Origin of the sequence: Cellulomonas humilata (assembly GCF_013359775.1) — a bacterium.
Taxonomy (GTDB): domain Bacteria; phylum Actinomycetota; class Actinomycetes; order Actinomycetales; family Cellulomonadaceae; genus Cellulomonas; species Cellulomonas humilata.
In genome coordinates this window covers 1-103,840 of sequence record NZ_JABMCI010000041.1, presented here as the reverse complement: position 1 = coordinate 103,840, position 103,840 = coordinate 1, and the positions used below count along the sequence as shown (strand labels likewise).

Annotated in this window: 96 protein-coding genes; 63 read left to right on the top strand and 33 right to left on the bottom strand. The window is 73.1% G+C overall.

Going from position 1 to position 103,840, the window contains the following annotated elements:
* The 4 genes from HP550_RS02415 to HP550_RS02400 all read right to left on the bottom strand — a co-directional run.
* The coding region (locus HP550_RS02415) for a hypothetical protein (protein ID WP_175345996.1) at positions 1-336 on the bottom strand (336 nt) is incomplete at its 3' end.
* Between the two features lie 173 nt (positions 337-509).
* A complete protein-coding gene (locus HP550_RS02410) occupies positions 510-1,937 on the bottom strand; it encodes a cellulase family glycosylhydrolase (protein ID WP_175345995.1) in 1,428 nt (475 codons plus the stop codon).
* 189 nt (positions 1,938-2,126) lie between these two features.
* Positions 2,127-3,560: a cellulase family glycosylhydrolase gene (locus HP550_RS02405; RefSeq protein WP_175345994.1), complete on the bottom strand. Its 1,434-nt coding sequence runs from the start codon at positions 3,558-3,560 to the stop codon at positions 2,127-2,129.
* A 152-nt stretch (positions 3,561-3,712) separates the two neighbouring features.
* Positions 3,713-4,828 carry an alpha/beta hydrolase gene (locus HP550_RS02400; RefSeq protein WP_175345993.1) on the bottom strand — a complete coding sequence of 372 codons (1,116 nt, stop codon included), beginning with the start codon at positions 4,826-4,828 and terminating at the stop codon, positions 3,713-3,715.
* A gap of 81 nt (positions 4,829-4,909) precedes the next feature.
* Here HP550_RS02400 and HP550_RS02395 point away from each other — a divergent pair, with 81 nt between their 5' ends.
* Entirely contained in the window at positions 4,910-6,598 is a 1,689-nt protein-coding gene (locus HP550_RS02395; RefSeq protein ID WP_175345992.1) for a bifunctional lysylphosphatidylglycerol flippase/synthetase MprF, read from the top strand.
* Positions 6,595-7,419, top strand: a complete 825-nt coding sequence (locus HP550_RS02390) for a hypothetical protein (protein ID WP_175345991.1) — start codon at positions 6,595-6,597, stop codon at positions 7,417-7,419. The genes HP550_RS02395 and HP550_RS02390 overlap by 4 nt, the downstream gene beginning before the upstream one ends.
* A gap of 8 nt (positions 7,420-7,427) precedes the next feature.
* On the opposite strand, the gene acs is transcribed toward HP550_RS02390, so the two are convergent.
* From acs to HP550_RS02375, 3 genes are all read right to left on the bottom strand, one after another.
* Entirely contained in the window at positions 7,428-9,428 is a 2,001-nt protein-coding gene (gene acs / locus HP550_RS02385) for an acetate--CoA ligase (protein ID WP_175345990.1), read from the bottom strand.
* Between the two features lie 92 nt (positions 9,429-9,520).
* Entirely contained in the window at positions 9,521-10,624 is a 1,104-nt protein-coding gene (locus HP550_RS02380; RefSeq protein ID WP_175345989.1) for a hypothetical protein, read from the bottom strand.
* Positions 10,625-10,679: 55 nt separating this feature from the next.
* Positions 10,680-11,525, bottom strand: coding sequence for a formate/nitrite transporter family protein (locus tag HP550_RS02375; protein ID WP_175345988.1), 846 nt, complete (start codon positions 11,523-11,525; stop codon positions 10,680-10,682).
* Positions 11,526-11,614: 89 nt separating this feature from the next.
* Here HP550_RS02375 and HP550_RS02370 point away from each other — a divergent pair, with 89 nt between their 5' ends.
* The gene (locus HP550_RS02370) at positions 11,615-12,685 is read left to right on the top strand and encodes an oxidoreductase (protein WP_175345987.1); all 1,071 of its coding nucleotides are present in this window, start codon (positions 11,615-11,617) and stop codon (positions 12,683-12,685) included.
* On the opposite strand, the gene hutI is transcribed toward HP550_RS02370, so the two are convergent.
* The 5 genes from hutI to hutH are packed head-to-tail and all read right to left on the bottom strand — an operon-like array spanning position 12,682 to position 19,496.
* Positions 12,682-13,824, bottom strand: a complete 1,143-nt coding sequence (gene hutI, locus HP550_RS02365; protein WP_175345986.1) for an imidazolonepropionase — start codon at positions 13,822-13,824, stop codon at positions 12,682-12,684. The two genes, HP550_RS02370 and hutI, sit on opposite strands and share 4 nt — an antisense overlap.
* Positions 13,821-15,134, bottom strand: a complete 1,314-nt coding sequence (locus tag HP550_RS02360) for a formimidoylglutamate deiminase (RefSeq protein WP_175345985.1) — start codon at positions 15,132-15,134, stop codon at positions 13,821-13,823. Before HP550_RS02360 ends, hutI begins: the two co-directional genes overlap by 4 nt.
* Positions 15,131-16,294, bottom strand: coding sequence for an allantoate amidohydrolase (locus tag HP550_RS02355; RefSeq protein ID WP_175345984.1), 1,164 nt, complete (start codon positions 16,292-16,294; stop codon positions 15,131-15,133). The genes HP550_RS02360 and HP550_RS02355 overlap by 4 nt, the downstream gene beginning before the upstream one ends.
* Entirely contained in the window at positions 16,291-17,952 is a 1,662-nt protein-coding gene (gene hutU / locus HP550_RS02350) for a urocanate hydratase (RefSeq protein ID WP_175345983.1), read from the bottom strand. The genes HP550_RS02355 and hutU overlap by 4 nt, the downstream gene beginning before the upstream one ends.
* Complete coding sequence (gene hutH / locus HP550_RS02345) at positions 17,949-19,496, bottom strand: histidine ammonia-lyase (RefSeq protein WP_175345982.1); 1,548 nt, start codon at positions 19,494-19,496, stop codon at positions 17,949-17,951. The genes hutU and hutH overlap by 4 nt, the downstream gene beginning before the upstream one ends.
* Positions 19,497-19,578: 82 nt before the next feature.
* Between hutH and HP550_RS02340 the strand changes: the two genes are divergently transcribed.
* A complete protein-coding gene (locus HP550_RS02340) occupies positions 19,579-20,313 on the top strand; it encodes an IclR family transcriptional regulator (protein WP_175345981.1) in 735 nt (244 codons plus the stop codon).
* Here the strand turns inward: HP550_RS02340 and HP550_RS02335 are convergent.
* A complete protein-coding gene (locus HP550_RS02335) occupies positions 20,310-21,704 on the bottom strand; it encodes an NAD-dependent malic enzyme (protein ID WP_175345980.1) in 1,395 nt (464 codons plus the stop codon). The genes HP550_RS02340 and HP550_RS02335 overlap by 4 nt on opposite strands.
* 40 nt (positions 21,705-21,744) lie before the next feature.
* Between HP550_RS02335 and HP550_RS02330 the strand changes: the two genes are divergently transcribed.
* A complete protein-coding gene (locus HP550_RS02330; RefSeq protein ID WP_175345979.1) occupies positions 21,745-22,566 on the top strand; it encodes a Fic family protein in 822 nt (273 codons plus the stop codon).
* A gap of 260 nt (positions 22,567-22,826) precedes the next feature.
* Here the strand turns inward: HP550_RS02330 and HP550_RS02325 are convergent, their stop codons facing one another.
* Positions 22,827-23,633, bottom strand: a complete 807-nt coding sequence (locus HP550_RS02325; RefSeq protein WP_175345978.1) for an HAD family hydrolase — start codon at positions 23,631-23,633, stop codon at positions 22,827-22,829.
* Positions 23,634-23,838: 205 nt separating this feature from the next.
* On the opposite strand from HP550_RS02325, the gene ssd reads away from it, so the two are divergent.
* The 7 genes from ssd to HP550_RS02290 all read left to right on the top strand — a co-directional run bounded on the left by ssd (position 23,839) and on the right by HP550_RS02290 (position 28,195).
* On the top strand, positions 23,839-24,600 hold the full coding sequence (gene ssd / locus HP550_RS02320; protein ID WP_175345977.1) for a septum site-determining protein Ssd: 762 nt from the start codon (positions 23,839-23,841) through the stop codon (positions 24,598-24,600).
* Positions 24,597-25,781 (top strand): TadA family conjugal transfer-associated ATPase, encoded by a 1,185-nt coding sequence (locus HP550_RS02315; protein WP_175345976.1) that lies wholly within the window; start codon positions 24,597-24,599, stop codon positions 25,779-25,781. Before ssd ends, HP550_RS02315 begins: the two co-directional genes overlap by 4 nt.
* Positions 25,778-26,479: a type II secretion protein F gene (locus tag HP550_RS02310; RefSeq protein ID WP_175345975.1), complete on the top strand. Its 702-nt coding sequence runs from the start codon at positions 25,778-25,780 to the stop codon at positions 26,477-26,479. Before HP550_RS02315 ends, HP550_RS02310 begins: the two co-directional genes overlap by 4 nt.
* The gene (locus HP550_RS02305; RefSeq protein ID WP_175345974.1) at positions 26,476-27,036 is read left to right on the top strand and encodes a type II secretion system F family protein; all 561 of its coding nucleotides are present in this window, start codon (positions 26,476-26,478) and stop codon (positions 27,034-27,036) included. Before HP550_RS02310 ends, HP550_RS02305 begins: the two co-directional genes overlap by 4 nt.
* A gap of 129 nt (positions 27,037-27,165) precedes the next feature.
* Positions 27,166-27,492 carry a DUF4244 domain-containing protein gene (locus tag HP550_RS22075; protein WP_246280428.1) on the top strand — a complete coding sequence of 109 codons (327 nt, stop codon included), beginning with the start codon at positions 27,166-27,168 and terminating at the stop codon, positions 27,490-27,492.
* Entirely contained in the window at positions 27,489-27,833 is a 345-nt protein-coding gene (locus HP550_RS02295; RefSeq protein ID WP_175345973.1) for a TadE family type IV pilus minor pilin, read from the top strand. The genes HP550_RS22075 and HP550_RS02295 overlap by 4 nt, the downstream gene beginning before the upstream one ends.
* The gene (locus HP550_RS02290; RefSeq protein ID WP_175345972.1) at positions 27,830-28,195 is read left to right on the top strand and encodes an Rv3654c family TadE-like protein; all 366 of its coding nucleotides are present in this window, start codon (positions 27,830-27,832) and stop codon (positions 28,193-28,195) included. The genes HP550_RS02295 and HP550_RS02290 overlap by 4 nt, the downstream gene beginning before the upstream one ends.
* A gap of 23 nt (positions 28,196-28,218) precedes the next feature.
* Here HP550_RS02290 and HP550_RS02285 read toward each other — a convergent pair whose 3' ends face one another.
* Positions 28,219-30,882, bottom strand: coding sequence for a DEAD/DEAH box helicase (locus tag HP550_RS02285; protein WP_425484412.1), 2,664 nt, complete (start codon positions 30,880-30,882; stop codon positions 28,219-28,221).
* 44 nt (positions 30,883-30,926) lie between these two features.
* Here HP550_RS02285 and HP550_RS02280 point away from each other — a divergent pair, with 44 nt between their 5' ends.
* From HP550_RS02280 to HP550_RS02255, 6 genes are all read left to right on the top strand, one after another.
* Positions 30,927-31,697, top strand: coding sequence for a LamB/YcsF family protein (locus HP550_RS02280; RefSeq protein ID WP_175345971.1), 771 nt, complete (start codon positions 30,927-30,929; stop codon positions 31,695-31,697).
* Positions 31,694-32,335, top strand: coding sequence for a 5-oxoprolinase subunit B family protein (locus HP550_RS02275; protein WP_175345970.1), 642 nt, complete (start codon positions 31,694-31,696; stop codon positions 32,333-32,335). Before HP550_RS02280 ends, HP550_RS02275 begins: the two co-directional genes overlap by 4 nt.
* Positions 32,332-33,192, top strand: a complete 861-nt coding sequence (locus tag HP550_RS02270) for a 5-oxoprolinase subunit C family protein (RefSeq protein ID WP_175345969.1) — start codon at positions 32,332-32,334, stop codon at positions 33,190-33,192. Before HP550_RS02275 ends, HP550_RS02270 begins: the two co-directional genes overlap by 4 nt.
* Positions 33,193-33,402: 210 nt before the next feature.
* Positions 33,403-35,193: a ribonucleoside triphosphate reductase gene (locus HP550_RS02265; protein ID WP_175345968.1), complete on the top strand. Its 1,791-nt coding sequence runs from the start codon at positions 33,403-33,405 to the stop codon at positions 35,191-35,193.
* Positions 35,190-35,834, top strand: a complete 645-nt coding sequence (locus tag HP550_RS02260) for an anaerobic ribonucleoside-triphosphate reductase activating protein (protein ID WP_175345967.1) — start codon at positions 35,190-35,192, stop codon at positions 35,832-35,834. The genes HP550_RS02265 and HP550_RS02260 overlap by 4 nt, the downstream gene beginning before the upstream one ends.
* Before the next feature lie 49 nt (positions 35,835-35,883).
* A complete protein-coding gene (locus HP550_RS02255) occupies positions 35,884-36,219 on the top strand; it encodes an STAS domain-containing protein (protein ID WP_175345966.1) in 336 nt (111 codons plus the stop codon).
* 43 nt (positions 36,220-36,262) lie between these two features.
* Here the strand turns inward: HP550_RS02255 and HP550_RS02250 are convergent, their stop codons facing one another.
* The 4 genes from HP550_RS02250 to HP550_RS02235 form a co-directional block, all read right to left on the bottom strand.
* On the bottom strand, positions 36,263-37,471 hold the full coding sequence (locus HP550_RS02250) for a hypothetical protein (RefSeq protein WP_175345965.1): 1,209 nt from the start codon (positions 37,469-37,471) through the stop codon (positions 36,263-36,265).
* Positions 37,468-38,007 carry an RNA polymerase sigma factor gene (locus tag HP550_RS02245; protein ID WP_175345964.1) on the bottom strand — a complete coding sequence of 180 codons (540 nt, stop codon included), beginning with the start codon at positions 38,005-38,007 and terminating at the stop codon, positions 37,468-37,470. Before HP550_RS02245 ends, HP550_RS02250 begins: the two co-directional genes overlap by 4 nt.
* 67 nt (positions 38,008-38,074) lie before the next feature.
* Positions 38,075-39,496, bottom strand: coding sequence for a hypothetical protein (locus HP550_RS02240; RefSeq protein WP_175345963.1), 1,422 nt, complete (start codon positions 39,494-39,496; stop codon positions 38,075-38,077).
* Entirely contained in the window at positions 39,493-40,026 is a 534-nt protein-coding gene (locus HP550_RS02235; RefSeq protein ID WP_175345962.1) for an RNA polymerase sigma factor, read from the bottom strand. The genes HP550_RS02240 and HP550_RS02235 overlap by 4 nt, the downstream gene beginning before the upstream one ends.
* Positions 40,027-40,256: 230 nt before the next feature.
* Between HP550_RS02235 and HP550_RS02230 the strand changes: the two genes are divergently transcribed.
* From HP550_RS02230 to HP550_RS02215, 4 genes are all read left to right on the top strand, one after another.
* The gene (locus HP550_RS02230; protein ID WP_175345961.1) at positions 40,257-42,551 is read left to right on the top strand and encodes a sodium-translocating pyrophosphatase; all 2,295 of its coding nucleotides are present in this window, start codon (positions 40,257-40,259) and stop codon (positions 42,549-42,551) included.
* A gap of 79 nt (positions 42,552-42,630) precedes the next feature.
* Entirely contained in the window at positions 42,631-43,293 is a 663-nt protein-coding gene (locus HP550_RS02225; protein WP_175345960.1) for a ThuA domain-containing protein, read from the top strand.
* Positions 43,294-43,311: 18 nt separating this feature from the next.
* Positions 43,312-44,025 (top strand): endonuclease/exonuclease/phosphatase family protein, encoded by a 714-nt coding sequence (locus HP550_RS02220; protein ID WP_175345959.1) that lies wholly within the window; start codon positions 43,312-43,314, stop codon positions 44,023-44,025.
* 7 nt (positions 44,026-44,032) lie between these two features.
* A complete protein-coding gene (locus tag HP550_RS02215) occupies positions 44,033-45,544 on the top strand; it encodes a DUF7059 domain-containing protein (RefSeq protein WP_343047943.1) in 1,512 nt (503 codons plus the stop codon).
* A 125-nt stretch (positions 45,545-45,669) separates the two neighbouring features.
* On the opposite strand, the gene HP550_RS02210 is transcribed toward HP550_RS02215, so the two are convergent.
* Positions 45,670-48,609 carry a glycosyl hydrolase gene (locus tag HP550_RS02210; protein WP_175345958.1) on the bottom strand — a complete coding sequence of 980 codons (2,940 nt, stop codon included), beginning with the start codon at positions 48,607-48,609 and terminating at the stop codon, positions 45,670-45,672.
* 270 nt (positions 48,610-48,879) lie between these two features.
* On the opposite strand from HP550_RS02210, the gene HP550_RS02205 reads away from it, so the two are divergent.
* The 14 genes from HP550_RS02205 to HP550_RS02140 all read left to right on the top strand — a co-directional run bounded on the left by HP550_RS02205 (position 48,880) and on the right by HP550_RS02140 (position 62,903).
* Entirely contained in the window at positions 48,880-50,049 is a 1,170-nt protein-coding gene (locus HP550_RS02205) for an efflux RND transporter periplasmic adaptor subunit (protein WP_343047942.1), read from the top strand.
* Entirely contained in the window at positions 50,042-50,761 is a 720-nt protein-coding gene (locus HP550_RS02200) for an ABC transporter ATP-binding protein (RefSeq protein ID WP_175345957.1), read from the top strand. Before HP550_RS02205 ends, HP550_RS02200 begins: the two co-directional genes overlap by 8 nt.
* Positions 50,758-51,990, top strand: a complete 1,233-nt coding sequence (locus HP550_RS02195) for an ABC transporter permease (RefSeq protein ID WP_175345956.1) — start codon at positions 50,758-50,760, stop codon at positions 51,988-51,990. The genes HP550_RS02200 and HP550_RS02195 overlap by 4 nt, the downstream gene beginning before the upstream one ends.
* A gap of 25 nt (positions 51,991-52,015) precedes the next feature.
* Entirely contained in the window at positions 52,016-52,918 is a 903-nt protein-coding gene (locus tag HP550_RS02190; RefSeq protein ID WP_175345955.1) for a DUF5666 domain-containing protein, read from the top strand.
* A complete protein-coding gene (locus HP550_RS02185) occupies positions 52,911-54,815 on the top strand; it encodes a permuted SH3 domain-containing protein (protein ID WP_175345954.1) in 1,905 nt (634 codons plus the stop codon). The genes HP550_RS02190 and HP550_RS02185 overlap by 8 nt, the downstream gene beginning before the upstream one ends.
* Before the next feature lie 90 nt (positions 54,816-54,905).
* Positions 54,906-55,736: a pyrroline-5-carboxylate reductase gene (gene proC, locus HP550_RS02180; RefSeq protein ID WP_175345953.1), complete on the top strand. Its 831-nt coding sequence runs from the start codon at positions 54,906-54,908 to the stop codon at positions 55,734-55,736.
* A complete protein-coding gene (locus HP550_RS02175; protein WP_246280426.1) occupies positions 55,736-56,743 on the top strand; it encodes a LacI family DNA-binding transcriptional regulator in 1,008 nt (335 codons plus the stop codon). The genes proC and HP550_RS02175 overlap by 1 nt, the downstream gene beginning before the upstream one ends.
* 15 nt (positions 56,744-56,758) lie before the next feature.
* Complete coding sequence (locus HP550_RS02170) at positions 56,759-57,097, top strand: cupin domain-containing protein (RefSeq protein ID WP_175345952.1); 339 nt, start codon at positions 56,759-56,761, stop codon at positions 57,095-57,097.
* A gap of 99 nt (positions 57,098-57,196) precedes the next feature.
* The gene (locus HP550_RS02165) at positions 57,197-58,777 is read left to right on the top strand and encodes a xylulokinase (RefSeq protein ID WP_175345951.1); all 1,581 of its coding nucleotides are present in this window, start codon (positions 57,197-57,199) and stop codon (positions 58,775-58,777) included.
* Positions 58,774-59,484, top strand: coding sequence for an L-ribulose-5-phosphate 4-epimerase (locus tag HP550_RS02160; RefSeq protein ID WP_175345950.1), 711 nt, complete (start codon positions 58,774-58,776; stop codon positions 59,482-59,484). Before HP550_RS02165 ends, HP550_RS02160 begins: the two co-directional genes overlap by 4 nt.
* Complete coding sequence (gene araA, locus HP550_RS02155) at positions 59,481-60,983, top strand: L-arabinose isomerase (protein ID WP_175345949.1); 1,503 nt, start codon at positions 59,481-59,483, stop codon at positions 60,981-60,983. Before HP550_RS02160 ends, araA begins: the two co-directional genes overlap by 4 nt.
* 66 nt (positions 60,984-61,049) lie before the next feature.
* Complete coding sequence (locus HP550_RS02150) at positions 61,050-61,973, top strand: hypothetical protein (protein WP_175345948.1); 924 nt, start codon at positions 61,050-61,052, stop codon at positions 61,971-61,973.
* A 62-nt stretch (positions 61,974-62,035) separates the two neighbouring features.
* Positions 62,036-62,257, top strand: coding sequence for a hypothetical protein (locus HP550_RS02145; RefSeq protein WP_175345947.1), 222 nt, complete (start codon positions 62,036-62,038; stop codon positions 62,255-62,257).
* 22 nt (positions 62,258-62,279) lie between these two features.
* Positions 62,280-62,903: a TetR/AcrR family transcriptional regulator gene (locus HP550_RS02140; RefSeq protein WP_175345946.1), complete on the top strand. Its 624-nt coding sequence runs from the start codon at positions 62,280-62,282 to the stop codon at positions 62,901-62,903.
* Here the strand turns inward: HP550_RS02140 and HP550_RS02135 are convergent.
* A complete protein-coding gene (locus HP550_RS02135; RefSeq protein WP_175345945.1) occupies positions 62,896-63,285 on the bottom strand; it encodes a DoxX family protein in 390 nt (129 codons plus the stop codon). The two genes, HP550_RS02140 and HP550_RS02135, sit on opposite strands and share 8 nt — an antisense overlap.
* Positions 63,286-63,339: 54 nt before the next feature.
* Here HP550_RS02135 and HP550_RS02130 point away from each other — a divergent pair, with 54 nt between their 5' ends.
* From HP550_RS02130 to yjfF, 11 genes are all read left to right on the top strand, one after another.
* Complete coding sequence (locus HP550_RS02130; protein WP_175345944.1) at positions 63,340-64,158, top strand: maleylpyruvate isomerase family mycothiol-dependent enzyme; 819 nt, start codon at positions 63,340-63,342, stop codon at positions 64,156-64,158.
* 41 nt (positions 64,159-64,199) lie between these two features.
* Positions 64,200-64,943: an ABC transporter ATP-binding protein gene (locus HP550_RS02125; RefSeq protein ID WP_175345943.1), complete on the top strand. Its 744-nt coding sequence runs from the start codon at positions 64,200-64,202 to the stop codon at positions 64,941-64,943.
* A 56-nt stretch (positions 64,944-64,999) separates the two neighbouring features.
* A complete protein-coding gene (locus tag HP550_RS02120; protein WP_175346005.1) occupies positions 65,000-65,731 on the top strand; it encodes an ABC transporter permease in 732 nt (243 codons plus the stop codon).
* Between the two features lie 112 nt (positions 65,732-65,843).
* The gene (locus HP550_RS02115) at positions 65,844-66,881 is read left to right on the top strand and encodes a LacI family DNA-binding transcriptional regulator (protein WP_343047941.1); all 1,038 of its coding nucleotides are present in this window, start codon (positions 65,844-65,846) and stop codon (positions 66,879-66,881) included.
* A gap of 22 nt (positions 66,882-66,903) precedes the next feature.
* Positions 66,904-69,033: a beta-galactosidase gene (locus tag HP550_RS02110; RefSeq protein WP_175345942.1), complete on the top strand. Its 2,130-nt coding sequence runs from the start codon at positions 66,904-66,906 to the stop codon at positions 69,031-69,033.
* The gene (locus tag HP550_RS02105) at positions 69,030-71,051 is read left to right on the top strand and encodes a beta-galactosidase (RefSeq protein ID WP_175345941.1); all 2,022 of its coding nucleotides are present in this window, start codon (positions 69,030-69,032) and stop codon (positions 71,049-71,051) included. The genes HP550_RS02110 and HP550_RS02105 overlap by 4 nt, the downstream gene beginning before the upstream one ends.
* Positions 71,052-71,098: 47 nt before the next feature.
* On the top strand, positions 71,099-71,917 hold the full coding sequence (locus HP550_RS02100; RefSeq protein ID WP_343047940.1) for a DeoR/GlpR family DNA-binding transcription regulator: 819 nt from the start codon (positions 71,099-71,101) through the stop codon (positions 71,915-71,917).
* A gap of 191 nt (positions 71,918-72,108) precedes the next feature.
* On the top strand, positions 72,109-73,101 hold the full coding sequence (locus tag HP550_RS02095; RefSeq protein WP_246280424.1) for an ABC transporter substrate-binding protein: 993 nt from the start codon (positions 72,109-72,111) through the stop codon (positions 73,099-73,101).
* Between the two features lie 95 nt (positions 73,102-73,196).
* On the top strand, positions 73,197-74,747 hold the full coding sequence (locus HP550_RS02090; RefSeq protein WP_175345939.1) for a sugar ABC transporter ATP-binding protein: 1,551 nt from the start codon (positions 73,197-73,199) through the stop codon (positions 74,745-74,747).
* Positions 74,744-75,781, top strand: a complete 1,038-nt coding sequence (locus HP550_RS02085; protein WP_175345938.1) for an ABC transporter permease — start codon at positions 74,744-74,746, stop codon at positions 75,779-75,781. Before HP550_RS02090 ends, HP550_RS02085 begins: the two co-directional genes overlap by 4 nt.
* Positions 75,781-76,800, top strand: a complete 1,020-nt coding sequence (gene yjfF, locus HP550_RS02080; protein WP_175345937.1) for a galactofuranose ABC transporter, permease protein YjfF — start codon at positions 75,781-75,783, stop codon at positions 76,798-76,800. Before HP550_RS02085 ends, yjfF begins: the two co-directional genes overlap by 1 nt.
* A 170-nt stretch (positions 76,801-76,970) precedes the next feature.
* Here the strand turns inward: yjfF and HP550_RS02075 are convergent, their stop codons facing one another.
* A complete protein-coding gene (locus HP550_RS02075; protein WP_056088635.1) occupies positions 76,971-77,678 on the bottom strand; it encodes a potassium channel family protein in 708 nt (235 codons plus the stop codon).
* Positions 77,671-79,047, bottom strand: coding sequence for a TrkH family potassium uptake protein (locus HP550_RS02070; protein ID WP_175345936.1), 1,377 nt, complete (start codon positions 79,045-79,047; stop codon positions 77,671-77,673). Before HP550_RS02070 ends, HP550_RS02075 begins: the two co-directional genes overlap by 8 nt.
* Before the next feature lie 161 nt (positions 79,048-79,208).
* Between HP550_RS02070 and HP550_RS02065 the strand changes: the two genes are divergently transcribed.
* The 5 genes from HP550_RS02065 (at position 79,209) to HP550_RS02045 (ending at position 84,228) form a co-directional block, all read left to right on the top strand.
* Complete coding sequence (locus HP550_RS02065; protein WP_175345935.1) at positions 79,209-80,396, top strand: acetoin utilization protein AcuC; 1,188 nt, start codon at positions 79,209-79,211, stop codon at positions 80,394-80,396.
* 131 nt (positions 80,397-80,527) lie between these two features.
* On the top strand, positions 80,528-80,746 hold the full coding sequence (locus HP550_RS02060; RefSeq protein WP_175345934.1) for a helix-turn-helix domain-containing protein: 219 nt from the start codon (positions 80,528-80,530) through the stop codon (positions 80,744-80,746).
* Positions 80,747-80,931: 185 nt separating this feature from the next.
* Positions 80,932-81,030 (top strand): 30S ribosomal protein bS22, encoded by a 99-nt coding sequence (locus HP550_RS02055; RefSeq protein WP_003792170.1) that lies wholly within the window; start codon positions 80,932-80,934, stop codon positions 81,028-81,030.
* Between the two features lie 131 nt (positions 81,031-81,161).
* Positions 81,162-83,105 carry a glycoside hydrolase family 127 protein gene (locus HP550_RS02050; RefSeq protein ID WP_246280422.1) on the top strand — a complete coding sequence of 648 codons (1,944 nt, stop codon included), beginning with the start codon at positions 81,162-81,164 and terminating at the stop codon, positions 83,103-83,105.
* A gap of 58 nt (positions 83,106-83,163) precedes the next feature.
* Positions 83,164-84,228, top strand: coding sequence for a LacI family DNA-binding transcriptional regulator (locus tag HP550_RS02045; RefSeq protein WP_246280420.1), 1,065 nt, complete (start codon positions 83,164-83,166; stop codon positions 84,226-84,228).
* Positions 84,229-84,234: 6 nt separating this feature from the next.
* Here the strand turns inward: HP550_RS02045 and HP550_RS02040 are convergent, their stop codons facing one another.
* From HP550_RS02040 to HP550_RS02020, 5 genes are all read right to left on the bottom strand, one after another.
* Positions 84,235-84,891 (bottom strand): DUF624 domain-containing protein, encoded by a 657-nt coding sequence (locus HP550_RS02040; RefSeq protein WP_175345933.1) that lies wholly within the window; start codon positions 84,889-84,891, stop codon positions 84,235-84,237.
* Positions 84,888-86,141 (bottom strand): arabinan endo-1,5-alpha-L-arabinosidase, encoded by a 1,254-nt coding sequence (locus HP550_RS02035; RefSeq protein WP_175345932.1) that lies wholly within the window; start codon positions 86,139-86,141, stop codon positions 84,888-84,890. Before HP550_RS02035 ends, HP550_RS02040 begins: the two co-directional genes overlap by 4 nt.
* 16 nt (positions 86,142-86,157) lie before the next feature.
* On the bottom strand, positions 86,158-87,069 hold the full coding sequence (locus HP550_RS02030; RefSeq protein ID WP_246280419.1) for a carbohydrate ABC transporter permease: 912 nt from the start codon (positions 87,067-87,069) through the stop codon (positions 86,158-86,160).
* A 29-nt stretch (positions 87,070-87,098) separates the two neighbouring features.
* Positions 87,099-88,043 (bottom strand): carbohydrate ABC transporter permease, encoded by a 945-nt coding sequence (locus tag HP550_RS02025; RefSeq protein WP_082573628.1) that lies wholly within the window; start codon positions 88,041-88,043, stop codon positions 87,099-87,101.
* An 85-nt stretch (positions 88,044-88,128) separates the two neighbouring features.
* Positions 88,129-89,484 carry an ABC transporter substrate-binding protein gene (locus tag HP550_RS02020; protein ID WP_175345931.1) on the bottom strand — a complete coding sequence of 452 codons (1,356 nt, stop codon included), beginning with the start codon at positions 89,482-89,484 and terminating at the stop codon, positions 88,129-88,131.
* Positions 89,485-89,750: 266 nt separating this feature from the next.
* Between HP550_RS02020 and HP550_RS02015 the strand changes: the two genes are divergently transcribed.
* Genes HP550_RS02015 through HP550_RS02005 form a run of 3 tightly spaced genes read left to right on the top strand, consistent with a single transcriptional unit; the run spans position 89,751 to position 93,609 of the window.
* Positions 89,751-91,076, top strand: coding sequence for a glycoside hydrolase family 27 protein (locus HP550_RS02015; RefSeq protein WP_210767550.1), 1,326 nt, complete (start codon positions 89,751-89,753; stop codon positions 91,074-91,076).
* Positions 91,073-92,581, top strand: a complete 1,509-nt coding sequence (gene arfA / locus HP550_RS02010; RefSeq protein WP_175345930.1) for an arabinosylfuranosidase ArfA — start codon at positions 91,073-91,075, stop codon at positions 92,579-92,581. The genes HP550_RS02015 and arfA overlap by 4 nt, the downstream gene beginning before the upstream one ends.
* Before the next feature lie 5 nt (positions 92,582-92,586).
* The gene (locus tag HP550_RS02005; protein WP_175345929.1) at positions 92,587-93,609 is read left to right on the top strand and encodes a family 43 glycosylhydrolase; all 1,023 of its coding nucleotides are present in this window, start codon (positions 92,587-92,589) and stop codon (positions 93,607-93,609) included.
* Here HP550_RS02005 and HP550_RS02000 read toward each other — a convergent pair.
* Positions 93,606-94,151 carry a GNAT family N-acetyltransferase gene (locus HP550_RS02000; RefSeq protein ID WP_175345928.1) on the bottom strand — a complete coding sequence of 182 codons (546 nt, stop codon included), beginning with the start codon at positions 94,149-94,151 and terminating at the stop codon, positions 93,606-93,608. The two genes, HP550_RS02005 and HP550_RS02000, sit on opposite strands and share 4 nt — an antisense overlap.
* Complete coding sequence (locus tag HP550_RS01995; protein WP_343047944.1) at positions 94,148-94,972, bottom strand: HAD family hydrolase; 825 nt, start codon at positions 94,970-94,972, stop codon at positions 94,148-94,150. The genes HP550_RS02000 and HP550_RS01995 overlap by 4 nt, the downstream gene beginning before the upstream one ends.
* A 113-nt stretch (positions 94,973-95,085) precedes the next feature.
* Between HP550_RS01995 and HP550_RS01990 the strand changes: the two genes are divergently transcribed.
* The gene (locus HP550_RS01990; protein WP_175345926.1) at positions 95,086-95,367 is read left to right on the top strand and encodes a glutaredoxin family protein; all 282 of its coding nucleotides are present in this window, start codon (positions 95,086-95,088) and stop codon (positions 95,365-95,367) included.
* A gap of 48 nt (positions 95,368-95,415) precedes the next feature.
* The gene (locus tag HP550_RS01985; RefSeq protein WP_175345925.1) at positions 95,416-96,111 is read left to right on the top strand and encodes a redox-sensing transcriptional repressor Rex; all 696 of its coding nucleotides are present in this window, start codon (positions 95,416-95,418) and stop codon (positions 96,109-96,111) included.
* Between the two features lie 56 nt (positions 96,112-96,167).
* Here HP550_RS01985 and HP550_RS01980 read toward each other — a convergent pair whose 3' ends face one another.
* Complete coding sequence (locus HP550_RS01980; protein WP_175345924.1) at positions 96,168-96,725, bottom strand: YceI family protein; 558 nt, start codon at positions 96,723-96,725, stop codon at positions 96,168-96,170.
* Between the two features lie 105 nt (positions 96,726-96,830).
* On the opposite strand from HP550_RS01980, the gene HP550_RS01975 reads away from it, so the two are divergent.
* Genes HP550_RS01975 through ccsB form a run of 6 tightly spaced genes read left to right on the top strand, consistent with a single transcriptional unit; the run spans position 96,831 to position 102,179 of the window.
* Positions 96,831-97,328, top strand: a complete 498-nt coding sequence (locus tag HP550_RS01975) for a MarR family transcriptional regulator (RefSeq protein ID WP_175345923.1) — start codon at positions 96,831-96,833, stop codon at positions 97,326-97,328.
* Between the two features lie 48 nt (positions 97,329-97,376).
* Complete coding sequence (locus HP550_RS01970) at positions 97,377-98,030, top strand: histidine phosphatase family protein (RefSeq protein WP_175345922.1); 654 nt, start codon at positions 97,377-97,379, stop codon at positions 98,028-98,030.
* Position 98,031: 1 nt separating this feature from the next.
* The gene (locus tag HP550_RS01965; protein WP_343047938.1) at positions 98,032-98,619 is read left to right on the top strand and encodes a TlpA family protein disulfide reductase; all 588 of its coding nucleotides are present in this window, start codon (positions 98,032-98,034) and stop codon (positions 98,617-98,619) included.
* Positions 98,619-99,419 (top strand): cytochrome c biogenesis CcdA family protein, encoded by an 801-nt coding sequence (locus tag HP550_RS01960; protein WP_175345921.1) that lies wholly within the window; start codon positions 98,619-98,621, stop codon positions 99,417-99,419. Before HP550_RS01965 ends, HP550_RS01960 begins: the two co-directional genes overlap by 1 nt.
* Before the next feature lies 1 nt (position 99,420).
* On the top strand, positions 99,421-101,112 hold the full coding sequence (gene resB, locus HP550_RS01955; RefSeq protein ID WP_425484411.1) for a cytochrome c biogenesis protein ResB: 1,692 nt from the start codon (positions 99,421-99,423) through the stop codon (positions 101,110-101,112).
* Positions 101,109-102,179: a c-type cytochrome biogenesis protein CcsB gene (gene ccsB / locus HP550_RS01950; RefSeq protein ID WP_175345920.1), complete on the top strand. Its 1,071-nt coding sequence runs from the start codon at positions 101,109-101,111 to the stop codon at positions 102,177-102,179. Before resB ends, ccsB begins: the two co-directional genes overlap by 4 nt.
* Positions 102,180-102,264: 85 nt before the next feature.
* Here the strand turns inward: ccsB and HP550_RS01945 are convergent, their stop codons facing one another.
* Together HP550_RS01945 and HP550_RS01940 are read right to left on the bottom strand one after the other, a co-directional pair.
* Positions 102,265-102,696 carry an NUDIX domain-containing protein gene (locus HP550_RS01945; RefSeq protein WP_175345919.1) on the bottom strand — a complete coding sequence of 144 codons (432 nt, stop codon included), beginning with the start codon at positions 102,694-102,696 and terminating at the stop codon, positions 102,265-102,267.
* A 126-nt stretch (positions 102,697-102,822) separates the two neighbouring features.
* On the bottom strand, positions 102,823-103,840 hold a 1,018-nt coding region (locus tag HP550_RS01940; RefSeq protein ID WP_175345918.1), incomplete at its 5' end, for an HNH endonuclease signature motif containing protein.

Here is a 103,840-nt window from a genome sequence, read left to right as displayed (position 1 = left end):
CCGCACCCCGGCCGCGACCGTGCCCATCGAGACCAGGGCGTCGGCCTGCCGCACCACCCGGGACGCCTCACCCAGACCGGACCGGGTCACCCGGGCGTGGGCCGCCTCGAACGACCGGTCCCCCGGCCGCAAACTGTCCCCGGCATCGCGGTCCGCGACCAGCAGGTGCGCCCGCGCCTCGGCCAACGCCGCCTCCGAGGCCCGCACCACCGCCAGCACCGACGCCCGGTCCGCACCCGTCCACGCCCGCGAGTCCCGGGCCACGACAGCCAGGGAGGACGTGGCGTCGCGCACCCGCGCCGCCACCTCCACCACCGCAACCGTCGTCTCGAACATGTGTACGATTCTACGCGAACCGGACACACCCGGCAAGGCTCTGACCTGCACGAACATATCCACAGGACCGACCTTCGAGCCGCCCACAGCCCCGCAGAGCGGGCCCATCCGAGTAGGCATGACGAAGGGCCGGGCCGTCGTCGCGACCCGGCCCTCCGCCGTCACCCGCGAGCTCAGGTGGCTGTGCAGCTCACAGTGGTCGAGGCGCTCGGTGCGGTGCCGCTCCCGACGAAGCCGTACGTGGTGCTGCCCCCGGAGCCGAGCAGCCCGTTCCAGGCCGCGTTCGACACCGTGACGGTGGTGCCGGACTGGGAGTAGGTGCCGGACCAGCCGCTCTGCACCGAGCCGCCGGAGGGCAGCGCGAACGCGGTCTTCCAGCTGCTGATCATCGCGGTGCCGGCCTTGACCGTGACGGCCGCCTGGTAGCCGCCGGGCCACGTGTTGCTCACCACGAGGGCCGCGGTGCAGGTCTTGCCGGTCGGTGCCGGGGTCGTCGGCGCGGGGGTGGTCGGCGCCGGCGTGGTGGGCGCGGGGGTGGTGGGCGCCGGCGTGGTGGGTGCCGGGGTGGTCGGTGCGGGCGTCGTCGGCTGGACACCGCCGTAGATCTTGGCCGTCACGGCGGTGGACTTGATGCCGTTGACCCCGTTGAGCACCTTCTGGCCCCACGGCGACAGGGTGGCCGGGTTGTAGTTGAGCACCATGTCGAGCACCGGGTCGGTGTTGCCCGACCACGACCAGCCGTAGTAGCCGATGTTCCGCTTGACGGCCTCGGACATCACGGTGGAGTCGTCGACGTCGGCGGAGCTGGACCGGTAGCCGAACTCACCGATGATCAGCGGCAGGCCGGCTGCCTTGAACGCGTCGAGGTAGGTGGTGATCGAGGACGCCGTGTTGTACACGCCGTACATGTGGATGGAGAAGAGGGTGTTCGCGTCGGGGTCGGCGGCGGCGACGGTCGCCGCGCTGTCCCGCATGATGTTCTTCCAGTCCTGACCCCAGGCCGGGGCGTCGACCACGATGTTGTGGTGCAGCCCGGCGGCGCGCAGCTTCTTGATCGCCGCGGCGGTGTCGCCCGCCCACTTGGTGTTCGCGGTGTCGTTGTTGCCGAACGGCTCGTTGCCGATGTTGATCTGGATGTAGTCCTCCTGGCCCTGGAGCACGGAGGCCAGCGAGATCCAGTAGTTGGCGGCCGTGTCGAGGCTGGAGGCGGCGCCCTCTTCGCCGTATCCCGTGGTGTCGTGGTCCTCGAGCATGCAGATCAGCTTGTTCGCCTTGCACAGGCTGATGATGTTCGCCACGTCGGCAGCGCCGTTCTTGGTCCAGCGGGTGCCGTCGGACAGGACGACGCGCAGCGCGTTGGCGCCGGCGGCCCGGATCGCGGGGATCGCCGTGGTGGTCTGCGACGTGTACCAGGTGTGGGCATGGCTGACGCCGCGGGCGACGAACGGGGTGCCGTCCTTCTCCACCAGCTGGGTGCCGGACACGTGCAGGCCGGGGGGTGTGGCGGCCTGGGCGGCCGTGGAGAACAGCGACGTGGCGCCGAGCGCGACGACGGCGGCTGCCAGGACGGCGCCGGACAGCAGGGACCTTCGAGACCTCATGGGACTTCCTCGTTCCGTGGGCAAAGGGGTGTCGGCGCTTCATGACGCCGACGGTTGGGGCCGGGGTCACACAACCAGGACGGGGAGGCGCTCTCCACGGCCGAAACGCTTCACACCGGTGGCAGGGGCCGGACGTGACGAAGGGCCGGGTCGTCGTCGCGACCTGGCCCTCCGCCGTCACCCGAGAGCTCAGCTGGCCGTGCAGCTCACCGCGGTCGTGGAGCTGGGTGCGGTGCCGCCGCCCACGAAGCCGTAGGTGGTGTTGCCCCCTGCTCCGAGCAGCCCGTTCCAGGCGGCGTTGGACACGGTGACGGTGGTGCCGGACTGGGTGTAGGTGCCGGACCAGCCGCTCTGCACCGAGCCGCCGGAGGGCAGCGCGAACGCGGTCTTCCAGCTGCTGATCATGGCGGTGCCGGCCTTGACCGTGACGGCTGCCTGGTAGCCGCCGGGCCACGTGTTGCTCACGACGAGGGCCGCGGTGCAGGTCTTGCCGGTCGGTGCCGGGGTCGTCGGCGCCGGCGTGGTCGGCGCCGGCGTGGTGGGCGCGGGGGTGGTGGGCGCCGGCGTGGTGGGTGCCGGGGTGGTCGGTGCGGGCGTCGTCGGCTGGACGCCGCCGTAGATCTTGGCCGTCGCGGCAGTCGACTTGATGCCGTTGGCGCCGTTGAAGATGCGCGTGCCCCACGAGGACAGCTGCGCCGGGTTGAAGCCGGTCACCATGTCGAGGTACTCGACGCCGCCGCCGTTGCCCGACCACGACCAGCCGTAGTAGCCGATGCCGCGCTTCACGGCCTCGGACATGATCGTGTCCTCGTCCGGGTCGCCGTCGGAGTGCATGTTGCCGAACTCGCCGATGACTAGCGGCAGCCCCTTCGCCTTGAACGCGTCGAGGTAGGCGTTGATGGTCGACGCGTTGTTGTAGACGCCGTACATGTGCACGGAGAACAGGACGTTCTTGTCGGGGTCGGACGCAGCCACGGTGGCAGCGTTGTCGCGCATGATCCCGGCCCAGTCCTGACCCCACGAGGGCGCGTCGATCACGATGTTGTGGTGCAGCCCGGCCGCGCGGAGCTTGGCGATCGCGGCGGAGCTGGCGGACGCCCACGTGGCGTTGGTCGTCGCGTTGTTGCCGAACGGCTCGTTGCCGATGTTGATCTGGACGTAGTCCTCCTGGCCCTGGAGCGCCGAGGCGATGCTGATCCAGTAGTTGGCCGCGGTGTCGAGCGTGACCGCGCCGCTCTGCTCGCCGTAGCCGGTGGTGTCGTGGTTCTCGAGCATGCAGATGAGCTTGTTCGCCTTGCACTGGCTGATGATGCTCGCGACGTCGGCGGCGTCGTTCTTGGTCCAGCGGTCACCGCCGGACAGGACGACACGCAGGGCGTTGGCGCCGGCGGCACGGATCGCGGGGATGGCGGTGGGCGTCTGTGAGACGTACCAGGTGTGGGCGTGGCTGACCCCGCGGGCGACGAACGGGGTGCCGTCCTTCTCCACCAGCTGGGTGCCGGACACGTGCAGACCCGGGGGCGTCGCGGCCTGCGCAGCCGTGGAGATCAGCGACGTCGCGCCGAGCGCGACGACGGCGGCGGCCAGTGCGGCGCCGGAGAGCATGGACAGGCGAGACCTCATGGGACGTCCTCGTTCCGTGGGCGGTTGCCGACCGCGCGCACGGGGCGGTCGAGGCGTGGATGCACCCGCCCGCCGTTCCGCCGGCCGGCCGGCGGGCGGGTGCGTGGTCACACAACCAGGTCCGGGAGGCGCTCTCCATGCCCCTAAACGCTTCACGGCAGGTGTGCGGACGCGAACACCAGCCCGTAGGGCAGCGCGGCGCGGGCCATGGTCCACGTGTGCCGCTGCCCGGGCTCCTCGCGCTGGAGCACGTCCTGCCCGCGCGCCGCCAGGTCCGTGGCGATCGCCGTGCCGTCCCGCCGTGGCTGCCCGTAATCGAGCCCGGCGATGTCGACGAACAGAGCGACGTCGTGCGGGAGCGGGACCGTGGGCGCGTAGCCGACGACGTCGTGCTCGTCCCACTCGGCGTCCGTAGCGAGCATCGCCCGCCCGCCAGCGCCGGGGTCTCCGTACGGTTCGATCGCGAGGATCGTGCCGTACAGGTCGGGGTGGCGCAGGCCCTGGTCCAGCGCGCAGAACCCACCGGCCGAGAACCCGCCGACCGTCCGGTGCTGCCAGTCCGCCGCGGTCCGGTACTCCGCGTCCACCCAGGGGATCACCGTCTCCGACAGGTAGGTCTCGACCTGCGAGCCGCCCGTGGTCGAGTCGAGGCACTCGGTGTCCGCGGCGCCCGGCCCGGTGCCGTTGACGTCCACGCTGACGACGATCATCGGGTGCACCAGCCCGTGCGCGAGCAGGACGTCCATGACGTGCGGGACGTCGCCCGCCGCGAACCAGTCGCTGCTCGCACCGGGCGTCCCGTGCACGAGGTAGACCACGGCGTACCGCTCCGAACCGTCGGGATAGCCCGGCGGCGTGTAGACCCACGTGAGGCTGTCGTCCGGCATCCGGTCGGAGGCGGGCGCCGGCACGTGCACGGACTCGACCCGGCCGACGTCCGCGTCACCGGGCTCGACAGCCGCCGGTGCGCGACCGACCCCCCAGCCCGCCAGGGTCACGCGGGCGGCCGTGGCGTTCGGCACGTAGCCGACGACGATGTTCGCGACGAACCCCAGGGCCAGCGCGACGGCGAGGACCGAGCCGATCCACTGCGGCCACGCGTACCGGTGCCGTGCCCGCCGACGCAGACCCCAGAGCACCCCCAGCGCCGCGAGCACCAGCAGCGCGGCGACGGTCCACCACGAGCTGAGCCAGTCCCCGCCGGCGCCCAGCTCCCGCAGGACGTCGGCGGGCAGGTGGCTCCCGGGCGGGGACTCCGCACGGAGCATCGGTTCCTCCTCTCGCCCGGGGTGTGCGAGGACCAGCCTGACAGCCTGCCGCTGGCCAGGCGCGACGGGCACACTGGTCCGATGACGGCCAGCAGCGCGCTCGCGTCCCGCTCCGCACGGTCGGCCATCGAGGAGCAGCGGCGCCGGGGTCGTGTCCGGGTGGTCGCCTCGCGAGTCGTCCTCGTCCTGGCGATCCTCGGGCTGCTCTCGGCGGTGGTGCACCCGCTCTGGAAGCGCATGGGGTTCGTGCGGGACATCGTCCCCGGCCTCGTCGAGCACACGGCCCGCCCCACGCTCGTGCTGGTGTCGGTCGTGCTGCTGCTCACCGCGCGCGGCCTCCGGCGCGGGCACCGCCTCGCCTGGATCGCCACGATCGCGGCCCTCGTCCTGTCGGCGGCGCTGCACCTGGCGAAGGGCCCGGACGTCCTGTCGGCCGTCGTCGTCGCAGCGTGTGCGGCGTGGCTCGCCACGCGTGGGGAGGCGTTCCCGGTGCTCCCGACGCGGCACGCGGTCCGGTCGGCGATCAGGTGGCTGGTGGTGGCCGCCGTCGCCTTCGTGCTCCTCTTCGTCGCGCTGGTGGTCTGGGTCGTGGTCGCCGAGCCCACCGACGCCGACATCGAGCGTCTGGGTCGGGTCCTGGCGCCGGTGACGTACCTGCTGGCCGTCGGGTCGCTCGCGGCTCTCCTCTGGTCGCTCCTCTCGCCACGCCGTCCGCACCGGTTGAGCCCGCAGGACCATCTCGACGAGCGGGAGCGTGCGCGGCTCGTGGTGCAGAAGCACGGCGGGGGGACGCTCGACTACTTCGCGCTGCGCGACGACAAGGACTGGTTCTTCAGCGGCGAGTCGGTGGTCGCGCACTCGGTGCGCGGCGGCGTGTGCCTGGTCTCGCCCGACCCGATCGGTCCGCCGGAGGAGAAGGTGCTGGCCTGGGCCGAGTTCCTCGACCACGCAGACGACTTCGGCTGGTCGGTGGCCGTCGTCGGTGCCGCGGCGGACTGGCTCCCCGAGTACGAGTCCAGCGGGCTGCGCACGGTCTACCTGGGCGACGAGGCCATCGTCGACTGCCCGACGTTCACGCTCGACGGGCGCTCTCACAAGTCGCTGCGCCAGGCGGTGCACCGGATCGACCGCGCCGGCTACGTCACCACCTTCCACGACCCGTCGACGATCGACGGCGAGCTCCGGGCGAGCATCGAGGCGATGAGCGAGGAGTCCCGGCAGGGGGACGTCGAACGCGGCTTCTCGATGACGCTCTCCCGGCTGTTCCAGCCGGCCGACACCGGCCTCCTGCTCTCGGTCACGCGGGATCCGTCGGGCCGGGTCGACGCCTTCTGCCAGTGGGTCCCCGCGACCGACATCGGCGGCTGGTCGCTCGACGTGATGCGGCGGCGCACCGACACGGAGGGGCTGCCGAACGGGCTCATCGACGCCACGATCGTCGCGACGATCACCCACCTCGCGAGCCGCGGAGAACGTGGCCTCGGGCTCAACTTCGCGATGATGCGCGAGGTGCTCGAGGGCGACCCGCACGCAGGCTCCCGCATGGACGCGCTGGCCCGGCCGATCCTGCAGCGGTTGTCGCAGGGCACGCAGATGGGCACGCTCAGCACCTTCAACGAGAAGTTCGACCCCGGCTGGGTGCCGCGGTACGTGATCCTCGACTCCGTCGAGTTCGTCGCCACACAGGCGCTGGTCCTGGCCGGCGCCGAGGGGGTCACCGAGATCCCGGTGATCGGTCGGTTCCTCGGCTCGATCGGTGCCGCGCCGTGAGCAGTGCCGTTCTCGCGGTGCTCGCGGCGGTCGTCGCGTCCATCGGCTACGGCGTCAGCACGATCATGCAGGCCGTCGCGACCCGCAGGGCCGCCGGGCTCGCCGTGGTCACGCAGCCGCTCGTCATCGGGGCGTTCGTCGTCGACGGCCTCGCGTGGCTGCTGTCGCTGGTCGCCCTGGACCGGCTGCCCCTGTTCGTGGTGCAGGCGATCATCGCGTCGTCTCTCGTGGTCGTCGTCGTGCTCGCGCGGCTCGTGCTGGGCGCCCGGATGCGCTCGATCGACCGGGTCGCCGTCGTCGTCGTCGTCAGCGCGCTGGTAGCGGTGTCACTCTCGGGCGGCGACCAGCCGGCGGTGGCCCCGCCCGACGGCTTCGCGACGACGATGCTGGTGTCGGCGGGCGTCCTCGCCGCGGTTTTCGTGCTGGCCTACCGGCGAGGTCGTCCGCTCCTGCTCGCGACGATCGCCGGGCTCGGCTACTCGGCCGCGGCCGTCGCCGCCCGCGCCGCGCATGCGTCGGGCGGGCTGCTCGACACGGTCCTCCAGCCGCTCGCGATCGTCATCGTCGTGTCCGGCGTGGTGGCCGCGCTCGCCTACCTCCGGGCGCTCGAGCGCGGATCGGTGGGCGCGGTGGCCGCGACGGTCTCCGTGCTGGAGGTCGTCGTGCCCGGCGTCGTCGGCACGGTGGTGCTGGGCGACGTGGTCCGTCACGGATGGGACCCCGTCGCCGTCGTCGGCACGGCCGCGGCGCTCGCCGGGTGCATCGCACTGGCGATGAGCCCGGCGAACACCGCAGCAGAGGCCGTCAGCCCGGTTGCCTGACGTCCGGCTCAGTCCTCCTGCTTGGCTCCCGGCGCGGACAGCCCCTGCGCGATGAGGTCCATCACCGAGGAGTCCGCCAGGGTCGTCGCGTCGCCGACCTGCCGGTTCTCCGCGACGTCCCGCAGCAGGCGGCGCATGATCTTGCCCGACCGCGTCTTGGGCAGCTCCGCGACGACCAGGATCTGGCGCGGCTTGGCGATCGGGCCGATCTCCTTGGCCACGTGGTTGCGCAGCTCGGTCTGCACCGCGTCCGCGTCCTGGTCGCCACCGCCGGCGTCGCCGCGCAGGATGACGAACGCGACGACCGCCTGCCCGGTGGTCTCGTCGGCGGCACCGACGACCGCGGCCTCCGCGACCCACGGGTGGCTCACCAGCGCCGACTCGATCTCGGTGGTGGACAGCCGGTGGCCCGACACGTTCATCACGTCGTCCACACGGCCGAGCAGCCAGATGTCGCCGTCCGCGTCCTTCTTGGCGCCGTCGCCCGCGAAGTACAGGCCCCGGAAGCGCGACCAGTACGTGTCGACGTACCGGTCCGGGTCGCCCCAGATGCCGCGGAGCATGGCCGGCCACGGCTCGGTGAGCACGAGGTAGCCGCCGGACCCGTTGGGCACCGACTGCGCGTCGTCGTCGACGACGTCCGCGGCGATGCCCGGCAGCGGCACCTGCGCGGAGCCGGGCTTGGTCTCGGTGACGCCCGGCAGCGGGCTGATCATGATGCCGCCGGTCTCGGTCTGCCACCACGTGTCGACGATGGGCGTGCGGTCGCCACCGATCACCCGGCGGTACCACATCCACGCCTCGGGGTTGATGGGCTCACCCACCGACCCGAGCACCCGCAGGCTCGACAGGTCGAACTTCCCCGGGATCTCCTCGCCCCACTTCATGCAGGTACGGATGGCCGTGGGGGCGGTGTACAGGATGGAGACCTTGTACTTCTCGATGATCTCCCACCAGCGGCCGCGGTGCGGGGTGTCGGGTGTGCCCTCGTAGATGACCTGCGTCGCGCCGTTGATCAGCGGGCCGTAGACGACGTAGGTGTGGCCCGTGATCCAGCCGATGTCCGCGGTGCACCAGTAGACGTCGGTCTCCGGCTTGAGGTCGAAGACGTTCCTGTGCGTGTAGGCCGCCTGCGTGAGGTAGCCGCCGGTGGTGTGGAAGATGCCCTTCGGCTTCCCCGTGGTGCCCGACGTGTACAGGATGAACAGCGGGTGCTCGGCCTCGACCGCGACCGGGGTGTGCTGGTCGCTGGCGGTGTCGACGACGTCCGACCACCACACGTCGAGCTCGTCGTTCCAGGCGACGTCCTGGCCGGTGCGCTGCACGACGAGGACGTGCTCGACGGACGGCGTGCCCTTGGTCAGCGCCTCGTCGACCGCGGGCTTCAGCGCGCTGGCCGACCCGCGCCGGTACCCGCCGTCGGCGGTGACGACCAGCTTGGCCTGCGCGTCGTTGATCCGGGTGCTCAGCGCCTCCGCGGAGAACCCGCCGAACACCACCGAGTGCGGGGCGCCGATGCGCGCGCAGGCCAGCATCGTGATGACGGCCTCGGGGATCAGCGGCAGGTAGATGGCGACGCGGTCGCCCGTGCCGACGCCCAGCGCGGTGAACGCGTTCGCCGCCTTGGACACCTCGCGCTGGAGGTCGGCGTAGGTGAGGGACCGGCCGGTGCCGTCCTCGCCCTCGAAGTGCAGGGCCACCCGGTCGCCGATGCCGGCCTCGACGTGCCGGTCCACCGCGTTGTACGCGGCGTTCAGGGTGCCGTCGGCGAACCAGCGGACGAACGGCGCCTTCGACCAGTCGAGGACCTCCTCGAACGGCTTCTCCCAGCTGAGCAGCTCACGCGCCTGCTCCGCCCAGAAGCTGGGCCGGTCCGCGTTGGCCCAGGCGTACAGGCCGCGCTGGGCGTTGGCCTGGTCGGCGAACTCGGGGGTCGGGGGGAACCGGCGGTCCTCGGTGAGCAGGTTCTCGAGGCCGGGCTCGTGGGACTCGGGCGGGGTGTCGGTCACGAGGACCACCTCCTGTGCAGCGACGTCGATGCAGGTGGACCGGGGTCCGGGAACGCACTCTAGCCGGAGAGCGGCGCTCCCGTGCCGCCGGCTCAGACGCGGTGGCGCTCGCGGAACTCGCCGAGGTGGACCCCGCGGCGACGAGCCGCGCCGATCACGATGCCCGCCAGAAGCAGCAGGAACCCGGTCGCGAGCACCATGCCCGACGTGCCCGCGACCGTCACCTGCGTGACCGTGAGCCGCCAGCCCGATGACGTGAGGAGGTTGAGCGTCTGCTCGCGCGCGATCGACGGCAGGTACAGGTAGACGATGCCGGCGAGTGTGAGCACGGTGCCCGCGGTGATCGGCACGGCCGGCGTCCAGAGCCCGAGCAGCAGCACCGTGCCGAGCAGCAGCACTCCGAGGGTGACGAGCACGATGCCGAGCACCTCGGTCGACGCGTCCCAGCCGTCCACCTGCGCGTCCAGGATCTGCGCCTCGCCGATGAGCAGGACCGCCGCGCCGATCGGACCGAGGATCAGGCCGACCAGGACGCCGAGGATGTGCGAGCCGACGGAGGTCGAGCGGGGGGCGTTCGGGTCGGGGAACAGGTCGTCGTCGCCGGGCGCCGCCGGCGTCGGTGCCGCGAATGCGGCGGGCGCGGCGGGCGCGGCGGGCGCGACGGGCGTGACCGGCGCAGCGGCGGTCACGGGAGCGGGCTCGGGGGCCAGCGGCTCCGGGGTGGGAGCCGCGGTGGGCTCGGCGCGCTCGGCGGTGGTGGTCGCGGTGGGCTCGGCGCGCTCAGCGGCGGCGGTCGGGGTGACGACCGGGTCCGGCGTGGGCTCGTCGGGGGGCGTGGGTGCCGGTCGCACGACCGCGTGCCGGCCAGTGTCGAGGCTCGGGCCGGTCGTCTCCGTGGTGCGCGCCGCGGCGGGGAGGGTCTCGGTGGCCGCAGCGTCCGGCTCGACCGGCTCGACGACGGGCTTCTCGATCGGCTCGGCGGGCGCCGGCTCGGCGGGCTCGGCGACGGCGTCCGGCTCAGCAGCCGTTCCCGGCTCGGCCTCCGTCGGGGTCGGGGGGTCGAGCGTCTCGACGGTCGGGGCGACCTCGTGCGCAGGGGCGTCGTCGGCGCCCGGCGTCGTCTGCTCGATCGCGGGGTCCGTCTCGTCGGGACGGTCGGTCGCGCCGCCGGGGCGGTGCGGGTCGGAGGTGCTCATGCGTGCTCCTCGAAGCTGGCCAGCTCGGGCGGCGTCGGCTGCGCCGCTGTTCGAGTCACCGTATTGCCAGCGGCTCCCGGTCGCCGTGCAGCGCGCCCGAGTCGGACACGCCGGGCTGCTCGAGGGTGCGGGCCGGGCGGCTGCCGTAGGCGTACGCGGCCCCGACCAGGATCCCGCCGCCGATCAGGTTGCCGAGCCCGACGAGGGCGATGTTCCGGGCCATCTCGGCGACGGTCGCACCCGGCAGGCTGCCGTACAGGCCGAGCGAGAAGGTGGTCATGTTGGCGACGACGTGCTCGAAGCCGGACGTGATGAACACCATGACGCACGCGAAGATGACGGCGATCTTCGCGCCCTCGCTGCGCAGCCGCGCCGCGCACCAGATGGCCAGGCAGACCAGCACGTTGCACAGGATCCCGCGGACCAGCAGCTGCACCGACGTCTCGTGCGCCTTGTGCTCGACCATGCTGGCCAGGACCGTGCCGCCCGCCGTGCCGGGGGCCAGCACGCCGGACACGTGCACGAGGAACGCGAAGACCATGGCGCCGACCAAGTTGCCGGCCATGCAGGCCAGCAGGACCACGGCGGCGCGTCCCCAGCCGATCGCACCGCGGATCGCGCCCTGCGTGAGGATCATCATCGCCGAGGTGGCCAGCTCGCCCCCGGCCACGACCACGATGGTCAGCGCGACGCCGAACACCAGGCCCTGCACCAGCGGGGTGAACGGTGAGGCCGCCACGAACAGCGGGCCGCCCGCGGTGGCCATGATGAGCACGCCGATGCCGATGTAGGCGCCGGCCAGCATGGTGCGCACGAGGTACACCCCCGGCGTCGTCATCAGCTCGACCTTGTGGTGGGCGGCGACCGCCTGGGCGTCGACCGCGTCGGGGATGCTCAGCACCCGTCCATGGTCGCGCGGCGTCGTCGACGTGATGGGGGTCCTAGGGCCCGGGGGGAATCGAGGGCGGCCGTCGTCGGTTGCGACCGCACGTGACCCTTCTCTTCTCGCCGCTCACCCTTCGGGGCACCACGTTCGCCAACCGCGCCTGGCTGGCCCCGATGTGCCAGTACTCGGCCGTCGACGGCAGCCCGAACGACTGGCACCTGGTGCACCTGGGCGCGCGCGCGTCCGGCGGGTTCGGCCTCCTGCTCGCCGAGGCGACGGCCGTCGTCCCGGAGGGGCGCATCTCGCCGCAGGACACCGGGCTGTGGCACGACCTGCACGTCGCGGAGTGGCGCCGGATCACCGACTTCGTGCACGAGCGCGGCACCCTGGTCGGGGTGCAGCTGGCGCACGCGGGCCGCAAGGCGTCGACGTTCTCCCCGTTCGCCGACGGGCGCGGCTCGGTGCCGGCGGACCAGGGCGGCTGGGCGACGGTGGGCCCGTCCGCGACGGCCTTCCCGGGGCTCGCGACGCCCCGCGCGCTGACCCTCGACGAGATCGCCCGCATCCCCGCGGCCTTCGCGGAGGCCGCTCGCCGGGCCGACGACGCCGGCTTCGACGTGGTCGAGCTGCACGCGGCGCACGGCTACCTGCTGCACCAGTTCCTCTCGCCGCTGTCCAACGACCGCGACGACGAGTACGGCGGCTCGCTGGAGAACCGCGCCCGGCTGCTCGTGGAGACCGCCGACGCCGTGCGCGCGGCCTGGCCCGACGACAAGCCGCTGTTCGTCCGGCTGTCCGCGACCGACTGGGTCGAGGGCGGGCTCACGGTCGACGAGGTGGCCCAGGTGGCCAAGGAGCTCGGCGGCCACGGCGTCGACCTGGTGGACGTGTCCACCGGCGGCAACGCACCCGCGTCCATCCCGGTCGGCCCGGGGTACCAGGTGCCCGCCGCGCGCGAGGTGCGCGAGACGTCCGGGCTGCCCGTCGCCGCGGTCGGTCTCCTGACGGACCCGGCGCAGGCCGAGGCGGTGCTGGCCGACGGGTCCGCCGACGCCGTCCTGCTCGGACGTGAGGGGCTGCGCGACCCGTCCTGGCCGCTGCGCGCGGCGCACGAGCTCGGCGTCCAGGACGTCGAGGCGTGGCAGCCGCAGTACCGCCGCGCCACCTGGGCCTAGAGGGTCAGCGCCCGCGCGATCGGCACCCCCGGCCGGTAGGCGAGGTGCCGGTAGCTGGGGGCGTCGAGCACGGCCAGGTCCGCCCGCGCCCCGAGGCGCAGGTGGCCGACGTCGTCGCGACGCAGCGCGTGGGCGCCGCCGAGCGTCGCAGCCCGGACCGCCTCCTCGACGGTCATCCGCATCTCGCGGACGGCCAGCGCGATCATCAGAGGCATCGACGTGGAGTAGCACGTGCCGGGGTTGCAGTCGCTGGCCAGCGCGACCTCGACACCCGCCTCGATGATGCGGCGGGCGTCGGGGTAGGGCGAGCGGGTCGAGAACTCGACGCCGGGCAGCAGGGTGGCGACCGTGCCGGAGCCGGCCAGGGCCGCGACGTCGGAGTTCGACAGGTAGGTGCAGTGGTCGACGCTGGCGGCGCCGAGCTCGACCGCGAGGTGCACCCCGGGGCCGGGCGCCAGCTGGCTGGCGTGCACGCGCAGGCCCAGTCCCGCGGCCCGCGCGGCGACGAGCACCGCGCGCGCCTCGTCGCCGTCGAACGCGAGCGGGCTGGCCGGCTCGCAGAACACGTCGGCCCACCGGGCGTACGGCGCGCAGGCCTCGAGCATCGGGCCGGTGACCAGGGCAAGGTAGTCGGCGCGGTCCACGTCCGCGGGGACGACGTGCGCCCCCAGGAACGTGGTCTCGGGGGTGACCTCGCGGGCCAGGCGGAGCAGCCGCACCTCGTTCTCGACGTCGAGCCCGTACCCGCTCTTGATCTCCAGGGTGGTGGTGCCCTGACTGCGGGCCTCCCTGACCAGCGCGGCGAGGCGGTCGCGCAGGACCTCGTCGGACGACGCCCGGGTGGCCGCGACGGTGGTCGCGATGCCGCCGCCCGTGTAGACCGTTCCGGCCATGCGGGCCTCGAACTCCGCCGACCGGTCGCCGCCGAAGACCAGGTGCGTGTGCGAGTCGACGAAGCCGGGGACCACCGCGGCGCCGGCGAGGTCGGTGCGGGTGTCGGCGGCGGGGGCGTCCGCGGCCGGCCCGACCCACGCGACCAGGCCGTCCTGCGCGACGAGGGCGGCGTCGAGCAGCGGACCGCCGAACCGGTCGTCGTGCGTGGTCAGCTCCCCGATGCCGGTGACCAGGTGCGACGTCATCGGGTCTCCTCCCACGCGGCGCGGACCGCCGAGCCCAGCATGGCCCCGACGTCGCCCAGGACGTGCCGGCCGCCCTCGACCCGCACGACGCCTCCGACCACCACGGTGTCCACGTCGGCGCTGCCGGCGACGAGCACGAGCTGCGCGGGGTCCGCACCGGCCGTGCGGGGGGTGTCGGTGCGGACCGCCACGAGGTCGGCCGGGGCGCCGACCGCGATCCTGCCGCCCGTCGGGTCGCCGAGGCTCGCGTGGCCCCCGGTCGTCAGCAGGGCGAGCAGGTCGGCGGGGGCCAGGACCCCGCGGGACTCCTCGGCCAGGCGCTCGTGCATCTCGACCGACCGCGCCTCCGCCAGCAGGTCGGTGCGCACGTGCTGGTCGCTGCCGACGCTCAGGCGCGCGCCCGCCGACTGCAGGAGGGCGCCGGGCGCGATCCCGTCGCCGAGATCCTGCTCGGTGGACGGGCACAGGCAGATCCCGGTCCGCGTGGAGCCGAGGATCGCGACGTCCTCCGGTGTCACGTGGACGGCGTGCACCGCGGTGGTGCGGGGGCCGAGCGCGCCCGCGTCCTCGAGCACCCGGGTGGGGGTGGCGCCGAACGTGGCCAGCGCCTGCTCGTTCTCGAGGCGCTGCTCGGAGAGGTGCACGTGCAGCGGGCGGCCGGTGGCGTGCCCGGCGATCCGGGGGAGGTCGTCCAGGGGGACCGCGCGGACCGAGTGGATCGCCGCGCCGACCGTGAGGGTGTCGTCCGGGCGGATCGCGGCGACGCGGGCGGCCCAGGCGTCGGCGTCGTGGTCGCCGAACCGTCGCTGGGCACCCTCCAGGGGCGCGTCGATCCCGCCGGTCAGGTACGCGGTGTCCAGCAGGGTGATCCGTAGACCGGCCTCGCGCGCGGCGGTGCGCAGGGCCTCGGCCATGACGTTCGGGTCGTCGTACGGGGTGCCGCCGGGGGCGTGGTGCAGGTAGTGGAACTCGCCGACCGCCGTGACACCGGCGAGCACCATCTCGGCGTAGGTGGCGCGGGCGAGGTCCAGGTACGTGTCCGGGGTCAGTGCCTCGGCGAGCGCGTACATGCGGTCCCGCCACGTCCAGAACGTGCCGCCGTCGTCGTGCGTGCGGCCCCGGAGCGCGCGGTGGAACGCGTGGGAGTGCGTGTTGGCGAACCCGGGCAGGACGACGCCGGGCAGGCGCTGGTCGTCCGGGCTCGCGGGTCCCCGGTCGACGGCCACGATCCGTCCGTCGGCTGCCGTGATCCGGACGTCATCGGCCAGGCCGTCCGGGAGCCACGCGTGTGCCGCCCAGTACGTGGTCACGTCAGCAACCGTCCCAGGACCGCGGCCAGCGCGTCGATGCCCGCGAGGCAGTCGGCCTCGTCGGCGTCCTCCGCGGGGGCGTGCGAGATGCCGGACGGGTTGCGGACGAAGAGCATCGCCGTGGGGATGCCCGCGGCCGCGAGGATGCCGGCGTCGTGGCCCGCGCCGGTGCCCAGGCGCGGTGGGTCGTCCAGCGCGCCCGCGACCACGTCCGCGAGGTCGGCGTCGAGCACGGTGACCGGGGTCCAGGACTCCTCCTGCGGCGCGTACGCGGCCAGCGACGCGAGGACCGCGCGGACCGCGGTCTCCTCCGACGCGCGGACGTCGAGCCACGCGGTCACCTGCGACGGGATCGCGTTCACGCCGTTCGGGTCCACCCGCAGCTTCCCGACGGTGGCCAGCGCGCCGGCGTCCTCGGCAGCCCGCCGGACCTGCGCGATCAGGGCCGCGAGGTCGAGCATCGGGTCGCGCCGGTCGGCCAGCGGGGTGGTGCCGGCGTGGTTGGCCTCGCCGCGCAGCTCCACGCGCCAGCGGCCGTGCGGCCAGATCATCCGGCCGACGCCGACCGCGTCGCCGGTGTGCACGAGGGCGCGGCCCTGCTCGACGTGCAGCTCGACGAAGGCGGAGATCCGCCGCAGCGCCTGCGCGTCGGGACCGAGCTCCGCGGGGTCGCGGCCGGCGGCCGTCAGGGCGTCCGCCATCGTCACGCCGTCCGCGTCCCTCAGCGCACGGGCCCGGTCGGCGTCGAGCACACCCGTGATCAGGCGGGAGCCGGCGCAGGCGACGCCGAACCGGGCGCCCTCCTCATCGACGAAGTTCACGATGCCGAGCGGCCGTGCGGGCGTGACGCCGCGCTCCCGCAGCAGGTCCAGGGCGGCGAAGCCGCTGACCACCCCGAGCGGCCCGTCGAACGCCCCGCCGCCCGGCACCGAGTCGAGGTGGCTGCCGGTGACGACCCCCGGGGTCGCGTCGGGGTCGCCCCACCACGCCCACTGGTTCCCGGCGCGGTCGGTGACCAGGTCGAGCCCGCGCGCGGCCGCCGAGCCGGCGAACCACTCGCGCAGCGTGTGGTCCTCGCGCGTCCAGGCGAACCGGCGGTAGCCGCCGTCGGTGGCCCGCCCGACGGGCGCCAGTTCCGACCACGTGCCGGCGAACGTCACGAGTCCTCCCGCATCGGCACGCGCAGGCCGTTCGCCGTCGCCACCTCGTCGGCCCGCGGGTACCCGGCGTCGACGTGCCGCAGCACGCCCATCGCCGGGTCGTTGGAGAGCACCCGTGCCAGCTTGCGTGCGGCCAGCTCGGTGCCGTCGGCCACGGACACCTGCCCGGCGTGGATCGAGCGGCCCATGCCGACGCCGCCGCCGTGGTGGATCGACACCCAGGTGGCCCCCGATGACGCCGCGACCAGCGCGTTGAGCAGCGGCCAGTCGGCGATCGCGTCCGAGCCGTCGGCCATGCCCTCGGTCTCCCGGTACGGGGACGCGACCGAGCCGGCGTCGAGGTGGTCACGTCCGATGACCAGGGGAGCGCTCACCTCCCCGGACGCGACGAGCTCGTTGAACCGCAGCCCCGCGCGGTCGCGCTCGCCGTGCCCGAGCCAGCAGATGCGCGCGGGCAGCCCCTGGAACGCGACGCGGTCCTGCGCGGCGCGGATCCAGCGGTGCAGGTGGTCGTTCTCCGGGAACAGGTCGAGGACGGCCTGGTCGGTCACCGCGATGTCCCGCGGGTCGCCGGACAGCGCGGCCCAGCGGAACGGCCCCCTGCCCTCGGCGAACAGGGGACGGATGTACGCGGGGACGAACCCGGGGAAGTCGAACGCCCGCTCGTAGCCGCCCTGCCGGGCCTCGTCGCGGATGGAGTTGCCGTAGTCGAACACCTCGGCGCCGGCGTCCAGGAACCCGACCATCGCCTCGACGTGCCGGGCCATGGACTCGCGCGCCCGCTCGGTGAACTCGTCGGGCTTGGCAGCGGCGTAGGACGCCCAGTCGGCCACCTCCACACCGACCGGGAGGTAGCTGAGCGGGTCGTGCGCGGACGTCTGGTCGGTGACCACGTCGACCTCGACCCCGCGGCGCAGCAGCTCGGGCAGCACCGTCGCGCAGTTGCCGACGACCCCGACGGACAGTGCGCGCTTCTCGCTGCGGGCCTCGGTGACCAGGGCGATCGCCTCGTCGAGGCTCGTCGCCACCCGGTCCAGGTACCGGTCGCGGACGCGCCGCTGCAACCGGTCGCCGTCGACGTCGACGATCAGGCACGCGCCCCCGTTGAGCGTCACCGCCAGCGGCTGCGCGCCGCCCATCCCGCCGCAGCCACCGGTCACGGTCAGCGTGCCGGCGAGGGTGCCCCCGAAGCGGGATGCCGCGACCGCCGCGAGCGTCTCGTACGTGCCCTGCAGGATCCCCTGCGTGCCGATGTAGATCCACGACCCCGCGGTCATCTGCCCGTACATGGTCAGCCCGAGCAGCTCGAGCCGGCGGAACTCCGGCCAGGTCGCCCAGTCGCCGACGAGGTTCGAGTTGGCGATCAGCACGCGCGGCGCCCACTCGTGCGTCGTGAGCACGCCGACCGGCTTGCCCGACTGGACCAGCAGCGTCTCGTCGTCGCCGAGCGTGGTCAGCGTCCGCACGATGGCGTCGTACGCGTCCCACGACCGGGCGGCCTTGCCGGTGCCGCCGTAGACGACCAGGTCGTCAGGGCGCTCGGCCACCTCCGGGTCGAGGTTGTTCATGAGCATGCGCAGCGGCGCCTCGGTCTGCCAGCTGCGGGCGGTCAGCGTGCTGCCGCGCGGGGCGCGGACGGGGCGGGGGCCGGCGGTCATGAGCGAGCTCCTAGCTGTGCGGCGATCTGTCCTTCGCGAACGGCGTCTGCCGCCGTCTCGAGGTCCGGGGAGAGGTAGGTGTCCGGGCCGGGGCCGGGGATCCCGGCGGCGCGCAGCAGGTCCCGCACGGCTCCGGTGATCGGCGACGGAGCCAGGGGCGCCCGCAGGTCCAGCGCTCGCGCGGCGGTCAGCACCTCGATGCCGAGCACCCGCGTCAGGGCGTCGATCGACCGGCGCAGCTTGCGCGCCGCGTGCCAGCCCATGGACACGTGGTCCTCCTGCATGGCCGACGACGGGATCGAGTCGACGCTGGCCGGCACCGCCAGCCGCTTGAGCTCGCTGACCAGCCCCGCGGCGGTGTACTGGGCGATCATCAGGCCGGAGTCGACCCCGGGGTCGTGCGCGAGGAACGCGGGCAGGCCGTGGTTGCGCGAGACGTCGAGGAACCGGTCGGTGCGGCGCTCGGACATGCTCGCGACGTCCGCGACGGCGATCGCCAGGAAGTCCAGCACGTACCCGATCGGCGCGCCGTGGAAGTTGCCGTTGGACTCGACGCGGCCGTCGTCGGTGATCACCGGGTTGTCGATCGCGGCCGCCAGCTCCCGCTCCGCCACGGTCCGCGCGTGCGCGACGGTGTCCCGCGCGGCACCGTGCACCTGCGGCGCGCACCGCAGCGAGTAGGCGTCCTGCACCCGGGTGCACTCGGGCGTCTTGTGGCTGGCCATGATCCCGGAGCCGCGCAGCACCGCGCGGATGTTCGCCGCCGACACCGCCTGTCCGGGGTGGGGCCGCAGGCCCTGGAGGTCGGCGGCGAACACCGCGTCGGTGCCGAGCAGGGACTCGACGCTCATCGCGGCCGCGACGTCCGCCGTGTCGAGCAGGACGTCGAGGTCGTGCAGCGCGAGGGCCAGCATGCCGAGCATGCCGTCCGTGCCGTTGATGAGGGCCAGACCCTCCTTCTCGACGAGCGTGTGACCGGTGCGTGCTTCCTCGACGAGCGTGTGACCGGTGCGTGCTTCCTCGACGAGCCTCCCGGTGGCGTCTCGGACCTCGCCCTCGCCCATCAGGGCCAGCGCGCAGTGCGCCAGCGGCGCCAGGTCCCCGGAGCAGCCGAGCGAGCCGTACTCGCGGACCACCGGGGTGATCCCCGCGTCGAGCATCGCCGCGTACGCGCTCGCGGTCTCCGGCCGGACGCCGGTGTGGCCGGTGGCCAGCGTCGAGAGGCGCAGCAGCATGAGCGCGCGGACCACCTCCCGCTCGACCTCCGGGCCGGTGCTGGCCGCGTGCGAGCGGACCAGGCTGCGCTGGAGGTCCAGGCGCTTGTCGGCCGGGATGGACAGGGTGGCCAGCGCGCCGAAGCCGGTGGAGATGCCGTAGTGCGGGCGGGTGTCGGCGGCGAGCTCGTCGACGACCGCGCGGCCCCGCGCGATCGCGCCCAGGGCCTCGTCGGACAGCCGGACGCCCGCCCCGTGCCGGGCGACGGCGACGACGTCGGCGATCGAGACCGGACCGGTGCCGACGACGACGGGGGGATGGTCGCTCATGACTCATGACACCGCGCGGGGCGGTTCGTTGCGTAGGTGCGCGTCGCCGATACCGTCTGGGATACCAGACAGGAGGATGGTCATGAGCGACGTGCCCGCCGCCGACGCCACCCTGCGCCTGCTGGCGCACCTGTCCCGGACGGGACCGCTGCCCGCCGCGGCGCTGGCCACGGCACTCGGCCTCCCGCGGTCGACCACGTACCACCTGCTCGCCGTCCTCACCGAGCACGGGTTCGTCGTCCACCTCCCCGAGGAGCGCCGCTACGGCCTGGGACTGAGCGCGTTCGAGCTGGGCTCCGCCTACTCCCGGCAGGCGCCGCTGGCCCGCGCGGCGCGGCCGGTGCTCGCGCGGCTCGTCGACCAGGTGGGGCAGAGCGCGCACCTGGCCGTCCTGCACGGGCGAGACGTCGTCTACGTGGTGGAGGAGCGCGCGGCCGGCCGGCCCGCCCTGGTGACCGACGTCGGCGTGCGGCTGCCGGCGCACCTGACCGCCAGCGGCCGGGCGATCCTCGCGGCACTTCCCCCGGCGCAGGTGCGCGCCCTGTTCCCCGACCGTGAGGCGTTCGTCGACCGCACCGGCGTGGGCCCGCGTCGGCTGTCGGAGCTGCGCACGATCCTCACGGAGGTCCGCCGCGTCGGGTGGGCGTCGGAGCACGGCGACGTGACCAGCGGGTTCGCCTCCGTCGCGGCCGCCGTGCGGGACCGCACCGGGCATCCGATCGCCGGGCTGGCCGTGACGTTCGAGGACGGGGCCGTGCCCGACGGCCTGGTCCGGGCAACCCAGCGCGCGGCCGAGTCGCTCGCGCGGCGGGTCTAGACCGAGACGGTCTCGTGCGCGGCCTTGGTCACGGCGGCCGCGACGACGGTGGTGACCTCGGGGTTGAACACGCTGGGCACGATGTACGTCGGGTTGAGCTCGTCGTCCGTGACCACCGAGGCCAGCGCGTACGCCGCCGCGAGCAGCATGTTGCTGGTGATCCGGTGTGACTGCGCGTCGAGCAGCCCGCGGAAGACCCCCGGGAACGCGAGCACGTTGTTGATCTGGTTGGCGAAGTCGGAGCGGCCGGTGCCGACGACGGCCGCGTGCTGCGCCGCATCGTCCGGGTCCACCTCCGGGCGGGGGTTGGCGAGCGCGAACACGATGGAGTCCGGGGCCATCGTCGCGACGTCGTCGCCTGTGATGACGTCCGGGGCGGAGACGCCGATGAACACGTCGGCGTCCCGGAGCGCGTCCGGGATGCTGCCCGAGATGCCGCGCGGGTTGGTCATGGACGCGGTCCAGAACAGCGACTCGTCCAGGCCCGGGCGGTCGGCGCGGACGACGCCCTCGATGTCCGCGACCACGACGTCCTTGGCCCCCGCCGCCAGCAGCAGCTTGAGTACCGCGGTCCCCGCGGCGCCCGCACCCGAGAGCACGATCCGCACGGCGGCCAGGTCCTTGCCCACCACCTTGAGCGCGTTGGTCAGCGCCGCGACGACGACGATGGCGGTGCCGTGCTGGTCGTCGTGGAACACCGGGATGTCGAGGCGCTCGCGCAGCCGGCGCTCGATCTCGAAGCAGCGGGGCGCGGAGATGTCCTCGAGGTTGATCCCCGCGAACACGGGCGCGATCGCGCAGATGGTCTCGACGATCTGGTCCACGTCCGTGGTGTCCAGTGCGATGGGGAACGCGTCGATCCCCGCGAACCGCTTGAACAGGACCGCCTTGCCCTCCATGACCGGCAGGCTGGCCAGCGGCCCGATGTTGCCGAGCCCCAGCACCGCGGTGCCGTCCGTGACCACCGCGATCGTGTTGCGCTTGATGGTCAGGCGGCGGGCGTCCTCAGGGTGGGCGGCGATCGCCTCGCAGACGCGCGCGACCCCCGGGGTGTACGCCATCGACAGGTCGTCGCGGTTGCGCAGCGGCACCTTGGACTCGATCGAGAGCTTGCCGCCGATGTGCATGAGGAACGTGCGGTCGCTGACGCGCTCGACGACCACCCCGTGCAGGCCCTTGAGGGCCTCGACGATGTCTGCCGCGTGCTGCTCGCCGCGCGTCGCGCAGGTGACGTCGACGGTCATCTGCTCGTGGCCGGACGCCGTGACGTCCAGGGCGGTGACGATGCCGCCGGCCTTCTCGATCGCCGTGGTCAGCTCGCTGACGGCGGTCGGTCGGGCCTGCACCTCGAGGCGAGCGGTGATGGACGACGAGACGCTCGGTGAGACCATCCGGCCATTGTGGCCCGTCCGGCGCTCGTAGGGTGACCGCGTGACCGACCCCCTGGCCCCGCTGCTCGACCTGCCCGGAGTCACCGAGGCGGTCGAGCGCGCCCGGATCGCCTGCGAGGAGCTGCGCTGGCACGAGGCGTACCGGCGTCGCTGGCGGGAGGTCCGGGCCGAGGCGGGCCTGCGGGCCACGCGGGCGTCGTGCGAGATCGAGGGCGTGCGGGTGCCGTTGTCGCTGGTCCGCGAGGTCGCGACCGGTGGGGGCTCCGATCCCGTCGTCGTCGGTGCGCTGCGGGCCACGGTCCTGGTGGAGCGGTGGATGCCCGCGCTCGGGACCAGCGGGTCGGCCGCCCTCCCGCCGCTGCGCCAGGTGCTCGCCCGCGTGCACACCGCGGCCACAGGCGGATGGCTGGAGGAGCCCGACGTCGGCCGGCTGCGGGTCGACGAGCCGGCGCAGGACCTCACCGGCCTGGGGTCCGCGCCGGTCGGCGACGAGCTGGCCGCGCGGATCGACCTGCTCGACCGGACCGTGCGGACCACGACGGTCCCGGCCCTGGTGGTCGGCGCGGTCGTGCACGGCGAGCTGCTGGCGCTGCGCCCGTTCCTCGCGGCGAACGGGCTGGTCACGCGGGCCGTCGCGCGGCTGCTGCTCACCGCGCGGGGTCTGGACCCGACCGGGTCCGTGGTTGCCGAGTCCGCCTGGGCGGCCGCGCTCAACCCGTACCTCGGGGGCGCTGCCGGCTTCGCGACGGGGACGCCGGACGGGGTCGCGGCCTGGGTGCGTGGATACGGGGAGGCGGTCGTGCGTGGGGTCACCGAGGCGCGTGGCGTGGCCGACGCGGTGCTGGCGGGGTCTCTGGGCTGACGAACGACGGCGCCCCTGGGGGCGCCGTCGCCAACAGCCGACCGTGAGGGTGATCAGGCGTGCACCGGTGTCGGTCGCGACGGGACCAGCCCGGTCGACCTGCCCATAGGTGGGCTCTCCTGCGCGTGGGTGCCCTCGCGGTCATGCAGTTGTGGTCCTTTGGTACCCCACTTGCCGGATCCGCGACAGCCGGGGCGACGACGGTGCAGGCCACCCGTCCGGGGGCGCCGGATGCTGGGACGCTGGTCCGCGATGCGGACTCAGCGGCGTCGACGGCTCCGACGGATCGCGAGGGCCGTGACGACCGCGGCGACCACGACGAGGGTGACCGCTCCCGCCGTGACGATGCGGGCGCGGCGCGGGAACAGGGGAACGGGCCGGACGAACGAGAGGGCCCCCCAGCCGCGCTCGACCGCGAGCCTGCGCAGCGCGCGGTCGGGGTTCACGGCGAACGCGTGGCCGACCGTGCCGAGCATCGGAGCGTCGGTGATGGAGTCGGAGTACGCGTAGCTGGCGTCGAGGTCGTAGCCCTGCGCCTCGGCGAGCTCGCGGATGGCCAACGCCTTGTTCTCGCCGTAGGCGTAGAAGTCGATCTCGCCGGTGTACCGCCCGTCGGCGACGTTCATCCGCGTGGCGATGACGTGGTCCGCCCCGAGGATCGCCGCGATCGGCTCGACCACCTCGGCGCCCGACGCCGACACCACCACCACGTCCCGGTCCGCGGCGTGGTGCTCCGCGATCAGCGCGACCGCCTCCGCGTACACGGTGGGGTCGATGGACTCGTGCAGCGTCTCGGCGACGATCGCCGACACCTGCGACACGTCCCAGCCGGCGACCATGCGGGACAGCTGCGCGCGCAGGCGCTCCGTCTGGTCCTCGTCGGCGCCGCCGAGCTGGTAGAGCAGCTGCGCGTACGCGGTACGCACGACCGACCGGCGGGTGAGCAGACCCTCGGCGAGGAACGGTCGGGAGAACGCGGTGGCCGACGACGTCGCGATGATCGTCTTGTCGAGGTCGAAGAACGCGGCCTCGCGCAGGCGGTCATCCTGCGTCGGATCCTCGTCCATGCTGCTCCGGGCGTCGTCGTGGGGTTCCGTGCGGGTCGCCGCGAGCCTAGTGGCCGACGCCCACACGAGGGCGAGCCGCCCCCAGCCCCACGCGCCCGGGAGGCCATCCCCAGATCCGCAGCGCCCCGCGGCCCGGCCCCGTGCGCCGCGGCAGTGTGCGTCGTGCGCCGGCGGCCAGGTCGGATCCCGACGGAAGGTGAACCCGATGACCCCCCTCACGGGCGCTCCCTCCGCCCCACCGACCTGGCCGTCGGTTGCCTCGACGCCCCGCCGCGCGCTCGTCGTCGGCGTGGTGGCCGGGCGCGGGGGCGCCGGCGCCTCGACGCTCGCGGCGGTGCTCGCCCGGCAGCTCGCGCGGCGGACCGCGACCGCCCTGGTGGACCTCGACCGCGCCTCGGGTGGCATCGACGTCCTGCTCGGGCTCGAGGGCGCCGACGGGGTGCGCTGGCCGGACCTGGCGGACGCGCGCGGCGAGGTGTCGGGGGGCGACGTGCTGGCGCTGCTGCCGCGATGGGGGTCGTGCGCGGTGCTCAGCGCCGACCGGGCCCGCCCGGGGGCGCCCGAGCCCGCGGTCGTCGCCGACGTCCTGCACGCGCTGACCAGCGCGGCGGGCACCCTCGTCCTCGACCTGGACCGGGCTTCCGTCGTGGCCGGGGAGTCGCTGGCGGGAGCGTGCGACGCGGTGCTCGTGGTGGCTCCGCGGGACCTGCGCACGGTGGCCGGCATCCTGGCGATGCGGCCGCACCTGGGCCCCGGGGTGCCCGCGTCGCTGGTCGTGCGCGGACCGGCGCCCGGCGGTCTCGGCACCGCCGAGCTGGCCGAGGCCGTGGACCTGCCGGTCCTGGCCAGGCTCCCCACCGACCGCCGGGTGCCCGCGGCGCTCGAGCGGGGCGGGGTGCCCGTCGGCGGCCGGATCGCCCGCGCCGCCGACCGGATCGTGGCGGCGCTCGACCGGAGCCTGCGGTGACCGCGTTGGTCCGAGGGGTCGGGCCGGACTTCCTCGATGCCGTCCGGACGAGGCTGGGTGCGGGCGGGGCGTCCGGCGACGCCCTCGGGGCGGTCGTCGAGGCGGCGGCGCGTGAGGCCGGGGCAGTGCTCGGCTCGCGTGCGCTGACGTCGATGACCCGGACCGTGCGCGACGAGCTCTTCGGCGCGGGTCGGCTCCAGGGGTTCCTGGATGACCCCGAGGTCACCGACGTGCTGGTCAACGGGCCGCGCGACGTGTGGGTGGAGCGCGCCGGACGGCTGACGCGGGCGGACGTCGACCTCGGTGGCGTCGACGACGTCCGCGCGCTCGCGGTCCGGCTGGCGGCGGCGGGAGGCCAGCGCCTCGACGACGCCTCGCCCGCGGTCGACGCCCGCCTGCCGGACGGGACCCGGTTGCACGCCGTGCTCCCGCCGGTGGCGGAGGGGTGTGCGCTGATCAGCCTGCGGGTGGTCCGGTCCCGCGCGTTCACGGTGGAGCAGCTGGTCGCGTCCGGCACCCTGGCGCCCGCGCTCGTCCCGGTGGTCCGAGCACTGGTGACCACGCGCGCCAACCTGCTGGTCTCGGGCGCGACGGGCTCCGGCAAGACCACGCTCCTGGCCGCGCTGCTGTCGCTGGTCCCGCACGACGAACGGCTGGTGGTGGTCGAGGAGGCGGGCGAGCTCGCGCCGGCGCACCCGCACGTGGTCCGCCTGCTGGCCCGGCACGCCAACGTCGACGGCGCCGGCCGCGTGGACCTGGCCGCCCTGGTGCGGCATGCGCTGCGGATGCGGCCGGACCGGATCGTGCTCGGCGAGTGCCGCGGCGCCGAGGTGCGCGAGGTGCTCGCCGCGCTGAACACCGGGCACGACGGCGGGTGCGCCACGGTGCACGCGAACGCGGCGGCGGACGTCCCGGCGCGGCTCGAGGCGCTGGCCGCGCTGGCGGGGATGTCCCGCGAGGCGGTGGCCGCGCAGGCCGCGAGCGCGTTCGACGCGGTGCTCCACCTGCGCCGCGCCGACCGCCGGTACGTCGCGGAGGTGGGTGCCGTCCGTCGTGGCGCCTCGGGCGAGCTGGAGGTGGCGTGCGCGCTCCGGGTCACCCCGACCGGTGTCACGACCGCCGGACCCGCCTGGCCCGCGCTGGCTGCCCGCCTTGGTCTCGCGGTCGAGACGCCCCGATGAGCCTGGTCGTCGGGGCGCTGACGGGGCTCGCGGTCGCTGCTGTGGCGGGGACGCGGGGTCGGCGGGCGCGCGCGGCGCCTCCGCAGCGCTCTGCGGGGACCGTGGTGGGCGCGCGACGGCCAGGGGGCGGCCTGTCGGAGCGGCTGCTCGGCGTCTCGGCCCAGCTGCGCGCGGGAGCGACCCCGGCGCAGGCGTGGTCGCGGGTGCTCGGCACGGTTGCCGACGGTCCCGTGCCCGCCGCCGCCGCGCTCCTCGGGGCGACGGTCCCGCCGCGCCGTGGGCCGATCCGTCGCCGGGCACGCGACGGGGACGTCCAGCGCGTCCGCGCGGTGCTGGCGGCGGCGCACGTGTCCGACCAGCTGGGTGCACCCCTGGCCGGCGTCCTTGAGCGCATCGCGGCGGCCGTCGCCGCCGACGAGGAGGCGGAGGGCGCGCGCCGGGCGGCCCTCGCCGGACCGCGGTCGACCGCGCAGGTGCTCGCGTGGCTCCCGCTGCTCGGGGTGGCGCTGGGCGCCCTGCTGGGTGCCGACCCCGTGGGGGTGGTGTTCTCCGGCGGGCTCGGGACGGCGTCGGCCGTGCTCGGTGTGACGCTCCTGCTGGCGGGGCGGTGGTGGACGTCCGCCCTGCTGTCCCGGGCGGGGCGCGCGGGAGCGGTCGGCCCGGTGGTGCGTCGCACCAGGACGGTCGCGCGGCGGTGACGCCGCTGGTGCTCGCCGTCGTCGTCGCGTCGGCGGTCGGTGCGGCGACGAGCCCGTGGTGGTGGGGCCGTGCACGGTCGAGGCCCACGGGTGCTCGGCGTGTGCTGCGGCGCGCGACGGCGGGGAGGCCGCCCGCACCGCTGGACCCCGTGCTGCTGCTCGACCTGATCGACGTGGCGATCGCGACCGGAGCGTCGGTGCCGCGCGCGCTGGCCGCGGTGGGTGCGGCTGTCGGTGGCGAGCAGGGCGACGCCCTGGCACGGGGTGCGACCGGCCTGCTGCTGGGCTCGTCGTGGCACTCCGCGTGGTCGGGCGCACCCGTGGCGGACGTGGTCGACGTGCTGGAGACCAGCTGGACGACGGGGTCCGCGCCCGGGCCGGCGTTGCGCGGACGGGCCGACCAGCTGCGGCGGGAGCGCCGCGCTCGCACAGCGGCTGCCGCGGGTTCGCTCGGGGTGCAGCTGGTCCTCCCGCTCGGGCTCTGCTTCCTGCCGGCGTTCGTGCTGCTCGGCCTGGTCCCGATGCTGCTGAGCCTCGCCGGCGACCTGCTCGGCTGACGAGACGTCCACAGCCCAGCCCCGGTCCACCGGGTCCACGGATCGAGGGTCGGCTACGCCACGGGCGACGCCCCCGGCTGACGCTGGCGAGGCGCCGACAGTCGTCGGTGCCCCACGAGAGGAGAGGTCATGACGACCACAGAGACCACCGCCCCGATGCCCCACCGCCGGCCGGCCGACGAGGGCGCGGTCCCGCGGCTCGGCCCGACGGCGGGCACTGCCGCCCCGGCCCGTCCACGCCGTCGCCGGGCGGTGCGCCCGCGTGCCGTGCTCGCTTTGAACGTTCGCGGCCGGCACACCGGTGCCCGGCTGGCCGACGCCGGGATGGCGACCGCCGAGTACGCCATCGCGACCCTCGCCGCCGTCGGCTTCGCGGGGCTGCTCGTCGTCATCCTCAAGGGGAACGAGGTGAAGGGCCTGCTGCTGGGGATCATCCGGCAGGCGCTCTCGCTGTGACGACCGCGGGCCGGCGGGACCGCGGGAGCGTCACCGCCGAGCTCGCGGTGGGGCTGCCCGCGGTCGTCCTGCTGCTCGTCGCCCTGCTCACCGTGGCGTCGGCGGCGGTCGCGCAGACCCGGTGCACGGACGCGGCGCGGGCGGGGGCCCGGTCCGCGGCGCTCGGTGAGGCCGACGGGACGGTCGTCGCGACCGCGCGGCGGCTCGCCGGTGAGGGCGCCGCGGTGGCGGTGAGCCGGTCCGAAGGCTGGGTGACGGTGACGGTCTCCGACGCGGTCGGGTCCTGGCAGGGGACACCCCTGCGGGCGCACGCGTCGGCCGTCGCGCGGGCGGAACCGTGACCGGGAGGCGCCCGTGTCGGGGGGACGATCGCGGGTCGGGGACGGTGCTGCTGCTGGCCCTGGTCGCCGTGCTCCTGATCGTGGCCGGTCTGCTCGGCCTGCTGGCCTCGGTGCAGCTGGCCCGTGGGCGCGCGCAGACCGCCGCGGACCTCGGTGTCCTCGCGGGGGCGGCCCAGCTGCTGGCTGCGGGCACCGGCGACCCGTGCGCGACGGCCGCACAGGCGGTGCGGCGGAACGGGGGGATGCTCGCCGCCTGCACCGACGACGGGCGGGGCGTGCTGACCGTGCGGGTGCTGGTGCCGACCGCGACCGGGACCGCCTCCGCCTGGGCGCGCGCCGGTCCCGTGTCGGCGCGATCGTGACGGACCGTGGTCGCGGGTTGCTGTCAGGCGGCCGGGGCGTGCGAGAGGACCACGTCGAGCAGCCGGACAGCGGCGGCCTTGTCCAGCGGGTTGTTGGCGTTGCCGCACTTCGGCGACTGGACGCAGGCCGGGCAGCCCGTCAGGCATCGGCAGGCGGCGATCGCGTCGCGGGTGGCCCGCAGCCAGGTGGCGCCGAGCGTGAAGCCGCGCTCCGCGAAGCCGGCACCGCCGGGGTAGGCGTCGTGCACGAACACGGTGGCGTGCTCGGTGTCCACGTGCAGCGCGGTCGACAGCCCGCCGAGGTCCCACCGGTCGCAGGTCGCGAGCAGGGGCAGGAGACCGATCGAGGCGTGCTCGGCGGCGTGCAGGGCGCCGGGCGTGGCCTCGACGGTGACTCCCGCGGCCAGGAGCACCTCCGCCGGGGCGGTCCACCAGACGGCGGTCGTGCGCAGCGTGCGGGCGGGCAGGTCCAGCTCCTCGGTGCCCAGCACCTGCAGGTCGGGGATGCGCTTGCGCTGGTAGCCCAGCACCTGGGTGGTCACGTCGACCGACCCGAATCTCCACGTGATCGGCCCCCAGGGCACCTCGGCGTCGACCGACTGGATCTCGGTCGTGGTGACCCAGCGCGCCCAGGTGCCGTAGTCCACGTCGCGACGGGTCACCAGGGCGATCCCGTCCTCGAGGCGCAGCTCGTCAACGACGAACGTGGCGCCCTGGTGCACGTAGACGGCGCCGTCGTGCACGGTGGAGTCGGCGGAGGCGGCGTCGACCGTGCCGAGCAGCCGCCCGGTGACCGACTCGACCACGCGGACGGGGTCCCCGCCGGACCCCCGCAGGTCGGTGAGGCGGCTGGCCGGTTCGTTGTGCGTCCAGTACCAGCCGGAGGGTCGGCGGCGCAGGGTCCCGCGCTCGACCAGCTCGGCCAGCAGATCGGCGGTGCGGGGGCCGAACAGGTCCAGCTCCTCGGTGCGCAGGGGCAGCTCCGCCGCGGCGGCGCACAGGTGGGGGGCCAGGACGTAGGGGTTGGTGGTGTCGAAGACCGTGGCCTCGACGGGGGTGTCGAAGATCGCCTCGGCGTGGTGCACCAGGAACGTGTCCAGGGGGTCCTCGCGGGCGACCAGGACCACCAGCCCGTCGGTGCCGGCCCGCCCGGCGCGTCCGGCCTGCTGCCAGAGCGACACCCTCGTGCCGGGCCAGCCGGCGATGAGCACGGCGTCGAGCCCGGAGATGTCGACTCCGAGCTCGAGCGCGTTCGTCGTCGCGAGCGCGCGCAGCGCCCCCGACCGGATGGCGGACTCGAGCGCGCGCCGCTCCTCGGGCAGGTAGCCCCCGCGGTACGCCGACACCGACGCGGCGAGCGTCGGGTCGATCTCCAGCAGGTGCGCGCGCGTGGTGGCCGCGACGGACTCCGCGCCCCGGCGCGACCGCGTGAACGCCAGGGAGCGGGCGCCCGCGGCGGTGAGGTCGGCGAGCAGGTCGGCGATCTCAGCGGTGGCGGTGCGCCGGGGCCGGTCGGAGGGTTCCGCGACGATCCGGTCGCCCGTGCCGAGGGGGCCGGACCCCTCGCCCGGCGCGGGGTTGCCGATGCCGGGGAGGACGGCGGCGAGCAGCTCCGACAGCACGACCGGCTCCGCGCCCGCCGTGACGGCGTCGGGCTCCGCAGTGCCATTCGCGGCCCTCCCGGCCGCCGCAAGCGACCCGTCTCCCCAGACGTCGTCAGGCGCCGGGACGCTGAGGTCGTCCGGTCCGCGCGTCACGTGCCGGGGCAGTGCGAGCGGGGTGGCCCACGGGTCGTCCTCGGGCAGCAGCGCGGACCACGGGGCGTCGGTACCGGGAAGCTCCGGCGGCTGCCACAGGACGAACGTCTTGCGGCCGGCGGGGGAGGCGTCGTCGGTCACGGCGGTGACCTCGGACGGATCGACGCCGATCAGCCGGGCGGCGCTCGCGGCCGGGTCGGAGGTGGTCGCGGACGCGAGCAGGAAGGTAGGCGTGGCCCCGTACGATTCGGCGAGCCGGCGCAGTCGGCGCAGGACCAGCCCCACGTGCGCACCGAACACGCCGCGGAACGCGTGGCACTCGTCGACCACCACGTACCGCAGCGACCCGAGCAGGCGCGCCCACCGGCGGTGCTGGGGGAGCAGGGCGAAGTGCAGGAAGTCGGGGTTGGTGAGCACCACGTCGGCGTGCTCCTGCACCCAGCGGCGCTCCTCCAGCGAGGTGTCGCCGTCGCAGGTGGCGACGCGCACGTCGCGGGTGCGCGCGGCGGCGAGCAGCCGGTCGAGGGCGGCGAGCTGGTCGGCGGCGAGGGCCTTGGTCGGGCAGAGGTAGAGGGTCGTTGCCCGACGGGTCACGGACTCGATGCGACCGGGGTCGAGCAGGGATCCGGCCGCGGCCGACCGCGCGGTCGACAGGGCGGGCAGCCAGAACGCGAGCGACTTACCGGAGCCGGTCGAGGTGGCCAGGACCGTGTGCCGGCCGGACCAGGCCGCGTCGGCCGCCTGCACCTGGTGCAGCCACGGCCGGTCCACCCCGAGGGCGCGGTACCCGTGCACCAGGTCGGCGTCGGCCCACGCCGGCCAGTCGGTCTGCACACCCGGGCGGGACGGGAGGTGCCGCACGTGCGTCATGCGGTCGGTGCGGCGTCCCGCGGCGAGCAGCACGTCGAGCAGCTCACCGGGTTCCACCACCCGACCATCCTCGCATCGGGCGCCCGTCGGGCAGGATCGGAGGCATGGCGGTGCGGATCGACCTCAACTGCGACCTCGGCGAGGAGCTCGACGCCTGGGAGGCCGGTGTCGACGGCCTCGACATGCTGCTGCTCGACGTGGTGACCAGCGCGAACGTCGCGTGCGGCTACCACGCGGGCGACGAGCGGATCATGGCCGCCGTGTGCCGCGCGGCGGCGGCCCGCGGGGTCGCCGTCGGTGCCCACGTGTCCTACCTGGACCGCGAGCACTTCGGCCGCCGGTTCCTGGACGTGCCGGCCGACGAGCTGCGCGCGCAGGTGACGCAGCAGGTCGCCGTGCTGGCGGCGATCGCCCTCCGGGAAGGCACCCGGGTGGCCTACGTGAAGCCGCACGGCGCGCTCTACAACGCGGTCGTGCACCACCAGGAGCACGCTCGATCGGTCATGGAGGGCGTCGGGGACCTGCCGGTGCTGGGCCTTCCCGGGTCCGCGGTCCTGGAGATCGCCGCCCGGACCGGTCGCCGTGCGGTCGCGGAGGCCTTCGCGGACCGCGGCTACCGGTCGGACGGGACGTTGGTGCCCCGGTCCGAGCCGGGGGCGCTGGTCACCGACGCCGACGAGGTCGCCGCGCGGGTGGTCCGGCTGGCGCAGCACGGCGTGGTGCGCGCGGTCGACGGATCGGACGTGCGGGTGGTCGCGGAGTCGGTGTGCGTGCACTCGGACACCCCGGGAGCGGCGGTGCTGGCCCGGTCGGTGCGGGCTGCCCTGGAGCGTGACGGGGTGGCGGTCGCGCCCTTCACGGGACCGGGCGCATGACCGACGCGCGGGGCCCTCGGGTGCTCCCCTACGGCGACGACGCCGTCCTGGTCGAGCTCGCGGATCTCGCCGAGGTGCGCGCGCTGGACGACGCGGTCCGTGCCGCCCGGGCGACGGACCCGGAGGCGGCGGCCATCGTCGACCAGGTGCCCGCCGCGCGCACGCTCCTGCTCCGGGTGCGCGACGGTGCCGACGCCGGCAGCCTGCCTGTCGAGCGGTGGTGGGCGGGGCGCACCGACGTCGCACGGGAGACCTCCACCACCGAGGTCGTCCTCGACGTGGTCTACGACGGTGCCGACCTCGACGACGTCGCGCGCCTGGCAGGGCTGTCCGTCGACGACGTGATCGCGCGGCACACCGGCGTGCTGTACACGGTCGCGTTCGGCGGCTTCATGCCGGGGTTCGCCTACCTCGTCGGCCTCGACCCGCTGCTGCGGGTCCCGCGCCTGGACAGCCCGCGCGAGCGCGTCCCGGCCGGCTCGGTGGCGATCGCCGACGAGTTCAGCGCGGTCTACCCGGCTGCGACCCCCGGCGGGTGGCGGCTGCTGGGCCGGTGCGACGTCGAGCTGTTCGACGTGGACCGCGAACCACCCGCGCTGCTCCAGCCCGGCACGCGAGTCCGGTTCACGGCGTCATGACGGGTGCGCTGGAGGTCGTCGAGCCCGGGCTGCTCACGCTCGTGGAGGACCTCGGGCGACCCGGCTGGGCGCACATCGGCGTCGGTCGTTCCGGGGCGGCGGACGCGGGGGCGCTTCGGCTGGCCAACCGCCTGGTCGCTAACGACGAGGGTGCGGCCGGGCTTGAGGTCCTGCTCGGCGGGCTGCGGGTGCGCGCCCGTGGCGACCTGACCGTGGCGCTGACCGGCGGGCACGGGCCTGCGTGGGTGGACGGTCGACCGGTGGGGCACGAGGCCGTGCTCGAGCTGCGGGACGGGTCGGAGCTGCGGCTCGGCACGGTCGAGCTCGGCCTGCGGACGTACGTGGCCGTGCGCGGCGGGATCGACGTGCCGCCCGTGCTGGGGTCGCGCAGCACCGACCAGCTGGCCGGGCTCGGACCGGAGCCGCTCGGCGCCGGGGACGTCCTGCCGGTCGGCCCCGCGCCGCGGGACTGGCCGCTGGTCGACATCGCCCCCGTCCGCCCGGAGGGGCTCGTGCTCCCGATCGTGGCTGGCCCGCACGCCGACTGGTTCGACGACGCGCTCGCACGGCTGTGCGGCCCGCACGAGTACCGCGTCACGCCGGCGACGAACCGGGTCGCCGTGCGGCTCGACGGGCCGACCCTCGGGCGGACCCCGCAGCACGAGGGCCGCGAGCTCCCGTCGGAGGGTCTGGTGGTCGGTGCGGTGCAGGTTCCGCCCGACGGTCGACCCGTCGTGTTCGGCGTCGACCACCCCGTCACGGGGGGCTATCCGGTGGTCGCGGTGGTCCGTCGGCACGCCCACGGGAGGCTCGGACAGCTGCGTCCGGGCGACCCCGTGCGGTTCGCGCCGGGCTGACGAAAGGCCGACGGGAGCGACACGCCGCAACTTCACTCGCTCGACGACGATGCCCGCACGGGGACCGTCCGGCGACCGGGACCTAAGGCCCACCTCGCGCCAGGCCGCGGGCATAGAAATCTCTACATCTAGTCCTCATCGACCGCCTCGACCACAGCATGTTGTGGTGGCGGTCGGAGGCACCTCATCGTGGAGCAGGGAGTACGGGGCATGTCGGAGAAGGTCGTCGTGGACGTCGGTTCGTCGATCGAGGAGTACCTCGACCGCAGTGACTGGCGGGTGTCCGCCAACGCGAACCAGGGCTACTCGCTGGGTGGTCTGATCCTCCAGACCAGCGGCAAGGTCGTCGCCAACTACTGGCTCAGCCACGTCTACCCGCCCGAGGTCGGGACCGCGCACCGCGAGGGCGACCTGCACGTGCACGACCTCGACATGCTCTCCGGCTACTGCGCCGGCTGGTCGCTGCGGAACCTGCTCCAGGAGGGCCTCAACGGCGTCCCGGGCAAGGTCGACGCCCGCCCGCCGCGCCACTTCAGCGCCGCGGTCGGCCAGATCGTCAACTTCCTGGGCACCATGCAGAACGAGTGGGCCGGCGCACAGGCGTTCAGCTCGTTCGACACCTACCTCGCGCCGTACGTGCGGCTGGACGGCCTGACCTACGCGCAGGTGCTCCAGGGCATCCAGGAGCTGGTCTACAACCTCAACGTGCCGTCGCGGTGGGGCACGCAGACGCCGTTCACCAACCTCACGTTCGACTGGGTGTGCCCGGACGACCTGCGCGACGAGGTCCCGTTCGTCGCCGAGGAGCCGTGCGACTTCACGTACGGCGACCTGCAGGTCGAGATGGACATGATCAACCGGGCGTACATCGAGATCATGACCACGGGCGACGCGTCGGGCCGCGTGTTCACGTTCCCGATCCCCACGTACAACATCACCAAGGACTTCGACTGGGACAGCGAGAACGCCGAGGCGCTGTTCGCGATGACCGCCAAGTACGGGCTGCCGTACTTCCAGAACTTCCTCAACTCCGAGCTGAACCCCGGCGACGTCCGGTCCATGTGCTGCCGCCTCCAGCTGGACCTGCGCGAGCTGCTCAAGCGCGGCAACGGGCTGTTCGGGTCGGCGGAGCAGACCGGCTCCATCGGCGTGGTGACCATCAACTGCGCCCGGCTCGGCTACGTGCACCGCGGCGACGAGGCCGGCCTGTTCGCGGAGCTCGACCGCCTGATCGACCTGTCGTGCACGTCCCTGGAGCTCAAGCGCGAGCTCATCCAGCGCCTGATCGACGACGGCCTGTTCCCGTACACGCGCCGGTACCTGGGCACCCTCGAGAACCACTTCTCGACGATCGGCGTCAACGGCCTGCACGAGATGGTCCGCAACTTCACGGGCGACGAGTACGGCATCGTCGACCCGCGAGGCCACGAGCTGGTCCTGCGGGTGCTCGACCACGTCCGCGCCCGCATGGTGGAGCTCCAGGAGGCGACCGGTCACCTGTACAACCTGGAGGCGACCCCCGCGGAGGGCGCCACGTACCGGTTCGCCAAGGAGGACCGGCGCCGGTTCCCCGGGATCCTCCAGGCCGGCACCGACGACCACCCGTACTACACGAACTCCTCGCAGCTGCCGGTCGGGTTCACCGACGACCCGTTCGAGGCGCTGACCCGCCAGGACGAGCTGCAGACCAAGTACACGGGCGGCACGGTGCTGCACCTCTACATGGCCGAGCGGCTGTCCACCGCGGACGCCTGCCGCCAGCTGGTCAAGCGCGCCCTGTCGACGTTCCGGCTGCCGTACCTGACCGTGACGCCGACGTTCTCGATCTGCCCGAACCACGGCTACCTCGCGGGTGAGCACCAGACGTGCACCACGTGCGGCCAGACGTGCGAGGTGTGGACCCGCGTCATGGGGTACCACCGCCCGGTCAGCTCGTTCAACATCGGCAAGCAGGGCGAGCACGCCGAGCGCACGCCGTTCCGAGAGCCGGCGCTCGTGTGAACATCGCGGGTCTGGTGCCGTTGTCGTCGTGCGACTGGCCGGGAAAGCTCGTCGCGACGGTCTTCCTGCAGGGCTGCCCGTGGCGGTGCACCTACTGCCACAACGCGTCGATCCTCGATCCGCGCGCTCCCGGGCAGGTCCCGTGGGAGGACGTGCTCGGCCTGCTGGACCGCCGGCACGGGCTGCTCGACGGGCTGGTCTTCTCGGGCGGGGAGCCGACGATGCAGTGGGCGCTGCGCGACGCCGCGGTGCAGGTGCACGACGCCGGGTTCGGCGTGGGACTGCACACGTCCGGCGCCTACCCGCGGCGGCTCGAGGCCGTGCTCCCGCACGTCGACTGGGTGGGGCTGGACGTGAAGGCTCCTGCGCGGCTGTACCGCGCGATCACCCAGGTCGGCGGACCGCGGACCAGCGCGGACGCCGCGTTCACCTCGCTACGGCTGGTGCTCGACGCGGGGGTCGACGTGCAGGTGCGCACCACGGTCGACCCGACAGTCCTGAGCGACGCCGACGTGGCGGAGCTCGGGGCCGTCCTGGCCGACCTCGGGGTGCGCGACCACGTGCTCCAGGAGGTCAGGCCGGACGGCACGACGACCGAGTACCAGGCGGCTCTGGCGGAGGCGCGCCGGTTGCCCGCGTGACCCGATCGGTCCCCCTCTCTGTTTAACTTCGCGCAGAGAGGGGGACGATATGGACGTGCATGTGACCAGCCGGGACGTGGGTCCCCGCACCGTCGTGGAGGTCGAGGGCGAGATCGACGTGTCCTCGGCCGACACCCTGCGCGACCAGCTTGCCGAGCTGCTCGACCGTGACCGCACCGACCTGGTCATCGACCTGCGCGGGGTCCGGTTCATGGACTCGACCGGTCTCGGCGTGCTCGTCGGGACCCTGAAGAAGGTCCGGCTGGCCGGCGGTCAGCTGCAGCTGGTGATCGACTCCGAGCGGCTGCTCAAGGTCTTCCGGATCACCGCGCTGCTCCAGGTGTTCACCGTGCACGAGACGGTCGAGGCGGCCCTCGACGCCTGAGCAGCGGGTGCGCGTGCAACTGTCGCGCCGATCGGCTGACGGGTCAGTCCGGGAGGATCGAGTAGACGACCGTCGGCTCTCCGTCCTCCGACGTCGATGCTGTGACGCCGACCTCCCACCCCGCCACGGGGAAGGTGATGCCGGGCGGGGGCGCGAGCGCCGGGTAGGTCGACCAGTCGTCGCCGAGCAGCCGGACGGCCTCCTTGGCGGCGTCGTCCCCGTCGGCGGCGATCACGACGCTCCACCCCTCGCCGCTCGACCCAGCCATCGGGGTGACCGACACCAGCCGGCCACCGATGAGGGGGACGTCGTCGACCGGGAAGCCCTCGGGGAAGCCGGTCGGTGCCGGGGGCATGTCGAGCAGGGTCAGGGACCAGGGGCCCGCCACGGCGCGCCCGCCCGCCTCGGCATAGCTCACGTAGACCGAGTACTCGCCGGCGGGCAACGGCACGCCCCCGGGTTCTCCGTCCGTGGCGCAGGTGATCAGCTCCGTGCTCGTCAGGCCCATGGCCACGGAGCGGTCGGACGAGGACATCCACGCATACCGCGGGTCCGGCGCGGGGTCGGCGTCGGACGCCACGACCGTGCCGTCGTGGGTGATCAGGACCCGGCTGTCGAGCTCGTCGCCGACGACGGTGATGGACTCCGAGGTCTGCGCGAGCTCGAGCTGGTCGCGCGCGACCTCCACGCCACGGTCCAGGGCGTCGACCTCGCCCGCGGTGAGCGGGGCGCCACCTGGGGGGTTGGCCAGCCTGCTCGCGCGGTGCGCCTCCGCGTCGGCCAACGACTCGTTCGCGCTGCGCACCAGCTCGGCGACCGCGGCGTCCCGAGCATCCGGCGACAGCTCGCGGACGAGGACCGGGCTCATGGTGCGCCCGAGCAGGGTTCCCAGATCGGTGCCCTGAGGGGGGATGGAGGAAGGCTCGTCCATGTACCAGGAGCCGTCCGTCGACGGCAGCAGACCGACACGACCGGGCTCGGCCGTCGGGAGGAGTCCGATGTCCGACCCGCACGTACCAGGGCCGGCATCGGCCCGCGCCGCGGGAAGGACGGACGACGGCTGTCGCCCCCCGACGTACACGGCGCCGAACGCCACGGCCCCGACGGCACCGACGGCCACCCCGCCACGCACCCCCGCGCGGACGGTCCGGCGGCGCCGGATGCGGCCGGTGAGGGACAGGACGTCGAAGGGCGCGTCGTCGGGGCCGGTGTCGACGGCGTCGTGCAGCGCGCGGGAGAGGTCGGGGCTCATCGGGTCACTCCTGTCGGGACCAGCTGGATGTCGAGGGTGTGCGCGTCGGGCATCGGCCCCAGCAGGGACTCGAGCTGCCCGATGGCGTCGAAGAGGTACCGCTTGACCGTGCCGTCGGAGATCTCCAGGCGGCGGGCGATCTCCGGCACCGTGAGGTCGTCGTAGAACCGGAGCACCACGCAGGCGCGCAGCCGCGGGCGCAGGGTCAGCAGGGCGGTCTGCACGTCGAGCCGGGCGGTGCTCGCCGGGCCGTGGTCGGCCGAGGAGTCGTCGCGGGCGAGCAGGTGGCGCACGGCGGTCCAGCGCGTCCGGCGGCGGTGACCGTCCAGGAAGATGGTGAGCACCGCCCGGCGCACGTAGGCCTCGGCGGCCGCGGGCTCGCGCAGCGGGCGCCCCTGGCTGAAACAGCGCACGAGCGCGTCCTGGACCAGGTCCTCACCCTCGCGCTCGTCGCCCGTGAGCAGGGTCGCGTAGCGCACCAGCGCACGTCCCCGAGCCCGCACGAGCTCGTCAAGAACCTGTTCCCAGGCCGTCATGCCACCTCCCTGTGGTGCCGTCATCTTCCTGGACGACCGGGAGGTGCGAACCGTTGGTCGGACCGGACTACGTGAGCGTGACCGTGAACGGTGTGCCCAGCGTGACCGCGTAGCCCGCGCTGGTGTCCTGGAGCGGCACGGTCTCGGATGGCAGCCGGACGACCGGTGCGGAGAAGATCCAGCCGGGGTACACCTGGTAGACGCCGGCCGGCAGGGGGTTCCCGTCGCTCAGCGGCTGGTCGACACCGGAGATGCAGGAGGTCAGCCCCCGCTCGTCCTCGGCGAAGGCCAGGGGTGCGCCCGCGCCCAGGTCGACCACGGAGAACGCGTCGTTCGCCTGCACGGTGGTGCCCACGACGATCCCGTCGCGCACGATCCAGTACTCGATCGCGTAGTAGCCGTACGCGCGCAGCCGCCCGGGTCCGGTGTACTGCACCGTGCCGGCGGCCAGCAGCGGCGACCCGGCCGCAAACGTCGTCGCCTGCGGGGTCACCTGGAGGTCGAGCATCGCCGTGCGGACGGGGGCCGCGGGTGCCGGGCCGTCGCACGCGGGCCGATCCGCCGTGGTGGTCGCGTCGAGCGGGACGTCCGTGCCCGGCGCGGGGAGCTGCTCGTCGGCCTCGCCCGTCACGGTGACGGTCGCCGGAGCGCCGAGGGCGGTCGCGCGGGCAGCGCCGTCGAGCGCCGCCGTCTGTGCGAGCGTCAGCGTCCCCTGCGCCAGCTCCGGCGGGAGATCGCCGTCGAAGGTGACGACCGTCGCCCACGGCCGTAGCTCGTAGGTGCCCGCCGGCAGCGGACGTCCCGGGGTCGCCGGGCCGCCGTCCGCGGGATCGCAGACCGTGAGGTCGAGAGCGCCGCGGAACCAGGCCGTCTCGCCCTGGTTGCCGCTCCGGCCGGACATCGCGTCGTACGTCCCGGGGTAGAAGCCCGCGGTGCCGACGACGACGCCGTCGCGCACGACCGCCACCCGCGGTCCGCCGTCCGGCACGGCGAGCACCAGGGACGACCCGAGCTCGGGGCTGCGCTCGACCTCTCCGCCGACGGCCAGGTACCCGCCGGACGTCATCGCGCCGGCGTCCGGCGCCAGGCGGGCGGCGACGCGGTCGTCCACCGGGTCGGCGGCCGGCGAGGTCACCAGCGAGCCGCACACGCCGAACGGCAGGGCGGGGTTGCCCACCGGCAGGACGACGGGCGCGACGGTCGGCGTCGGCGTCGGCGAGGGCGCCGGGGTCGTCCGCGTCACCGAGGGCGACGGGGTGATTGCCGGGGGCGCGGGGCTGGTGCGGTCCGGCAGGAACGCGAAGGCGGTCCCCGCGACCAGGACGACCGCGGCGGCTGCGCCACCGATCGCCACCGCGGCGCGGGTGCGTCGCCGGGTGCGGGCACGGGCGGTGATCCGGGCGACGGGCAGCGGCGCGCGTCCGAGGCGGTGGCTCTGCTCGGCGCGGTCGGCCAGCTCGCCCAGGGCCGACTCGAGGTCGTGGTTCATCGTCCGGCTCCTCTCGCGATCGTGGGGACGTCCTCGGTGGACAGGCCGGGTTGGGGGCCCAGGAGGGGCTCGAGCTTGTGGCGGGCGTCGGACAGGTACCGCTTGACCGCCCCGGGGGACACCCCGAGCCGGCGGCCGATCTCGGGCAGCGTGAGGTCGTCGAAGAACCGCAGGACGACGCAGGCGCGCTCGCGGGGGGACAGGACGGTGAGTGCTCGTGCCACGTCGGCGCGGTCGCCGGCGGCCGTGAGCTCGTCGTCCGTGGCCTCGGGCGTCGCGATGAGATGGGTCACGGCGGCGAAGCGCCGTCGCGCCCGGTAGGCGTCGAGATACGTGTTCAGGATGACCCGGCGGACGTAGGCCTCGACCCACGTGACGTCGTCGGGCCGGCGGCGCGTGTAGGTCCGCACCAGCCCGTCCTGCACCAGGTCCTCCGCCGCCGACATGTCCCCGGTCAGCAGGTAGGCGTAGGCGACCAGTGCCGACCCTCGCTCGGCGACGAGCCGGTCGAGATCGTCCTCCCAGCTCATGGCGTCGACCTCCTTGGACGGGCAGCGCTGCCCTCACCTGTCCAGACGCCGTCGCCGCCCGAACGGTTGGGGGTGAAGACGATCGTCCCGCTGTCCGTGGCGCCGGTCACCCGTCTGCGGCGGTGTGCGATCTACGTCACATCTCGTGGCTAGACTCGCCCAGTCGCGCAGCAACGGGGCTGTGGGACAGGCGTGGTCAGGGGGGCCTCGCTGATGTCCGAGGAGGATGCATGGTCGAGCTCGGGTCAACGAGCATCACGATCGTCAGTGTCATCGCGGCCGTTGCGGTCGCGTCCCTGCTCATCGCCGTCGTCCTGCGCCGCCAGGTGCTCGCGGCCGGTGAGGGGACCGAGTCCATGCGCGAGATCGCGCGCGCGGTCCAGGAAGGGGCCGCGGCGTACCTGAGCCGGCAGTTCCGCACCCTGGCCCTCTTCGCGGTCGTCGTCTGCGCCCTGCTGTTCCTGCTGCCGGGCGACAGCGGCGTCAAGATCGGTCGGTCCGTCTTCTTCCTCATCGGTGCGGGGTTCTCCGCGGCGATCGGGTATCTGGGCATGTGGCTGGCCACGCGGGCGAACGTCCGGGTGGCGGCGGCCGCGTCCGAGCCTGGTGGGCGCGCGGAGGGCGCGCGCATCGCGTTCCGGACCGGCGGGTTCGTGGGTATGAGCGTCGTGGGCCTCGGCCTGCTCGGCGCGGCGTCCGTCGTGCTGATCTACCGGGCAGAGGCTCCGGCGGTCCTCGAGGGCTTCGGCTTCGGGGCCGCGCTGCTCGCCATGTTCATGCGGGTCGGCGGCGGCATCTTCACCAAGGCGGCCGACGTGGGCGCCGACCTGGTGGGCAAGGTCGAGCAGGGCATTCCCGAGGACGACCCGCGCAACGCGGCCACGATCGCCGACAACGTGGGCGACAACGTGGGCGACTGCGCCGGCATGGCGGCGGACCTGTTCGAGTCCTACGCGGTCACGCTCGTCGCGGCGCTCATCCTGGGCAAGGCCGCGTTCGGCGAGCAGGGCCTGGTGTTCCCGCTGGTCGTCACGGCGATGGGCGCGCTCGTCGCGGTGCTCGGCGTGTTCATCACGCGGGTGCGCGGTGCGGAGAGCGGCCTGACGGCGATCAACCGCGGCTTCTACATCTCGGCGCTGGTCGGTGTCGCGCTCTCCGCGGTGGCGGCGTTCATCTACCTGCCGTCGTCGTTCGCGGAGCTCACGGGCGGGACCGCCGGCCTCGAGACGCACGGCGGGGACCCGCGCCTGATCGCCTCCGTGGCCGTGGCCATCGGCGTCGTGCTCGCCGGCGTCATCCTCTGGGTCACCGGCTACTTCACCGGCACCACCAGCAAGCCGACGCTGCACGTCGCGCGCACCACCCTGACCGGCGCGGCCACCGTGGTCCTGTCCGGCATCGGGGTCGGCTTCGAGTCCGCCGTCTACACCGCGGGCATCATCGCGGCGGCCATCTGCGGCGTGTTCCTGCTGGCCGGCGGCTCGGTGTCGCTGTCCCTGTTCCTCATCGCGCTCGCGGGCTGCGGCCTGCTGACCACGGTCGGCGTCATCGTCGCCATGGACACGTTCGGGCCGGTCAGCGACAACGCGCAGGGCATCGCGGAGATGTCCGGGGACGTGACGCCCGAGGGCGCCCAGATCCTCACGGACCTCGACGCCGTGGGCAACACCACCAAGGCGGTCACCAAGGGGATCGCGATCGCGACGGCCGTGCTGGCCGCGACCGCGCTGTTCGGGTCGTACGCCGACGCAGTGAAGAACGCGCTCGGCACGGCGGGCCAGGTGGGCGACGAGCTCACCGCGGCGATGATCAACTACTCGATCATCAGCCCGGTCACCCTGGTCGGCGTGATCCTCGGTGGCGCGACGGTGTTCCTGTTCTCGGGCCTGGCGATCGACGCCGTGACCCGGGCCGCGGGGGCCATCGTGTTCGAGGTGCGTCGCCAGTTCCGCGAGCACCCCGGGATCATGACGTACGAGGAGCGGCCGGAGTACGGCAAGGTCGTCGACATCTGCACCCGCGACTCGCTGCGGGAGCTGGCGACGCCCGGTCTGCTCGCGGCGTTCGCACCGATCGCGGTCGGGTTCGGCCTCGGCGTAGGCCCGCTCGCCGGGTTCCTCGGCGGGGCCATCGCGACCGGCGTGCTCATGGCGGTCTTCCTGGCCAACTCGGGCGGCGCCTGGGACAACGCGAAGAAGATCGTCGAGGACGGCAACTTCGGCGGCAAGGGGTCCGACGCCCACGCGGCGGCGGTCATCGGCGACACGGTGGGTGACCCGTTCAAGGACACCGCCGGCCCGGCCATCAACCCGCTGATCAAGGTGATGAACCTGGTCTCGCTGCTCATCGCGCCGGCCGTCGTGGCCATCTCGGTGGGTGCCGACGCGAACCAGACCGCTCGCCTGTCGATCGCCGTCGCGGCGGCACTCATCGCGGGCGGGGCGGTCGTGATGTCTCGCTTTCGTGCGGCAAGAGCCGACCGAGAGGACCTGACGCGGGAGGCCGAGAAGGCGCTCGCGCGCTGACGCACACCACGACGAGCCCCCGGCCGTGGTCGGGGGCTCGTCGTCTGTCGAGGAGCAATCGTCTGTCAAGGAGGAACAGGTGTCCCACGCACTCGTGCTCGCCGGCCACGGCCGGTACCAGGACCCGTGGCACGACACCGCCGCGGTCGCGCACCGGCTCGCAGGACTGCTGGCCGAGGACGGCGTCGACGCCACGATCCGGGGGACCCTGCCGGGCGCGCTCGACGACGTGGACCCCGACCTGGTGATCGTGGCGTCGGGCCGCGGCCGCCCGGACCCGGACTTCGACGGCACCGACGACGACTGGGTGCCGTTCCACGACGCGCTGGCCGCGCTGGTCGCCTCGGGTGTCCCCGTCCTCGGGCTGCACCAGGCGGCGAACGCCTTCCTGGACCGGCCGTCCTGGGCGTCGATGCTCGGCGGTCGGTGGGCGGAGGGGACCACGTGGCACCCGCCGCTCGGGGCGGCGGTCTTCCGCGTGGTGGACCCGTCGCACCCGGTCACGGCCGGGCTGTCCACCGTGGAGGCGCTGGACGAGCGGTACCTGTCGCTCGAGGTGTCGCCGGACGTCCACGTGCTGGTGGCCGCGGACCACGACGGCGTCGCGCACCCGGTCGTCTGGGTGGCCCCCGGTCCCGGGCGGGTGGTCTACGACGCCCTCGGGCACGACGTCCGGTCGTACGACTCGCCGTCGCGCGTGCAGCTGTTCCGGAACGAGGTTCGCTGGCTGCTCGGCCGCTGAGTCCGAGAGGATGTCCCGGTGACGACGAGCACCGACGCCGGCCGCCTTCGGGTCATGACGTACAACCTGAAGGGTCTGCAGCTCTCCCGGGCTGACGCCGTCGCGGTGGTGCGCATCGCGGCGCCCGACGTGCTCGGCGTGCAGGAGCCCCCGCGGGGACTGCTCGGCCGGTGGCAGATGTGGCGGTTCGCGCGGGACGTGGGCCTGCGGACGGCGGTGAACGGCCGCGGCGCCCGGACGACGGCTCTGCTGGTCGCGTCGGGTCGGTCGGTGTCCGACGCGCGCGCGCTCAAGCTGGTCAACCTCGCGGGCCGCACCCGCCGGGGCGTCGCCATGGCCACGGTCGACGGCGTCCGGTTCGTCGTCGTGCACCTGTCCCTGGTCCGCGACGAGCGGTCGGCGCACCTGTCCGACATCCTGCTCGACCACGTCACCGCCACAGGGACGGTCGTGCTCGGCGACCTCAACGAGCGCCCGGGCGGCCCCACGTGGAAGCGCCTGTCCGCCGTGCTGGTCGACGCCGACCCCGCCGGCGACCCCACCTACCCCGCGATCGACGCGTTGCACCGGATCGACGCGGTCTTCGTGTCCCCCGACCTGGGCGTCGAGGCTGCGCGGGTACCCTCCGGCCCGCCCGTCCTGCGCGGCAGCGACCACCGCCCGCTGGTCGTCGACCTGCTCGTGGCACCGGAGCGACCCGGCGACCCGGAGGCGCGGACGGTGCAGGGATGATGGCGGGGTGATCCTGACCGATGCCGCCCTCGTCGCTGCGCTCCGCACCGACCTGACCGCTGCCGGTTACGGCGTGTCCGGGGTCGAGGACGTGCTCGGGCCGGTCGCCGCCGACGCCCTGCACCGCGAGGAGCCCGTGCCGGCGCTACGGGCCACGGAGGCGTCCGACGACGTGGTCGCCGCGCTGGTCCGCACGTTCCTGCTCGGCTCCACCACACCCCGGCGGCTGCTCGAGCGGGCGCTGCCCAGGCTCACTGTCGACGGCGCCGAGCGCCTGGGCCTGGTCGAGTCCGACGGCGACGACGTCCGTGCCCGGGTGGATCTGCGGCCGTACACGGCGGTCGACGGCGGCGGCGAGGTCGACTGGTGGATCGCGTCGGACCTCGGCGAGCTGGCCACCGGTCAGGCGCTGCGGACCGACCATGTGCTCGGCGTCGGCGGGGCGTCGACCACGCTGGCGCAGGTCACCGTGCGCGACGCCCGTGACCTGGTGCTCGACCTCGGCACCGGCTGCGGCATCCAGGCCCTGCACGCGTCGCGGCACTCTCGCCGGGTGGTCGGCACCGACATCTCCCGGCGCGCGCTGGGCTTCGCGCGGTTCAACGCGGTGCTCGCCGGCGTCGAGCTCGACCTTCGCGAGGGGTCGATGCTCGAGCCCGTCGCCGACGAGCGGTTCGACCTCGTCGTGAGCAACCCGCCGTTCGTCATCACGCCGCGGACGCCGGGGATGCCGTCGTACGAGTACCGCGACGGCGGGCGGTCCGGCGACGCGATCGTCCGGGAGCTCATCGAGGGCGTCGGCGCGGTGCTGGCGCCCGGGGGAGTGGCGCAGCTGCTGGGCAACTGGGAGGTCCGCCGCGGCGAGGAGTGGCACGAGCGCGTGGGGTCGTGGCTCGACGCCAGCGGGCTGGACGGCTGGGTGGTGCAGCGCGAGCTCCAGGACCCCGCGCAGTACGCCGAGACGTGGATCCGCGACGGCGGCACCACCCCCGACCGGGACCGGTCCGCGTGGGCGGTCCGCTACGGGCAGTGGCTGGACGACTTCGCGTCGCGGGACGTCGAGGGGATCGGGTTCGGCGTCGTGACCCTGCGCAAGCCTGTCGGGGAGGTGTCGTTGCGCCGGCTCGAGGAGGTCACCGGCACGGTCCGCCAGCCGCTCGGCCCGTCCATCGCGGAGTCGCTCGCCGCCCACGACTGGCTGCAGTCGATGACCGACGACGAGCTGGGCGACCAGCGACTCGTCGTCGCACCCGACGTCACCGAGGAGCGGTACCTGACCCCGGGCGACCCCGACCCGCAGGTGGTCCTGCTACGCCAGGGCGGCGGCTTCGGCCGGGCCGTCCAGGCGGGCACCGCGCTCGCGGGGTTCGTCGGCGTCTGCGACGGGGAGCTCACGGTCGGCCAGATCGTGCACGCCCTGGGCGCCCTGCTGGAGGTCGGCGCCGACGCGGTCGCGGCGGACGTCCTCCCGTCGACCCGCGGCCTGATCCGCGACGGCCTGCTGCTGATTGCCGACTGAGCCACAACGTCCGCACTGAGGTGGGTGGGAACCCGCCGGAGTGCGGACATTGCTGCTTCCCACACCGCAACGTCCGCACTCGAGCGGGTTCAGACCCACCCGAGTGCGGACGTCAGCGGGGTCGGTCAGTGCAGCACCACGTCGTCGAGCACGTGGGTGCCGGCATTGAAGTACAGGTTGATCTTCTTCACGTCGGCCAGCTGCGCGCCGCAGTCGGCGGTCAGGGTCTCCAGGTCGACGACCACGTCGGTCGTCGGCGCGGCGATCCAGCCCACCTGCGCGGTCTCGCACCAGGTCCACGACGAGCCCACCTGCAGGGCCGCCTTGGTGTCGAACCCGGTGGTGGACACCACGTCGAACGTCACCTGCGTGCGCCCGGTCCAGTCGCCGACCGACGGGCCGAACCCGAACCAGCCGCCGTCCGGAGAGGCCGCGCCGATGGTGAGGGTGCCTCCGGTCGAGGAGACGGTTCCCTCACCGATCGGCCCCCAGCCCTGGACGCCGTCGGTGAAGTCGGACAGGACGACGGGCTCCAACGGCGTCGGCCGGTGGTCGTACCGGTCGAGGTACCCGGCGAAGTCGCCGCGGGTGACCACCTTGAGCACGCCGAACTTCGTCGCCGACGTCGGCACGATGATCCCGGTCTCGGTCGCCCACGCGATCGCCGTGCCGTACGGGTGCCACGACGGGACGTCGGTGAACGCCTCGGGAGCCGCCGGTTCCGGGGAGCCGGCGAGGCGCCAGAGGAGCTCCGCCGCGGACGAGCGGTCGAGCGGCGCCTTCGGCAGGTAGACGGGGAGCGTCGTGTCGACGAGCCCCTCGTGCGCCAGCCACTCGATCGCCGTGTACGCCGCGTGCTTCTTGGGCACGTCGCGGAACGTCGGCCGCTTGGCGGTCGGCACCCAGGTCGCGTCGGCGTAGCGGTAGAGCAGGGTCGCGACGTCCTGGCGCGTCTCCGGCTTGGTCGGCCGGAACGTGCCGTCCGCGTAGCCGTCGTCGAGCCCCTGGTCGTGCAGCCAGATGATCGAGTCGAAGTTCGGCGATCCCGGCAGCACGTCGGAGAACACCGGCGGCGGCTCGACCCCCGGCAGGGCGGCGATGTCGTCGACCACGATGCTTCCCGACGAGGCGCCGGTGCCGTCGTCGGCCGCGTTGACGTAGATGTTGAACTGCGAGATCGCCTGGAGGTCCGCGTCGGTGATCCGGCGGTTGGCGTTGGCGGTGTCCCACGGGGCCGGACGCCAGTCGACGAACGGGAACGTGACGACCCCAGGTGACGTGCCCTCCAGCGACGGGTAGGCCTCGTACGAGACGCCCCCGGCCACGAGCTGGAGCACCATCTTGTTGCCGGACCCGTCGGGCTTGACCCAGAGCGCGAGCTCGTTGAAGGCCGACCAGTCGCCGCTGATCTGCTTGCCGAACCCGGTGTAGGTCTGCGTGGCGAAGTCGTAGTCCATCCGCAGCGCCTTCGACGGCCCGCTCGTGTCCAGCGACAGCGTGTTGGCGCCGTAGGAGACGTACTCGGCCCGCAGGGCGGTGTTGTCGCCGTAGCCCTCGTAGTCGTCGACCACGCCCGGCCCGAAGGTCGGTCGCGGACCGAGCACCACGGAGACGGAGTCGCTCAGCACCTCGGCGCCGTCGACGATCACGTGGACCTCGAGCGTCTGCGTGCTGTTGTCCAGCTCCGCGGCCGGGATGTCCCACGGCGCCGACCACCAGAGGCCGTCGCCGGGCGAGAGCTCGATCTCCGTCGTCCCGACCGTCGCGTAGACGCGGTCGGCGTCGACGTTCTGGACCGTGGCCCGGACGGTCGTCGGCGACGTCGCGACGCGCGCGCTGTCCGCGGGCGACGCGATGTGCACGAGCGGCTGCGCGGGAGTCGTGTCGACGGCACGGTCGAACGCGCCGGTGACGTCGCCCGCGAAGTACGTGAACGGGTCCGCCGCGTACGCCTGGAAGTCCTCCAGCAGCGCGTCCCCGGGCACGGGCACGAAGTGCTGGCCGGCGTCGAAGTTGGCCCACGTCTCCATGTACGCCGACCGGCTCGCGCGCGGGTCGGCCTTGATGGCGTTCAGCACCTTGGTGAACCACTGCTCGGGCGACGAGCCGCTGGTGCCCACTCCGCCCGAGACGCCGAACTCGGTGAACGCGGAGACCTTCCCCTTCGCGTCGGCGAGGTCGGCGATCATGCCGAGGTCCGCGACCAGTCCGTCGAGGAACGCCTGCGAGCCGGTGTTGTCGTACGCGTCCAGGCCGAGCACGTCGATGAACTCGTCGCCGGGGTAGGTGCGCAGGTACTGCTCGGTGTTGCCGCCGAACCCGCTGCCCGGGGAGAACGCGTACAGGAAGTTGGAGACGCCCTTGAGGTCGCGCAGGTACTCGACCGTGTAGCGGTAGAGCTCCTTGTACTCGCCGGGGGAGCCGAACGCGGCGCCCCACCAGAACCAGGAGCCGGCGTTCTCGTGCCACGGTCGGAAGACGATCGGGATGAGGTTCCCGTCGGTGTCCCGCGCACCGTCTGCGGCCGCCGCGATGTTGTCCAGGTACGCGTTCAGCTCGGCGTTCTTGGCGCCGCCGGGAAGGACCGCGCGCAATGTGTCGCCGGTGGTGTCGTAGAAGCTGCCGCCCGTGACGAAGTTCTCCATGTGGGCGGACAGGGTGTTGATGCCGCCGAGCTCGTGCGCCTTGGCGATGTAGTCGTCGAGCGCCGCGATGTTCTGCGCGGTCGTGTTGCCGGCCGATCCGGGGGCCTCGTCGCCCTGGAGGATCAGGGTGTCCCAGCCGAAGACCGCCGGGTAGTCGCCGGTCACGTTCTTCACGTCGGACGTGATCCCGTCCGCGCCCGTGAACGTCAGGCCGTACGACGTCGTGTGCTGGTGGCCGAACAGGATGCCGTCGCCGCGCACGTCGTCGAGGTAGGAGAACAGGGAGCGCGTCTGCGGGCTGGCGCCCGGGTCGACGAGGGTGACGGTCTCGGCGGCTGTCGCGGGGAGCGTCACGATCCCGCACAGGGCGGCGGCGGTGATCCCTGCGGTCAGGGCGCGCGCGAGATGACGGTTCTTCATTGAACCTCCTGGGTCGTCCCGCCCCTCGGAGCCGGCATCCGCGGACGAGCACTGGAACGAACTTAGTCAAGTTACCAAACAAAGGATGTATCGGACAGATCCGAATCGTTTGGGGAGGCACCGCGGGGCGAGAACAACGTGAGTGCTGTCCTGAGCAGCCACACCGCCACGCACGTTGTTCTCGCCGATCCACAGGTCAGGCACAGGGTGGTGCTACGGCGGCCCCAGGCGTCCTCCCTACGTTCGGCCCAGGTCACAGGACCGAGCGACGTGAGGGAGAACATGCAGCACGTGTGGAGGCGGACGACGCCGCTGACGAGAACGGTCGCGGCCGTGGTGGTCGTGGCCCTCGTCGGGGCAGGGGTGTGGTGGTTCGGGATCAGGGACGCGTCGGCCGCCTCGGCCGCACCCGTGACACGGACCGTCGCGGCGAGCCTGACGACGATGCAGAAGTCGGTGAGCGGCAGCGGGACGCTGGCGCCGTCGGTGCAGCAGGACGTGAGCTTCGAGGTCAGCGGCACGGTGACCGGCGTGCCGGTGGCGGTCGGCCAGAGCGTCACGGTCGGCCAGACGCTGGCCACCGTCGACACCCTCCAGTTGAACGCGGACCTGCTCCAGGCCAAGTCCACGCTGGCCAGCGCCCAGGCCAAGCTGGACGACGCGAGCGGCACCGCGCAGATCGCCGCCGCGCAGGCGCAGGTCGACGTGGCCCAGTCGGGGGTCGACACCGCGCAGGCCGCGATGGACGGCGCCACCCTGACCGCGCCGGTCGCCGGGCTGCTCACGGCGGTGGACCTCGAGGTGGGCGACGCGGTGGGGTCCTCCTCGGCGCCCACCGGCAGCGGCGGCGAGACCACGGCGCAGTTCACCATCGTCGGCACCGACGCGTGGCAGGTCGACGTGACGGTCTCCGACGCGGACATCGCGCTCATCGAGGTGGGCGACCAGGCGGAGGTCACCCTCGACGGCGCGACCGAGCCGGTGTTCGGCACCATCAGCGAGATCGGCCTGCTGTCGACCAGCGACACCGGCGTGGCGGCCTACCCGGTCACCGTCGCGGTCACGGGCGACCAGGAAGGGCTGCACGACGGCGTCGCCGCGGAGGTCGAGCTGGTCTACGAGCGCCGCACCGACGTGCTCACCGTGCCCAGCCTGGCCGTCACGACGGCCACCGACGGCACCACCACCGTGACGCAGGTGGATGCCGCCGGCGCCACCGTCGACGTGCCGGTCACCACGGGGGAGACCTCCGGGAACGTCACGGAGATCACCGAGGGGCTGGCCGAGGGCGACGAGGTCGTGCTGGCCACCTTCACGCCGGGCTCCGGCGGCACGGGCCGGCAGGGCACGACGCAGGACGGCGGCGGCACGTTCCCCGAGGGCGGCCCACCGGAGGGCTTCGACCCCACCCAGATGCAGGGCGGTCAGACCAATGGCTGAGCTCGCGTCGCCGCTCATCGAGACACGCACCAGCACCGTCATCGACCTCGTCGGCGTCACCAAGACCTACACGTCCGGCAGCATCGAGTTCGAGGCCCTGCGTGGCGTCGACCTGCGGATCGAGCAGGGCGAGTACGTCGCGGTCATGGGCCCGTCCGGGTCCGGCAAGTCGACCCTGATGAACATCCTGGGCTGCCTGGACACGCTCACCCGCGGCACGTACCACCTGGCCGGCGAGGACGTGGGGGAGCTCGACGAGATCGACCTCGCGGACATCCGCAACCGGCGCATCGGGTTCGTGTTCCAGCAGTTCAACCTGCTGCCGGCGCTCTCGGCGTGGCGCAACGTGGAGCTCCCGCTGGTCTACGGCCGCGTGCACGCGGGGGTCCGACGCGACCGGGCCGCGGCCGCGCTGTCCCGCGTCGGGCTCGCCGACCGGCTGGACAACCGGCCGGGCGAGCTCTCGGGCGGGCAGCAGCAGCGCGTTGCGGTGGCCCGCGCCCTCGTCGGCGAACCGGCCCTCCTGCTGGCCGACGAGCCGACGGGCAACCTCGACTCGACGTCCACGCACGACGTCCTGTCCCTGTTCGACGAGCTGCACGCGCAGGGCCGCACGATCGTCCTCATCACGCACGAGGCCGACGTCGCCGAGCGCGCGGAGCGGATCGTCCGGGTCCACGACGGGCTCATCGTGTCGGACGGTGCCCGATGACCTGGACCGAGACCCTGCGCACCGGCTGGTCCGCGGTGACGTCGCACGCCATGCGCTCGATCCTCACCGTGCTCGGCATCCTCATCGGCATCGCCGCGGTCATCCTCACGGTCGGCCTCGGGCTCGGCACGCAGCAGGACGTCAGCGCGCAGATCAGCCAGCTCGGCAGCAACCTGCTCATCGTCAAGCCTGGCAGCAGCACCAGCACGGAGGGCGTCCGCGGCGGCTTCGGCTCGCGCACCACGCTGACCACGGCCGACGCCGAGGCGCTGGACAGCTCCGTCAACGCGCCGGACATCGGCAAGGTCGCGGCCGAGAAGACCACGTCCGCGTCGCTCGAGGCCAATGACACCAACTGGACCACCAGCGTGGTCGGCACCAGCACGGACTGGCTCGACGTCCGCGGCCGCACGCTGGCGACCGGCGCGTTCTTCACCGCCGACGACGAGGCGGACCGGGCGGCGGTCGTCGTGCTCGGTCCGGAGACCGCCGAGGAGCTGTTCGGCTCCACCCGCGTGGTCGGCCAGACGGTCACCATCGGCGACACCGACCTGCGCGTGGTCGGCGTGCTCGAGGCCGAGGGCGCCAGCGGCGACAGCGACCTCGATGACGTGGCGGTCATCCCGATGTCGACGGCGGCGGACACGGTGGTCGGCGGCTCGGACCGCAACGCGGTGTCGACGATCTACGTGCAGGCCGCCTCGACCGACCAGCTGAACGCGGCGTACCAGGAGGCCGAGGCGCTGCTGCTCAACCTGCACGGGATCACCGACGCCGACAGCGCCGACTTCACGATCAACAGCCAGGACGCCCTGGTGTCCACGGCGACTGCGGTCTACAAGACCCTGACTGTCCTCCTCACCGGCATCGCGGCCCTGTCGCTGCTGGTCGGGGGCATCGGGGTCATGAACATCATGCTCGTCTCGGTCACCGAGCGGACCCGCGAGATCGGTCTGCGCAAGGCGCTCGGCGCCCCGCCGTGGGCCATCCGCCGGCAGTTCCTGGTCGAGGCCACGGTGCTCGGCCTGGCCGGCGGCGTGCTCGGCGCGGCCCTCGGGATCGTCGCCGCGCAGGTGCTGCCCCGGCTGCTCGACAGCTCGGTCGTCGTGTCCGGTGCCGCGGTCGTCGGCTCGGTCGTCGTCGCGATGGGCATCGGCCTGGTGTTCGGCGTCTACCCCGCCACGCGCGCCGCGCGACTGGCCCCCATCGACGCGCTGCGCGCGGAATAGCCCCCTCTCAGCTAGGAGACTCCCCATGTCCACCCTGACCACGCGACTGCTTCCCGCGATCGCCGCGGCCTCGGTCCTCGTCCTGGCCGGCTGCTCTGCCGGCACCTCGCAGGCGGCCGCGCCGACCGCCTCGGCCACCCCCCAGCAGCAGCAGGACGGCGGCGGTGCGCAGCCCCCCGGCGGTGGCGGCGCGTCCGGCGAGATCGCGACGGTCACCGGGACCGTCATGCAGGTCCGGTCCGACGACGCGCAGACCGCGGTGACGTGGACGGACGCCACCACGTTCTCCGCGACGGTCGCCGGGACGCTCGCCGACGTGACGGTCGGGTCGTGCGTCGTCGCGGTGTCCACCGCCACGACGGACGACACGACGGACACCAGCGCGCCGGTGGAGGCCACCAGCATCCGGATCACCCAGCCGTCCGACGACGGCACGTGCGCCGGCGGGTTCGGCGGCTTCGCCGGGGGACCCGGAGGCGGCGACCGTCCCGACGGAGCGCCCACCGACCTGCCGTCGATGCGGGCCCCCGACGGTGCGCCCACGGACCTGCCGTCCGGAGCACCCGACGGCGCCCGCATGTTCGGCGGCGGCGCCAGCGGAACGGTCACCGCGATCGACGGCAGCACGCTGACGGTGGAGACCACGGGTCCGGACGACGCGACCACCTCGCGCACCGTCACGGTCACCGACGCGACCACCTACACCACGACCGCCGCGGCCGACGCGTCCGCGATGGTCGTCGGGCAGTGCGCCACCGCGCGCGGCGAGGCCGACGACAGCGGCAAGGTCACCGCGACGAGCATCACGGTCTCCGCGCCGACCGACGGCGACTGCACCACCGGCATGCTCGGCGGCCGCGGGTTCCCCGGCGGCGGCTCGCAGGGCTCCTCCGACGACTCGTCGCAGGACGGTGACACCGATGCCTGACCGCGACGTCCGTCCCTCCGTCGCGCTGCGTCGTCGGGCGCGTCGCCGCCGGATCATCGGGTTCGGCGCCGCGGGAGCCGTGGCCCTCGTGGCCGCGGGCGGCGGTGTCGCCCTGGCGGTCGGGGGTTCCGACGACGGCCGGTACCGGACCGCCGCCGCCGATCTGTCGAGCGTCGAGCAGGTGATCGACGCGGTCGGCACGATCGCGTCGGCCACCCGGCGGGACGTGGCGTTCTCCGTGGACGGCACCGTGGCGACCGTGAACGTGTCCGTCGGTCAGGCCGTGGCGGCCGGGGACGTGCTCGCCACGCTCGACACCGAGGCGCTCCAGGACGCGGTCGAGAAGGCGCAGGCGGACCTCGCCGACGCCCAGCAGCAGCTCTCCGACGACCTGGACTCCCAGACGGCGTCGACCTCGACCTCGTCGACCGCTTCCTCCTCCGCGACCTCCGCCTCGTCGTCATCGACGCCGTCCGCATCGGCGTCCGCATCGCCCGCGGTCTCCTCCGCCGCACCGACCACGGGGTCCGAAGACACCCGCGGCGACTCCGCGGACCCCGCCGTCGAGAAGGCGCTGGCCGACGTCCAGCGAGCCCAGCAGGCGCTGCTCGACCAGTACCAGGTCACCGCCGACGCCCTGGCGTCCAGCGGCGAGAGCGTCACGGCGTCGCAGGCGTCGTGCGCGGCGTTCCTCGCGGTGGTCGGTGACGACGTCGAGCCCGCGGACGCGGAGCCGACGGACGACCTGACGGAGTCGACGGATCCCGCCACCGACGAGGCAGACCCCACGGTCGAACCCGACGACACGGCGGAACCCGACGACACTGCCGAGCCCGACGTCTCCGCGGTCGAGCAGGCGCTCGCCGACTGCCAGGCCGCCCTGACCGGGGCCCTGGACGCGCAGACCGCGACCGACGCGGAGCAGCAGGCGCTCATGACGCTCGCGACCGCGCTGGACGAGGCGGTGCAGGCGCTCCAGAAGGCCGTCGCGGCCTCCTCGACCAGCGCGCCGTCAACCAGCACGCCCTCGACGTCGACCCCGTCGACGACCACGCCCTCGACCTCCACCCCGTCGACCAGCACGCCCTCCACCAGCACGCCGTCGACCAGCACGGCCACGACCGTGGCGTCCGCGGCGACGATCGTCGCCGACCAGGCAGCGATCGACCTGGCCCAGGCCAACGTCACGCTCGCGCAGAGCCGGCTCCCGTTCGCCACCCTGACCAGCCCGATCGCCGGCACGGTCGCGGCGGTCGCGCTCGCCCCGGGCGACTCGGTCACGGCCTCGTCGACCACCGCGACGATCACGATCCTCGGCCCGGACGGCTACACGGTCACCACCAGCGTCCCGCTGACGAAGATCGACATCGTCACGGTCGGCCAGAGCGCCCAGGTGACCACCCCGAGCACGGATGCGACGCTCACCGCCACGGTCAGCAGCATCGGCGTCCTCGACACGTCCACCACCGCCGACCCGGCCTACACGGTCGAGCTCGCCGTCGACCCGACGGACGAGACGCTGTACGACGGAGCCTCCGCCCAGGTGCGGATCACCGTGGCGGGCGCCGACCAGGTGCTCACGGTCCCGACGTCGGCGGTCCACGTCGACGGCTCGACCGCGACGGTCCAGGTGCTCCAGGGCGGCACCCCGACCGAGGTCACGGTCACCCGCGGCGCGGTCGGCACGGAGCGGACCGAGATCACCGACGGCCTCTCCGCCGGCGACGAGGTGGTCCTCGCGGACCTCGACGAGCCGATCGAGACCAGCACCTCCACCACGACCGGGCTGTCGGGCCTGGGCGACGACGCGACGCAGGGCGGCCCGCCGGAGGGCTTCGTGATGCAAGGCGGCGAGGGCGGTCCCCCGGCCGGCTTCGCCCCTCCCGGCAACGGCTGAGACGTGGGTCCGGGCCGTCGGCACCGGCCCGGCCCCCGCGTCGATAGGCTCTCGGCGTCGCCCTTCGGCGGCACGGACGGGAGGACGACGATGGCCGACGAGCCCACCGCCGACACGCCGCGGGTCGCGGTGCTGGGCGGCGGCGTCATGGGGGAGACCCTGCTCAGCGCGCTGCTGACGGCGGGCTGGACGGCCGAGCAGGTCGAGGTCACCGAGCGGTACGCGCCGCGGGCCGACGAGCTCGCGGGCCGGTACGGGGTGCGCACCGGAGCGTCGAACGCCGAGGCGGCGGCCCGCGCCGACGTGGTGCTCCTGGCGGTCAAGCCGAACGTCGTGGCGTCCGTCCTCGACGAGATCAAGGACGCCCTGGGCGAGGGCGAGCTGGTGGTCAGCGTGGCCGCCGGGCTGCCGATCGCCAGCTACGAGAAGCGGCTCGCCGCCGGCCAGCCGGTGGTCCGGGTCATGCCCAACACGCCCGCCGTCGTCGGCAAGGGCGCCAGCGCGATCGCGGCCGGCACGCACGCGACGCAGGAGCACCTCGCGCTCGTCGAGAGGCTGCTCGCCGCCACCGGGCTCGTCGTCCGGGTAGAGGAGAAGGACCTCGACGCGGTGACCGCGATCTCCGGGTCCGGGCCGGCGTACGCGTTCTACCTCATCGACGCGATGGCGGAGGCGGGCGTGCTGCTCGGCCTCACGCGGGACCTGGCGACGAAGCTCGCGGTGGCCACCGTCGAGGGGTCCGCGGCGCTCGCGGCCCAGTCGGGCGACCACCCGGCCGTGCTGCGCGAGCGCGTGTCCTCCCCGGGCGGCACCACGGTCGCCGCGGTCCAGGTGCTCGACGCCCACGGGGTCCGCGCCGGGGTCGTCGCCGCGGCCGAGGCGGCCCGTGACCGCTCGCGTGAGCTCGGCAAGCAGTACTGATGAACGCGTCCGCGCGCCCGCCGGCGATGAGCGACGTCGCCGCGCTCGCGGGCGTCTCGCACCAGACCGTGTCCCGGGTGCTCAACGACCACCCGAGCGTCCGACCCGAGACGCGGGAACGCGTCAACGCCGCCATCGCCCGGCTGGGCTACCGCCGCAACAGCGCCGCCCGCACCCTGGTCACGCGCCGGTCGGGGACGCTCGGCGTGGTCACCCCCGCCACCGCGCTGTACGGCCCGACCAGCACGCTGGTGGGGCTCGAGGAGGCCGCCCGGGTGGTCGGCTGGTACGTGTCCGTGGCGACCATCCGGCAGTTCGACGGCGACTCCATGCACACCGCGATCGAGCACTTCCTGGGCCAGGGCGTCGACGGCATCGCGATCATCGCCCCGACGACCGAGGTAGCCCAGGCCATCGCCGCCCTCGCGTCGCCGGTTCCCGTCGTGCTCATCTCGTCGGCGTCCGACGTCCCGCCCGTCGCGCACCTGCACGCGGTCGGCGTCGACCAGCGGCACGGCGCCCGGCTGGCCACCCAGCACCTGCTCGACCAGGGCCACACCGAGGTGGTGCACGTGGCCGGCCCGCAGGACTGGTTCGACGCCCAGGACCGGCTCGCCGGGTGGCGCGAGGTGTCCGGACCGGGTGCCCCGGAGCACATCGAGGCGGGCTGGGACGCGGCCGACGGGTACGAGCTCGGGCTCCGGATGGTCCGCGAGGGACTGCCGTCGGCGATCTTCGCGGCCAACGACCAGCTGGCCCTCGGGCTGCTGCACGCGTTCTGGGAGAAGGGTGTCGGCGTGCCGTCGGACGTCGCGGTCGTGGGCTTCGACGACGAGGTCGGCGCCGCGCACTACACGCCGCCGCTGACCACGGTCCGGCAGGACTTCGGGGCGCTCGGGCGGCTGGCGGTCGGCTCGCTGCAGTCCGCGTTCGCCGGGGAGGACGTGGCGCGCCAGCAGATCCCCGCGGAGCTCGTGGTGCGGGCCAGCTCGGTGCGTCCGGCGTAGTCCTACGCTCGGGTCATGATCGACATCGCCGAGCTCGCCGCCACGCACCTGGACGCCGCCCGCTCGGACCAGCACGGCAGGTCGGCGGGGATCGTCGCGCACGACGGGGAGCTGCGGCAGACGATCATCGCCCTGACCGCCGGATCCAGCCTCGGGGAGCACAACTCCCCGAACGCCGCGACGCTCCAGGTGTGGCAGGGGCGCGTGCGGGTCGAGTCGCCCGACGGGGACGTCGAGGCGAGCACCGGACACCTGTGGGTGCTCACGCACGAGCGGCACTCGGTGCACGCCGTCGAGGACAGCGTCTTCCTGCTCACCACGCTCACCGGGGTCGGTCGGTCGTCCCACGGCTGAGCCCCGGCACGGCTGGACTGCGGGCCGGATGTTAGCGCTAACATATGTCTCGGCCGCTGGCGTCCGCCGCGGTCATCGATGCGAGAGCGGAGCCGCGTGATGACGGTCGATCCCCACGGTGCCGATCCCACGGCGGCGATCACGACCGGCCGGACGACGCTGGGCATCGAGCTGGGCTCCACCCGCATCAAGGCCGTGCTCATCGGCCCGGATCACACCCCGCTGGCCAGCGGCAGCCACGACTGGGAGAACCAGTTCGTCGACCGGGTGTGGACGTACTCGCTGGACGCCGTCTGGTCCGGGCTCCAGGAGTCGGTCGCGGCACTGCTGGCCGAGACCGAGCAGCGGTACGGGGTGCGCCCCACCACCCTCAGCGCCATCGGGATCTCCGCGATGATGCACGGCTACCTGGCGTTCGACGAGGCCGACGAGCTCCTGGTCCCGTTCCGCACCTGGCGGAACACCAGCACGGGACCGGCGGCCGCCGAGCTCAGCGCGCTGTTCGGCCACAACATCCCGCTGCGCTGGTCCATCGCGCACTTCCGCCAGGCCGAGCTGGACGCCGAGCCGCACGTCGGGCAGGTCCGCTTCCTCACCACGCTGGCCGGCTACGTGCACTGGAAGCTGACCGGCCGCACGGTGCTCGGCGTCGGCGACGCGTCGGGCATGTTCCCCATCGACACCGCCACGCACTCCTACGACGCGACGATGCTCGCGGCCTATCCCGGCGCGGACGTCGCGGCGCTGCTGCCCGAGATCCTGCTCGCGGGCCAGGATGCCGGCCGGCTGACCGAGGCGGGCGCCGCGCTCCTCGACCCCACGGGCACCCTCCGGCCCGGCATCCCGCTGTGCCCGCCCGAGGGTGACGCCGGCACCGGGATGGTCGCGACGAACTCCGTGGCACCCCGCACCGGCAACGTCAGCGTCGGCACCAGCATCTTCGCCATGGTCGTGCTGGAGAAGCCGCTGGCCCAGGTGCACCACGAGCTCGACCTGGTGACCACGCCGTCCGGCGACCTCGTCGCGATGGTGCACTGCAACAACGGCGCCAGCGAGCTCGGCGCCTGGGCGGACCTGTTCGGCCAGTTCGCCACCGCGATCGGGCAGCCCACCGGCTCGGACGACGTGTTCGGGGCGCTCCTGCGCGAGGCGCTGACCGGCGACGCGGACGGCGGCGGCCTGCTGGCCTACAACTACCTGTCGGGCGAGCCGATCACGGGCCTGGCCGAGGGGCGCCCGCTCTTCGTGCGGACCCCCGACAGCCGGCTGACCCTGGCCAACTTCATGCGCACCCAGGTGTACAGCGCGTTCGGCACGCTCAGCCTGGGCATGCGCGTGCTGCGGGGCGAGGGCGTCGAGCTGGACGCGATGTTCGCGCACGGCGGGCTGTTCCGGACCGCGGGTGTGGCGCAGCGGCTGCTCGCCGCGGCGGTCGGCGCGCCGGTCACCGTGGGCAGCACCGCGGGCGAGGGCGGCGCGTGGGGCATCGCGGTGCTCGCCGCGTACCTGGGCGTGGCCGACGAGCAGGACCTGAGCACGTACCTGACCACTCGCGTGTTCGGCGACGCCGTCTCCCAGACGGTCGCCCCCGACCCGGACGACGTCCGCGGCTTCGACGCCTACCTCGAGCGGTACAGCGCCGGGCTGGCGATCGAGCAGGCCGCGGTGGAGGCGCTGTGAGCATCGAGGACCAGATCCAGCAGACCCGCGCGGTCGTCGCGGCCCTGCACGCCGAGCTCCCGCGCTGGGAGCTGGTGGTGTGGACCGCCGGCAACGTGTCGCAGCGGGTGGTCGTCGGCTCCGCACCCGGACCCACCGACCTGTTCGTCATCAAGCCCTCCGGGGTCACGTACGACGAGCTCACCGCGGAGTCGATGGTCGTCTGCGACCTCGACGGGAACCTGGTCGACGGCACCCGCGCACCGTCCAGCGACACCGCCGCGCACGCCTACGTATACCGGCACATGCCGTCGGTCGGGGGCGTCGTGCACACGCACTCCACCTACGCGACCGCGTGGGCCGCCCGCGGCGAGCCGGTGCCGTGCGTGCTCACGATGATGGCCGACGAGTTCGGCGGAGACGTGCCGATCGGCCCGTTCGCGCTCATCGGCGACGACTCGATCGGCCGCGGGATCGTCGAGACCCTCCAGGGCTCCCGCAGCCCGGCGGTCCTCATGCGCAACCACGGGCCGTTCACCATCGGCCGCGACGCCAAGGCCGCCGTGAAGGCCGCCGTCATGGTCGAGGAGGTCGCCCGCACGGTGCACATCGCGCGGCAGCTGGGCGACACCATCCCGATCGCGCAGGCCGACATCGACTCCCTGTACGCCCGGTACCAGAACGTCTACGGACAGCAGCCCACCCACACCCCGGAGAGCGACTCATGACCAAGCCCTACGCCGACCGCGAGATCTGGTTCCTCACCGGGAGCCAGGGCCTGTACGGCGAGGAGACGCTCCGCCAGGTGGCCACGCAGTCGCAGGAGATCGCGCGCGTCCTGGGCGACACGCTCCCCGCGAAGCTCGTCTGGAAGCCGGTGCTCACCGACTCCGACGCGATCCGCCGCGCCGCGCTCGAGGCCAACGCCGACGACTCCGTCATCGGGGTCATCGCGTGGATGCACACGTTCTCGCCGGCCAAGATGTGGATCGCCGGCCTGGACGCGCTGCGCACCCCGCTGCTGCACCTGCACACGCAGGCCAACGTCGAGCTGCCGTGGGACACCATCGACTTCGACTTCATGAACCTCAACCAGGCCGCGCACGGCGACCGCGAGTTCGGGTACATCGCGACCCGGCTCGGTGCCGCACGCAAGACGGTCGCGGGGCACGTGTCCAACCCGGCCGTCGTCGCGTCGATCGACGTCTGGGTGCGCGCGTGCGCCGGCTGGGCCGCGACGCACGAGCTGAAGCTCGCCCGGTTCGGCGACAACATGCGCTACGTCGCGGTGACCGAGGGCGACAAGACGGAGGCCGAGCTGCGGTTCGGCGTCTCGGTGAACACGTGGGGTGTCAACGACCTCGTGGCGGCCGTGGACGCGGTGGCTCCAGAAGACGTCGACGCGCTCGTCGCCGAGTACGAGGAGCTCTACGACGTCGTCCCCGAGCTGCGGGCGGACGGCGACCGGCACGAGTCCCTGCGCTACGGCGCCCGCCAGGAGATCGCGCTGCGCACGCTGCTCGAGTCGCTGGGGGCCAAGGCCTTCACGACGAACTTCGAGGACCTCGGTGACCTGCGCCAGCTCCCCGGCCTGGCCGTCCAGCGGCTCATGGCGGACGGCTACGGGTTCGGCGCGGAGGGCGACTGGAAGACCGCCATCCTGGTCCGCGCCGCCAAGGTGATGGGTGCCGGCCTGCCCGGCGGCGCGTCGCTCATGGAGGACTACACCTACGACCTGACGCCCGGCTCGGAGCGGATCCTCGGCGCCCACATGCTCGAGATCTGCCCGACGCTGACCACGTCGAAGCCCACCCTGGAGATCCACCCGCTCGGCATCGGCGGCAAGGAGGACCCGGTCCGCCTGGTGTTCAACGCCGACCCCGGCGTGGGCGTCGTCGTCTCGCTGGCCGACATGCGCGACCGCTTCCGGCTCACCGCCAACGTGGTCGACGTCGTCCCGCCCACCGCCGACCTGCCGCACCTGCCGGTCGCGCGGGCCGTCTGGGAGCCCCGCCCCGACTTCCGCACGTCCGCGGAGTCCTGGCTGACCGCCGGTGGGGCGCACCACACGGTGCTCACGACGGCCGTCGGGGTCGAGGCGTTCGAGGACTTCGCGGAGATCGCCCGCACCGAGCTGCTCGTCATCGACGAGGACACCACCCGCCGCGGCTTCCGCGACCAGGTGCGGTGGAACCAGGTCTACTTCCGGCTCGCCCAGGGGTTCTGACGGGTACCACCGAACGGGTGGACCTGCGCTGACTGATTGCTCCCTACAACTGAAGTGCATAGCGTCGTGACGTACCGCGACGACGGGGGACACTCGATGACGGTGCAGGGGGATCCGGGGGCAACCTGGCTGCTCCGCGCGCTCTTCGCGGCCGGCGGGGCACTGCTGGTCGGCGTGCTGTCCGCGGCCGCCGCACACGCGGAACCCACGTCCCCGTCGCACGCAGAGGCCGTGCTCGCGGAGGTCGCGGCCGCGTCCCACGGCGCCGTGGCGCCCGCGGTGGCTCCTCTTGCTGACGTCGTGACCGTGGTCAGCGCCCCGGTCGCGGGAGCGGTGAGCGTCGTGACCGCCCCGGTGCTCCCCGTGCTCCCCGCCGCCGCGTCGGAGGTCGCGACCCGGCCGGTCGCGAGCGTGACCACGCCGGTGCCGGCGCAGCAGGCGCTCGCCGCGGTGACGACAGCGCTCGGGCGGGTCACGACCGCGGTCAGTCCCGTGACCAAGGCGCTCGCGTCGGTGACGGCGGCCCTCGACCCCGTGACGCGGGGGCTGCGGCCGGTGGCCGGCGCGCAGGTGCCCGCCGACGACCTCGCCCGCGGGGCGGACGCCCTCGACCCGACCCGGACCCTGCTCCTGCCTGCCGACCCGTCCGTGCCGACAAGCCCCGGCACGGTGCCGGCGCACACACCCTCGCGCGCTGCCGTAGTCCTCGAGCCGACCGCGCACGTCGCCGACCGGGGAGCGGACGCTGCGTCCGCCACCGACGTCGCGCCGGTCCGTGCCCCGCACCGAGCCCCGAACCTGCCCGGCGACGAGGATGCCGGTCTGCCGACGTCCGGCAGCGCGCCGACCGGCGCCGGGCGAGGGGGCATCGACGGTGACCTGCCGTCCGGCGTCCAGCCGCCCGCGCTCCGCGGCCTGACCGCCCGGGGCAGTCCGTGCCCCGCGCCCCTGTCCGCCCCCGACCCTGAGGTCCCCGACTTCCCGGCATGAGCGGGTCTGTTGCGCCCTGCGCGCGATCACCCGCACCTGTCCACCTCGTCGAGGAGTACGCCATGCACACCTTCCTCCGTCGCTCGCTCCAGACAGCGCTCGCCACCGGCGGCCTGGCCGCCACCGCACTCCAGCTGGCCGGCACGGCCGCAGCCGTCGCCATCGCGGTGGTGGCCGTGGTCGCGTCGCCGGTCGTCACCCACCGGCACCGCTGGGCCGCCGGTCACAGGCCGTCGACGGTCCCCCAGGTGCCGACCCAGCGCAGCGCCACCCCGGAGTCGTGACGCGGCTCCGTACGCTGGGGCCATGTCCACCGGCACCGACGACGCCACCGCGAACCTGGGGCGCCGCCGCGGTCGTCGGCCCGCCGGTGAGGACACCCGTGGCGCGATCCTCGCCGCCGCACGCGACGAGTTCGCGGAGCGCGGGTTCGACGGTGCGAGCATCCGCTCCGTGGCGCGCCGCGCGGACGTCGACCCCGCGCTGGTCCGGCACTACTTCCGGGACAAGGCGGAGCTCTTCGCCGCCGGCATGATCCCCGAGGGCGCGGACCCCGCGGCCATCGCCTCCGGACTGGTCGGGGACGGGGTCGACGGGCTCGGTGCGCGACTGCTCACGGCGGTGCTCCGGGTCTGGGAGGCCGACGGCGGGGTGGCGTTCCGGGTGGCGTTCGCCGGGATGACGGCCGGCGAGCTCCAGGCCGAGGCGCTCGTCGGGTACGTCGGCCGGGAGGTGTTCGGGCAGGTGGCGCGGGTCCTGCCGCCGCCCGACCAGCAGCTGCGCGTCTCGCTGGTCGCGTCCCAGATGGTGGGGGTGCTCATGACGCGGCACGTGCTCCAGCTCGAACCGCTGGCGTCGATGCCCGTCGACGCGGTGGTCGCCCTCGTCGGTCCGACGCTCCAGCGCTACCTGTCGGGGCCGCTCACCTAGGCTGCCGCGCCACGGCGACCGCCCAGGCCACGAGCGGCACCTGGAGCGGGAGGCGGGCCCAGGCCACCGCCGGCCTGCCGGCCCAGCCGCGCGCGTCCGGACGGGAGCGGACCGCCATGGTCACGTTGCCCGGGAACACGCCCACCAGCAGCGCCGCCGACGCCAGCCCGCCGAGCCGGCGCGTCGCGGGCACCGCCAGGGCCGCGGCGCAGGCGAGCTCGGCCACGCCCGAGCCGAGCACCCACGGGTCGGGATCGCCCAGGGACCGTGGGATCAGCGGCCGGAAGATGCCGGGCCGGCGCAGGTGCAGCACGCCGGAGGTGCCCAGCAGGGCGGCGAGCGCGAGCGCGGGACCGTGGCGGCGGAGGGTCGAGGTGGGCACGCGTCACGGTACCCGGGGCGACCCGTGTCGGTGCGGGTCGCTACCGTGCGGGGCATGGACACCGTCGACCTCTCGTCCGGGTACTACGCCGCGGTGATCGGGCAGGAGTCGGCCCGCACGGCCGACGCGCTCGAGAAGGCGTCGTCGACCGTGCAGGTCCCCGCCTGCCCGGACTGGAACGCCTCGGACCTGGCGTACCACCTGGGCGAGGTGCAGGACTTCTGGTCGCAGATCGTCCGGAACGCCCCCGCGGGTCCCGACGACGCGCAGGACACGGAGCGCCGGCCCGACGACGAGCTCGTCGCGTTCCTGCGCACCCGCACCGACGCGCTGCTGGCCGCGCTGGCGGCGCGCGCGCCCGAGGAGCCGTGCTGGTCCTGGTCCTCCGCGGGCGGGACGGTCGGCTGGGTGCTGCGCCGCCAGGCGCACGAGGCGCTGGTACACCGGGTCGACGCCGAGCAGACCGCCGGGCTCCCCGTGACCGACCCGGGGGTCACGCTGGCGGCCGACGGGGTCGACGAGATGCTGGGCGTCATGGTCAGCGGGCTGCCGGAGTGGGCCTCGTTCACCGCCGACGGTCAGCGGGTGCGGCTGCACGCGGTCGACGCCGGCCGCGAGTGGGTCATGGCGTTCGGGCGGTTCCACGGCACGTCCCCCGCCAGCGGCACGGCGTACGACGAGGAGTGCGCCGAGCTGGTGGGCGGGGCGCCGTGGGAGGGGGAGGACGAGGACGTCACGGCGACCGTGTCCGGCACCGCGTGGGACCTGGAGCTCTGGCTCTGGGGACGCGGCGGCGCGGACGCGTTGCGGCGCGTGGGCGACCCCGCGGCCATCGACCGGCTGCGCGCGGTGATCGTCGAGTCGACCCAGTAGCGCCTTGTGCCGGTCGCCCGGCGAGGAGCACAATTCCTCACATGGGGAATAGTGCGATCGAGATCGCCGGGCTCCGCGTGGTGCGCGGTGGCACCCGCGTCATCGAGTCGCTGGACCTGACCGTGCCGGTGGGGCAGGTGGTCGGGCTGCTCGGTCCGAGCGGCAGCGGCAAGACGACCCTGATGCGGGCGATCGTCGGCGCCCAGATCGTCGACGGGGGATCGGTGACCGTGCTGGGGCTGCCGGCGGGATCGGCCCCGCTGCGCCGCCGGATCGGCTACGTCACGCAGTCCCCCAGCGTCTACGGCGACCTGACGGTCACGGAGAACCTGCGGTACGCGGCGGCGATCCTCGGGGTGGGTGCCGACGGCATCCGCACGGCGCTGACCGAGGTCGACCTGCTCGACCACGCCGACCAGGCCATCGGCACCCTGTCCGGGGGCGAGCGCGCGCGAGTGTCGCTCGCGATCGCCCTGCTCGGCCGGCCCGACCTGCTGGTGCTCGACGAGCCGACCGTGGGGCTCGACCCCGTCCTGCGCCGCGACCTCTGGAACCTGTTCCACCGGCTCGCGAGTGCCGGGGTGAGCCTCCTGGTGTCCAGCCACGTGATGGACGAGGCGGCCCGCTGCGACCGGCTGGTCCTGCTGCGCGGGGGAGCGGTCCTGTCCGACACCACGCTCGACGAGCTCCTCGCCCGCACCGGTGCTCCGGACGCCGAGGGTGCGTTCCTCGCGCTCGTCGACGAGGCGGCCGCCCGGGACGCGGCGAGGGGGGCGGTCGCATGAGCGCCGCGACCACGACCACCGTGGCCCCGGGAGCGCGCGAGCTCCGCGGTCGCGGGATGACCGCCGCACTCACCGCCGCGACCGCGCACCGGGTGCTCACGCAGCTGCGCCACGACAAGCGCACGATCGCTCTGGTCATCCTGCTGCCGTGCGTGCTGATCGGCCTGATCGCCTGGATGTTCGACGGCACGCCGGTGCTGGACCAGTTCGGCCCGCTGCTGGTGGGGCTGTTCCCGATGATGGTGATGTTCCTGGTGACCAGCGTCGCCACGCTGCGGGAGCGCATCTCCGGCACGCTCGAACGACTGATGACCCTGCCGATCGGGCGCGGCGACGTCGTCGTCGGCTACGCCCTGGCGTTCGCCGTGCTGGCCACGGTGCAGGCGCTCGTCATCGTCGGGTTCGCCGTGTGGGTGTGCGGCATGGACGTCGCGGGACCGATCGGGTTGGTGGTCCTCGTGGCCGTGCTCGACGCGGTGCTCGGGTGCGCGCTCGGGCTGGGGGCGTCGGCGCTGGCCCGGACCGAGTTCCAGGCCGTGCAGCTGATGCCGCTGGTCCTGTTCCCGCAGCTGATCACCTGCGGCATCCTCATGCCGCGCGACGAGATGCCGACCGTCCTGGAGTGGCTGTCGCGCGTGCTGCCCCTGACGTACGCGCTCGACGCGATGCAGCAGCTGGCCGCCGGCGGGGCGTGGGCCGACGTCCGCGGTGACGTCGGCGTGATCGCGGCGTTCATCGTCGGCGCCCTGCTGATCGGCAGCGCCACGCTCCGCCGCCGCACCCCTTGACCGGCACCTCGCCCACACGGCCCCCGCTGTGGAACCGCCGCTTGACTACGTAGTCAGGCGTGCCGTTGACTACGGAGGCATCCGACAGCGCTGTCGTCAGGGGGACATCTCGGTGGCTGATCGCACCGTCACCAGCAAGACCCGTCCGGTCGTGGCCATGGACGTGGCCCGGGCTGCCGGGGTGTCGCAGAAGACGGTGTCCCGGGTGATCAACGGCGACCCGCACGTGAGCGCCGAGGTCCGCGACCGGGTGCACCGGGCGATCGCGACGCTGGGCTACCGGCCCAACCGCGCGGCCCGCAACCTCGTGCTCGGTCGCAGCCGGACCATCGGCGTCCTGTCCGTCGGGTCCACCGACTACGGCCCGTCGGCGCTGATGGTCGCCGCGGAGCACGCCATCCGCAGCGCCCGCTACTCGATGTCGGTCGTCAACACCCTCGAGGGCGAGCCGGAGTCCATCACCACCTCCCTGCGCGAGCTCGTGGACCAGGGCGTCGACGGCATCGTGGTCAACGAGCCGGTCGGCGCGTTCACCCTCGAGCCCGGAGCGATCGGGGACCTGCCGGTGCTCAGCCTGTCCGGGCGGTACGGCATCTCGGCGAACGAGGTCGTGGCCGACGCCGACCAGGCCTCGGGCGGCCGGCAGGCGGCGGAGCACCTGCTCGGACTGGGCCACCGCACGGTGCACCACGTGTCCGGCCCGGCCGGGTGGCGCTCCAGCGAGCTGCGCACGGACGGCTGGCGCTCGACGCTCGAGGCCGCCGGCGCCCCGCAACCGCCCGTGCTCACGGGCGACTGGTCCGCGCGCTCGGGGTACGAGGCCGGGATGCACCTGGCGGCCGACCCGACCGTGACCGCCGTGTTCGCCGGGAACGACCAGATGGCGATCGGCCTGCTGCGCGCGCTCCTGGAGGCCGGCCGGGACGTGCCGGGGGACGTGAGCGTCGTCGGCTTCGACGACGTGCCCGAGGCCGCCTACCTGGCCCGGTCGCTGACCACCATCCGCCAGGACCTGCCCCACCTGGCCACCTTCGGCGTCGGGATGCTCGTCGACGCCATCGAGAACCCGCGACGGCAGGACCGCCGCGAGAACGTCCCGGTCGAGCTCGTGGTCCGGGAGACGACTGCCGCACCGCCCAACGGGCACTGACGATCATCACGGAGACATGCACATGGCTGTCCAGCACGACGGAGTGCGCTTCGGCGCCGCGTACTACTACGAGTACGCGGGGCCGGGCGACGACCCCAGGCCGGAGACCCTGGAGCGCGACCTCGACCTGATGCAGGCGGCGGGCTTCTCCGTGATCCGCGTCGGGGAGTCCGTGTGGTCCACGTGGGAGCCCGACGAGGGCCGGTTCGAGCTCGACTGGCTCGAGCCCGTCCTCGACGGGGCGCACGCCCGGGGCATCGACGTGGTGCTGGGCACGCCCACGTACGCACTGCCGATGTGGCTGGTCCGCCGGTACCCGGAGGTCGCGGGCGAGCTCCGTACGGGTGAGCCGATGGGCTGGGGCGCCCGCCAGGAGGCCGACTTCACGCACCCCGCCTTCCGGTTCTACGCCGAGCGCATCCTCACCAGGATCGTGCAGCGGTACCGGGACCACCCCGCGGTGGTCGGGTTCCAGGTGGACAACGAGCCGGGCCTGCACCTGCTGCACAACCGCGGGGTGTTCCAGCGGTTCGTCGACCACCTGCGGCACACGTACGGCGACGTGCAGACCCTGAACCGCGAGTGGGGGCTCGTGTACTGGTCGCACCGGCTGTCCACGTGGGCCGACCTGTGGACCCCGGACGGCAACGTGCAGCCGCAGTACGACCTCGCCTGGCGCCGCTTCCAGGCCTCGCTGACCACCGAGGTGATCGACTGGCAGGCTCGCGCGGTGCGCGCCCTCGCGCGTCCGGACCAGTGGGTGACCACCTGCATCGCGTACGACCGGCCCGCCCTCGAGGACGCCGACCTGGCCTCGGTCCTGGACGTGACCAGCGGGAACGCCTACTACGGGATGCAGGACTCGCTGCTGCACCCGAGCGAGCACACCCCCGCGCAGTACTGGACCGCGTACGGCACGTGGGCGCTGTTCCAGGTGGGCGACGCCATGTTCTCCAGCCGCGGCGAGCCGTTCCTGGTCACCGAGACGAACGCGCAGTCCATCGGCGGCCCGAGCACCAACGGTCCCGCCTACCCGGGCCAGTGGCGGCAGTCCGCGTGGGCGCTCGTCGCGCGCGGTGCCCGGATGGTCGAGTACTGGCACTGGCACACGCTGCACTACGGCGCCGAGACCTACTGGGGCGGCGTGCTCCCGCACAGCGGGGTCCCCGGTCGGCCGTACCGGGAGCTGGCGCTGCTGGGCGCCGAGCTCGCACGCGTGGGCGGGGAGCTGGCGGACGCGGTGCCCGACGCCGACATCGCGATCCTGTCGTCCACCGAGTCGCGGTTCGCGCTCGCGGCCCAGCCGCCTCTGCAGAAGGCCGACGGCACCGCCGACCCCCACAGCTACCCCCGGATCGTCAGCGCGTTCTACCGGGGCGCGTTCGACGCGGGCCTGCAGGTGCGCGTGGTCCGCCCGCGCTACCTGTTCGCGGAGGACCCGGCGGCCGTCGTCGGCACCCACCCCGTGCTCGTCGCGGCCGGCTACTACCCCGCGTCCGACGCGGACCTCGCCTGGCTGCTCCGGTACGCCGAGGCCGGGGGCCACCTGGTCGTCGGCCCCCGCACCGGCTACGCCGACCACGAGGGCCGCGCGCGTGCCGAGGTGCAGCCCGCGCGGCTGTCGACCGCGGCGGGCGCCTGGTACGAGGAGTTCAGCAACCTCGCCGAGCCGGTGCCGGTCGCCGGCGCGCTCGCGGGCCAGGCGACCGCGTGGGCCGAGTGCCTCGTCGCGGACGGCGCCGACGTGCTGGCCACCTACGAGCACCCGCACCTGGGCGCATGGGCGGCGGTCACCACCAAGTCGCACGGCGACGGCCGGATCACGGTCGTCGGCACGGTGCCCGGGCTCGAGCTGGCCCGGTCGCTGGCCGACTGGCTGGTGCCCACCCCGCTCGCCGGCTGGGAGGACCTGCCACCGAGCGTCACCGTCCACAGCTCCACCCGGCCGGACGGCAGCCGCGTCCACGTCGTGCACAACTGGTCCTGGGAGGCCGCCACCGTGACTGCTCCGACCGATCTCGACCTGCTCGTCGCCCCGCGCGGCACGGCCCCGGCCGACCCGCCGCCCGCGGATGCCGCCGGCCCCCCGGTGTCGGCCGGCGACGCGATCACGCTCGGGTCGTGGGACGTCCTCGTGGCGGTGTCCCGATGAGCCGCTGGACGGGCCCGTGGCCCACCGACGGCATCGCGTTCGGCGCCGACTACAACCCGGAGCAGTGGCCGGAGGAGGTGTGGGCCGACGACGTCGCGCTCATGCGGGAGGCCGGCGTGACGCTGGTGAGCCTCGGCATCTTCTCCTGGGGGCAGCTGGAGCCGGCGGAGGGGCAGCTCGACTTCGGCTGGCTGGACCGGATCCTCGACCTGCTGCACGAGGCCGGGATCCGCGTCGACCTGGCGACGCCGAGTGCCGCGCCGCCGGTGTGGCTGCACCTGGCGCACCCCGAGATGCTGCCGGTCGACGCGGACGGTCTGCGCCTCACGCACGGCAGCCGCGAGTCCTGGTGCGTGAGCTCGCCGGTGATCCGCGAGCACGCCACCCGGATCGCCCGCGTGCTGGCCGAGCGCTACGGGCACCACCCCGCGGTGGCCATGTGGCACATCTCCAACGAGCTGGCCTGCCACAACGGCCGCTGCTACTGCGACGTCTCCGCCGCAGCGTTCCGGGACTGGCTCGGCAAGGAGTACCCGGACGTCGACGCACTCAACCTGGCGTGGGGGACGGCGTTCTGGGGGCAGCGGTACTCCTCGTTCGAGCAGGTCCTTCCGCCGCGACGCACGACGACGATCCCCAATCCTGGGCAGCGGCTCGACTTCGAGCGGTTCTCCTCCGACGCCTTCGTCGCGCACCTCGAGGCCGAGGCCGCCGTGCTGCGCGAGGTCACGCCGCACCTGCCGGTGACCACCAACTACATGGTCATGGGCGACTTCCGCCAGATCGACTACACGCAGACCACGCCGCTGATCGACATCGTGTCCAACGACCACTACCTGGCCGCCGAGGACCCACGCGGCTGGGCGGAGCTGGCGTTCAGCGCCGACCGCGTGCGCGGGTTGGCGGGCGGCGACCCGTGGCTGCTCATGGAGCACTCGACGAGCGCGGTGAACTGGCAGCCGCGCAACCTGGCCAAGCAGCCGGGCCAGCTGCTGCGCAACTCCCTGCAGCACGTGGCCCGCGGCGCCGACGGCGTGCTCTTCTTCCAGTGGCGCCAGTCCCGGGCGGGCGCCGAGAAGTTCCACTCGGGGATGGTGCCGCACGCCGGTGCCGACTCGGAGCTGTTCCGCGAGGTGGCCCACCTGGGCGCGACGCTCGGGCGGCTGGCCGAGGTGCGGGGCAGCGTCGTCGAAAAGGGCCGCGTCGCCCTGCTCTGGGACACCCAGGCGTGGTGGGCCAGCGAGCTCGAGGCGCACCCGACCGTCGACCTGCACTACCTCGACCTGCCGCGGGCGCTGCACGGGGCGCTGGTCGACGCCGGGGTCGCGGTCGACGTGGTCCCGGCGACCGCGGACCTCGACGGCTACGACGTGGTCCTGGTGCCGACGCTCTACCTCGCCCCGGCCGACCTGCCCGACCGGCTGTCGGCCGTCGTCGCGCGCGGCGGTCACGTGCTCGTCTCGTACTTCTCCGGGATCGTCGACGAGCACGACCGGGTGCTGCTCGGCGGCTACCCGGGCGCGTTCCGGGACCTGCTCGGCGTCCGCGGGGAGGAGTTCGCACCGCTGCGCGAGGGCGGGTCCGTGCAGCTCAGCGACGGGTCGACCGGCCTGGTGTGGACCGAGCGGCTCACGGCCGACGACGCCGAGGTGCTGGCCACCTACGCCGACGGCCCGTCCGCGGGAGGCCCGGCGCTGACCCGGCGGACCGTCGACGGCGGGGGAGCGGCCTGGTACCTGTCGACGCGGCTGGACACCGGGTCCACCGCCGCGCTCGTGGGACGGGTGCTCGACGCGGCGGGTGTGTCGCCGCTGGTCGACGGGCCGGGCGGGCTCGAGGTCGTGCGGCGCGTCGGGGAGTCGGGCAGCTGGCTGTTCGCGATCAACCACACGGACACCGACCTGCCCCTGCACGCGACAGGCGACGACCTGGTCGGCGGCGCAGCCCACGCGGCGGGGGAGATGGTGCCGGCCCGGGGGGTCAAGGTGCTGCGCGAGAGCGTCGTTATCGAAAGGTAACGAAAGTCCGCTTGCTTACTATTCAGTAAGTTGGTCACGATGGTCGGGTGCTCAAGGACGAGGACGTCCCGCTCCCGGCCACCGTGCGTCGTGAGCGGATGCAGAGGCTGATCGACGACCGCGAGTACGTCCGCGTCGCCGACCTGGCCGAGGCGTTCGGCATCTCGGACGTCACGGTCCGCACGGACCTCGACGCCCTGCACCGCGCCCGCGTGGTCCGTCGGGTGCGCGGCGGCGCCATGTCCTGGGGGCGGCCGCGCACCGAGCAGTCGTTCGAGGAGGCGCTCACCGACTCGGCCGGCGAGAAGCAGGCGATCGGCGCGGCCGCGGCCGCGATGGTCCGGCCGGGGATGAGCGTGATCCTCGACGTCGGCACCACGACCACGGCCATCGCCCGCGCGATCGCGGCCCGCTCCGAGCTCGAGGGCGTCGTGGTGATCACCAACGGGCTGAACATCGCGCTCGAGCTGGAGCCCGCCATCCCGCGCCTGACCGTGCTGGTCACGGGCGGCACCTTGCGCCGGCTCCAGCACTCCCTGGTGGACCCGCTGGCGGCCGTGCTGCTGGACCAGATCCACGCCGACCTGGCGTTCATCGGGTGCAACGGCATCCACCTGGGGCACGGCGTCACCAACATCAACCTGCCCGAGGCCGTCGTCAAGCGGCGGATGGTGGCGTCCGCGGAGAGCGCCGTGGTGGTGGCCGACGGCTCGAAGCTGGGCCAGGCGCACCTCGGCCTGATCGTGCCGGTGACCGACGTGGACACCGTGATCACCGGTCCGACCGCCGACGCCGGCGTGGTCTCCGGGCTGCGCCGGGTGGGCGTCGACGTGGTCGAGGTCGGGGGTGAGGCGTCCGATCCGTGACCGGAATGCAACCTGACAACCGCGCCACCGAAGAGAATGTGAGCGCTAACATCAGGCGAACCACCTACTGGACCCCGGTTCAGCAGGACTCGTGCCCCCGGTGCCCCGGGCGCACGACGCGGACCGACCGGCGTGGGTCGGGTCCGCGAGCGAGTGCGTTTCTCGAGGAGGAGAAGCAGATGGTCAGCAAGATGTTCAGGACACGATCGATCGCCGCAGGCATCGCGGTGCTCGCACTCGGGCTCGCTGCGTGCAGCAGCGGTGACTCGGGGGACGACGCCTCCGCCGCGAGCGGTGACGGCGGCGACGACCTGATCTCGGTCGGCTTCAGCCAGGTCGGCGCCGAGAGCGGCTGGCGTGCCGCCAACACCAAGTCGATCCAGGACGCGATCACGGAGGACGCCGGCTTCAAGCTCAGCTTCTCCGACGCCCAGCAGAAGCAGGAGAACCAGATCCAGGCGATCCGGTCCTACATCGCCCAGGGCGTCGACTACATCGCGTTCTCGCCGGTGGTCGAGTCCGGCTGGGACAGCGTGCTCGAGGAGGCCAAGGACGCCGGCATCCCCGTCATCCTCACCGACCGCGCGGTCGACTCCGAGGACACGTCGCTCTACGTGACGTTCATCGGCTCCGACTTCGTCGAGGAGGGCAAGCGCATCGGTGACTGGGTGTCCGAGAACCTCGGCACCGAGCCCATCAACGTCGTCGAGCTCCAGGGCACCACGGGCTCCGCGCCCGCGATCGACCGCAAGACCGGGTTCGAGGACGCCATCGCCGGCAACGACAACATCTCGGTGATCGCCTCCGAGACCGGCAACTTCACGCGCGCCGAGGGCAAGACGGTCATGGAGGGCTTCCTCCAGGCCTACCCGGACATCGACGTCGTGTACGCGCACAACGACGACATGGGCCTGGGTGCCATCGAGGCCATCAAGGCGGCCGGTAAGGTGCCCGGCCAGGACATCAAGGTCGTCACCATCGACGGCGTGAAGGACGGCATGACCGCCCTCGCCGCCGGGGAGATCAGCTACATCGTCGAGTGCAACCCGCTGCTCGGCCCGGACCTCGCCGACATCATCAAGACGCTCGACGAGGGCGGCACCGTGGAGCCCCGCATCGTCACCAAGGACGAGGCGTTCGACCAGGCAGGCGCGCAGGCAGTACTCGCCGACCGGCAGTACTGACCGTTCCCGCCCCGCTGCCCGGGGGGACCTGCGCGTCCCCCCGGGCAGCACCGCCCTGCCGGTACCGTGGGACCGGCTCGGACGAAAGGTCGACGATGACCGACGACACTGCTGTGACCGCCCCGGACGCCACCCCGATCGTGGCGATGACGGGGATCTCCATCACGTTCCCCGGGGTCAAGGCGCTGGACGGCGTCGACTTCCGGCTGTTCCCCGGTGAGGTGCACGCCCTGATGGGCGAGAACGGGGCCGGCAAGTCCACCCTGATCAAGGCCCTCACCGGCGTGTACTCGATCGACTCCGGCCGCATCGTCATCGACGGCCAGGACCGCACGTTCACCGGTCCCGCGCAGGCACAGGCCGCGGGGATCAGCACCGTGTACCAAGAGGTCAACCTCTGCGACAACCTGTCGGTGGCGGAGAACATCATGCTCGGCCACGAGGTGCGCCGGGCCGGCGCCGTCGACTGGCGCCGCACCCGCGCAGCCGCCCGCAAGCACCTGCGCACCATGAACCTCGACATCGACCCCAAGTCGTCTCTGTCGTCGCACTCGCTCGCGGTCCAGCAGCTGGTCGCGATCTCGCGCGCGATGGTCGTGGACGCGCGCGTGCTCATCCTCGACGAGCCCACCAGCAGCCTCGACGCCGACGAGGTCGGTCGGCTGTTCGACGTCGTGCGCGCCCTGCGCGACCGCGGCGTCGCCATCCTGTTCGTCTCCCACTTCCTCGACCAGGTCTACGCGATCAGCGACCGCATGACGGTCCTGCGCAACGGTGCTCTGGTGGGGGAGTACCGGACCGCGGAGCTGCCGCGCGTCGAGCTGGTGCAGAAGATGATCGGCCGCGCGCTGGAGGTCCTCGAGCAGCTGGAGGAGGCCCCGAAGCGGTCGGTCGCCGAGCGCGCCGACACGCAGCCGTACCTCCAGGCCATCGGGCTCGGGCGCAAGGGGTCGATCGAGCCGTTCGACCTCGACGTCTACTCCGGGGAGGTCGTCGGGCTCGCCGGCCTGCTCGGCTCCGGCCGTACCGAGCTCGCGCGCCTGCTGTACGGCGCCGACCACGCCGACCAGGGCGAGATCCGGGTGGAGGGCACGCCGACGAAGATGCGGACGCCCCGCACCGCCCTGTCGCGCTCCATCGTCTACTCCTCGGAGAGCCGCAAGACCGAGGGCATCGTCGGCGACCTGACCGTGCGGGAGAACATCGTGCTCGGGCTCCAGGCCGACCGCGGCTGGCTGCGCCGCATCTCGAAGCGGAAGTCCGACGAGGTGGTGAACCGCTACGTCGAGGCGCTCGGCATCCGCCCGGCCAACCCCGAGGCGATCGCCGGCAACCTCTCCGGCGGCAACCAGCAGAAGGTGCTGCTCGCCCGCTGGCTGGCCACCGCCCCGAAGCTCCTGCTGCTCGACGAGCCCACCCGCGGCATCGACGTCGGCGCCAAGGCCGAGATCCAGCGGCTCGTCGCCGACCTGGCGGCCCAGGGCATGGCGGTCGTGTTCATCTCCGCCGAGCTGGAGGAGGTGCTGCGCCTGTCGCACCGCATCGCGGTGCTGCGCGACCGCAGGCTCGTCGCCCAGATCACCAACTCCGACGACGTCACCACCGACGACGTCGTCCACCTCATCGCGAGCGGAGGGCAGTCATGAGCGCCGTCGGATCCATCATCCGGCACCGGCTGTTCTGGCCGGTCGTCGCCCTGGGCGTGCTGCTGCTGGCCTGCGTGCTCAAGTCGAACACGTTCCTCGACATCGCCGTGCGCGACGGTCACCTGTACGGGGGGCCGATCGACATCCTGCGGCGCTCCAGCGTGCTGCTGCTGGTGGCCCTGGGCATGACGCTGGTCATCGCGACGCGCGGCATCGACCTGTCCGTCGGCGCCGTCATGGCGATCGCCGGGGCGGTCGCCCTGTCCCAGATCGCCGCGTCCGACGACCCGGGGTCGCTGGCCGTCGTCCTGTCCGCGATCGGCAGCGCCGTGCTGGTCTGCCTGCTCATCGGGGTGTTCAACGGGTTCCTGGTCGCCGTCGTCGGGATCCAACCGATCATCGCGACCCTGGTGATCATGACCGCCGGCCGGGGCATCGCGATGCTCATCACCGGCGGCCAGATCACCACCGTGACCAGCGCGCCCTACAAGACGATCGCCACCGGCTACTGGCTGGGGCTGCCCGTCGCCGCGCTGATCGCCGGGTTCTTCTTCCTCGCCACCACCCTGATCACGCGGCGCACGGCGCTCGGCGTGCTCATCGAGTCGGTCGGCATCAACCCGGTCGCCTCCCGGCTGGCGGGCGTGCGCGCCCGGACGATCATCTGGACCGTCTACATCCTGTGCGCGTTCTTCGCGTGCATCGCCGGGTTCATCCGCAGCTCCGACATCATGGCCGCCGACGCCAACAACGCCGGCCTGTTCATCGAGCTCGACGCCATCCTCGCGGTGGTCATCGGCGGCACCTCGCTGGCCGGCGGCAAGTTCTCCCTGGTCGGCACGCTGGTCGGCGTGCTCGTGATCACCACGCTGACGTTCTCGGTGACCATCCTGGGCATCCCCGCCAACGCGGTGTCCCTGTTCAAGGCGCTCGTCGTCATCCTGGTCTGCCTGCTCCAGTCGCCGGTGGTCAGGCACAAGATGCGGGCACGTAGACGTGCTGTCGCCCCTGCTCCCGTGGAGGTGCCGGCCTGATGACCACCGACCAGCTCACGCGTCCCGCCGACGCCCCGCCCTCGCTCGGCTCCCGCGTCCGCCGCTTCCGCATCGACGAGCGCTACCTGCCGGTTCTCGGCACCGTCGTCGTCCTGATCGCCATGCTGGCCATCGGCGGCTCGCGGTACGAGAACTTCCTCACCGGCCGCGTGATGGCCAACGTGCTCATCAACAACTCGTTCCTCGTGGTCATCGCCGTCGGCATGACGTTCGTGATCCTCACCGGGGGCATCGACCTGTCCGTCGGCGCCGTCGTCGCGCTGTCCGGGTGTGTCGCCGCGTGGATGTTCTCGCACGGCTACGGCGCCGCGGTCGCGATCCCGCTGGTCATCCTCGTCGGCACCGTCATCGGGCTGGCCGTCGGGGTGATGGTCCACGTGTTCGAGATACAACCCTTCATCGCCACCCTGGCGGCGATGTTCCTCGCCCGTGGCCTCTGCTACATCGTGGCGCCCGAGTCGATCCCGATCACCGACCCGACCATCGTCTCGCTCGCCCGCACCCGCTGGGGCACCGAGGACGGCCTGGTGATCACGCCCAGCGGCGTGATCGCGCTGGCCGTCGTGGCCATCGCCTTCGTGACGCTGCACTACACGCGGTTCGGCCGCACCGTGTACGCGATCGGTGGCAGCGAGCAGTCCGCGAAGCTCATGGGTCTGCCTGTGGCACGCACGAAGGTGCTGGTCTACGTCATCAGCGGCACCTGCGCGGGGCTCGGCGGCCTGCTGTTCGCCATCTTCTCGCGGTCCGGGTACGCCCTGACGGGTGTCGGCATGGAGCTCGACGCCATCGCCGCGGTGGTCATCGGCGGCACCCTGCTCACCGGCGGCAGCGGCTTCGTGCTCGGCTCGGTGCTGGGCGTGCTGGTGCTGGGGCTGATCCAGACCATCATCACGTTCCAGGGCACGCTCAGCTCCTGGTGGACCAAGATCTTCATCGGCGCCCTGCTGCTGATCTTCGTGGTCCTCCAGCGCCTGCTGGCCATCCGCCGCCGCTGACCTGGCTGCCGCGGACGGCCCGCGCAGGCCCACCCCGGCTCCCCGAGCACCCGCTCTGCACGAGTTCGTGAGTCCGCGAGTTCGCGAGTTTCCTCTGAGTTCGTGAGCTGCAACTCACGAGCTCGGCAGGAACTCACGAGCTCGCCGGATCGGCCGTGCTCCCGCGCGGGTCACGGCCGGGCTGCGAAGCGCTCCAGCAGGTCGGCGTGGCCCGAGACGATGATCAGGTCGTTCTGCGACAGGCGCGTCTCGGGGGTCGCGTAGACGAAGTCGATGCCGGGGCTCTTGACCCCGATCACGGTCACGCCGTAGCGCTCGCGCACCTTCGACTGCGCGAGCGTGAACCCCTGGGTCTCCTTCGGCGGGCGCATCTTGACGATGGTGAACCCGTCCTCGACCTCGATGTAGTCGAGCAGCTTGCCGGACACCAGGTGGGCCACGCGCGCGCCGGCGTCGGCCTCGGGGAGCACCACGTGGTGCGCGCCGATGCGCTGCAGGATGCGCGCGTGCTCGTTGCTGACGGCCTTGGCCCAGATCTGCGGGACGCCGATGTCCACCAGGTTGCCGGTGATCAGCACGGAGGCCTCGAGGTAGGACCCGACGCCGACGACGGCCACGGGGAACTCGCGCGCCCCCAGCTGCTCGAGGGCCTCGGGGTTGGCGGCGTCGGCCTCGACGAGTGCGACCCGGCCGGCCCACTGGGCGACGAGCTCGGGGTTGCGTTCGACGGCGAGCACGTCCTGGCCGAGCCGGTCGAGGGTCGCCGCGATGGCGGACCCGAACCGGCCGAGCCCGATGACGAGCACGCCCGAGTCCTTCTTGGGTGTGCGCGGTGCGTTCTGCGGCCCCTTGAGCGAGTCGCCGAATCTGTCAGCCAATGATCGGCCTCTCTTCTGGTAGCCGGATCACCCGACGACGGTTGCGCAGCGCGAGCGCCGCCGCAAGCGTCATCGTGCCGGTCCGGCCGATGAACATGAGCACGGTGAGCACGTACTTCGCCGGGTCGGGGAGGTCCGGCGTGATGCCGGTGGACAGCCCGCAGGTGGCGAACGCCGAGATGACCTCGAACAGGACCTTGTCCAGGGTGAGGTTGGTGATGGCCAGGAGCAGCAGCGACGAGACCAGCACCAGTGTCGCCGAGACCAGCGAGACGGCGATCGCGACCTGCAGGGCCTCGCGCGGGATGCGCCGCCCGTAGGCCTCGACGTCCTTGTCGCCGCGCCCCTCGGCGAGGATCGCGAGCAGCATGACGGCGAGCGTCGTGACCTTGATGCCGCCGGCGGTCGACGCCGAGCCGCCGCCGACGAACATGAGCGCGTCCATGAGCAGCCAGGTGCCCTCGTGCATCTCCCCGACGTCCACCGTGGAGAACCCGCCCGACCGCGGCATGACGCCGGCGAACAGCGAGGCGAGCGCGGTGGCGCTGGGGCCGAGCGGCTTGAACGTGCCCGGGTTGGTCCACTCGAACGCGGCCACCAGCACCGACCCGGCGACCACGAGGCCGAGGCTGGTGGTCACGGTGAGCTTGGAGTGCAGGCTCCAGCGGCGGGGCTCGCGCAGGTGCCGGGCCACGTTGAGGATCACCGGGAAGCCGAGCGAGCCGATGAACACGCCGACGATGATGGGCATCAGCACCCACCAGTCGGAGACGAAGGGCTCGAGCCCGTACGGCGTCGGCACGAAGCCGGCGTTGTTGAACGCGGAGACCGAGTAGAAGATCGAGTGCCATGCCGCCTCACCCAGGTCCTCGTCGAACATGAGGAACCGGGGGAAGAGCACGAGCGCGATGATCAGCTCGAGCGCGACGGACGTGATGATGACGGTCCGGATCAGCGAGCCGACCTCGCCGAGCCGGGTCTCCTTGGTCTCCGACGAGACGAGCAGGCGCTGCGTCAGGCCGATCCGCCGGGACACGGCCATGCCGAGCAGCGACGCGAGCGTCATGACGCCGAGGCCGCCGATCTGGATGGCGACGAGGATGACGACCAGGCCCCACGCCGACCAGTACTCGCCGGTGGGGACCACGACCAGGCCGGTGACGGTGCTGGCGGAGGCCGCGGTGAACAGCGCGTCGACGAACGGTGCCTGGCGTCCGCTCGCGGTCGCCCAGGGGGCGGAGAGGCCGGCGGTGACCACGGCGATCACCAGGGCGAACACGCCGAGCGCCAGTCGGGCGGGGGACTGCCGTGCGGAGCGGTCGACGTACTCGCGCCACCGCCACACCACACCCGGGGCACCCCGCGCCATCACACCTCCCTGACCGGCCGGCGCCTGCCGGACTGGGCAACTCTGGCACGCCCCAGGCGTGTGGATCGACCCGACAGGCACGTGGCAGGCGCACGACCGGCGCGCGACCGCCACAGGCAGGTCGGATCGACAGCAGGGGCGTCGGGTGCGACGGTGAGCCCATGACGTCGTCGGCACCCGTGCGCGTGGTCTGGTCGCGCGAGATGCTCGCGTACGACTTCGGCCACGGGCACCCCATGACCTCGGAGCGCCTGGACCTGACCATCCGGCTCGCCGAGGCCCTCGGGCTGCTGACCGGGCCGGACGTGGAGCTGGTCGGAGCGCAGGAGGCCTCGGACGAGCTCCTCCAGACCGTGCACGACCCCGCCTACGTGGCCGCGGTGCACCGGGCGTCCGCCGACGGCACCCCCGACCTGTCCTTCGGGCTGGGCTCCAACGACGACCCCGTCTTCCCGCACATGCACGAGGCGTCCGCCATGGTGGTGCAGGGGTCGGTCGACTCGGCGCTCGCCGTCTGGGAGGGCCGCGCCGAGCACGCCGTCAACGTGACGGGTGGCCTGCACCACGCGATGCGGTCGTCGGCGTCGGGGTTCTGCGTCTACAACGACGCGGCGGTGGCCATCGTGGCGCTGCTCGACGCCGGGGCGCAGCGGGTGGCCTACGTCGACATCGACGCGCACCACGGCGACGGCGTCCAGGCGGTGTTCTGGGACGACCCCCGGGTGCTCACCGTCTCGCTGCACGAGACCGGCCACGCGCTGTTCCCGGGCACCGGCCACGCGCGCGAGGCCGGTGGGCTGGGCGCGGAGGGCACAGCCGTGAACGTCGCGCTGCCGTCAGGCACCGGCGACGCCGGCTGGCTCCGCGCCATCGACGCGGTGGTGCCGGCGGTGGTGCGCGAGTTCGCGCCGGACGTGCTGGTCACCCAGCACGGCTGCGACACCCACCTGCTCGACCCGCTCACGCACCTGCGGGTGAGCCTGGACGGCCAGCGGCGCGCGGCGGAGCTGCTGCACGACCTGGCGCACGAGGTGGCGGGCGGCCGCTGGCTGGCGCTCGGGGGCGGCGGCTACGCCGTGGTCGACGTGGTGCCGCGGTCGTGGACGCACCTGCTCGGCATCGCGACGCACCACCCGGTGGACCCCAGCACCGAGGTCCCCGACGAGTGGCGCTCCCTCGTGCGGGAGCGGTACGGGCGGCTCGGTCCGGACCGCATGACCGACGACCGGGAGGCGAGGTTCAGCCCGTGGGCGAGCGGGTACGACCCGGGGGACGACGTCGACCGCGCCATCCGGGCCACCCGTGCGGCCGTGTTCCCCTCGCTCGGGCTGGACCCGGACCACGACTGACCCGCTGGGCCACCCGGGCGACGTCCCAGGTGTCCCCTCTATCCCACGCGTCCCAGAGGCCACTACTCTGATCCAGCACCCGCAGGGTGGGTGCGCGGGCCCGCCGCGCGCCGGGCGGAACGGATGACCACATGAGCGACCAGCCCGGCCGCACGCGATTCCTCACGGTCCTCGAGGTCGCCGACGTCATGCGCGTCTCGAAGATGACCGTGTACCGCCTGCTGCACTCCGGCGAGCTCCCCGGTGTCCGCGTCGGCCGGTCGTTCCGTGTCCCGCAGGATGCGCTGGACCACTACCTGGCCACCTCGCCCGCCGTCGAGGCCCGCGAGCAGGACCGCCGATCCTCCTGAACATCCTCCTGAACCTCGGCCTGAACCTCGTCCGCGTCGTTCGGGACCCTCCGGATCGCGTAAGGTAGAGCCTCGGACTTTGTTCGTGCGTGGGCGACTCGATTGCACTCGGTCTCTTCTACGCGTCGATCGACCACCAGAACGGCCCGTCGCCGGGCCTCCATCGGAAGCGAAGTGAGGACCCCATGGGCTCCGTCATCAAGAAGCGCCGCAAGCGGATGGCCAAGAAGAAGCACCGCAAGCTGCTGCGCAAGACGCGTCACCAGCGTCGCAACAAGAAGTGAGCCCGGGCGGCCGTCAGGTCGCCTGCTCCGACGTTCGGGCCCGGCATCTGCCGGGCCCGACGTGTTTCCGGGACTCGACTTCTACAACGATGTAGAGTTTCCCTGTGTCCCACGCCACCAGGAGTCCGATCATGGCGCCGACCATCGACGGTCCGACCATGGACGGTCCGACCACGGGCGGCCCGACGGTGCCCCGCGCCACGGTCGTGCTCCGGACCCCCCTCCCGTTCGACGCCGTGACCCTGGACCCGGGCTCGTTCCTGGGGCGCTGGCAGTCGCTGAACCGGGACGCCACCCTCCCGCACGTCCTGCGGCAGCTCGAGGACGCGGGCACGATCGAGAACTTCCGGCGGCTGGTGGTCCCCTCCGAGGCGCCGCACCGGGGCTTCAACTTCGTCGACTCGGACGTCTACAAGACGCTCGAGGCGCTCGCGTGGGAGGCCGGCAGGCTGCCGGCGGACCAGCCGTGGGAGGGCGTGACCCGCGAGCTGGTGGACCTGCTCACCGCGGCGCAGCGCGACGACGGCTACCTGCACACGCTCTACAGCGGCGACGAGGTGTTCGCCGACCTGCGCTGGGGGCACGAGCTGTACGTCCTCGGTCACCTGGTGCAGGCGGCCGTGGCGCGCACGCGGACCACCGGCCGCACCGACCTGCTCGACGTCGCACGCCGGTTCGCGGACCTGGCCGTGGCGCGCTTCGGTGAGGGCGGGCAGGACGGCTACTGCGGGCATCCCGAGGTGGAGACCGCGCTGGTCGAGCTGTACCGGCTCACCGGCGAGCGGTCGTACCTCGACCTGGCACGGCGGCAGGTGGACCTGCGAGGCTCCGGCGTGCTCGGGTCCGGACCGTTCCCTCCCGCGTACCACCAGGACCACCTGCCGGTGCGCGAGGTCACCGAGGTGGCCGGGCACGCGGTGCGTCAGGCGTACCTGGCGGCGGGCGTCGCGGACGTCGTCGCGGAGACGGGCGACCCGGACCTGCTCGCGTACCTCCTGCGGCTGTGGGACTCGGCGCAGGGGACCAGCACGTACGTGACCGGCGGCACCGGGTCGCGGCACAAGGACGAGGCGTTCGGCGACCCCTACGAGCTGCCGCCCGACCGCGCGTACGCCGAGACGTGTGCCGCGATCGCGACCTTCCAGTGGGCGTGGCGGATGCTGCTGCTCACGGGCGAGGGCCGGTTCGCCGACGAGATGGAGCGCACGCTCTACAACGCCATCCCGGGGTCGACCTCGGTGGACGGGACGGGGTTCCTGTACGCCAACCCGCTCCAGGTCCGGACCGGGCACGACGGCTCGAGCGAGTTCGCGCCCGCCGAGCGGCTGCCGTGGTTCGCCTGCGCGTGCTGCCCCCCGAACCTCGCGCGGCTGGTCGCCTCCCTCCAGGGCTACGTGGCGACGCGCGACGAGAACGGGGTGCAGCTGCACCTGTACGCGGACGCCGACGTGGCCGTGGGGTCGGGCGTGCTGCGGGTCCGCACCGAGTACCCGTGGGACGGCCGCGTGGTGGTCGACGCCGGCCCCGACGGTCTGACCGAGGACCTGGCGCTGCGGATCCCGGCCTGGGCGGACGCTGCGGCGGTCCGGCTCGTCGTCGACGGAACGGTCACCGACGTCGTCGTCGAGCGGGGCTACGCCCGCGTGGCCGGTCCGGTGCGCCGGGTCGAGCTCGAGCTGCCGATGCCCGTCGTCGCTGTGGCGGCGCACCCGCGCGTCGACGCGGTGCGCGGCTGCGTGGCGCTGCGCCGCGGACCCGTCGTCTACTGCGTCGAGCAGGCCGGCCTGCCGTCCGGGGTGGTGCTCGAGGACCTCGCCCTGGTGCCGGGCAGCCCGCTGACCGCGGCGCCTCCCGTGGCGGGTGTCGACGCGCTGGTCACGGTCGAGGCCGTCGCGGTCCACCGACCCGCGACGGGCGGGCCGCTGTACCGCGCCGCGTCCGCGGGGGTCGTCGGGACGGCCAGTCCGGCTCCTGCGACCGGCCGGGTCACGCTGCGGGCCGTGCCCTACCACCGGTGGGGAAGCCGCGGACCTGGGGCGATGCGGGTGTGGCTACCCGTGGCGGAGCACCCGTGACCGGGTCGGGTCTGCCACCCTGGCCCTCGACGAGGTACGGACGGATCGGGAGAACGCGATGAGCTCGGCCAGACGCGGTACCGCAGTGACGATGCACGAGGTCGCGGCGCGGGCAGGGGTGTCCATCAAGACCGTCTCCAACGTGGTCAACGGCTACCAGTACATCCGCCCGGCCACCAAGGAGCGGGTGGAGAAGGCCATCGCCGACCTCGGCTACCAGGTCAACATCTCGGCGCGGAACCTGCGTCGCGGGAAGACCGGCATCATCGGCCTCGCGGTGCCGGAGCTGTCCCTCCCGTACTTCGCGGAGCTGGCGGACTCGGTCATCCGGGCGGCCGAGGCGCGGGGGCTGACCGTCCTCATCGAGCAGACCGGGTCGGTGCGCGAGCGCGAGCTCGAGGTGCTCTCCGGGCAGCGCCGGCACCTCACGGACGGCCTGATCTTCTCGCCGCTCGAGCTCGGTCCCCAGGACGCCGACGTGCTGCGCGTCGACTACCCCATGGTGCTGCTCGGCGAGCGCATCTTCGGCGGGCCCGCGGACCACGTCACCATGAACAACATCGAGGCGGCCCGTGCGGCCACCCAGCACCTGCTGGACCTCGGGCGGCGCCGCATCGCCGTGATCGGTGCGCACGAGGGCGAGACCGTGGGCTCCGCCGCGCTGCGCGTGCAGGGCTACCGGCAGGCGCTCGAGGAGGCAGGCATCCCGGTGGATCCCGCGCTCATCGGCGAGGCGGGCCTGTGGCACCGCGCCACGGGTGCCGAGACCATGAACCGGCTGCTCGACTCCGGCGTCGAGATCGACGCCGTGTTCGGCCTCAACGACGCCCTCGCGCTGGGTGCCCTGCACGTGCTGCACGCGCGCCGGATCGACGTCCCCGGGCAGATCGCCGTCATCGGCTTCGACGACATCGAGGAGACCGCGTACTCCTCCCCGACCCTGACCACGGTGGCGCCCGGACGCGTGCAGATCGCGACGACGGCCGTCGACCTGCTGCTGGCGCGCATCGAGGAGGTCGAGCCCGGGCGCCCGTTCGAGCGGGTCATCACGGACTTCCAGATCATCGGCCGGGAGTCGACGCTGGGCGAGCAGGCGACGGGGGTCGCTCCGGTCGCGTCGTGAGCGGGCTCAGGCTGCGCGAGCGTCGAGCGTGGTCAGCCGCTGGTCGACGAGCCACCCGCTGACCAGCAGGGGCAGGCTGAGCCCGACCAGCGGGAGCAGCACGGTGACGTAGGTGAACGTGACCGCGAGCACCGCGAACGCGACCAGCACGGCCAGGCCCGTCAGCGGGGAGAGCAGGGGCGCGACGGCGACGAACCGCCACGTGCGCGTCGCCGGGACGTCCTCGTACCTGCGGGCGACGGGCACCAGCGTGGCGAGCGCGACGACCAGGTAGGCGGTCATCGCGACGAGGCCGACCAGGAGCACGGCTCGCACCGGCCCCGCGGACGCGGCGGCGAGCACGGACGCGTCGAGCGCCACCAGCAGGAAGCCGACCGTGAGCGGTGCGCCGAGCACGTTGAGCCGGCGGAAGCCTGCCCGGTACGCGGCCCAGAACTCTTGCCAGAGGTGCTCCGACGGGGTCCCGCCGGCCAGCCTGGCCAGCACCGAGCCGCCCGCGCCGAGAGCCGGGTAGGCGCCCAGGACGATCCCGCCGGCGAGAGTGCCGAGGGCGACGAGCACGTTCACCGCGACCAGCTGGGTGCCCACGCGCAAGAACACCATGACACGCCCGGCCCAGCCGCCGACCGCCAGGTCGTCGTGCGTCGTCGGCAGGCTGCTCACGGCTCGACCACCCGGGTGCCGAGCGTCGCGTTGCCGTCGGCGTCGAGCCCGGCGAACGAGAGCGTGCTCACGCCGCGCACGGCGTCGACCGAGGGGAAGACCACGAGCTCGAGGGCCCGGGACGTGAAGTGCCCGTCGCCGTGCGACCGGATCGTCGCGATGACGTCGTCGTCGATCGTCAGGGTGTGCGGGGTGGCGACGCCGCCTGCGGTGGCCTGGTCGAACGTCACCAGCTCCCAGGTGCCGGCCAGCTCGGCCGGGTCGGTGGGCCGCTCGTCGGCGGGCTCCGCGGCGCCGGCCCAGGGCTGCGGCGACACCGCCGGCCAGCCGTCGGCGGTCCAGACCAGGCGGCGCACCTGCACCTCGTGCCGGGTGGGGTCGCCCGCGTCGCGGACGTGGTGCACCAGCAGCTGACGGTCGCCGTCGGTGAGCACCGAGGCGTGCCCCGGGGCCAGCCACGCGCGACCACCGGACAGCGCGTGCCCGGCGAGCATGAGGGTGCCCACCAGGGCCGGGTCGCCGTCGAGATCGGTGAGGTCGCGACCGGCGCGGTCCACGTACGGACCGGTCACCGACTCCGAGACGCCCACGCGCACGTGATAGGTGGAGAACAGCGAGTCGTAGGACAGGACCAGCGCGTAGCCGCCGCCCGGTCGGGGCAGGACGAACGCGCCCTCCACCGCTCCCTCGACGCTGCGCGGCCGCCGGGCGAGCAGGATCCCCGGGGCCTGGCCGACGGCCAGACCCGACGCGGGGTCCAGCTCGAGCGCGTGGATCCCGCCGAAGAACGAGCCGTAGACCAGCCAGTGCCGGCCGTCGGCGTCGACCACCGCGTTGGCGTCGATCGCGTTGGGGCCGTCGACGTCGTGCAGGCTCGTCACCACCAGCCCGCGGTCCTCCCAGGGGCCCGTCGGGTGCGGCGCGACCGCCAGGCCGATGGCCGAGGTGCGCGAGCCGAACGTCGACGCGGACCAGTACATCCGCCACTCGTCGCCCACGCGCACCACGTCGGGCGCCCACAGCCCGGCGGCACCGGACCAGTCGGCCCCCGCGGGCGGCACGCCGTCGAGCGCCCAGCCGTGGAACTCCCACGTCACCAGGTCGTCCGAGCGTCGCACCTGCACGCCGGCCCGCACCGGCCCGTCGGCCCACGCGTCGGTGGAGAACAGCCAGTACGTGCCGTCGTCGTCGCGGACCGCGGTCGGGTCGTGCGCGTGGCGGCCGCCCCACAGTGATGGGTCGGGGAGCATCTCCGGAAGCACAGGGTCAGCCCTTCGAGCCGGTGAGCGCGACGGACTCGATGATCTGCCGCTGGAAGATGAGGAACACGATGAGGATCGGCAGCAGGGCGACGAAGGACGCGGCCATGATCAGCGGGTAGTCCCGCTGCGTCGCGAACTCCACGTTGAGGTTGGCGATGACCACCTGCAGCGTCTGCCGCTCGGGGGTGTTCAAGTACAGGATCGGCGCCAGGTAGTCGTTCCAGATCGCCATGAACCAGAGGATGAACTGCGCGGCGACGGCCGGGCGGATCATCGGCATGATCATCACGCGGAAGATCTGCAGGTAGGAGGCGCCGTCGATCTTGGCGGCCTCGATCATGGAGTCCGGCACGCTCGACAGGTACTGCCGCAGGAAGAAGATCATGATGATGTTGCCGAACAGCAGCGGCACGATCAGCGGCAGCAGGGTGTCCACCCAGTGCAGCCGGGAGAACATGACGAACTGCGGGATCATGATCGTCGGGTACGGCACCATCAGCCCGGACAGCAGGACGAGGAAGATCGCGTTCTTGTAGGGCAGCCGCAGCTTGGCCAGCGCGAACGCGGCCAGCGCGGACGTGAGCGACCCGACCACCGTCACCGAGAGCGCGACGATCAGGCTGTTCTGGAAGCCCGACAGGATCGGTGCCTCGGTCCACATGCGGACGAAGGTGTTCCACTGCGGCGGGTCCGGGATCCACACCGGCGGCAGGGCGAACACCTGCACCTTGGTCTTCAGTGCGGTCGTGAACATCCACAGCAGCGGCGCGAGCATCACGAGCGAGCCGGCGGCGAGCAGGGTGAACACGACCACGTTGCCGAGGCGGTTCTGGGAGCTGGCGCTCATCCGGTTCTTCTCGGACGGGCCGCGCTGACCGGGGGAGGTCGTCGGGGGCGTCATCAAGGTGGTGGCCATGGCTGCGTTCCGTTTCTTCCTCAGTCGATTCAGTCGATGCTGAAGCTGTTGCGCCGGTTGAGGCGGAACTGGATGAAGGTGATGACGAAGACGAGGATCCCGAGGACGATCGACATCGCCGTGGCGTACCCCATCTGCTGGTACTTGAACGCCTTGCGGACGATGTACCAGACCACCGAGGCGGAGCTGAACTCCGGGCCGCCGGCGGGGGTCATGATGTTGATCTCCGTGAAGATCTGCGACCCGGCGATGATGTTGGTGACGACCAGGAAGAAGGTCACCGGCCGGACCATGGGCAGCGTGATGTTCCGGAAGCGCTGGAACGCGTTGGCACCGTCGAGCGCCGCGGCCTCGTGCAGGGACGCCGGCACCCCCTGGATCGCGGCCAGGTACAGGAGCATCGAGTACCCGAGGCCCTTCCAGATGGCCATGATGATGATCGCGGGCTTGACGGTCGCGGTGTTCTGCAGCCAGTCGGGGCCGTCGATGCCGAACCAGGCGAGCACCTGGTTGATGAGGCCGAAGTCGCCGTTGTAGGCGAACTGCCAGACGATCGCGATGGCGGCCAGCGACGAGATCACCGGCACGTAGTAGATGGTGCGGAACGCGGTCCGGCCGGGGATCCGGCGGTTCATGGCCAGCGCGAGCAGCAGCGAGAGCGCCAGGCCGATCGGGATGCCGATCATGTAGAAGAACGTGTTATACAGCGAGATGCGGAAGTACTCGTCGCCGAACAGGGTCACGTAGTTGTCGAGCCCGACGAACGTCATCGGGCCCAGGCCGTTCCAGCTGGTCAGCGACGCGTACACCGCGAAGCCGATCGGGTAGAGCGTGAAGAGCAGGAACCCCAGGATCGGGGCGGCGACGAACGCGAGCGCCCAGCGGTGCTCGGTGCGGTGCAGGCGGCGGTTGGCCTGCTTCGCTCGTTGCTCGGACGTGAGTCCGGGGGTGGTCGACAGCTGCGTCGCGGTCATCTGGAGAACCTTTCCGGGGGCCCCCGCCGCCCGGAGGCGTGCCCGGGCGGCGGGGACGGGAGGAGGTGGTGCGGCGAGTTGCCGACTACTGGCCCGCTGCAGCCTGCTCGGCCGTGGCGTTCGACTCGTCGAGGAGCGCCTGCATCTTCGGCTGCTCCTCGGCCAGGTAGTCGGCGGCGGTCTGCTTGCCGTCGAGCACGGGCTGGATGTTGGTCCAGAGCTCGTCGTACCACTCGGCGCCGTACGTGAAGGCCGCCGGCATCGCCCGGCCGTAGTCCTTCGCGATGTCCAGGAACTCCTGGCGGTTGGCGGGCTCCGCGCCCTCCTCGGCGGCCCAGGTCTCGGCCATGTCGATGAGGTTCGGGATCTGGATGTTGGCGTCGACCAGGGTCTGCTGGGCGTCGGCGTCGGTGCTCAGGTAGGTGACGAGCTTGACCGCGTCGTCGGGCAGCTTCGAGGTCGCGGAGACGCCGATGCCGAGCGAGCCGAGCCACGTCGCCGTGCCGCCGTCACCGACGGTCGGCCAGGGGATCAGGTCGTAGTCGAACTCGAGGTCGTTGTAGACCGAGACGTCCCACGGGCCGACGGGGAAGAAGCCGATCTCGCCGGCCATCCACCGCTGGTACGTGTCGAGCGTCGCGGCGTCGGACGCCGACGGCGTGACCTTGTCCACGTTGGTGAGGTCCGCGAACTTCTGCAGCGCGTCGGCGAACTCGGGGGTGTCCACGGTGACCTCGGTGCGGTCCTCGTTGGTCCAGTCGCCGCCGTTGCTCCAGACCAGCGACTGCAGGTTCCACTGGACGTTGAGCCCGGTGCCCCACTGGTCGACGGCGCCGTCACCGTCGGTGTCCACGGTCAGCTGCTTGCTGATGTCGACGAACTGCTCCCACGTGAGCGGGGTGTCCTTGTCGGGCAGCGGGATGCCGGCCGCCTCGAGCATGGTCTTGTTGTAGCCGAACGAGAACGGGCCGACGTCCTTGGGCAGGCCGTAGAGCTTGCCGTCGGGGGTGCCCTGGAGCGTGCCGTCGAAACGGTAGGAGTCGACGCCGTAGGGCCAGATGTTGTCCAGGTCGATGCCGCTGGCGTCCACCTGCTCGGTGATGTCCATGAGGATGCCCGAGCTGACGTACGACTGGAGCGTCGCCTGCTCGATGTAGAACACGTCGGGCACGTTGTTGCCGGCCACGGCCGCCTGGAGCTTGGTGGCGTACTGGTCGGCGTCGGTCACGATGACCTTCACCTTGACGCCGGTGTCCTCGGTGTACTTGGCGATCGCGGCCTCGTAGGCCGCCTTCTCGTCCGGTCCACCACGGAACATGAACGTGATCTGCTTGTCGCCGCCGTCGCTTCCGCCGTCGCCGCCGTCGCTGCACGCCGTGAGCGTGAACGTCGCGGCGACCGCGGCGCACGCGGCGCCTGCGATGAGCCTGTTCCTCTTCATCGTCCTGCCTCCCATATCCCAAGGATGTGCGAGGTCACGGTCGCGTCGGGACCGGCGGGGGAGCCGGTCCGTCAGGGTCGTCGTTGACCTCATTCGCTGAATCGACGCTGTGTCTACAACGTTGATCTACAACGATGTAGAACATGACACGAGAACCGGCGATCGGTCAAGCCACGACTCGGTAACGGCCGGTTGACGTGCTCTGAGCAGCCGTGCATGATGCGTCTACAACGATGTAGAAACGACCGACGGCGAAGGGGCTGACGATGTCGCTGCACGCTCAGACGCCGCCCATGGGGTGGAACAGCTGGGACAGCTACGGGACCACCGTGACGCAGGACGAGGTCCTCGCGAACGCCCGCGTGCTGGCCGAGCGGCTGCTGCCGCACGGGTGGGACACGGTCGTGGTGGACATCGACTGGTACGACCCCGCGGCCCGCGCGCACGGCTACAACGACGGCTCGTCGCTCACGCTCGACGCGTTCGGCCGGCAGCTCCCGGCCGAGAACCGCTTCCCGTCCGCGGTCGCCGGCCAGGGCTTTCGGCCGCTCGCCGACGAGGTGCACGCCCTCGGGCTGCGGTTCGGGGTGCACATGATGCGCGGCATCCCGCGGATCGCGGTCGAGCAGGACCTGCCCGTCGACGGCACCTCCTGGACCGCCCGCGACGCTGCCGACACGACCTCGGTCTGCCCGTGGAACGACGACAACTTCGGGCTCGACCACGACCACCCGGCCGCGCAGGCGTACCTCGACGGGCTGGTCGCGCAGCTGGCCGGCTGGGGCGTCGACTTCCTCAAGGTCGACGACATGCTGGCGCCGTACCACCCCGACGCGGTCGAGGCGTGGGCGCGGGCGATCGAGCGTTCCGGCCGGGACATCGTGCTCTCCCTCTCGCCCGGCACCCACCTGTCCACCGCGCAGGTCGACCACCTGCGCGAGCACGCCCAGATGTGGCGGATCTCCGACGACCTCTGGGACCGCTGGGAGGACGTGCACGCGCAGTTCGCCCGGCTCGCCCGGTGGGCCCCGTTCCAGCAGCCCGGCGGGTGGGCCGACGCCGACATGCTGCCGCTCGGCCGGATCGGACTGCGCGCCGAGCGCGGCGACGACCGGCAGAGCCGGCTCACCCCCGACGAGCAGCGGACGATCCTCACGCTCTGGGTGATGGCCCGCTCGCCGCTCATGGTGGGCGGTGACCTGCCGACGAGTGACCCCGCGACCCTGGACCTGCTGGCCAACCCCGCGGTCGGCCACGTGCTGCGCGCCGCGACCGGAGGCCGGGAGATCGTCCGGGAGCCCCTCGACGACGGCGAGCTCATCGTCTGGACGGCGACCGAGGGAGCGACCACCTACGTCGCTGCCTTCTGGACCGGCCCGGAGCCGCGGACCGTCTCGCTGCCGCTCTCGTCCCTGGTCGGCCACGCCGCCGCCCGGGACACCCGGACCACCCGGGACCTGTGGGACCCGGGCACCACCCCTGACCTGCACCCGACCACGTGGGAACCGGAGGGGGCGCTCGTCCTCGACGTGCCGTCCCACGGGGTGCGCTGGACCGCACTCGATATCCGACCGAACCAGGAGACCTCATGATCCCCGTCCGACTCACCCTCGACCCGGCCTTCCGGGTCGGCCCGGTCCGCCGGCGCACGTTCGGCTCGTTCGTCGAGCACCTGGGCCGCTGCGTGTACACAGGCATCCACGACCCCGCGCACCCGACCGCCGACGCCGACGGTTTCCGCAAGGACGTGCTCGAGCTGACCCGCGAGCTGGGCGTGAGCACCGTGCGCTACCCCGGCGGCAACTTCGTCTCCGGCTACCGCTGGGAGGACGGCGTCGGCCCCCTCGACCAGCGCCCTGCCCGCCTGGACCTCGCGTGGCACTCCACCGACCCCAACACGGTCGGCGTCGAGGAGTTCATGCGCTGGGCCAGGCTCGCCGAGGTCGAGCCGATGATGGCCGTCAACCTGGGCACCCGCGGCGTGCAGGAGGCCGTGGACCTGCTCGAGTACTGCAACGTCCGCGGCGGCACCCGCCTGTCCGACCAGCGCCGCGCCAACGGTGCGCAGGACCCGTACGACATCCGCATGTGGTGCCTGGGCAACGAGATGGACGGCCCGTGGCAGATCGGCCACAAGACCGCCTACGAGTACGGCCGCCTGGCCGCCGAGACCGGTCGCGCGATGCGCATGGTCGACCCGGACCTGGAGCTCGTCGCGTGCGGCTCGTCCGGCGTCGCCATCCCGACGTTCGGCGAGTGGGAGCGGATCGTGCTCGGCGAGGCGTACGAGCAGGTCGACCTCATCTCCGCCCACGCGTACTACTGGGAGGAGGACGGCGACCTGGGCTCGTTCCTCGCCTCCGCGGTGGACATGGACCACTTCGTCGAGTCCGTGAGCGCGACCGCCGACGCCGTGCGGGCGCACAAGAAGGTGGACAAGCGGATCCACATCTCGTTCGACGAGTGGAACGTCTGGTACCAGCACCGCGCGGAGTCCAAGCCGCCGACCGGGCACGACTGGCCCGTGGCGCCCGTGCTGCTCGAGGACAAGTACAACGTGGCCGACGCCGTGGTCGTCGGGAACCTGCTGATCTCCCTGCTGCGGCACACCGACCGCGTGCACTCGGCATCGCTGGCGCAGCTGGTCAACGTGATCGCGCCGATCATGACCGAGCCCGGCGGCCGGTCCTGGAAGCAGACGATCTTCCACCCGTTCGCGCAGGCGTCCAGGTACGCCGTGGGCGACGTGCTCCAGGTGGCCGTCGAGGCGCCGACGTACGAGACGGCGAAGTACGGCGACGCGGCCCTCGTCGACGCCGTCGCCACGCGGGACCCGGAGAGCGGCGCGGTCGCCCTGTTCGCGGTGAACCGCTCGCTGACCGAGACCGTCACGCTCGAGGTCGACGCCCGCTCGCTGCCCGGCCTGCGCGTGGTCGAGGCGACCACGCTGTCCCACCCGGACCACACCTGGGCCGCCACGGCCGACGACGACACCTCGGTGGCGCCGCGGGCCAACGCGACCGCGGTCGTGCGGGACGGCCGGCTCACCGTCGAGGTGCCGCCGGTGTCCTGGAACGTCGTCCGGCTGGGGGTCTGACCGCCGTGCGCAAGACCGTGGTCGCCCTGGTCGCCGTCGCGCTGGTCGGCGGGGCCGGTGCGGCCGCGGTCTGGGCGCGGCCCGATGCGCCCGCTGCTACCGCGCTGTCCCTCAGCGGGGACATCCACACCCACGACCCCGCGCTCGTCGCGGGCGCGGAGGGGGAGCCCTGGTACGTCTTCTCCACCGGTGACGTCCGCGAGGGCCTCGGCGCGCCGCAGATCCGGCGGTCCACCGACGACGGCCTCACGTGGGAGCTCGTCGGCACCGTCTGGGACGCCTCGACGCGGCCGGAGTGGGCCTACGAGGCCGTGCCCGGCGTGTCGAACTTCTGGGCGCCCGAGGTCATCGAGCACGACGGCACGTTCTACCTCTACTACTCGGCCTCCACGTTCGGCTCCAACCGCTCGGCCATCGGCCTGACGACGAACACGACGCTCGACCCGGACGACCCCGACTACGCCTGGGTCGACCAGGGGCAGGTCCTCGCGTCCGAGCCGGGGGAGACCAACTACAACGCGATCGACCCGGGCGTGATCGAGGACGCGGACGGCACGCCGTGGATGGCGTTCGGCTCGTTCTGGGGCGGGATCCAGCTGGTCGAGCTGGCGTGGCCGTCCGGCAAGCCGGTCGAGGGGGCGTCGCCGGAGACGATCGCCAGCCGCACGTCACCGCCGAACGCGATCGAGGCGCCCTACCTCGTGCGGCACGACGACTGGTACTACCTGTTCGTCTCGCGCGACTCCTGCTGCCAGGGCTCCGACTCGACCTACAACATCGCGGTCGGGCGCTCGGCGGAGATCACCGGCCCGTACGTCGACCGGTCCGGCAAGGACATGACGCTGGACGGCGGCGAGCAGCTGCTGGCCACGACCGGCGACATGGTCGGTCCCGGGGGCCAGTCCGTGTCCCGCGGGTACCTCGCGTTCCACTACTACGACGCAGCCGCCGGGGGCGACTTCCGGCTGGAGATCCGGGAGCTCGACTGGGACGACGAGGGCTGGCCGGTCGCGACGACCGCTCCCTAGAGGGGGCGCTCCAGCACGTAGTCGTCCTCGACCCGCGCGCCGACCGTGAAGTGCTTGGTGCCGACGATGGCGAACCCCGACCGCACGTAGAACGCCTGCGCCCGGGCGTTCTGCTGGTTGACGCCCAGCCACATCCCCTGGGCGCCGCGCTCCCGGGCGGCCTCCAGCGAGGCGGTCATGAGCGCGTGCGCGATGCCGGCCCCGTGGTGGTCGGGGTGCACGTAGCACTTGGACAGCTCGATCGTCGGGCGCAGGTGCAGTGCCGCGCGGACGTCGTCGTCGGCGGGCTCGCCCGCCACCAGCATGGTGTAGCCGAGCAGCTCGCCGGCTCCATTACCGCAGGCAACAAGCACGTCCCGGGCGGGGTCGTCCAGGTGCTCCTCGAACCGTTCCACGGACAGCACGGTGGCGATGAACGCCTGCTGGTCCTGCGCGGTCGACCCGGGCGGGCACGCCAGCGGGAACGTGAGCGCCGCCAGGGCGGCCAGCTGCTCGAGGTCGGCGGGGACGGCCGGGCGGACCGTCGACTCGAGGGTGGTCACAGGAGGTCCCCTCCGTCGTGGGAGCCGCGCCAGGAGCGCAGGACGGCGCGCGTGACGAGCCCCCCGGCCCACGCCAGCCCCGCGAGGCTGGCCACCGTGGTGCCGCGGCGGGCGTTGCGGCGGCGGTTGCGGAACTCGCGGACCGGCCAGCCCACCTCGGCGGCGTACCGCCGCAGGCGCCGGTCGGGGTTGATGGCGCACGGGAAGCCGACCTCGGACAGGATCGCGACGTCGTTCGTCGAGTCCCCGTACGCGTACGAGGCCGACAGGTCGATGCTCTCGCGCTCGGCCAGCGCGCGGACGGCGTCGGCCTTGGCCTGTCCGTGCAGCATGTCGCCCACCAGGCTGCCGGTGTAGAAGCCGTCCCGGTGCTCGGCGATGGTGCCCAGCGCGCCGGTCGCCCCGAGCCGACGGGCGATCAGGGACCCGATCTCGACCGGGGTGGCGGTCACCAGCCAGACGGAGTGACCCGCCGCGATGTGCTGGTCCAGCAGCCGCTGCGTGCCCGGGTAGATCCGCAGGCAGAGCACCTCGTCGTAGATGTCCTCCGCGATCGCGGTGACCTCGGCGACCGAGTGCCCGGTCATGATCGACAGCGCGCGGCTGCGGACCTCGTCGATCTGGTGCTTGTTCTCCCCGAACGTGAGGTACCGGAACTGGTGCAGCCCGAACTCCACCAGGTCCCGCTTGCGGAAGAACCCGCGCCGGTACAGGCCCACGGCCAGGTGGAACGAGCTGGCACCGCGGATGATCGTGTTGTCGACGTCGAAGAACGCCCCGGTGCCCGGACCGTCCGGACCGGCCCCGGGGTCCCGCAGCACGGGAGCGGGGGCGGTGGTGTTCCCGGACGCCTGACGCACCCGGTCACTGTAACGACGGTCACGCGTCCCGGTGGTACGGCGTCGCCGTCGAGCCTCCGTGAGACGGTGGGGCCATGACGCGTGTGGTGCTCTACGGCCGGGACGGCTGCCACCTGTGCGACGAGGCCCGCGAGGTGGTGCGGGCGGTGTGCGCCGAGACGGGCGACGAGTGGACCGAGGTCGACATCGACGCCGGGACCGTGCCGGGCTCGTCTGACGGGAGAGACCTGGTCGACGAGCTGGGCGAGCTGGTGCCCGTAGTCGAGGTCGACGGTGTCCGGCAGGGGTACTGGCGGATCGACGCAGCCCGTCTGCGCCGAACCCTTACCCCGGCCGGTCCCCGACCCCTAGCCTGACCCCCAGGGCCCGGGCGACCAGGCCCATGGGGCGTCGCGGGGGTCGAGGTGGACACGCAGCGAAGGGGCACCCGGGCAGGTGAGCCCGGCGCGTCCGGGCGTCCGGGCGCCCGTGCCGTGCCCCCCGCCACCGTCGCGCGGCTGCCCGGCTACCTGCGGGCGCTGCGCGGGCTCACCGCGGACGGCGTGGTCACCACGTCGTCGGACGAGCTGGCCGGCGGGGCCGGTGTCACGCCGGCGCAGCTGCGCAAGGACCTGTCCTTCCTCGGCTCCTACGGGCGGCGCGGGGTCGGGTACGACGTCGGGCACCTGTCGGAGCAGATCGCGGTCGTGCTCGGCCTGACCACGCAGCGCAGCGTCGTCATCGTCGGGATCGGCAACCTGGGGCACGCCCTGGCCAGCTACTCGGTGTTCGCCGAGCGCGGGTTCGCGGTGGTGGGGCTCGTCGACGCCGACCCCGCGGTGGTCGGGACCACCGTGGCCGGTCTCGTGGTGCAGCCCCCGGACGAGCTCGCGTCGCTGGTCAGCGGGTCCGACGCGACGATCGGGATCATCGCCACGCCCGCGTCCGTCGCGCAGGACGTGTGCGACGCCCTCGTCGCGGCCGGGGTGGTCGGCATCCTCACGTTCGCGCCGCGGGCCCTGCGGGTGCCGCCGACCGTGGACCTGCGTGCCGTGGACGTGGCCTCCGAGCTCCAGATCCTCGCGTTCCACGACCGTCGGCGCACCGGGACAGGTGCCTGAGCATGCAGAAGGCCGGGTCCGTGGTGGACCCGGCCTGCCGCGTGGGGCGAGCTGTGTCAGCCCTTGATGATGGAGACGTCGAGCGCGATGACGACCTTGTCCGACACCAGGACGCCGCCGGCCTCGAGGGCCGCGTTCCAGGTGAGGTCGAAGTCCTTGCGCGAGATCGTGACGGAGGCCTCGAAGCCTGCGCGCGTGTTGCCGAACGGGTCCACCGCGGTGCCGTTGAACTCGGTGTCGAGCTCGACGCTCTGCGTGACGCCGTGGATGGTGAGGTCACCGGCGATGACGTAGCTCTTGCCGGCCTCGCGGACCTCGGTGGAGACGAACGTCCACTGGCCGAACTTCTCGACGTCGAAGAAGTCGCCGCTCTTGAGGTGGCCGTCGCGGTTGGCGTCGCCCGTGGTGACGGTGGACGGGTCCAGCGTGACGGAGACCGAGGTGCTCGCCAGGTCGTCGCCGACGACGACGGTGCCCTCGGTGACCGCGACGGTGCCGCGGACCTTGGAGATGCCGGCGTGCCGGACGGTGAACGCGGCCTCGGTGTGCGAGGCGTCGACGGCCCAGGTGCCGGTGGTGAGGCCGGTCGGGATGGCGGTGGCGGTGCTGCTCATGGGTTTCCTCCGTGGTTGTTGAACGGTCAACCAAACTGTTAGTTCAAAGTTGTACTACACTCGGACGGAGCGCGCAACCCCCAGCGCGGGATCGGAGGCCTCGTCGTGACCACGGACACACCAGCCACCACGCACGCCGTCGAGTGGCTGACTGCTGAGCAGCAGGTCCACTGGCGTGCCTTCCGCGGCGGCTCCGCGCGGCTGTTCGCGGCGCTCGAGCACGAGCTGGAGCGCGACACCGGCCTCTCGACGCACGAGTACGAGGTCCTGGTCCGGCTGTCCGAGACCCCCGACCGGACGCTGCGGATGGCGCAGCTGGCCGACAACCTCGCGCACTCGCGCAGCCGGCTGACGCACACCATCCGGCGCATGGAGGAGCAGGGGCTGGTCGAGCGGCTGCCCTGCATCGAGGACGCCCGCGGCGTGAACTGCACCATGACCGAGAAGGGCTGGCAGGTGCTGGTCGCCGCCGCGCCGAGCCACGTGCAGTCGGTGCGGGACCACCTGGTCGACATCCTCACGCCGGAGCAGTTCGCGGCCCTCGGCGACGCCATGGAGACGGTCCGCCTGCACCTGACGGGTGGCGCGTGTCACGTCGAGTGACCCGGTCCCGTGGCCGTGGTGCACAGGAGTGTTTGCGAGACTGACCCCATGGTCGCGACCACGATCCACCTGATGCGGCACGGCGAGGTGCACAACCCCCGCGGCGTGCTCTACGGACGGCTGCCCGGTTTCCGGCTCTCGGAGCGTGGGCTCGCCATGGCGGACATGGTGGCCGCGCACCTGGCCGGGCCCGTGCCTGCACGCCGGGACGTCGTGGCCGTCATCGCCTCCCCCCTCCAGCGCGCGCAGGAGACTGCGGGTCCGATCGCGGGCGCGTTCGACGTCGAGATCCGCACCGACGAGCGGCTGATCGAGGCCGGCAACCACTTCGAGGGCAAGACGTTCGGGGTGGGCGACGGTTCGCTGCGCCACCCCGAGCACTGGCCGTACCTGCGCAACCCGTTCCGGCCGTCGTGGGGCGAGGCGTACACGGAGCAGGTGGAGCGGATGCTCGCCGCGGTGACCGCCGCGCGTGAGATCGCCCGCGGGCACGAGGCCGTGCTGGTCAGCCACCAGCTGCCCGTGTGGGTCACCCGACTCTCGCTCGAGAACCGGCACCTGTGGCACGACCCCCGCAAGCGGCAGTGCTCGGTGGCCTCGCTCACCAGCCTCCGGTACGAGGGCGACACCCTGGTCGGCATCGGCTACAGCGAGCCCGCCGCGTCGCTGCTGCCGGGCGTCTCGTCGGTCGCGGGGGCCTGACGTGCGCGGTCGCGCCCTGCTGGTGGGCACCGTCGCGCTCCTCCTGCTGGCCGGCTGCACGGGCGGCACCCAGGAGAACCCCGACGACGTCGCCGACCAGGGCTACCAGTCCGGGGACGGCAGTACGACGACGTGGGCCGCGGGCGACCGCACCGGCCCGCTCGAGCTGTCCGGCACCGACTTCGAGGGCACCGCGCAGGACGTGGCCGACTGGCGCGGAGACGTCGTCGTCCTCAACACCTGGTACGCCAACTGCCCGCCGTGCCGCGCCGAGGCCCCCGACCTCGCTGCCCTGTCCACCGACTACGCCGCCGACGGCGTGCAGGTGCTGGGGATCAACCGGACCGACGACGCCGGCACCGCCCTGGCGTTCGAGCGGCAGTTCGAGGTCCCGTACCCGAGCCTCGCGGACACCGACGGGGCGGCGATCGCGGCCCTCCAGGGCACCGTCCCGATCAACGCCGTCCCGACGACCGTCGTGCTGGACCGCTCCGGGAAGGTCGCCGGGCGCATCCTGGGCCTGGCCGACCCGTCCACGCTCCGCTCGATGATCGACGAGCTCCTCGCCGAGCCGGCGCCGACGACGTGATGCTCGCCGACGCCGGCGACGCGTTCGGCCACACCGTCGCCTCCGGGTCGCTGCTGCTGGCCGTCCCGGTCGCGCTGATCGCCGGGCTGGTGTCGTTCGCGTCACCGTGCGTGCTGCCGCTGGTGCCCGCCTACGTCGGGTACCTCGGGGGGATGACCGGCTCGGCCCAGAGCGCCTTCTCGGAGGGCGACACGCTCGTCCGCACCGCCCCGGCGCGCAGCCGCGTCCTGCTCGGCGTCGCCCTGTTCGTCGCCGGGTTCACGGTCGTGTTCGTCGCGCTGGCCGCGCTCGCGGGCTCGCTCGGCGGTGTGCTCGTCGAGTACCAGGACCCGATCACGCGCGTGCTCGGCGTCGTCGTCATCGTGCTCGGCCTCGGGTTCCTCGGGCTCATCCCGTTCCTGCAGAACGAGAAGCGCGTGCACCTCGCCCCCCGCGCCGGCCTGTGGGGAGCGCCGCTGCTGGGGATCACCTTCGGACTCGGCTGGGTGCCCTGCATCGGACCCACGCTCGCCGCGATCCTCACGCTCTCGCTCGACGGCGGCTCGGCCGGCCGCGGCGCTCTCCTGGCCGTGGCGTTCTGCCTCGGGCTCGGGCTGCCGTTCCTGCTGGTCGCCCTGTTCGTCGATCGCAGCAAGGGCGCCCTCGGCTTCCTGCGCCGGCACCGCCTCGCGATCATGCGCTTCGGCGGCGCGATGCTCGTGATCCTGGGCCTCGCGCTGGTCACGGGCGTGTGGGGCACCTGGGCGTCCTGGCTCCAGGGCGTCCTCGTCGGCGGCGACCCGTTCGTGCCGGTGGTGTGACGTGACCGTGCACCGTCCCGAGGGCCTCTCCGACGTCTTCATGGAGCCGACGGAGGCTCCGACGTCCACCCCGCCGACGCTCCCCACGCTCGGGCTCGTGGGCTGGCTGCGCTGGGCGTGGCGCCAGCTCACCAGCATGCGGGTCGCGCTCCTGCTGCTCATGCTCCTGGCGGTCGCGGCCGTGCCGGGCACGGTCTGGCCGCAGCGCGCCCAGGACACCGCCAAGGTCGCGACGTACATCTCCGACCACCCGACCACCGGCCCGTGGCTCGACCGGCTCGGGTTCTTCGACGTCTACTCGTCGGTCTGGTTCTCCGCGATCTACCTCCTGCTGTTCGTCTCGCTGGTCGGCTGCATCCTGCCCCGTACGAAGGTCCACCTCGCCGGTGTCCGAGGCAGACCGCCGCGCGCGCCTCGACGGTTCGCCCGGTTCCCCGCGCAGGGGTCCGGGTCCGTGGCCGTGTCGCCGGCGCAGGCCGCCGAGGACTCTGTTGCCGTGCTGCGCCGCGGCTGGCGCTGGCTCCCGTTCGTGCCGACCTACCGGGTGGACACCCGCGACGAGGGCGGCGGCACCTGGTCCGTCTCCGCCGAGCGTGGCTACCTGCGCGAGACCGGGAACCTCGTGTTCCACCTCGCGCTCGTCGGGCTGCTCATCTCCGTGGCCACCGGCCAGGTGCTGCACTACCGCGGGCAGGCGATCGTGGTGCAGGGCCGCGGGTTCGCCAACGCGCAGGTGGACTACGACACGTTCGAGCAGGGCACCGCGTACTCGCCGTCGAGCCTGGTCCCGTTCACGCTGCGGCTCGACGAGTTCGAGTCCCGCTTCGACCCCGAGACGCTCCAGTCCCGGGACTTCACCGCGCACGTCACGCTCACCAACCCGGGCGAGGAGCCGACCGAGGAGACCATCAAGGTCAACCACCCGCTCGACGCCGGCGGCGCCAAGGTCTACCTCCAGGGCAACGGGTACGCACCCGACCTCACCGTGCACGACGCCGCGGGCCAGATCGCCTTCTCCGGTCCCACCCCGTTCCTGCCGCAGGACGAGGTCTACACGTCGCGCGGCGTGCTCAAGGTGCCGGACGTGTCGGGGGACCAGGAGCAGATCGGCATCGTCGGCTACCTGCTGCCCACCGCGCAGGAGGTCGGCGAGGACCTCTACCGGTCCATCGACCCGCAGCCCACCGACCCCCTGCTCGTGCTCTCGGTGTGGTCCGGGAACCTCGGGCTCGACACCGGCGTGCCGCAGAACGTCTACGAGCTGGACGAGGCGCGGATGACCCAGGCCATCGACGCCGACGGCACCACGGTCACGCTCTACGTCCGCCCGGGGGAGACCGTCGACCTGCCCGACGGGCTCGGCACGCTCACGTTCAACGGGCTGCCCCGGTACGTCGCCCTCGACCTGCGGCACGACCCGGCCCTGCCCTTCGTGCTCGTGTTCGCGCTGCTCGCCTTCGCCGGGCTCGCCACCTCCTTGTTCGCTCCTCGTCGGCGCCTCTGGCTCCGGTTCGCACCAGGCGGTGCCGAGGACACCGGTCGTACAGTGGTCACCGCGGCCGGGCTGGCGCGCGGCGACGACGTCGGCCTCCAACCCGAGCTCGACCGGGTGCTCGCAGCGACCCTCGCCCCGACCGACGACGGACCCCCGGCCGCCCCACGCGGCCCGACCTCTGGAGAGAGCACGCCATGACCACCGGTGACCTGAGCACCTTGCTCGTCTGGGGTGCCGCGACGGCGTTCACCGTCGCGCTCATCGCGTTCAGCACCGACCTGGCGCGGATCGCGGAGCGTGCGCAGCGACGCGTCCCCGAGCTGGCGACCGCCGGTGCAGCTCCCGCTCGTGGCGCGCGCCCCGCGACCGCCGTCAGCGGCTCCGAGGAGCAGAGCGCCCCTGGCCGGTCCGTGCGTGCCGAGGGCATCGCCCGGTCCACGACGCTGCTCGGTCTGCTCATGCTCTTCGCCGGCATCGTGCTGCGCGGGATCGCCGCCGGTCGCTGGCCGACCGCCAACATGTACGAGTTCACGATCGTCGGCGTCTTCGTGGCCGTCCTCGTGCTCACCGTCGTACAGCGCCGCCGGATCATCGCCTTCGTCGGCGTGCTCGTCATGGGCATGGCCGTGCTCGCGCTGGTGCTCGCGCTCAACGCCTTCTTCATCCAGGCCGACCAGGTGCAGCCCGCCCTCCAGAGCTACTGGCTGATCATCCACGTCGGCGTCGCCATCACCGCGACCGGCATCTTCACGGTCGCGTTCGCCGCCTCGGTGCTCCAGGTGCTCAAGAGCTACCGCGAGGAGGCCGCCGATGCCCCCGCGGTGAGCGTGGGTCCGTCCGGCGAACCCGTTGCGGCCTCGGCCTCGTCCGCCGCCACCTCGAGCGCTCGGCGTTCCGACCGCTTCCGCCGGGTCGTCAGCGGTCGGCGGTTCGGGTGGCTCGAGCAGGTCCCCGGCTCCCGCGAGCTCGAGGCCATGTCGTTCCGGCTCAACGCGATCGCCTTCGTCCTGTGGACCCTCACGCTCATCGGCGGCGCCATCTGGGCCGAGCACGCGTGGGGCCGGTACTGGGGCTGGGACCCCAAGGAGGTCGGCACGTTCGTCGCGTGGGTCGTGTACGCGGCGTACCTGCACGCTCGGACCACTCGCGGCTGGAGCGGGCGGCGCGCGGCGTACTTCGTCTTCGTCGGCTACGCGGTCGTCCTCGCCAACTTCACGGTCGTCAACCTCGTGGTCACGGGCAAGCACTCGTACTCCGGCGTCTGACGGTTCTGTCGTCTCGCGCGTCTCGCGGCCGTCCTCCTGTCGGCTGTCCTCCTCGCACGCCCTCGGACGTCGGGCTGTCCTCGATCTACGTGCTCGGGCTCTCCGCAAGCAGCTGACGAAGCCCGTCTGGGTACAGCGGTATCGCGTCCTCCGTCGACGAGCGCCAGACGCCGGTGACGTGGGGCTGGTCACGGCAGGGCCTCCGGGTCTCAGCAGAGTCGGCCGGGGAGGCTAGGGCAGCCTCGAAGACCAGAGCGATCTCGTGACCGACACGACCGGCGTAGGTGAAGTGGTTCTCCAGCGCACCGATCTGCCGCCCGATGACGATCGCAAGCCCGTACTCCTCCTCGAGCTCACGCACCAGCGTGTGCGACGCCGGTTCGCCGAACTCGATCCCGCCGCCGGCGGGGCGATGGAACACGCGCCCTGTGCCGGGCTCGACGATCTCGTCGACGAACAGGTGCCCGGTCTCCGGGTGGCGGATCACGGCGAGTGCGAGGGCTCGGACGCTAGGCACGGACTGACGGTACGGCGTGCGGGGGCCGGTCCGTGGGCGCGCGTGCGGGCCACCTCGGGCATGGGCACGGGCATGGGCAGCGGCGGTGCCGTTCGACGTTGACCCCGGACCCGCCCACGGGGGATCTCACCTCCGTTGAGGAGTCTGTGGTTGGGGAGGGTCGGACCGTTCTGAGGTCGCGATGATCCGGCCGGTGGGGTCGCGGAAGGTGTAGCGGGTGCCGGGTGGTTCGAGGGTGTGCCGGTCGTGGGCTCGCAGGGTGGGGTGTCGGTGGATGGTCAGGTTGTGTTGGCGGACCTGGTGGTGGTGGAACGAGCAGAGCAGGACACCGTTGTCGATGGAGGTTTCTCCGTTGTCGCGGTCCCACCAGGTGATGTGGTGGATCTGGCTCCAGCGGGCGTGTCGGTCGCAGCCGGGGAAGGTGCAGTGTCGGTCGCGGGCGATGATGGCGCGGCGGTGGGCGCCGGTGTAGAGGCGTACGGAGCGGCCGAGGTTGACGGGTTGGTCGGCGGCGTCCATCACGATGCGGGTGATCTCGCAGTCGCACAGGATCTTGGCGACCTCGCTGGTCGGGATCGGGGTGCCGTCCTCCAGGGTGACCGCGGGGACCCCGGTCAGGGCGGAGGTCGGGTCCGCGACGGTGCGGGCGGGGTCGGTGGTGGCCGGGGCCGTGGATGTGGGTCGGCGCCGTGCGGCGTGGGTGCGCAGGGCGGCGAAGGTGTCTTCGGTCATGAGCAGGCTGATCTGGGGTGGTACGGAGGCGCCGGAGGCGGTGGTGGGCAGGGCCAGGATGCGCCCGGCGATCACGTCCAGGGCGTCGGCGCGGGCTTGTTCGGCGGTCCGCTCCTCCAGCACCATCCCGTCGCTCCCAGTGCTGGCCTCGCCTGGGCTGTCGGCCGCGTGGGTGGTGGTGCCGGGGCGTTCGCCGGTGGCTTCCAGGGCCAGGCGCAGGCGGTGTCCGGCTACCCGGTCGAGCAGGCCGCGCAGGTGGGTGCCGTCGGCTTGGTCGGACAGGTGCAGGAACCGGCGGGCGCGCTGGTTCTCGTGCGCGCGGTCCCGGGCGGCCGGGTCGAGCTCGGCGACGAGGCGCTGCACGGACCGGGTGAACGTGGGCGCGTCCTGGGTGGTGCCCAGGTGCACGATG

Excerpts from the sequence above, each read along its gene's own strand:
- HP550_RS02255 (WP_175345966.1), top strand. The coding sequence starts at position 35,884 with ATGGACGTGCATGTGACCAGCCGGGACGTGGGTCCCCGCACCGTCGTG.
- HP550_RS02175 (WP_246280426.1), top strand. The coding sequence starts at position 55,736 with ATGAACGCGTCCGCGCGCCCGCCGGCGATGAGCGACGTCGCCGCGCTC.
- HP550_RS02050 (WP_246280422.1), top strand. The coding sequence starts at position 81,162 with ATGGCGCCGACCATCGACGGTCCGACCATGGACGGTCCGACCACGGGC.
- HP550_RS02060 (WP_175345934.1), top strand. The coding sequence starts at position 80,528 with ATGAGCGACCAGCCCGGCCGCACGCGATTCCTCACGGTCCTCGAGGTC.
- HP550_RS02395 (WP_175345992.1), top strand. The coding sequence starts at position 4,910 with ATGACGGCCAGCAGCGCGCTCGCGTCCCGCTCCGCACGGTCGGCCATC.
- HP550_RS02035 (WP_175345932.1), bottom strand. The coding sequence starts at position 86,141 with ATGCTCCCCGACCCATCACTGTGGGGCGGCCGCCACGCGCACGACCCG.
- HP550_RS02265 (WP_175345968.1), top strand. The coding sequence starts at position 33,403 with ATGTCGGAGAAGGTCGTCGTGGACGTCGGTTCGTCGATCGAGGAGTAC.
- HP550_RS02090 (WP_175345939.1), top strand. The coding sequence starts at position 73,197 with ATGACCGACGACACTGCTGTGACCGCCCCGGACGCCACCCCGATCGTG.
- HP550_RS02270 (WP_175345969.1), top strand. The coding sequence starts at position 32,332 with ATGACGGGTGCGCTGGAGGTCGTCGAGCCCGGGCTGCTCACGCTCGTG.
- HP550_RS02110 (WP_175345942.1), top strand. The coding sequence starts at position 66,904 with ATGGCTGTCCAGCACGACGGAGTGCGCTTCGGCGCCGCGTACTACTAC.
- HP550_RS02310 (WP_175345975.1), top strand. The coding sequence starts at position 25,778 with ATGAGCCTGGTCGTCGGGGCGCTGACGGGGCTCGCGGTCGCTGCTGTG.
- HP550_RS01970 (WP_175345922.1), top strand. The coding sequence starts at position 97,377 with ATGGTCGCGACCACGATCCACCTGATGCGGCACGGCGAGGTGCACAAC.
- HP550_RS02275 (WP_175345970.1), top strand. The coding sequence starts at position 31,694 with ATGACCGACGCGCGGGGCCCTCGGGTGCTCCCCTACGGCGACGACGCC.
- HP550_RS02120 (WP_175346005.1), top strand. The coding sequence starts at position 65,000 with ATGACCGCCGCACTCACCGCCGCGACCGCGCACCGGGTGCTCACGCAG.
- HP550_RS02170 (WP_175345952.1), top strand. The coding sequence starts at position 56,759 with ATGATCGACATCGCCGAGCTCGCCGCCACGCACCTGGACGCCGCCCGC.
- yjfF (WP_175345937.1), top strand. The coding sequence starts at position 75,781 with ATGACCACCGACCAGCTCACGCGTCCCGCCGACGCCCCGCCCTCGCTC.
- HP550_RS02140 (WP_175345946.1), top strand. The coding sequence starts at position 62,280 with ATGTCCACCGGCACCGACGACGCCACCGCGAACCTGGGGCGCCGCCGC.
- HP550_RS02230 (WP_175345961.1), top strand. The coding sequence starts at position 40,257 with ATGGTCGAGCTCGGGTCAACGAGCATCACGATCGTCAGTGTCATCGCG.
- HP550_RS02125 (WP_175345943.1), top strand. The coding sequence starts at position 64,200 with ATGGGGAATAGTGCGATCGAGATCGCCGGGCTCCGCGTGGTGCGCGGT.
- HP550_RS02280 (WP_175345971.1), top strand. The coding sequence starts at position 30,927 with ATGGCGGTGCGGATCGACCTCAACTGCGACCTCGGCGAGGAGCTCGAC.
- HP550_RS01990 (WP_175345926.1), top strand. The coding sequence starts at position 95,086 with ATGACGCGTGTGGTGCTCTACGGCCGGGACGGCTGCCACCTGTGCGAC.
- proC (WP_175345953.1), top strand. The coding sequence starts at position 54,906 with ATGGCCGACGAGCCCACCGCCGACACGCCGCGGGTCGCGGTGCTGGGC.
- HP550_RS02070 (WP_175345936.1), bottom strand. The coding sequence starts at position 79,047 with ATGGCGCGGGGTGCCCCGGGTGTGGTGTGGCGGTGGCGCGAGTACGTC.
- HP550_RS02185 (WP_175345954.1), top strand. The coding sequence starts at position 52,911 with ATGCCTGACCGCGACGTCCGTCCCTCCGTCGCGCTGCGTCGTCGGGCG.
- HP550_RS02190 (WP_175345955.1), top strand. The coding sequence starts at position 52,016 with ATGTCCACCCTGACCACGCGACTGCTTCCCGCGATCGCCGCGGCCTCG.
- HP550_RS02065 (WP_175345935.1), top strand. The coding sequence starts at position 79,209 with ATGACGTCGTCGGCACCCGTGCGCGTGGTCTGGTCGCGCGAGATGCTC.
- HP550_RS02085 (WP_175345938.1), top strand. The coding sequence starts at position 74,744 with ATGAGCGCCGTCGGATCCATCATCCGGCACCGGCTGTTCTGGCCGGTC.
- HP550_RS02200 (WP_175345957.1), top strand. The coding sequence starts at position 50,042 with ATGGCTGAGCTCGCGTCGCCGCTCATCGAGACACGCACCAGCACCGTC.
- HP550_RS02015 (WP_210767550.1), top strand. The coding sequence starts at position 89,751 with ATGTCGCTGCACGCTCAGACGCCGCCCATGGGGTGGAACAGCTGGGAC.
- HP550_RS02340 (WP_175345981.1), top strand. The coding sequence starts at position 19,579 with ATGAGCGACGTGCCCGCCGCCGACGCCACCCTGCGCCTGCTGGCGCAC.
- ccsB (WP_175345920.1), top strand. The coding sequence starts at position 101,109 with ATGACCACCGGTGACCTGAGCACCTTGCTCGTCTGGGGTGCCGCGACG.
- HP550_RS02380 (WP_175345989.1), bottom strand. The coding sequence starts at position 10,624 with ATGAGCACCTCCGACCCGCACCGCCCCGGCGGCGCGACCGACCGTCCC.
- HP550_RS02240 (WP_175345963.1), bottom strand. The coding sequence starts at position 39,496 with ATGAACCACGACCTCGAGTCGGCCCTGGGCGAGCTGGCCGACCGCGCC.
- HP550_RS01960 (WP_175345921.1), top strand. The coding sequence starts at position 98,619 with ATGCTCGCCGACGCCGGCGACGCGTTCGGCCACACCGTCGCCTCCGGG.
- hutH (WP_175345982.1), bottom strand. The coding sequence starts at position 19,496 with ATGAGCGACCATCCCCCCGTCGTCGTCGGCACCGGTCCGGTCTCGATC.
- HP550_RS01980 (WP_175345924.1), bottom strand. The coding sequence starts at position 96,725 with ATGAGCAGCACCGCCACCGCCATCCCGACCGGCCTCACCACCGGCACC.
- HP550_RS02045 (WP_246280420.1), top strand. The coding sequence starts at position 83,164 with ATGAGCTCGGCCAGACGCGGTACCGCAGTGACGATGCACGAGGTCGCG.
- HP550_RS02210 (WP_175345958.1), bottom strand. The coding sequence starts at position 48,609 with ATGAAGAACCGTCATCTCGCGCGCGCCCTGACCGCAGGGATCACCGCC.
- ssd (WP_175345977.1), top strand. The coding sequence starts at position 23,839 with ATGACCCCCCTCACGGGCGCTCCCTCCGCCCCACCGACCTGGCCGTCG.
- HP550_RS22075 (WP_246280428.1), top strand. The coding sequence starts at position 27,166 with ATGACGACCACAGAGACCACCGCCCCGATGCCCCACCGCCGGCCGGCC.
- HP550_RS02245 (WP_175345964.1), bottom strand. The coding sequence starts at position 38,007 with ATGACGGCCTGGGAACAGGTTCTTGACGAGCTCGTGCGGGCTCGGGGA.
- HP550_RS02130 (WP_175345944.1), top strand. The coding sequence starts at position 63,340 with ATGGACACCGTCGACCTCTCGTCCGGGTACTACGCCGCGGTGATCGGG.
- hutU (WP_175345983.1), bottom strand. The coding sequence starts at position 17,952 with ATGACCGCCGGCCCCCGCCCCGTCCGCGCCCCGCGCGGCAGCACGCTG.
- hutI (WP_175345986.1), bottom strand. The coding sequence starts at position 13,824 with ATGACGTCGCACCTGGTCACCGGCATCGGGGAGCTGACCACGCACGAC.
- HP550_RS02405 (WP_175345994.1), bottom strand. The coding sequence starts at position 3,560 with ATGAGGTCTCGCCTGTCCATGCTCTCCGGCGCCGCACTGGCCGCCGCC.
- arfA (WP_175345930.1), top strand. The coding sequence starts at position 91,073 with ATGATCCCCGTCCGACTCACCCTCGACCCGGCCTTCCGGGTCGGCCCG.
- HP550_RS02235 (WP_175345962.1), bottom strand. The coding sequence starts at position 40,026 with ATGAGCTGGGAGGACGATCTCGACCGGCTCGTCGCCGAGCGAGGGTCG.
- HP550_RS02410 (WP_175345995.1), bottom strand. The coding sequence starts at position 1,937 with ATGAGGTCTCGAAGGTCCCTGCTGTCCGGCGCCGTCCTGGCAGCCGCC.
- HP550_RS02400 (WP_175345993.1), bottom strand. The coding sequence starts at position 4,828 with ATGCTCCGTGCGGAGTCCCCGCCCGGGAGCCACCTGCCCGCCGACGTC.
- HP550_RS02025 (WP_082573628.1), bottom strand. The coding sequence starts at position 88,043 with ATGACCGCGACGCAGCTGTCGACCACCCCCGGACTCACGTCCGAGCAA.
- HP550_RS02055 (WP_003792170.1), top strand. The coding sequence starts at position 80,932 with ATGGGCTCCGTCATCAAGAAGCGCCGCAAGCGGATGGCCAAGAAGAAG.
- HP550_RS02145 (WP_175345947.1), top strand. The coding sequence starts at position 62,036 with ATGCACACCTTCCTCCGTCGCTCGCTCCAGACAGCGCTCGCCACCGGC.
- HP550_RS02195 (WP_175345956.1), top strand. The coding sequence starts at position 50,758 with ATGACCTGGACCGAGACCCTGCGCACCGGCTGGTCCGCGGTGACGTCG.
- HP550_RS02250 (WP_175345965.1), bottom strand. The coding sequence starts at position 37,471 with ATGAGCCCCGACCTCTCCCGCGCGCTGCACGACGCCGTCGACACCGGC.
- araA (WP_175345949.1), top strand. The coding sequence starts at position 59,481 with ATGACCAAGCCCTACGCCGACCGCGAGATCTGGTTCCTCACCGGGAGC.
- HP550_RS02325 (WP_175345978.1), bottom strand. The coding sequence starts at position 23,633 with ATGGACGAGGATCCGACGCAGGATGACCGCCTGCGCGAGGCCGCGTTC.
- HP550_RS02095 (WP_246280424.1), top strand. The coding sequence starts at position 72,109 with ATGTTCAGGACACGATCGATCGCCGCAGGCATCGCGGTGCTCGCACTC.
- HP550_RS02105 (WP_175345941.1), top strand. The coding sequence starts at position 69,030 with ATGAGCCGCTGGACGGGCCCGTGGCCCACCGACGGCATCGCGTTCGGC.
- HP550_RS02165 (WP_175345951.1), top strand. The coding sequence starts at position 57,197 with ATGACGGTCGATCCCCACGGTGCCGATCCCACGGCGGCGATCACGACC.
- HP550_RS02335 (WP_175345980.1), bottom strand. The coding sequence starts at position 21,704 with ATGGTCTCACCGAGCGTCTCGTCGTCCATCACCGCTCGCCTCGAGGTG.
- HP550_RS02020 (WP_175345931.1), bottom strand. The coding sequence starts at position 89,484 with ATGAAGAGGAACAGGCTCATCGCAGGCGCCGCGTGCGCCGCGGTCGCC.
- HP550_RS02030 (WP_246280419.1), bottom strand. The coding sequence starts at position 87,069 with ATGGCCACCACCTTGATGACGCCCCCGACGACCTCCCCCGGTCAGCGC.